The following is a 98,304-nucleotide window of genomic DNA, read 5'->3' as shown; positions in this document are numbered from 1 at the left end:
GGGGGCTCCTGTCGTTTCCGTGCCCCTGGATTGGGTCATAGTGTCTGACTTATGCTCAACCTGCGGCGCCATTTTGCTTGAAGGCACCTTGCTCACTCTGGCGGGCTTTCGCTGTCCGTCCTCTATCTGCGGTGTTGCCCTGGTTGGCACTTGGGGACGTTCCTTTTGTGCCGGCACTTGGGGACAGTCCTAGTCGTCTGGGGTCTACCGGCGCATTGGGGGTTTACGCCTTCCATGCATGACAGTCGTCTCTTTTATGTTTCCTTTAGCCGTCGCTGCCTAGGATGGGGGTTAGTCGGTAGGAAGGGAGCGTCTATATGAACGACGCGAGCGATCGTGCAATCGAAGAGGACATGCTCGATCAGTTCAATTACTTTGACGATGAGGACGAGGAGCTGATCGATCGTCGCGAGCCGGCATCGCTCGATGCTTTCGACCTTGTTGATGAGGGGCCCGACGAGGACGAGGTCGAATCGACGGAACCCCCACAGCCTTCGCGCCATGATTCGTTGCTCTCAAGAGTCCCTCTGCACCACGGTGTTCGTGCCGGCGCCCTCCATATGAAAACCGACTGGTGCCAGATCGTGACGGCAGGCGGTGAGCTTGCCGTCGATGCGCCGCTCACCGATAAATCATCCATCATTTGCCGCACCGGTATGCTTATGCTCGCGAGCGGAACGGGTGCCTGGCGTGTACGCGATACCATGAATCGCGTCGCCGCTGTACTCGGTGTCACCATCCACGTTGACTTAAGTCTCCTGTCGTTTGAGTGTACTTGTATCGAAGATGGTCACTGCTTTAACGAGGTCGTCAGCCTACCCACAACGGGGGTCAATACTCATCGCATATGGATGATGGAGAGCTTCTTAAAGGAAATCGAGGTTTACGGGCGCCGGTTTACCGTGCATGAGTACCACGAGATGCTCAAGACCGTTGAGAGTTCAAAACCCGATTACACTCCCTGGCAACAGGGCATTGCGGCGGCCTGTGCTTGCGGCGCCTTTGTCTTTTTGCTCGGCGGCGGCCCTATCGAGATGGCCTGTGCATTTGTGGGCGCTGGTGTCGGCAACTTTGCGCGCTCCCATATTCTCAAGCAGGGCCTTGGCCAGTTTAGCGCGCTGACGATCGGCGTTGCACTCGCTTGCGTCTCGTATCTGCTGGCATTGCTTGGCCTTGGCCAGGTCATACCGGGGGCAATGTCGCACCAAGAAGGCTATATCGGCGCCATGCTCTTTGTGATCCCCGGCTTTCCTCTCATTACGGCAGGCCTCGACATCGCTAAGCTCGACATGCGAAGCGGCATTGAGCGTCTTTCGTATGCTGTGTCGATTATTGTGATGGCGACCCTCGTAGGCTGGATGGTTGCCGAGTGTGTGGGGCTGGCGCCGGATGATTTTGCCCCGCTCGGCCTCTCACCGTTGGCTCTTACACTCTTGCGTATTGTGATGAGCTTTGTCGGAGTATTTGGCTTCTCGGTTATGTTCAACAGTCCGGTAAAGATGGCAGCGGCGGCAGGGCTCATCGGCGCCGTGTCTAATACCTTGCGCCTTACGCTCGTTGATGCGCCGACGCTGTTTCCCTTCCTGGGTCTGAGCGTGGGTATGCCTCCCGAGGCAGCAGCGTTTATCGGCGCGCTGGTATCGGGACTGCTCGCGAGCTTAGCCGAAATCAAACTCACCTACCCACGCATCGCCCTCACGGTGCCGTCGATTGTCATTATGGTGCCGGGCTTGTATCTGTATCGCTCGATGTATTACATGTGCACCTTCGACACGGTCAATATGCTCGGCTGGTTTGTGCGTGCAGTGCTCATCGTGGCGTTTCTGCCCGTTGGCCTGGGCGTGGCGCGTACGCTCACCGACCCTCGCTGGCGCCACACCAGCTAATTGGCGCAAGTGAAACTGATCCGCATAACATGAACGTGGATAATCTCCCGTTTTTGGCCTGTTTACGGGCTCAAAACGGGAGATTATCCACGTTCATGGAATGGGTGTCCGAAAATCCACGCTCGTTGGGCCGATACAGACGCACCTGGCGATTCCTTTTTTGTAGACGTTGTCGCGCGGCTACGGGCAGGAAAGGTCCCAACGGTTAACATATACTCCATATGGGTAAAGAGACCAAAGCGCTGCCGCGGGGCGGCGCTTTGCGTTTGAAAAAACTAGCTCGTCTAAGAGGAACTAGCATGTTAGACCGTTTTACCGATCGCGCGCGCAAGGTCATGTCCATGGCCAAGCAAGAGGCGCTCGATCTTCATTCAAATAAGGTGGGTACCGAGCACCTGCTGCTCGCGCTTGCCAAGGAGGACGAGGGCATTGCCGCCGAGGCACTGCGTTCGCTCGACATCTCCTACGATGACATCATGGATACTCTCAAAGAGGTCCAGACCACGGTTCCCGACCCCAGTGAGGAGACCGAGGCGGCCAAGCTCGCCTTTACGCCGCTCGTCATTAGCGTGATGGAGCGTTCATTCCGCGTGGCGCGTGAGAACAACCAGACCTACGTGTCGACCGAGCACTTGCTGATCGGCATCGTCGAAGAGGGCAACGGCATGGCCATGGACATCCTCATGCGCTTGGGTGTGTCGTCCGCCTCCACCAAAAAGGCTATCGAGAAACTCACCGCCAAGGACCAGGACAAGAAGCGTCCGCTCGCCGGCGCCGGTGCTGGTCGTCCCGGTGCGGGCCTGCCGTTCTTTAGCGGCTCGGATGCCTCTCAGCAAAAGGGGAGTGGCACCGATACGCTTAAGCAGTTCGCGACCAACCTCACGCAGAAGGCGCGCGACGGCGAGCTCGACCCTGTAATTGGTCGCGAAAAGGAAGTCCAGCGTATGATGGAGATCCTTTCGCGCCGCACCAAGAACAACCCGCTCATTCTGGGCGACCCCGGCGTGGGCAAGACGGCCATCGTCGAGGGTCTGGCACAGCAGATCGCTGCCGGCAATGTGCCCGAGAACCTTATGAACCAGAACATCTGGACGCTTGACCTGCCGGGTCTTGTCGCGGGCGCCAAGTATCGCGGTGAGTTTGAGGAGCGCCTCAAGAACGTGATCCAGGAGGCGACCGAGGCCGACGACGTCATTCTGTTTATCGACGAGATGCACACCATCATCGGTGCCGGTTCTGCCGAGGGATCCATCGATGCAAGCTCCATGCTCAAGCCCGTGCTCGCGCGTGGTGCCTTCCAGATTATCGGCGCCACCACGGCCGAGGAATTCCGCAAGTACCTCACCAAGGACCCGGCCTTTGAGCGTCGCTTCCAGACCATCGATGTCGAGGAGCCGAGCGTCGAGGACACGGTCAAGATCCTGACTGCGCTCAAGCCGCGCTACGAGGAGCACCACCACGTGCGTTACACGCAGGGTGCCATCGAGGCCGCTGCGAACCTTTCCAACCGCTACATCCAGGATCGCTTCCTGCCCGATAAGGCCATCGACCTCATTGACGAGGCCGGTGCCCGCGCTCGCATCGCCGCGAATCGCGCACCCGAGCCGGTGCGCGAGGCCGAGCATCGCATCGAGGAACTCAAGGCTGCCGCACAGGAGGCTACCGAGAGCGACGACATGAACAAGGCCGCCGAGATCACCGAGCAGCAGAAGGCTGCCGAGATTGAACTCGCCGAGGCCAAGGCTGCCTGGACCGCCGAGCTCGACGCCAGCCCGCTCACCATCGACGTGAGTCAGATTGCCGACATCGTGTCCGTGACCTCGGGCGTGCCGGTTTCCTCGCTCACCGAGAGCGAGAGCCGTCGCCTGCTGCAGACCGAAAGCGTGCTCAAGACCCGCATTATCGGCCAGGACGAGGCCGTCGAGGCCGTCGCCAAGGCCGTGCGCCGCAGCCGTTCGCCGCTCAAGGACCCGCGTCGCCCCGGCGGCAGCTTTATCTTCCTGGGTCCCACCGGCACAGGCAAGACCGAGCTCGCCAAGACGCTCGCCGAGTACCTCTTTGGCAGCAAGGATGCGCTCATCAGCTTCGACATGTCCGAGTTCGGTAGCGAGTTCGAGGTATCCAAGCTCATCGGTAGCCCTCCGGGTTACGTTGGTCACGACGAGGGCGGCCAGCTCACTAAGGCCGTTCGTCGCCACCCGTACTCGGTCGTGCTGTTCGACGAGATCGAGAAGGCGCACCCCGATATCTTCAACATCTTGCTGCAGGTGCTGGAGGAGGGTCGTCTGACCGATAGCCAGGGCAAGACGGTCGACTTCCGCAACACCGTGATCATCATGACATCCAACGTGGGCGCCCGCGAGATCGCGCAGGATGCGAGCGTGGGCTTTGGCACCACCGGCGAGCAGGGCCTCACCTCGAGTGAGATCCGCGGCCGCGCGATGGGCGAGCTCAAGCGTCTGTTCCGCCCCGAGCTGCTCAACCGCATCGACGACATCGTGGTGTTCCAGAAGCTCTCGGGCGAGAACCTGACCAAGATCGCTCACCTGCTGGTGGACGATCTGCGCCAGCGCCTGATTGCCAACGGCATGAACATCAAGCTCACCGATGCGGCCTATGACAAGATCGTGGCCGAGGGCACCGACCTCACCAACGGTGCGCGTCCGCTGCGCCGTGCTATTCAAAAGCTCATCGAGGACCCGCTGTCCGAGGAGCTTTTGGCCGGCGAGTGGGGCGAGGGCGATACCGTCCTGTGCGACGTGGCCGATGGCAAGTTTGTCTTTAGCCACGGCACGGGCGAGATCCCGGCACCGCGTCCGGCGGGCACGCTCGGTGGCGATACCGCCCCGGCGGCACCGCACACCGGCAACGCCGCGCCCGTGAGCGGCGGCGTGACCTCGGGCCCCGGCGGTATGATGCAAGCCGGCTCTGGTGCGCTGTAGGGATTAAACATACCTTGTATAACGGGGGCGTTTCCGATAAGGAAGCGCCCTCATTTCTATTGAAATGCGCTTCAATCTGCCGTGCTATACTAAAATCGAGATATAGTATAGCAAAGGAGCTGATATGCCTACGTCAATACTCGACACGCGGCCAGTTCAGATGAACGTGCGTATAGATCGTCAGCTCAAAGAGGCAGGAGACGCCGTCCTGACCCATATTGGCATGACGCCGTCACAAGCCGTTCGGACACTTTGGGAGTATCTGGTCGTTAACGGACGCATGCCCTCGAAGGGAGATGCGGCGGCTCCGGTTTCTGACGGAGTAGAGCCCCAGCGCATGGAGTCAAGGGCCGCGCAAGGCAGCCATATCGTTCGCGATTCGTGCCTCAAATACGGCATCCCCATCCCTGAGTTCTCGGGAGACTATGACGACCTCTATGAGGAGGCCATGGCGGAGCGCTATCCCGAATGGGTGGAACTATGAGCACAGAAGGCGTCCTCAAGCTGTTAATCGATACCAACGTATGGATGGATTATTTTTCTGGCAGGTCCGACCGTACGGCAAATGTCGTCCATCTGATCGAGATTGCCGACGCCTCGGAGCGGATTGCCCTGTTTGCCTCGTCGCTTTCGGTCAAAGACGTTTCATATCTTGTCTCGGCGGCAATCAAGCAGGAGTGCCGAAGAAAGACTGGCTCACTGAGCGATAACGCCATTGCGGCGGCAGACGAAACGGCTTGGGCATGCGTTCGACAGATGCGCGAGCTAGCCCTCATCGCCCCGGTCGGTGCAGACGAGGTCTTCGACTCCTTTGTGTTCAAGTACCACCACAATGACTTTGAGGACGACCTGATGCTGGGCGTCGCCAATCGCATTGATGCCGATTACGTCGTGACGGAGGACAAGAATCTTATTAAACATACCAATGGTGTATGCATTAATGTTCAACAGGCGTTGAGGTTGGTTGAAGGGTCCAACGCCCCTTCGGCACGGCCCGTCTAGCCTGCTTTATCTTAATAAAGTGGCGTTTCCCCGCCGTTAGCCGATGATGCAAGGGCGCTCGGCGTTTTCGACTGGTTTATGCACGCAAAGTCTGGGAATATACAAGTCGCATATCTTACTGTCTTACCAGTTGCGCCAAGGAGGCACCATGGACTACAAGATCACCGGCTATGAGCCCGCCCAGCTGTTCCATTTCTTTGAGGAGGTCAGCGCGATTCCCCGTGGGTCTGGCAACGAGAAGGGCATCAGCGATTTCCTGGTCGCGTTTGCCAAGGAGCGCGGCCTCGATGTGTATCAGGACGAGGTCTACAACGTCATCATTCGCAAGCCCGCATCTGCCGGTGCCGAGAATGCCCCGACCGTGATGCTGCAGGGCCACATCGATATGGTGTGCGACAAGTTGGGCTCCGTTGAGCACGACTTTATGACCGATGGTATCGACCTGGTCGTCAAGGACGGCGTCCTCACCGCCAACGGTACCACCCTGGGTGCCGACAACGGTATCGCCGTCGCTCTGATGCTCACTGTTCTCGATGACGATTCGATCGTTCACCCCGCCCTCGAGTGCGTATTCACCACCGACGAGGAGACTGGCCTGGTCGGCGCCGAGACGCTCGACAAGTCCCAGATTAGCGCCCGCACCATGATTAACCTTGACTCCGAGGAAGAGGGCGTTGCCACCGTCAGCTGCGCCGGCGGCGTCGTCGTTACCTACACCTGCCCGATCGTGCGCGAGCACAAGACCGGTAGCACCCTCACGCTCGACATCTCCGGCCTGCTGGGCGGTCACTCCGGCAGCGATATCCACCTGGAGCGCGGCAACGGCAACCTCATCATGGCCCGCATCATCGACCGCCTGATGGTCGCCGGCGAGCCCGCCATCGTTAGCTTTAACGGCGGCACCAAGGACAACGCCATCAACCGTGAATGCAAGGCTGTTCTGGTCTACGCCGACCACGCTGCCGCCGAGGCCGCGGCCCAGATCGCAAAGGGCATCATCGCCGACGTCGCTGCCGAGCTCGAGGTCTTCGACCCCGGCTTTACCTGCACCGTCGAGATTGCCGACGACGCCGAGGTCGAGGCCATGGACCAGAAGTCCGCGCTTGCCCTTATCCGCGCCCTGCGTCTTGCCCCTAACGGCGTGATTCGCCGCAATGTCGCCACCGACGGCTCCGTCGAGGTTTCCTCCAACATCGGTGTGGTTGCCACTTCTGACGACGAGGTCAAGATCATGCTGTCCCCGCGCTCTTCGATCACCTCGCTGCAGAACGAGTTCAAGGATCGTTTGCAGACGCTTGCCGATGTCCTGGGCTTCGACGCCAAGTTTGAGTTCGAGTATCCCGGCTGGAGCTATGCCGAGCATTCGCCGGTCCGCGACGTCTTTGTCGAGAGCTATCGCGAGCTCTTTGGCTCCGAGTTGCGCATCGAGTCCATTCACGCCGGCCTTGAGTGCGGCCTGTTCGCCGAAGCCCTGCACGGCCTGGACGCCATCGCCGTGGGCCCGACGCTCTCCGATGTCCATACCCCGGACGAGAGCATGGAGCTCGCTTCTGCCGAGCGCTTCTACGAGCTGCTCATCGACGTCCTCAAGCGCCTCGCTGCGTAAAGGTTGCGCTAGCAGCAGTCCGAGCCGCGTGCCAGCGGATTGCAAATGACATTACGAGAGGGGGTACCCGGTCTTTTGCGACAGGTGTCCCCTCTCTTCTTTTAAGAAATGGGAAATTGATTGGCGTCTAGCCCATATCCGCCCTGATGAGGTCGAGGGTTCGCTGGCAGTTTTCGCGGACGGGGCCGAGCATATGATCGCGCAGGTCCGCCATGCCGGGCAGGTCGGCGTATTCGTCCATGACCTCTTCCATGCAAATGGGTACCTCGTAGGCGAGGTCCATCATGGTCGCAAAGCAAAACTTCTCGGATAGCCCGGCATCGGTGAGCGCCGTCTCCAGCGCGGGGTCGCCCATACCGTGGTATCGGCGGATAGCACCTGGACCGATGCGCCCCACACGATTTTCGCCGCCAACGCTCATAGCAAGGCGTGCCCGACGTCGCATGCTCTCATACGCCAAGCCCGATGCGACATCGTACATTCGAGCCATCATGGCTGCGCCGTCGTTTCCAAGGAGCAGGGAATAGTTTTTCGCATGCGCATCCGGTGCGCCGATAATGGCGTTGAAGAACAGTATCTGCGTAAACAGATGCAGGTTAAGTTGATGGTGGCTCGTAGTTACGAGGAGCTCTTGAATGTCGCGTGTGGTCGGGCCGCCGTCTGCCGTGTACTTTTGGGCGGGCATCACCCCAAGTGCCTGACAGAGGTCTTCTTGATGTAGGCGCCTGATCGTTCCGTCTTCGACTTTCACGCGGTCATAGCGCTCAACAATGAGGGTAGGTTCGTCCTCAAACATACGATATTCGACGTTTGCCGTTGCGATACCGGCTCGCTGGGCGCTTTTCATGCAGACAAACTCATTGAGAGCCTCGAGTTTAAATCCGTTAACGCCATTTTTGAAAATATGCGTCGTGGGCGAGGAGCCCATGCATTCGCACCAGCGGCCGTTAATGAACGCGAGCGCGAACTTGCCCTGGTTGCCTCCAAGTGACCAACTTTCATCTAGACCCATCCACGATGCATCGCGGTCATCTCTGATCGACTTGAGGCGGAGAGCAATTTCGTGGTCGTCTATAGGGCGGTAATCGCCAGCGCGATGCAGGACGGCGTCGGCATCTTCTTCGGCATAAAACTGCACTCCGCCCGGACAGTCGAGTCCGATATGGCTGAGCAACGCAACGGGATTGTTGGGCCTAACGTCGAATTCGGCGGCAATCGCTTTTCGCTGGTCATCGCTGTCGGGTAGAAGGCCAAACAGGTACGGATTCATGACCTGTTGTCCGTATGTGCGATTCGATACGGGTATGTTGGTCGATAGGGCTGGCCCGTCATAGTCATGATCGTAGGTAAAGCTGATAAGACCGTTCTCATCTTGCGTGAGCGTTCCCGCAGGTACGCCGCAAATAATGGTCCGAAGTGATGTTCTGGCCATTGGCTATTTCCCTTCGGGCTTGGTTTGGTTAGATGCGTTTGCGGCAATCGAGACTCCGAGATTGGACATGACGAAATCGGCGAAGATCTCGTCGTAAAGTGCGGATGTAAAGGGGGCATCTGCAAGAGCCGGAATGGCGGTACTACGACTGTTGCGATGATGGGGACGTTGAGTGTGATGGCGCCTGGGAATGCTGCGAGGCAGCGGATTGGCATGCGGAGCGTCGACTGGTCGCTCATTTTTTGCTTCGCCGATATCCCCTTGAGCGGCGAGTGCCAGTCCAAGAGCATTGAAAATCGTCAGCAGCTTGTCGAGTCGAATGCCAGTGGCGTCTCCTAGCTCGAGCGATGCGAGCAGGCGCTCCGAAACACCGGCCTTTTTGGCGAGGGCGGCACGGGCGAGACCCTGAGCCTTGCGTGCCTGACGCACGTAGATGCCAGCTTGGCGCGGTGTGGTGATGGGAAGGGTATCCATGGCGATCTCCTAATGTGCAGACTTTTGCATATCAGTATGACATGCAAAAGTCTGCACGAAAAGGCATTATGCAAAACTCTGCATGAGACCTCTACATTGACGTTGAGCTTATGAGAGGCGTTTTTTATATCGCGAGAATCCCCAGATGCTCAAGCAAGATCTTAAGTCCGATGAGGATGAGCACGATGCCGCCCACGATGGTGGCAGGTTTTTCGTAGCGCGCGCCAAAGGTGTGGCCGATTGCTACGCCGGCGACGGAGAAGATAAACGTTGTGACGCCGATAAGCGATACAGCGGGAACGATGTCAACCGAGAGCGCGGCAAATGAGATGCCCACGGCTAGGGCGTCGATTGAGGTGGCGATGGCGAGGATCAGGTACTCGCCTAGGTCAATCTTTTCGGCATTCTTGCCGTCGCCTTCATCCTCGTCTTCGGTAAAGGCTTCCCACAGCATTTTGCCGCCGATGAAGGCCAAAAGGATAAAGGCGATCCAATGGTCGATGGGTCCGATGATGCCCATGAATTGACTGCCGAGCGCCCATCCGATTACGGGCATGCCGGCCTGAAAGCCGCCAAAGAACAGGCCGAGCACCACGGCGACTTTAAAGTTGATCTTCTTCATGCCGAGGCCCTTGCAGATGGAAACGGCAAAGGCGTCCATCGAAAGGCCAACGGCGAGCAACACGAGCTCTGCGAGTCCCATAGTCTGGCTCCCTCTCTGCGGGCGGGCCCGCGTGTACCTCTTGGGGGAGTAACAAAAAAGACCCGTGGCGTACGCGTTGCGCGCACAGCCACGAGTCTCGTTCATTAAGGCAAGCCAGGCCGCATCGGCCAGTGTGTTGACTTGCCGCGCCACCGGAGGCGAACCCGATCACGCGACTACTCCCTCATTTATGCGAATCCCGATGCTACCACATAAGCAGCTCATTTGGATTGGGGCTCTCAGCTGTGTTCGCTCATTCTGTAAGCATCGGATTTTGCGGGCGTCACAGAGGCAAACCGTGAGAAACTTATTGACGTTTATGGAGCGTATACGATGGGAGCGATGCCTTGGATAAGAACGAGCTGCAAAAGCGTATGGAACAGGCCATCCGCCTGACGGCACCTGGCCAGCCGATCCGCACCGCCCTCGACATGATCATTGCTGGTCACCTGGGCGCCCTTATCTGCGTCGGCGACACCGAAAACGTGCTCGCTGCCGGTAACGACGGCTTCCCGCTCAACATTTCGTTTACCTCGAACCGCCTGTTCGAGCTTTCCAAGATGGACGGCGCCATCGTCATCGATGGCGACCTCACCCAGATCCTGCGCGCCAACTTCCACCTCAATCCCGATCCCTCGCTCGCCACGAGTGAGACGGGCATGCGTCACCGCACCGCCGCCCGCATGTCGGTGCTCACGGATGCCATCGTGATCTCGGTCTCGGCCCGTCGTGCCGTCGTCAACGTGTACGTTCACGGCAAGAGCTACGAGATCCAGCCCGTCACCACCATCATGAGCTCGGTCAACCAGCTCGTCGCCACGCTCCAGACTACCCGTCAGTCGCTCGACCGCTCCCTGCTGCGCCTGACGGCCCTCGAGCTCGACGACTACGTTACGCTCGCCGACATCACCGGCATTTTCTCGAGTTTCGAGATCATGCAGCAGGCAAAGACTGAGCTTAAGGATTGCATCGTCAAGCTGGGCAACCAGGGCAAGCTCGTGCAGATGCAGCTCGAGCAGCTCGCGGGCTCCAGCATGGATACCGAATACGACCTGATGATCCGCGACTACGCAAGTGATTCTTCCGAGGCTAATGCCGAGAAGATTCGCGCCAACCTGAGCCGTATGACACCTAAGGACCTGTCCGACCCACAGCATGTGGCGGCGGTTCTGGGTTACGACGACCTGGACGAGGACTCCGTCATGACGCCGCTGGGCCTGCGCACGCTTTCGCGCGTGTCCGTCGTGCGCGACGGCGTGGCCGAGAAGATCGTCGACGAGTATGGCTCGTTGCAGGAGCTCATGGACGACATCAGCGAGGATCCGGAGCGCCTAGGCGACTTTGGCGTCAACAACCCTGCCATTCTTGCGGACTCGCTGTACCGCATGAAGGGCACCAAACAGGGGAACGCATAATGGCGCCCGTATGCGCCGTGGTCGTTGCCGGCGGCAGCGGCCAGCGCTTTGGAAATCCCGGCGGCAAGCAGCTCGTTAACGTGGCGGGCCGTCCGCTCATGAGCTGGTCTATCCGCGCGTTCGATCGGAGCGACAAGGTCGGCCACATCGTGGTGGTGTGTCCTGCCGAGCGCCGCGCCGAGATGCGCCGCCTGGCCATCGATCCGTTTGACTATGACACGCCCATCAGCTTCGCCGATGCCGGCGATACCCGTCAGGATTCCACCCGTGCCGGCATGCATGCGGTACCGACGGGTTTCGAATATGTCGCCATCCACGACGGCGCCCGTCCGCTTATCACGACCGAGGCCATCGATCATGCGATTGACGTGCTTGTGGGTGACCGCTCGCTCGACGGTGTCGTGTGCGGTCAGCCCGCGATCGATACGCTCAAGATCGTCGATGGCGACAACATCGTCGAGACGCCGCCGCGCGAGCTCTATTGGGCCGCGCAGACGCCGCAGATCTTTAGCGTCGACGCCATGAAGCGCGCCCATGCCGCGGCGATTGCCGAGGGCTTTATCGGCACGGACGATTCGTCACTGGTCGAGCGCATGGGTGGGCGCGTCCGCTGCGTCCAGAGCCCGCGCGATAACCTTAAGGTGACGGTACCCGAGGACCTGCGTCCCGTAACCGCGATTCTGCTTGGCCGCATGGCCGAGGGAGAGGACCTTCCCCATGTTCAGTAACCTGCGCATTGGCCATGGCTACGACGTTCACCGTCTGGTGGAGGGGCGTCGATGTATCATCGGCGGTGTCGACATTCCCTACGAGCGCGGCCTGCTGGGCCACTCGGATGCCGATGTGCTCGCGCACGCCTTGGCCGACGCCATTCTGGGCGCCTGCCGCGGGGGAGATATCGGCAAGCTATTCCCCGACACCGATCCCGCCTACGAGGGTGCCGATTCGATGGTGCTGCTCGCCCGCGTGATGGACTATGCGCGCGAGCTGGGCTTTGAGTTTGTTGATGCCGACTGCACCATTGCCTGTCAGCAGCCTAAGATCACCCCGCACCGCGATGCCATGCGCGCCAACCTTGCCCATGCCCTGGGCGTCGACGTGGAAAACGTGGGCGTCGCCGCCACCACGACCGAAAAGCTCGGTTGGGAAGGCCAAGGCGAGGGAATTGGCGCCTGGGCCGTCTGCCTGCTACAGAAAACCGTTAAGGAGTAACGAATGCGTATCTACAACAGCGCTACCCATAAAAAGGAAGAGTTTCAGCCCATCGAGTCCGGGAAGGTTCGCATGTACGTGTGCGGCCCCACGGTCTACGACAACATCCACATCGGCAATGCCCGCACGTTCATCAGCTTTGACGTGATTCGTCGCTGGCTCATCGCGAGCGGCTACGAGGTCACGTTCGCCCAGAACCTCACCGATGTCGATGACAAGATCATCAAACGCGCCAACGAGCAGGGCCGCACTGCCGCCGAGGTCGCGACGGAGTTCTCCGACAAGTTCATCGGCGTCATGCGCGCCGCCAACGTGCTCGATCCCGATGTGCGCCCCCGCGCCACCAAGGAGATCGGCCCCATGATCGCTATGATCAAGACGCTCATCGAGCAGGGCCACGCTTACGCAGCCGATAACGGCGACGTGTACTTTGCCGTGCGCAGCGATCCCAACTATGGTCAGGTCTCGGGCCGCAACATCGATGACCTTATGGTTGGCGCGCGCATCGAGGAGAACGAGGACAAGAACGATCCGCTCGACTTTGCCCTGTGGAAGGCCGCCAAGCCCGGCGAGCCCAGCTGGCCGAGCCCCTGGGGCGAGGGCCGTCCCGGTTGGCACACCGAGTGCGCCGCCATGGTGCACCGCTACCTGGGCACCCCGATCGACATTCATGGCGGCGGCTCCGACCTTGCCTTCCCGCATCACGAGAACGAGTGCGCCCAGGCCACCTGCGCCTGGCACCAGGGCTTCTCCAACACTTGGATGCACACGGGCATGCTGCTGGTAGACGGCGAGAAGATGTCCAAGTCGCTCGGCAACTTCTTTACGCTGGCCGAGGTCCTCGAGCAGCATTCCGCTGCCGCCCTGCGCCTGCTGATGCTGCAGACGAGCTATCGCTCGCCGCTCGACTTTTCTTGGGAGCGCTTGGAGGGTGCCGAGAACTCGCTCACGCGTATCGCCGGTACGGTCGAGAACCTGCGCTGGGCCGCGAACCATGCGACGGCCGATGCCGATGAGGCAGCATCCGAGGCGTTTGCCGCCAAGGCCGCCGAGACCCGTGCCACCTTTAAGGAGTGCATGGACGACGACTTTAACACCGCCGGTGCCATGGGTGCCGTCTTTGGCTTTGTGACCGAGTGCAACCAGTACCTGGAGCAGGCGGGCGACGCTGCCGACAAGGCCGCCGCGCTTGCCGCCGCCGATACGCTGGTCGAGCTGCTCGATACGTTTGGCGTTGAGCTCCCCGAGCCCAAGGTCGAGCTGCCGCTGGGTCTGCTGGGTGTTGCCGCCGGCCTGGTCGCCTACACGGGCGACGACGTGGACGAGGCCGCTGCCAAGATTCTCGAGGCCCGCGCCGAGGCCCGCGCTGCCAAGAACTGGGATCTGGCCGACGCCATCCGCGACCAGCTCAAGGACCTGGGCCTCACCATTGAGGATACCGCCGCCGGCACCCGTATTAAATCTCTCTAATCCCCGCGGGTTTTCCAAGCACCCGACCTTGCCGTTCAAACCGTCGCTCGCGTACTCAAGTACGCGTCGCTCCTCTTTCACGGCAATCTCGGGCACTTGGAAAACCCGTACCGACCGCTTGAGCTATTCGTCTTAAGCGGTCGCTTCTTTTGTCCTGTTTGAATATTTTTTAAAGGAGGCCGTTTTATGGCCGACAATCGCAAGCGTGCACCTCGTGGCGGCAAGCAGACTGCTTCTGGCTCGCGTCCGATTCGCCGCAGCGACCGCGCTGCCGCTCCCAAGGGCCAGCGCGAGCGCTCCCAAGCCCAGGCCGCACGTCCGCAGCGCGATCGCAACCGCGACGCTATCCAGGTTCCCAAGGGCGAGTTTATCGAAGGTCGCCGTGCTGCCGCCGAGGCGCTGCGTACCGGCTTTCCCGTCAAGTGCGCGCTCATCGCCGAGGGCGGGGAGCGCGATGCCGCCTTGTCGCGTCTGGTCGACGACCTCAACGCCGCGGGCGTCCGCATTAAGTATGTGCCCCGCGCGCAGCTCGATGCGCTGTCGAGCCATGGCGCTCACCAGGGCATTGCGCTCGAGGTGGGAAATTTCCCCTATGCCGATGTTGCCGATATTCTCGACCGCGCGGGTGACGGACCGGCGCTCGTCATCGTGCTCGACCATGTGACCGACGACGGCAACTTTGGCGCCATCGTGCGCTCTGCCGAGGTTGTGGGCGCAGCGGGCGTCATCATCGCCAACAAGCGTGCCGCCGGCGTGACCGTGGGCAGCTACAAGACCTCCGCCGGCGCCGTCATGCATCTGCCTATCGCGCAGGTGCCCAATATCGCCCGTGCGCTCGATGACCTCAAGGCCGCCGGCTTTTGGGTGGGTGGCGCTTCCGAGCATGCCGAGGGCAGCTGCTGGGATGCTCCCTTCGAGGGCCGCGTGGCGCTCGTCATGGGCTCCGAGGGCGACGGCATCTCGCGTCTGGTGCTCGAGAAATGTGACTTTTTGACCAAGCTTCCCCAGCGCGGCATGACCGAGAGTCTCAACGTGGCCCAGGCGACCACCGCGCTGTGCTTTGAGTGGCTGCGCCGCAACGCCGGCGAGCTCATGGGGGAGGAGTAGCGCATGTCCAAGAAGAACCGCGCCAAATCCAAGGCCAAGCGCTTTGGCGAAGGCTCGGCCAAGCCGATTGTTTCGGCCGCGACCTATGGCGTGGGCGGCAATGCGTTTGCGCAGGCCATCGCCGACCCGGTCTCGACGGTGCACTCCAATAAGCCCGAGCTGCTGGTGGTCGACGGCTACAACGTGATCCACTGCACGCCGCGCTACGAAAAGCTCGTCTACGGCCATTCCGATGATCCGTATTCCAGCGACGTTCACGATATGGCGCGCACGGCACTCATCAACGATGTTGCCGCGTTTGCCCAGGGCCGCTACGAGGCCGTAATCGTGTTTGACGGCGCGGGCAATATCTCCAGCGAGCGCCCCAACCTGCCGGCCCGCGGCGTGCGCATCGAGTTTTCGCCGACGGGCGTATCGGCCGACACCGTGGTGCAGAAGCTCTGCATCGAGGCGCGCGAGGAAGGCCGCGCGTGCTCCGTGGTGTCGAGCGACGGCACGATCCAGGCCGTCGTCATGGGTAAGGGCGTTACGCTCATCTCGAGCCGCATGCTGGTGGACGAGATCAAGCAGATAGATAACGATGTTCACGAGGCAGAGGAAGCTCCGCAGATCAAGATGACCCTGGGCAGCCGCCTGAGCCCCGATGCCCTGGCCAAGCTCAAGGCCCTTCGCGGGAGGTAGGGGAGTTGCGGCAGAGAGCCGTTTCCTAGATTGGTCTACCCGCTGATTTGTAATCAGTGGGTTGCGGGTTTGCAGCTGTCAAAACGAATAGGTTTATGTTTTGACGAACAGATAAAACTGTTCGTTCTGACGAACGGTTTTTGAGATGTGGTCGGTCGAAGGGCCTGTTGCGCCCCGTCCTCAATTCCTTTATCCTAAACAGGCTTCGCGCGAAAGCGCCAAGTGTGCCAGTGTGGCGCAACGGTAGCGCAACTGATTTGTAATCAGTGGGTTGCGGGTTCGATTCCTGTCACTGGCTCCATGAGAGTTTCGGGCTCTGTCTCTATATGGGACAGAGCCCGTTTCTATTTAGGTGGTGCGCCATCGGGTTAGCGCCCATCCCGTTTTTGGTTTGTCTCGTCCTCCAGTTTGTCTAAATCTGTAACACCAAGACCGATATTCGGCATCTAACTGTTACAGATTGAGATGAAACTTAGGGTGTTTTAGGAATATCTTGATCTGTAACATGTAGAAGCGGAATAGGCCTCTTGCTGTTACAGATCGAGACAAGGGCGGGCGCGGATCTGGATGTCCTGCTCGAGCGTGGATTTCTGGATACGCGAGCGAAGAAAATCTCCCGACCGGAGAACGAGCGTGGATAATTAACTTGGATAGGGAGCTAAGGTAAACACCGATTGTCTATCGACGGCTTTAGAAACAACGACCCCGATTTCATTGTGGAATCGGGGTCGTTTGTGCCTCAGGAATCCGAATGGATTAATCGAGCTCCTAAGGAACTTCTTGGGTTCTTGCTAATGGTCTGCCGAGGATGTCCCCAATACAAACAGCGGGCATCTACTCAATATAGCTGGGGTTCTTCTTGATGATCACGCGTGCAGCGATGAAGGAGACGACGATGGCGATGATGGCGACAACGCATGCCAGCACGAAGTTACCCATGGACCCATCGGGAGCGATAAAGATGAGTGCCGAAAGAAGGCCGGGGCATGCTCCCGCAACATACTCTTTCAGAACAAAGATGCCTGCAGGGAGTCCAGCGCAGAGCGCGCCGATTGCCGTGCCGACAAGCAGGCGGGGACGCTCGATGAGGCAACCGTAGAACGCGGGCTCGGTTACGCCACAGAGTGCGGTGACGGCAACCGTGGTGACCATACCCCTCTTCTCTTTGTTTCCCTTCATGGCAGTTGCCAGGGCGAGGCTCGTGCCGCCAATGCAGAGGTTCGAGATGAATCCAAAGATAATGGGTGCCCAACCGAGCTGCGCCAGGCTCGTAACTTCGATTGCGATGTAAGCCTTATCGAGACCGAGCATGACGAAATAGGGGTTAAGGGCTGCCAGGATCGGAGTAGCGATAAATGCCACGTTGTCCATAAGCCACGTGACGGCATCGCTCAGCGCGTAGCCCATCATGCTGCCGGCGGGGCCAAGGATAATAAGCTCGACGGGCACGACGATGATCATGGTGAGCAGCGGCTTCAAGAACAGTTTGGTAACGTCGGGAATGATCTTCTGAAGGCCGCGGTCGACAAAGTACATGAATACAACGCCCAGTACGATGGGCACTACCGTACTCGAATAGTCGTTCGTCGGGATGGGAATACCAAGAAAGTCGAGACCCTCGGCACCGCTAATGGACGAGCTGATCATGATCGCGCCCAGCAATGCGCCCATGATGGGCTGCATCTTCATGACGGCCGTGAGCTGATAACCAAGATAAACGGGTAAGAAGCTAAACGAAGCGCTAAAGATCGCCAACAGGACCTGGGCGGTTCCGCTATCGGTGCTCAATCCGCAATAATTGACCAGGAGATTCTTGATCGAAAGAATGAGTCCGCCAACGATGAGCGCCGGGACGATGGGCATGAATACCTGTGCAGAGACGTTCCCGAATTTCTCAATCAAGCCCATGGCGGTGTTACCGCTTTTAATGCCTTCTGCAAGGTCTTTGGCGGTTTGGGCATCGTCGGCAACCGTGCCACCGCCGACTTCGATTCCCGCGAAGTCGAGGAAGTCGTTGTAAGCCTCGGTGACGTTGGGGCCGATGATCACCTGAAGCTGGCCACCGCTGACTACTGCCCCGAGCGCCTGATCGGCCGATTTGGCGAGCTGGAGATCGATGATCGAGGTGTCTCGTGCGTCGATGCGAAGGCGCGTCGCACAATGAGTTACCGATGTAATGTTCTCTCTGCCGCCAACAGCCTTTAGGACTGTTTCGGACATTGCGTGATATTTCATCTCTTTCTCCTAACCTTCCTGCTCCTGATACTTCGAGATAAGGTCTCGGTACCAATACCAGCTCTTTTTGGGGGTGCGCTCCAGATTGTTCTCGAAGTCGATATGGACAAGTCCGTATCGTTTTTCGTAGCCGTTTATCCAGCTATACAGATCCATCGTCGACCAGAGGTAGTAGCCCTCAACGCGCGCGCCGTCGCGCTTAGCCCTCATCATGTGCTCGATGAACTGGCCCAGAAGCTCGATGCGGTCATCATCGTGGATCATTCCGTCTGCGTCTGGTTGCTCATAGGCGCCATGTCCGTTTTCCGTAATAAAGATGCGGGGCGCGTCATAGCGCTCGTGGACATCCATGATGGTTGAATACATGCAACCTGGGAGTATTTCGCGGCCCCATTTATTGCGGGGAACATTGCTGTCGCGGGCGCTTTCAAACAAGGGCGCAATGCATTTTCCTTCGACCTTTTTGCTCGAACCGCCCTTATTGTTCGCCGAAACGGCAAGCTCTCCACCGTGCCAGTCGGTTACATACTCTCGGCAATACACGTTGAGTCCAATAAAATCGACTTTACCGTCTCTGAATTCTTCTACGTCATTTGGGGATCGATAGAGCGAGACGCCAAGTTTTTCAAGGATTTCGTCCATTTCTGGCGGCAGTTGACCCTGAAGCGCTGGTGCCAGAATCATGCGATTGGCGAAAAAGTCTGCGTATCGAAATACGTCATCAGGGTGCTCGGTTGCCGGGTCGAGTTCGACAACGCCGCCATCGTGGACGGCGCCGATGATGCCGTCGTAGCCCATTTGATGATATGTTCGGACTGCGAGTGCGCTCGCGCGCATCAGGTTGTACTGAAACTGCATGTACGACTGAACGTCGAGCGATCGATTGGGGGGATAGTTGCCCAACATGTTTACGCAGTAGCTGTAGAAATGCGGCTCGTTAACGGTAGCCCAGATTTTGACGCGGTCTCCAAAGCGCTCAAAGCAAATCTTGGCGTATTTGCAGAACCACTCTGCCATGTCGTTGTTCAGCCATCCGCCTTTGCAAGCAAGCGTGAATGGTAGATCGTAATGGAACAGCGTAACGTTGGGCTCTATGCCATTTTCGAGGCAACAATCAATGACCCGATTATAAAAATCGATACCCTCTTCATTCACTTCGCCGATACCCGTGGGGATGATTCGACTCCATGAAAGAGAGAAGCGATAAGTGTTTTGTCCGCCTTCTTTCATCATGCGGATATCTTCTTCATAGCGATGGTAGAAGTCGCAAGATACATCACCGTCAACATGGTTGATGTTCTTATTGCTTGTGTGGCTAAAGAAATCCCACTCGCCAAGGCCTTTGCCGTCTTCGTTCCAGGCACCCTCGCACTGATAAGACGCCGTGGCGGAACCCCAGAGAAACGGCATGTTGTTCACGTTGTCCATGAATCCCCTTTCCATCATTCAACACGGTGGATACGTGTGGCGGAATTACGATTAAGATGACGTCAACTGATTTGAATCATAGGAGAACGACCAAAGCTGTTTGATTCAATAAATGAACCATGATTTCGAGGAGAGCGGAAAGAGGGATCACGTGAATATCAATGACTTCGATGTGCTCAATCGCATTAGCTCAATCATCAACAGCGAGTTTGGGTCAAACGATGCCGCCATCGCTCGATATCTCATCGCTCACATTAGGCGTTCGAGCGAAATCAATGTTGCCGCAATAACCCGCGATGCATTCGTGACCCGTTCCGCTGTTCGTCGTTTCTGCAATCGATTGGGCTACCAGTCTCTTAGCGATTTGAAAGAATCATTTACTCAATCAGTCTTTCCAAGCGACTTAAGCCATCGAGAGGAGGAATTTGGCTACGAGGAGTACAGGGCAGAGCTCGACGTTCGCATGATCGAGATGTTCGCTGAGGTTGAAAGCGGCGTGTCCGATATCGCTATTAAGCACCTTGCCGACGAAATTGATGGCCATAAAAACGTTGAAATCTGGTGCACCAATAATGTGAGCGCCAATCTCGTACGATTTCAGCAGGAAATGTTTTATGCGGGCAAGATAGTTCGCATAGTTGCTGGGGCTAACGTCGCGGAATTGAAAAACATGGGAGACGTTTCGCAGTCATTGATAATTCTCGTATCGGTCTCCGGGCTATTTGCGTCACAGGCACGTGAGTATCTTGATTGCCGTTCGGGCAGGAAGATTCTAATTACTGCGTTTAGCAACGATGACAAATCGAGGTCTTTTGACCGTGTATATCGTCTTGGTAATGCGGGAAACGGAATTGACCGACTCGGTGTTTATTCGAAATATGCCATGACTTATTTCTTCGACTTGCTATCGTCGTGTTACTTGAGTCGCTACCCCTGCACCAAGGGGGAGCCGCTCTATGGGTCTACTTTGGCCTGGCCCGAGTAGTTCGGCTCTATAGTTCTCCCGCCTAGAGAATGAGCGTGGATAATCTGCCACTTTGGCCTCAGAAACACGCCAAAAGCGGGAGATTATCCACGCTCGATGTCAAACGGGAGAAAATCCACGCTGAATTGTGCCGGTGAAGGCCGATCACGACCTATGTAATAAGCGCAAGGGATCCGTTATCGAGGGTCGAGACTGCAGACATACTCCATCACGCCAAAGTGTGCCCTTGGGAAATGACGCCAGCATTGCCAAATTCATCACTCCACATAATCAAACTCAGCAAAACCGCAGGTCACGGCTATATAGATACGCCCGGAACCGTGTATCTAGAGGTTTTCGTTGACAGCCCCCAAGGTTGCATCGTATTATCTTTTTCGTTCGCGGGGGCGGCGGTCCAAAAGACCAAAGAACCTGCGGATACTTGAACGATTGGGAGTTTGCCCGAGTGGTTAATGGGGACGGGCTGTAAACCCGTTGGCTCTGCCTACATAGGTTCGAATCCTATAGCTCCCACCCGTCAAGTGCCTGTATAGCTCAGTCGGTAGAGCACTTCGTTGGTAACGAAGAGGTCACCAGTTCAAGTCTGGTTGCAGGCTCCATCCGGCGGTGTAGCTCAGTTGGTTAGAGCACACGGTTCATACCCGTGGCGTCACTGGTTCGAATCCAGTCACCGCTACCATAGGTAACACGGTGGCTTCTCAATAGTATGTTGAGAGGCCACTATGGTATAAAGGCAAAGTCCCGTCCGGGGACGACCTGTTTAGAGGAGGGCTTTATGGCCAAAGAGAAGTTTGAGCGCACTAAGCCGCATGTTAACATCGGCACCATTGGTCACGTCGACCACGGCAAGACCACGCTGACCGCTGCCATCACCAAGGTTCTCTCCGAGACCGAGGGCTGCAAGGCTGACTTCACTGCGTTCGAGAACATCGACAAGGCTCCCGAGGAGCGCGAGCGCGGCATTACGATTTCCGTCTCCCACGTCGAGTACGAGACCGCTTCCCGTCACTACGCTCACGTTGACTGCCCGGGCCACGCTGACTACGTCAAGAACATGATCTCCGGTGCTGCTCAGATGGACGGCGCTATCCTGGTCATCGCCGCTACCGACGGCCCCATGGCTCAGACCCGCGAGCACATCCTGCTCGCCCGTCAGGTCGGCGTTCCCTACATCGTCGTCTTCCTGAACAAGTGCGACATGGTCGACGATGACGAGCTCATCGACCTCGTCGAGATGGAGACCCGTGAGCTCCTCTCCGAGTACGATTTCCCCGGCGACGACATCCCCGTCATCCGTGGTTCCGCTCTGGGCGCTCTCGAGGGCGACGCCAAGTGGATGGACGCTATCCGCGAGCTCATGAACGCTGTCGACGAGTACATCCCGACGCCTGCTCGTAACAACGACCTCCCGTTCCTGATGGCCGTTGAGGACGTTATGACCATCTCCGGCCGTGGTACCGTTGCTACCGGCCGTGTCGAGCGCGGTGAGCTCAAGCTCAACGAGCCCGTCGAGATCGTCGGCATCAAGGATACCCAGAACACCGTTGTTACCGGTATCGAGATGTTCCGTAAGTCCATGGACTTCTGCGAGGCTGGCGACAACGTCGGTCTGCTGCTCCGTGGCATCAAGCGTGAGGACATCGAGCGCGGCCAGGTTCTCTGCAAGCCCGGTTCGGTTACCCCGCACACCAAGTTCACCGGCGAGATCTACGTTCTGACCAAGGAGGAGGGCGGCCGTCACACCCCGTTCTTCGATGGTTATCGTCCTCAGTTCTACTTCCGTACCACCGACGTTACCGGTACGGTCAAGCTCCCCGAGGGCACCGAGATGGCTATGCCTGGTGACCACATCACCATCGAGGGCGACCTCATCCACCCGATCGCCATGGAGGAGGGCCTGCGCTTCGCTATCCGCGAGGGTGGCCACACCGTCGGTTCGGGCATCGTCTCCACGATCATTGAGTAAATTAGCTCTTTGATATAGCTGACTTAGAGAACCCGGCACTTATTTGGGTGCCGGGTTCTTTTCTGCAATGGATATTGAGCCGTTGCTGGTGTCGAGAGGATCGATAATGGTTCTGGGTACACCGTCGATTAGATCTCGTTGGCTCCATTGATGTGTTTCAAATATGAATGGATCCACCGAGAACCAATTGACTCGAGGTTTTCGTTGACAGCACTTACGTAGAGCTGATAAAGTATCAACTCGTGCCCGTACGGGGCGGAAATGAAAGGTTCAGGATAAATGCGTACTCTAGTTACTCTTGCGTGCACTGAGTGCAAGCGCCGCAACTATACGACCACCAAGAACAAGTCGAACATGCCTGATCGTATGGAGATCAAGAAGTATTGCCCCTGGTGCCGTCACCACACGCTGCACAAAGAGACTCGCTAGTCTTTAGTCATATACGCCAGTAGTTCAATTGGTAGAGCATCGGTCTCCAAAACCGAGTGTTGAGGGTTCGAGTCCTTCCTGGCGTGCCAGTCATTATTCCGTAAGCTCCCAATTGGGGGCTTACGGTTTACTCATGTATAAGCGCATTGCGCGGAGGTAACCCAAATGGCCAACAAGAAGAACAAGAAGAAGGCTCAGCAGCCGGCACCTGCCAATAACGCTGCCGCCAACTCCAAGGTTGAGGCCAAGAAGGCCGTTGCCAAGAAGAACGAGAAGGCTGCGAAGTCCAAGAAGAACGAGAAGCCTGGTTTCTTCGCCCGCACCAAGAAGTATTTCGCTTCGGTGAAGTCCGAGATGAAGCGTGTCACGTGGCCCGATAAGAAGGAGCTCGTGAACTACTCGGTCGTCGTTTGCGCTTCTCTGATCGTCGTCGGCGTCGTCATCGCTCTGCTCGATGCTGGCTTTGGCGAGGCTCTTGCTCTGTTCTCTGGATTGAGGGGCTAAACCATGTCTAAGCGTTGGTACGTCGTTCACACTTACTCTGGATACGAGAACCGCGTTAAGTCCGATCTCGAGCATCGTATCGAGACCATGGGCATGCAGGACCGTATCTTTGATATCGAGATTCCTATGGAGCGCGTCACCGAGATCAAAGAGGGTGGCAAGCGCGAGACCAAGGATTCTAAGATCTTTCCGGGTTATGTCCTGGTTCGCATGGAGATGGATGACGATGCGTGGACGTGTGTTCGCAACACGCCCGGCGTCACCGGTTTCCTAGGCGGCAACGGCAAGCCCGCTCCGCTTTCCCGCGACGAGTACAACAAGATGACTCGTCGTCCCGGTAAGGGCGATTCGCCCAAGCGCACCTCGGTTGATATTCAGGTCGGCACGTCCGTCCGCGTCACCGATGGCCCGCTTACCGACTTTGATGGCAAGGTCTCCGAGGTTAACACCGAGGCTGGCAAGCTCAAGGTCACGCTGATGATCTTTGGCCGCGAGACGCCGGTCGAGCTCGACTTTAACCAGGTCGCTGTCATCGCTTAAGTTTTCGTCCGTTCGCGCGAGCGTGCTTCTTCTGTGACTGCTCATCTCAGGAGTGCTTCTAACACGTGCGTGCTTACGATATAGCAAGTACTTCACACTCGTGATTCGAAAGGAATGACCATGGCTGAGAAGAAGGTTGCCAACGTCATTAAGCTCCAGATTCCTGCTGGTGCAGCTAACCCCGCTCCTCCCGTCGGCCCCGCTCTGGGCGCTGCTGGCGTGAACATCATGCAGTTCTGCCAGGCCTTTAACGCCGAGACGCAGGACAAGAAGGGCGACATCATCCCCGTTGAGATCTCTGTCTACGAGGATAAGTCCTTCTCCTTCATCACCAAGACCCCGCCGGCGGCTCACCTCATCAAGAAGGAGCTGAACCTCAAGTCTGGTTCCGCTAAGCCCCAGGCCGACAAGGTTGGTCAGCTCTCCCAGGAGCAGCTCACCAAGATCGCCGAGATCAAGATGCCGGACCTCAATGCCAACGACATTGACGCCGCCAAGAAGATCATCGCCGGTACCGCCCGTTCCATGGGCGTCACCATCGCTGAGTAGCGATTTCTTATGGTAACGACGGGTGCTCCGACCGGGGCGCCCGTTAAATGTGTGCAATAGGGCACACGATACGATGTGGGAGGGCTCACGCCCGTTTAACCACAGGAGGTAATGCACATGGCTAAGCATGGTAAGAGCTATAACGCCGCTGCCGAGAAGATCGATCGCGCCACGCTCTACACCCCCCTTCAGGCTGCCAAGCTCATTAAGGAGCTCGACACCGCCAAGTTCGACGAGACCGTCGAGGCCCACTTCCGTCTGGGCATCGATACTCGTAAGGCTGACCAGAACATCCGTGGTTCCATCTCCCTGCCCCACGGCACCGGCAAGACCGTTCGTGTTGCCGTCTTCGCCGAGGGCGAGAAGGCCCGCGAGGCTGAGGCTGCCGGCGCCGACATCATCGGTTCCGACGAGCTTGTCGCCCAGATTCAGAAGGGCGAGATCAACTTCGACGCCGCTATCGCTACGCCGAACATGATGGCCAAGGTTGGCCGCATCGGTAAGATCCTTGGTCCCCGTGGCCTCATGCCGAACCCCAAGCTCGGCACCGTGACCATGGACGTCGCCAAGATGGTCTCCGAGCTCAAGGCTGGCCGCGTTGAGTACCGCGCCGACCGCTACGGCATCTGCCACGTGCCCCTGGGCAAGAAGTCCTTCACCGAGCAGCAGCTCGTCGAGAACTACGCTGCCCTGTACACCGAGATCCTGCGCGTCAAGCCCTCTTCTGCTAAGGGCAAGTACGTCAAGTCCATCTCCGTGTCTTCCACCATGGGCCCTGGCGTCAAGGTCGATCCCGCTATCCAGCGCGACTTCCTGGCTGAGTAACTAATAGTTACTGCCTGAGCAAAGCAAGCATTGCTAAAGAAACCCGGTTCTGCCTTGTGCAGGACCGGGTTTCTTGCTATCGCGTCAAAAGCACCACAAAGGGGACGGTGTCCCCTTTGTGGTGGTTACCAGGGGGTTCTGGCGGTTGAGGACTCGATGGCCTCGTGGCGCTTGAGCTCGCGGCGCATGGTTTGCGAATTGAGCCAGGCTGCTTGCCAGCCACGGATGGGGTAGCGCGTCTCGTCGAGTTCAAACTGCGTATAGCCGCAGGCGTTGATGATCGTTGCCCCGCATGCGTGCTGACGCTCGCGCTGAAATTCGCAACCGTAGCTTTGGTGCACATGCCCGTGCACCATGTAGTCGGGATTCCAGGATTCGAGTGCCGTGTTAAAGCATTCGAATCCTCGATGCGGTAGATCATCCAGATCGCCCATACCGGCGGCGGGTGCATGGGTAAGCAGAATGTCGCACCCGCCGACCATCCTAACCTTACGCGACAGCTTACGCATGCGCTTGGACATCTCGCGTTCGGTGTACATGTTGGCGCCGTCGCGATAACGCATGGACCCGCCAAGGCCCGCAATTCGAATCCCTCGGTACGTGTACACGCTGTCTTCTACGCAGATACATCCGCCCGGTGCATGACGTGCGTAGCGGTCATCGTGATTGCCGCGCACGTAGATGAGCGGTTTGTTGATGACCGTGACCAAAAACTCAAGATAGTCCGGGTCCAGATCGCCGGCGGACAAAATCAGGTCGACGCCCTCAAAGCGTTCCTTGCGAAAGCACTCCCAAAGGCATCGTTCTTCGGTATCGGCTATGGCAAGGATTTTCATAGGACAGGGACTTTCGGCTCATCGTCGAGCTGCGGAATGGTGCCTACCACGTTGTCAGCTAGCCAATTCATCTCGACAATCTGCGTGCTCGGCAGCGGAGGGAAGCCTTCGATCTGTACCACGCCGTTCTGGCTGTGGAGCTCGCCGCCAAAGGGGTTGATGGAGCCCTCGACAATGCCGTTGCGGAGCAACTGCACGAGTTTGCGCGTCTGGTAGGGTAGGCCCGGAGCGTAACGGATGTCGATAACGCCGGAGCTCATGCCGTACCAGTAGTTGACGGCGCGCACTTGGTTGTCGTCGCTGGTCTCGTCCCACGTGCCGTGCAGAAGGCTGCGAACGATGAGCTCGTAGTAACGGCCCCAGTTCCATACGGGCATGGCGATGTCGGAAACCTTGCCATCGACCAGGCGGTGGAGTCCGTAGGCCGTAGGGTCTTCGAGCGACTTTGACATGTCAGCGCCGGTCATGACGCTCACGCCTTCGCGGCACATGGCCTCGGCGAGACCTCCAGCGGGCACATCACCCCAGGTCAGGATAATTTGCGCACGGGGGTCGAGCAGCGAGGCGCCAATCGCAAAGGCGTTGATCTCGCTGAGTGCGCCCGAGGCGAAGACCGACGCGTGGTAACCGATGCGGTGGTTGTCCGCCATGCTGGCGGCAAGGGCGCCCAGGAGAAACTTGGCTTCGTACATCTTGCCAAAGTACGAACGGACGCTTTGATGGGGAAGGCCGATAGAGCAGTTGAGGAACCGAACCCGGGGATACTCAACGGCAGCCCTGAGCGTGTATTCCATCAGGCGGTGCGAGGTCGAGAAGATGACGTTTGCTCCATGTTTGACAGCCGTTTCCACGGCGGCGTAGAACACGTCCGGATCGTGACAGTCCTCGAACGCCTCGGTGCGCACGATACCGCCAAAGTGCTCATCGAGATACTGACGCCCTTGGTCGTGCAGGCTGTCCCAGCTCGACGTCGCACAGGGGAACTCATGGATAAAGGCGATGCGCAGGGGGTTGGCCGCCGAGTAGACGGTCTTGCCCATAAAGAAGTTGAGCACACCGGAGGTGGACTTGGCGGGCGACTCCTCCTCATCGACGCTCGGCGCTTCGACAAGATCGACCTTGTCCTCGTCATTTTTGCCGGCAATGACCAGCTCGCGCCAAATCTTGCACAGGCGGTTTACGACGATATCCGTCGGCGTATCCAGCAGGCGGTCCTGGTTGTACACATTGAGGTAGACGAGCATGGCGTCGGCGGGCGTAATGTCCAGGTGGTCGCCGCCTGCGCGAAGGTAGGCGCGCTTAAAGAGCAGGAAGGTGTGGCGCAGGTAGTCGACCTTTTTCTGCGGCCATTTTTCGATAAGGTTCTGACCGAGCATCTTGGCGAGCGTCTCGTAGCTTCCCTCACGCGAGAACTCGATCTCGTATAGGGGGCAGACGCGCCAAAACGCGCAGAACTCGCCGTACAGGCGGCTTTCGACGGAATCCCATGTGCCGGGGTAGAGACGGGTGACCCTGACCGAAACCGTTGGAGCGTCCAGGAATTTGAGGACACTGACGCGTTTGTTGCCTTCCTGGACATAGAACCGATGCATAAACTCGGTGACGATGATGGGGTCGCGATAGCCCTCGGTTACCTGGATGTCGTAGAGGTTGGACCACTTGCGGGCGAACTCGGTGTTAAACGGAAGCAGGGGCATAAAGTTACACGAAAAGGCGGACTGACGGCCTTTGGTGACCGTGCCGATGACCATTTCGAGCGGAATATCCCGCAGGCCGACATTCTCTCGCTGACCTAAGGGGAGCTGAGCAACCAAACTGTCGAGGTCCGTAAGGTATGGATGCTCGCTTTGGCTAATGGCGCGTCGACGTCCTTGCTCGCCGCGCTTGCGTGCTTGACGATAGGCCTCTTCCATGATGTTGCTCCCTTAGTCGTTTAAACAACTATATAAACCATGGTACCACGAATGAAAACCACCACAAAGGCGCCTGTCCCTTTTTGGCGGGTTAGGCGATGATAGGGGCGATGGCGCGGATGCAGGCGTCGGCTGCCGTGAAAGTAGTGCTGTCGTCGCTGACGATAAAGATGATCTTTCCTTTGATGCCAAAGTCGCCGATTTCGCTAAAGAGTATGTAGGGCTCCTTGTCAAAGCCCGAGATGGGCGAGACGGCCGTTTTGGTTGCGCTCGTGAGCTCGTCTGCCAGCGCGTCAAGAGAAGCCCACTTAGACGTGTCCTTTACGGCAACGGGCACGGCCACGCGCCCAAAGGGCATCAAATGCACGAGCGTGTTCTTGGAGATGTTGGAGTTGGGCACAATGATGGTCTGCCCGCAGGCATCCTCGATGGTCGTGTGGCGCCAGGTGATGTCTTGGACCACGCCCGACACGCCGCCGACCTCGATATTGTCGCCGGGCTTGATGATGCCCATGAAGGTCACCTGCATACCGCCGATAAGGTTCGACAGCGTGTCCTGAAAGCCGAGCGAGATGGCGATGCCGCCGACGCCAAGAGCGGCGACGAGCGCGTTTGCATTAATGCCAAAACAGTTGTCGAGGATAAAGCTGCCGCCGATCATCCAGATGACGGCGCGTGTGATGTTGATGAAGATGCTCGATGCTGGGAGCGGGTTATCATCGCGGTTAAGCAGGTGGTGCAGGGTCTTGGACGCGATTTTGGCGGCAACGGCGGTGCCGATGGCCAAGATACCGGCCCAGATGATGTTGTGGACCCATCGTTGTGCAAAGAAATGAAGAATTGGCTCAAACAATTCCATGTAGGGAAACCTCCTCATGATCATCCAACCATGATACCCACCAAGAAGCCCGTCCGATCAAATTCGTACGGGCTTCTGTGCTCGATATAAGGTTTATGCGGCGGGGCTGCAAGGCCCGGCGGTGTAGCTTAGCGTCGACGCTTCCAGATAATGCCGAGAATGATGACGATGATGCCGCCGATAAGGCACGTGCCAACTACTGCCAGCGTGCGGTCTCCCGTTGCGGCGAGCTTGCCGGTCGTCTTCTTGGTGATGACCTTCGTGGTCGTCGCGTCCGTCTTAGGCGAGGGCTCAGGCGTCGGGGCCGGTGTGGGCGTGGCGTCCACGGCAGCGGAGCCAAAGCTGATGGTGCCGGCGAGTCCGGCCATCTTGCTCTCCCAGCCGTTTTGCCCAATCAGCGCCCTCAGCGCCGCCTCACACGTGCCCCACTCGGTGCGCTTGGTGGCGTGTGCGAAGGTGGGGAAGTCGGTCGTGTTGGTAATGATGTAGTTGTTGGTGGCGACGGTGTAGGTCTTGGCGGGGTCGAGCGTGCTGCCATCCTTGGTGAGCGTGGCGCTCACGATGCGTTTGCCTTCGGGCTGCGTCCAATCGATTGTCACGTTGATTCCGCCGAAGGAAAGGACGCTGCCGGAGTCGTCGCGCCACTTGTACATGTCTTGCGCCTCCTGCTCGGTGTGGCCGGCCGCTACGTAGGCTTGCTGAAGCTCGTAGCTGTGATTGCACTCGTCGCTGATCTGCAGCGAGTGCTCGAGCGCTGCGAGGAAGTCCGCACCGGTCATGGTCCAGGTCTCCACGGTGTTGCCGTAGGGCGAGATAGCGATGACGTTGCCTGCGGTCACATCGCCTGCAGCGATGCCGCCGCGGATGCCACCCGCGTTTTCGATAGCGAGGTCTGCGCCCGTCAGGTCAAGATAGGAGCCGCAGATCACATGGTCGATGGTCTGGGCCTTGGTGGTGTCGCCCTCCTTGCTGGGGCGGAAATCGGTGGTGCGCACCATTTCCCAACCATGCGTGCCTGCGGCGTCCTCGCCGTAGAAATAGTTGGTGGTGGATGTGCCGAGCACCTTGTTCGATTCGTTTTCAAAGGCCTCGTCGAGCGGCTTGATCTTGTTGCGGACGGCTTCAAGGCGGCTTTGGTAGTCGGAGCCCTTGTCGGGGTCTGCCAAAAGGTCGTTGACGTTCTTGGCGGTGTAGAGCTTCTCGTCACTGCCGTCTGCAGGGACCGTGACCGTGTCATCGTCGGTCGTCTCGGTGCCATTCGTGTCGTACTTGTACGGAATGGAAAGCAGCCCCACCTCGGCAAAGGCGCTGCCCGCTTCGACGACGCGGACCGACTTGCCGTCAGCCCCCGTCACGTTTTCGTCTAAGTTGATGTGCTCGTGGCCCGCGACCAGTGCATCGACCCCAACGAGCTTTGCAGCAAAGGTCTTGGCGTTGAGCGTGTGCGCGATACAGACGACAACGTTGCAGCCCTCTGTCTCGCGCAGTCGCTTGGCCTCGGCATTGATGGCGTTCGCGGCACTCGAGAACGACGTACCCGCGACCAGGTCCGCGCGCAGCGAGGATTCCAGCGACTCATCCATGGCACCCACGACGCCGACCTTGATTTTGTAGTCGAATGTGGAGTGATCTTCGCTATCCTCCCAGGTGCGATCGAGCGTCTTGGTGATACTCGAGCTCCATACGCCGCTCGTAGACTTCGCGTTCGCGCAGAGCATGGCGAAGGGCGTGCCGGTGGGGCTGTAGCCGGTCATGGTGCGGAGCTTGTCCGCGCCGTAGCTCCAGTCGTGGTTGCCCGGCGTGGTCGCGTCGTAGCCGTCTGCATAGAAGGTGTCCATGAGCTCGGCGATGCTCTTACCCTCGCTCATGGTGGCAAAGGACTGCCCGTGGAAGGTATCGCCCGCATCGAGCAAAAGATCGGGGGCGCTGCTTTGGGCGCTATAGAGAACCGCCAGTCCGTCAAAGCCCACAGTGCCGGTGCCCTTGCTTGCGTTGTAGCTGTACTTGTAGCTGCCGTGGATATCGTTGGTGTGCATGACGGCCACGGAGCCGTCAATAGCGGCGGGCAGGTTCCCCGCGAAAGCGAGGCTTGGGATGCCTGCGAGCGAGCCGGCAAACAACGCGGCGGCTAACGCAAGGCGGGGGAGTCTTTTCATGGCAGTTTCCTTAGTCCTTAGCCAGAAAGTCTGGTTGAATATCGGATTATCGACATAATATGCGAAAACCGTCGCAAAGGTATCTGTTCCTTTGCGGCGGTTTTGACGTTTGCGCAGATAAAACCTGCCAAAATAAACCTGTCCCTTATTGGCAGGTTTTAGCTCAGCAGCATGCGGTCGTTGGCGAGCTCGCCGCCCGAGACCTCCTCGAACTTCTGCAGCAGGTCGGCGACGGTGAGCGACTTCTTCTCGTCGCCCGCCACGTCGTAGATAACGTGGCCCTCGTGCATCATGATCAGGCGATTGCCCAGACGGATGGCGTCATTCATGTTGTGCGTGACCATGAGCGTGGTCAGGTGGTTCTCGTCGACAATCTCCTCGGTCAGATTGAGCACCTTAGAGGCGGTCTTGGGGTCGAGTGCCGCGGTGTGCTCGTCGAGCAGCAGCAAGCGCGGCTTGGTGAGCGTGGCCATGAGCAGCGTGAGTGCCTGGCGCTGGCCACCCGAAAGCAGGCCGACCTTGGCGTTGAGGCGCGTGTCCAGGCCAAGGTCCAGGCGCTTGAGCAACTCAACGTACTCGTCCTTCTCGGCCTTGGTGACGCCCCACGAAAGGCCGCGACGCTGGCCGCGACGCTTGGCGAGGGCCAAGTTCTCGGCAATCTGCATGTCGGCTGCGGTGCCGCGCATGGGATCCTGGAACACGCGGCCCAGGTACTTGGCGCGCTGCGACTCGCTCAGGCGCGAGATGTCGGTGCCGTCGAGCTCGATAACGCCCGAATCGAGCGGATATACGCCGGCAATCATGTTGAGCAGCGTGGATTTGCCGGCGCCGTTGCCGCCGATCACAGTTACAAAGTCGCCGTCGTTGAGGGTAAGGTCGACGCCGGTGAGCGCGCGCTTCTCGGTGACGGTGCCCTTGTTAAAGGTCTTCTTGACGTGCGAGAGCTTAAGCATCTGCCTCATCTCCCTTCGTGTAGGAGCTGCGGAGCTTATAGCGCTCCCAAACCACGGGAACGCACAGGGCCACGGCGACGATCACGGCGGAGAGCAGCTTCATGTCGTTGGCGTCCATGCCCAGTTGCAGCACGATGGCGCGGATGAGGAAGTACACCACGGAGCCAAAGACGGCGGAGGCCAGACGGACGGAGAACTGCGTGAGACCGCCGGGCAGCAGGCGGCCGAGCACCTCGCCGATGACGATGGCGGCAAGACCGATAACGATGGCGCCGGTACCCATGCCAATGTCGGCATACTTCTGGCTCTGGCAGATGAGCGCACCCGAAAGGCCAATGAGGGCGTTGGAGAGCACGAGGGCGATCATTTTGGTGGAGTTGGTGTTGACGCCTAGGGCGCGGATCATGTACTCGTTGTTGCCGGTGGCACGCAGCGCCGAGCCGATCTCGGTGCCAAAGAACCAGTACAGGATGGCGACGATGGCCACGGCCAGCACAATGCCTAGGATAATGGCAACAGTGGACTGCGGCAGGCCCGTCATGTTGCTGACGGATGAGAAGATAGTGCCCTTGGCAAGGATGGGCGTGTTGGACTTGCCCATGATGCGCAGGTTGATGGACCACAGACTGATCTGCGTAAGGATTCCGGCGAGGATTGCGGGAATCTCAAAGACGGTGGTCAAGATGCCCGTGACGGCGCCCGCGATGGCGCCGGCGCACATGCCGGCCAGCACGGCGAGCAAGGGGTCGACGTTATTGTTGACGATGAGTACGGCGCAGACACAGCCGCCGAGGGCAAAGCTGCCGTCGCAGGTCATATCGGGGATGTCGAGCAGGCGGAACGTGATAAACACGCCAAGCACCATAATGCCCCAGAGGACGCCCTGCGAAACGGCGCCCTGCAATGCAATGAGCATGCTTCATACCTCCTAGGATAGGGTGGACACGTGATTTTCCATAATAGCGGTACCAATGCATAAAAGAGCTGCGGACGGATGTTTTGTCTCATCCGAAACAAGCAGGGCGAACGCCGGTCTTTAGCGTTCGCCCCAAGGACTCAGATATTGAATAACGCGGCTGTGGCGCGCGTGCGGGCCCTAGACGCGTTACCGCGCATGGCGCTACTCGTCCAGAGCGGAAAGGTCGATACCCAGAGCCTCGGCCATCTCGTCGTTCTTGACGACGACCAGGTCCTTGCTCGAGAGGTGCTTGATCGGCATATCCTCGGGCTTGGCCTCGCCCTTCAGGATCTTAACGGCCATCTCGCCCGCGGCGTAGCCCAGGTCCTTATAGTTGATGGAGAGGGTGAACAGGCCGCCGGCCATGCACATACCCTCCTCGCCGGTCACGAAGGGGAGCTTATTCTCCTTGCAGATCTGGCCGACCTGCGAAGCGCCCGCGGCGATGGTGTTGTCAGTGGGGGAGTACAGCGCGTCGACCTTGCCCACGGAGGACTCGACGACGGACTGAATCTCGTTGGAGCTCGAGACGGTGAAATCGGTGTACTCGAGGCCCAGCTTGTTGAGCTCCTTCTTGGCGGCTTTGATCTGGACGTCGGAGTTGGACTCGGCGGTGCAGTAGAGCAGGCCGACCTTTTTAACGTCGGGCAGGACCTTCTGCATCATCTCGAGCTGCTCGGCGACTGGGGTGAGGTCGGAAGCGCCCGTGACGTTGGTGCCGGGCTTGTCGTTGTCCTGGACCAGGCCGGAGGCGGCGTAGTCGGTGATGGCACAGCCCACGATGGGGATATCGGCCGTGGCGCCGGCGGCAGCCTGCGCGGCGGGCGTGGCGATGGCATAAATCAGGTTGACGTTGTCGCCCACAAACTTGTCGGCAATGGACTTACACGTGGACTGGTCGTTCTGAGCGTTCTTCTGGTCGATCTTGACCTTAAGGCCGCTCTCCTTGATGGCCTTGACAAAGCCATCGTTGGCGGCGTCGAGTGCGGAGTGCTCGGTGAGCTGCAGAACGCCGATGGTGTAGTCGGAACCGGCGGCAGCAGAGCCGGAACCAGAGTTGCCGCCGCATCCGGCGAGCGGGGCGAGCGCGAGCAGGCCGGCGGAGACCAGAAGGCTCCTGCGGCTGATGGTGATGTCCTTCATATCATTACCCCCAGTATAAAAATGGCTGGAAACACTGCACTGGGACAAAGTGCAAGTGGGACTATAGTAGCGCTGATGTCCATTTTTACAACAGCCTGGCGGGTTTTTTAATACAGAATCGGATGGGCGGTACGGGTAGTCGAATGGGCGGCGGAGGGTCTTATGCGGCGGAGGCGGCGTCGTCCTCGTCCAGGGCGGCGAAGAGCTTCTTGCCGTCGAGGAGACGTGTGGTGACGTTTCTCATGCGGCCGATCTCAACGGTACGCAACGTGTCATCGGCGCCTCGCGCGTCATAGACCGTTCCCAGCAAATACGAGATGCCGTCTCGTTGCTTGATGGCAAAGGGCCGGAGTGTCATCCGTGCCACTTCGACCTCTCCGCGTGCCGTGACACTCGAAATATCAAAACTCACCGTGGTTCCGTGGTCGATGGCCTGCTCGATGAGCTCGCAGGCATCGATGCGCTTGACGGGCGTGCGTGTGGCCTTGGTGGATTTGCCGCCTGCGCTTGGAGCAGGCTCGGGTGCATCGAGGTAGCCGCGAACGTCGGCACTCGCCATGGCGACCAGGTGCTGCGCCATGCTTTTTCGAATGGCGATGGGCGTAGAGCGGTTGCGCATGACCATGCCGTGGAGTCGGATGATTTCTTCGTCGGTGAGCGGACGGGTCAAGAGCCGATACCCCACGCCGCGCTTGTACTCAATTTCGTATCCAGCATGGCGAAGTGCGGAGATGGCGGTGTAGATGCTGCGCCGCGCCGCCGAGATGGGCATGCGGGCGGGGTCGTCGGGATGGGCGAGGCGCCGGATCAACTCATCGGAAAGCATGGCCTTGTCCTCACCGGTGTTTTCGCTCAATAGTTGCAGGATGCGAACGGCGCGATAGGCTGCCATCGAGGCGGCGCCCCTCGTCGTGGTCTCGTAAGTTTCAACAGCGGTTTCGGTCATGGCGCCCACGTCCTTTCCGTTTTGGGTGGCGACGGTATGGAGCCTAGGACGAGGGGCTTTCCCAGGGGCGCAGGACGCCCTGGGCGGTCGGTAGCCGTCGGCAAGCGGCGGGTCGAGTTTTCAACAGCCCTGCCCAACTGACCAAAAACTTGCCAAAAGCTTGACGGATGCTGTTGAAAAAAGCGCCCCTCGGCTTGCCGAGAGGCGCTGGCGTGATGCGCTGGAACGCGTTTGGTGGCGCTGTGGCGATTAGAAGTCGGCGTTGCCCACGGTGCGCGGGTGCGGCAGGACGTCGCGGATGTTGCCCACACCGGTCAGATACATGACCAAGCGCTCGAAGCCCAGACCGTAGCCGGCGTGCTTGCAGGAACCGTAGCGGCGCAGGTCAAGGTAGTACTTGTACTGCTCGGGATTCATGCCCAGGTCCTTGATGCGGGCTTCGAGCAGATCCAGGCGCTCCTCGCGCTGGGAGCCGCCGATAATCTCGCCGATACCGGGAACCAGGCAGTCGGCGGCGGCGACGGTCTTGCCGTCCTCGTTCATGCGCATGTAGAACGCCTTGATCTCGGCCGGATAGTCGGTCACAAAAGTCGGTCGCTTAAAGTGCTCCTCGGTCAGGAAGCGCTCGTGCTCGGTCTGCAGGTCGATGCCCCAGCTCACGGGATAGTCAAACTTGTGACCGGCGGCGACGGCCTGCTCCAGGATTTCGATGGCCTCGGTATAGGTGACGCGGGCAAAGTCGGAGTTTGCCACGTGGTCCAGGCGCTCGAGCAGACCCTTGTCCACAAACTTGTTGAGCATATTGAGCTCGTCGGGGCAGGTTGCCATGACGTCCTTAAGGACGTACTTGAGCATGGCCTCGGCGTTATCCATGTAGTCGTTAAGGTCGGCAAAGGCCATCTCGGGCTCGATCATCCAAAACTCGGCGGCGTGGCGCGTGGTGTTGGAGTTTTCGGCGCGGAAGGTGGGGCCAAAGGTGTACACGTCGCCAAAGGCCATGGCAAAGTTCTCGGCATTGAGCTGGCCGGACACGGTGAGGCTCGCGTGCTTGCCAAAGAAGTCTTGGCTCCAGTCGACCTCGCCGGACTCGGTGAGGGGCGGATTTTTGGGGTCGAGCGTGGTCACGCGGAACATCTCGCCGGCGCCCTCGCAATCACTCGTGGTGATGATAGGGGTGTTGACGTAGACAAAGCCCTGCTCCTGGAAGAAGCGGTGGATGGCGGCAGCCGCGACAGAACGGATGCGGAACACGGCACGGAACAGGTTGGTGCGCGGGCGCAGGTGCTGCTGGGTGCGCAGGAACTCGACGGTTGCGCGCTTCTTCTGCAGCGGGTAATCCGGGGCGCTGACGCCCTCGACCTCGATGGAGGTGGCAGAAAGCTCGAAAGGCTGGGGTGCATCGGGGGTCAGCTTGACGGTGCCGGTGCAAATGAGTGCGGCCGAGACGTTTTGATGGGCGATCTCGTCGTAGTTGTCGAGCGCCTCGCGGTTCATGACGACCTGCAGGTCGCGGAAGCAGCTGCCGTCGTTGAGCGTAACAAAGCCAAAGTTCTTCATGTCGCGGACGGACTTGACCCAGCCGGCAACGGTGACGGTCTGGCCGCCGAGCGACTCGGCATCGACATAGAGCTGCGCGATTTTGGTGCGGTTCACGTATCCTCCCATAACGGTTGAATGATAGTTATCCATACAGTTCGATATTCTAGCAGCTCGGCTCATTTGGGCTATACAGATAAGGCATTGGCGGGATGGTTTTTCAAACGAAAAGCGCCCGCGGCCAAATGGTCGCGGGCGCTTGACGAGGTGCCTTTTGGTTGTGTGGCGCGGGGCCTAGCTACTTGGTCTTGGCAACCAGCAGCGGGTCGCCAAGCTTGACGAGCGGGTTGCCGCCGATAAGCGTTCCAGACTCGCCGACATGGTCGATGCTCTTAAGACGATCGAGCTCGGAGACGATGACGGTCACGATGTCCTCGTGGCCGGCGGCCTTGATGGCCTCGCGATCGAAGCTGATGAGCGGCTGGCCGGCCTTGACCACATCGCCCATCTCGACAAAGCGGGCAAAACCCTTGCCGTTCATTTCCACGGTGCCCAGGCCAACATGGATGAATACGCGCAGACCGTCCTCGGTAATCATGCCGATGGAGTGGTTGGTGACAGTGGTGGCGCCGATGCGGCCGTTGGCGGGCGCATAGATGGTGCCGGTAATGGGCTCGATGCCATAGCCCTGGCCAAGCATGCCCGAGGCGATCGTCTCGTCGGGAACCTCGTCCAGGCTGACGAGCACGCCGTTGACGGGGGCATAGATGACGCCTTCGCGGGTGGCGAAGCTTGCTGCGGGCGGAACGGACGCCTCGCCGGTCGAGGTGAAGGTGGACTTAAGCGAATCGAGCAGACCCATAGTTGCCTCCAACGTATTAAGCGCGCATATGGCACGCGTGTAATGAAGCCGGAAACGTTTCGTATGTGTTTCCCGGCACGGTCAGCGCTCCTATTTTACGCTGTGAAACGATAGCGCTGAGCTGGGATTATGTGATATATCAGTTGAAGGTGAACTTATTGCGGGAGTGTTTCTGCGCCCTGGGCCCAACTGGGGTACGCTTGAGAGCGGAAAAATAGTGCGCACGAATTGCGCGAAGGGAGCACATATGATTGTCGAGAACCATGCACTGTGGGGCGAGGAGCCGACCGAGGAATATCCGGCGACGTTTACGTATTTGGGTGCCGAGCCGCTGCCCGACAAGCCCAATGGCCGCCGCCCCGCGGTGATCATCTGCGGCGGAGGCGGGTTTACGCATATCGCTCCGCACGAGCAGGACCCGGTGGCGTTTGCGTTTTTGGACCGCGGCTACCAGGCCTTTGTGCTCAACTATGTGACGAGCGCCACGGGCGACGTGAGCTTTCCGCACCCGCAGGCGGACCTCGCCAAGATGGTCGCTACCGTGCGCGCCAACGCCGACGAGTGGCATGTCGATCCCAAGCGCGTGTGCATCGTGGGTTTCTCGGCGGGCGGCATGATCTGCGCCTCGTTGGCAACGCAGTGGAAGACCGGACCCTTCGCGGGCCTTGCCGGGGCTCGTCCGGAGGATATTCGTCCCGACGCCGTGGTGCTGGGCTATCCGTTGCTCGACCTTGCCTATGTGCGCGATATGCAGACGCGCGACCCGCGCATCGACCTGCGCGTGCCCAAGACGGGTGGCAAGACAGGGCGCGATTTGCTCAACGACTATCTGTCGATGGTGACGGGCGGCGAGGCGACCGATGAGCACCTGACCGACATTTGCCCTACCACGCACGTTTCGCGCCAGATGCCCCCGACCTTTGTGTGGGGCGTTTCGGACGATAAGACGGCGCCGGTCGCGCAGGTCTACCCGTTTGCGCAGCGCATGGCCGAGGAGGGTGTTGCATGCGAGACGCACGTCTTTGACCAGGGTGGCCACGGCCTTTCGCTCGGTAACGCCAATACCGCGGTCGACAACGAGGACAAGCAGGTGGCGGTCCGTCCTTGGATTCGCCTAGCCTTCCGTTTCCTGGAGCGCCACGGTTTCTAGACCGCGCAGCACGAGAGTGGATAATCTCCCATTTTTTGGTCTGCTTTTCGACAAAAAAGGGGGATTATCCACTCTCGTGAGATGGGCGTCTGATGGCTTTCCTTGTTGTATTTCTACCAGACGGTGAACTGGGCGTTTTCCGTGTTCCAATGGACATCGCGAACGTAGTCGCGCACGCCCGTCGCATCTCGTGCTTCGAACAACTCAAGAATATGAGCATGTTCGTTGTTGGCTTTATTGAGCAGCTTACACGCCGTCTCCTGGTCAACAGTCTCGTAATCGCGCTTGATAAAGCAACGCTCGAGCTGCGAGATCATATCGCGCAGACGGTCGTTGCCACAGCGGTTGAAGTACGTAAGGTGAAAGTCTCGCTGAATGTCGTCATACTTACGGATGAGACCGCCTTGGATCGCGAGGTCCATGGAGCCGACGAGAAATTTCAGCTGCGTAATATCGTCGTCAGTTAGATTCGGACAGGCGAGATATGCGGCCTGCCCGTCGAGCGGCCCCATAATCTCAAAGACTTCAACGGCGTTTTGCTGATCGAACCCACGGACGCGGAATCCGCGGCGGGGGAGATTGTCCAGGTAGCCATCGCTTGCCAGCTGGATGAGCGCCTCGCGGACCGGCGTGCGCGACACGCCCATGGCATCGCAGATCGCTTGCTCGCTCAGCCGGTCGCCGGCGGACAACTCGCCGGCGTCAATACGGCTCGAAATATAGTCGTATACGTGGTCCTTCAGGGGCCTTCTGAGCGTTTCCATGAGCTTGTGTTCCTTAACGGTATATTTCTAAAATTAAATACGTTTCGCTTGAATAGCTCAGTCGAATTATAGAACGACCAGCTAAATCGTGCTACTTTGCGCCGATAAGCAGGAATACGCTTACCGAGGATTATCTACCGTTCGGGATTGTATACAATATACAAAACAGCAAAGACACCCTAAGATAAAGCCATCGGAAGGAAGGCGGACGCAAGGAAGTCCGCTCAGTACTATGAGATCCAAGGAGGATCATCATGACCAAGTTCAGCCACGTCATCATCCGTCGTCCCGGCAAGTCCCTGAGCAATGGCATCACGAGCGCTCCCGAGCTTGGCCAGCCCATCTACGAGCGCGCTATCGAGGAGCATTACGATTACGAGCACGCACTCGAGCAGTGCGGCGTTGACGTGTCGGTGCTGCCGGCACTCGAGCAGTATCCCGACAGCTGCTTCGTCGAAGATCCGGCCGTTATCACTCGCTGCGGCGCCATCATTACCAACCCCGGCGCCGATAGCCGCAACGGCGAGAAGGACGAGATTGAGCCGGCCGTCCGTCGCTTCTTTGACGACGAGCATGTCAAGCACATCGTTTCTCCGGGCACGCTTGACGGCGGCGACGTCATGATGGTCGGTGACCATTTCTACGTCGGTCGCTCCGCTCGTACCAACGAAGAGGGCATTCGCCAGTTCTGCGAGATTCTCGAGGGCTGGGGCCTCGAGGGTTCTGAGGTTCCGCTGGAGGAGGTCCTGCACCTCAAGACGGGCGTCAACTACATCGAGGACAACAACATGCTCGTCTCTGGTGAGTTCATCGATAAGCCCGACTTTGCCCAGTACAACAAGATCGTCGTGCCCGAGGACGAGGCGTACGGCGCAAACTGCATCTGGGTCAACGGTACGGTCATCGTTGCCGAGGGCTATCCGACTGTGCTCAAGGCCGTGCAGGATCTGGGCTACAAGACACTCGTCGTTGACACCTCCGAGTATCGCAAGGTCGACGGCGGCCTTTCTTGCCTGTCGCTGCGCTTCTAACGCGATAGCTGTAACAGTCTGATGATCGCTTGACCGATGGCCCGGCACCCGATTCGGGACGTCCGGGCCATCTTTCGTTCGATCACATGATGAAGGGGGTGCACATACAATGGCCTCTAAAGCTCAAAATGAAGAGATTATCGACCCTAATGGCCTCGATCTCTTTCGTCTGACCATGATGGTTATTACCGCCAGTATTTGTGGCGGCATCTTTTCGCTTGCCGGCGATATGGCAGCAGGCGGGGCAAATACCGGTGCGGTTATCGTCTCGTGGGGAATTTGCTTTATTGGCGTCTTTGCGCTGATGATGGTGTTCAACGGTTTGTCTCAGGCCCGTCCCGACCTGACCGGCGGCATCTATGCATACGCTGCGGCCGGTTTTGGCGATTACATTGGATTCAACTCCGCTTGGGGCTACTGGATCAGCGCATGTCTTTCCAACGTGAGCTTTGCGCTCTTGCTGTTTAGCGCGCTGGGCTATTTCTTCCCCGCGTTTGGCGCGGGTAACAACCTGCTTTCTATCGTCTGCGCCAGCGTGTTTTTGTGGTTCCTTACCGCCCTTGTGCTTCGTGGCGTTAAGGAGGCTGCGGGCATTAACACAATCGTCACGTTGGCGAAGCTGGTGCCGTTGGGGCTCTTTGTGCTGAGTATCGTGCTCCTGGGTAAGTTCAACGTCGATATCTTTATGGACAACTTCTGGGGAGAGCCGGCTGGTCCTGGCTTTGGCGAGCAGGTTGTCTCGACCATGATTGCCCTTGTCTGGGTCTTCACGGGCATCGAGGGCGCTGTCGTTATCTCGGGCCGTGCTAAGTACGTGCGTGACGTCGGCCGCTCGACGGCGCTCGGATTTGCGGCTGTATTCACGCTGTATCTGATCATCTCGATGCTGTCGCTCGGCATTATGCCGCGCGAGGAGATGGCATGGCTTGCAACGCCCTCCATGGCGGGAATTCTCGAGTGCGCAATCGGTCCGGTTGGTGCTGCCATCGTAAACCTTGGCGTTATCCTTTCGCTGGTCGGCGCGCTGCTGGGCTATGTCATCATTGCGTCCGAGACGCCGTTCGAGGCGGCGCGCCAGGGATCCTTCCCTCTGGCGTTTGCCAAGACGAACAAGCACGACGCCCCGGTGGTAACGGTTCTCGTGAGCTCCGGCATTACGCAGCTCTTCTTGATCGTGTCGTATGTGGCGGCGAGCACCTACCAGTTCTTCTATAGCTGCGCAGTCAACACGATTCTGGTTCCGTATGTCTGCTCGGCTGCCTATTACATGGTGATTGGTTGGAAGAAGGAGCATCTGGACGGACCGCATGCGCCAAGCGTCGGCAAGGCGCGATTCTTCGGCACGCTCGGCTTCATTTACACATTGTTCCTTGTGTGGTCGACGGGCCTCCAGGGCGTCATGATCACGACGATCCTTTTTGCTCCGGCCATTCCCGTTTATATGCTGGGCGAGCGAGGTCGCGGTAAGCCGGTACTTCCGCACCTGCACGACAAGCTGATCGCAGCGGTGGTCATTGTCGTGGCGGTCATCTCGCTGTATCTGCACTTTGCCGGCATTGCGCCGATAGTCTAAGACTGCGGCAAGCTTCATCGCTTGGTAAGCCGACGGAGGCGTCGCGTGCCGGTGCCGTTCGGTAATCCTTAACTGACGTGGGCCTCTGTAACGTGCCTTTGTGAGCGCCCACCAAGCCTGCGCAGGTGACATTTGTTGCCAGCGCGGGCTTTTGCAGTTGCGGTGGAATAGTTCCTGTTTTACTGGTTAAAGCATCAAGCGGGAACTATTCCACCGCAACTTGTTTTGATTCGCTGGGGGACGGAGGAAGCGACGATCCGGAATCCACCTGCACGGTCGTCGCTCCGCATCCCGTCCGTTGGCGCAAATGGTGCCAAATGTAACCTGTCCCCCTTGCACGCTTGTCCCCCTTGCACCAATCTGTTGATTGAACGTCGTTGCGTGTTCACGGTTTCTGGGCAAGCCGTCTCGCAGCAAAGGAGACTAGATGGCCATTTCAAAAAGTCTGCTTAGAGGAGGAGCCATGCTTGAGGGTACGTATGTGGTTTCGGCCCAGACGCCGGTGGGGAGTAGACGCGGCGAGGTGACGTTTTCGCATGGGGTGAACGGCGCGTTCAGGGCAGTGCTAAACGTCAGGGGTCTCAATATCGCTCTCTCGGGTGCCCGCGCTGAGTGCGATTTCTTTGAGCTCTCGGGTACTATCTCCCACGTCTTGATGGGCAAGGTGCCCTTTACATGCACGGGGTCGGTCGAGGGTGATCGACTCACCGCTACCGCGCGGTCGGGTTCCGTTTCGATCTCGCTGAGCGGTATGCGCAAAGAGCTTTCGGGGCGCACGGCATAAAGTTTGCGCAGGTAAACATCGGTATTTGACTTTATAAAATAGTTCAGAGCGCTATCATTTGGCGTTACGAGTTGGTTAGCCCCGGTAAACGGTTAGCCGCGTCTAACGAAAGGATGAGCGCGTGAAGCTCGATACGCTCGAGATTGGAAAGGACGCCGTTGTCGCATCGGTGGCATCGGACGATCAGGCACTCCGACAGCATATTTTGGACATGGGCCTAACACCGGGCACCGAAGTCACCATGATGAAGTACGCCCCTATGGGCGATCCACTCGAGATTCGCCTGCGTGGCTACGAGTTGACGCTGCGCAAGGACGATGCCGCTCGCATCGAGCTCGTGGGTATCCACGACACCGATACGGGTCCGCGCGCTAACGCCGCAATCGGCACGACGGAGCACCCGGCACTGGGCGAGGGCACGTATTCGCCCCGCGCGGCCAAGACGGCCGTGCCCGAGGGTGCGCCGCTGCATTTCGCCCTCGCCGGCAACCAAAACTGCGGCAAGACCACGCTGTTCAACCAGCTGACGGGCTCCAACCAGCATGTCGGTAACTTTCCTGGCGTGACGGTCGACCGCAAAGATGGCGCCATCCGCAACCACCCCGAGGCAAGCGTTACCGACCTGCCCGGCATTTACTCTCTGTCGCCGTACACGGGCGAGGAGATCGTAAGCCGCCAGTTTATCCTGGATGAGCACCCCGACGCCATCATCGATATCATCGACGCCACCAACATCGAGCGTAACCTGTACCTGACGCTGCAGCTTATGGAGCTCGATCGCCCTATGGTTATCGCGCTCAACATGATGGACGAGGTGACGGCCAACGGCGGCGCCGTGGACGTCAACCTGCTCGAGAGCCTGTTGGGCGTGCCCGTTGTCCCCATTAGCGCTGCCCGCAACGAGGGTATCGGCGAGCTGGTGGAACATGCTCTGCACGTGGCGCGGTTCCGCGAGCGCCCCGGTCGCCTGGACTTCTGCGCGCCCGATGGTCCAGACGGCGGCGCGCTGCATCGCTGCATTCACGGCATCGCCAACCTTATCGAGGACCATGCCGCGACGGCCCACATCCCGGTGCGCTTTGCGGCGACCAAGTTGGTTGAGAGCGATGAGCTGGTGACCGAGGCACTTCATCTGGACCGTAACGAGCTCGACGCCATCGAGCACATCATTACCCAGATGGAGGGCGAAGCCGGCACCGACCGCCTGTCCGCACTGGCCGACATGCGCTTTACCTTTATCGGCGACATGTGCGGGCGTTGTGTTGTCAAGCCGCACGAGAGCCGCGAGCACGTGCGCTCCGTCAAGATCGACCGCATCCTGACGGGTCGCTACACGGCCATTCCGGCGTTCCTGGTGATCATGGGCCTCGTATTTTGGCTGACGTTTGGCGTGATCGGCGCGGCGTTGCAGGGCCTCATGGAGGACGGCATCGCTGCCGTCATCGCATCGGCTGATGCGGGTCTCAAGGCGTTCGGCACCAATGACGTAGTGCGCTCGCTAGCTGTCGACGGCGTGCTCACGGGCGTGGGCAGCGTGTTGACCTTTCTGCCGATCATCGTCGTACTTTTCTTGTTCCTCTCCATTCTGGAAGACTCGGGCTACATGGCGCGCGTGGCCTTTGTCATGGATAAGGTATTGCGCCGCTTTGGTCTGTCGGGCCGCAGCTTTGTGCCCATGCTCGTCGGTTTTGGCTGTACCGTGCCGGCCATCATGTCGACCCGCACACTCCCGTCCGAGCACGACCGCAAGATGACCGTTATGCTCACACCGTTCATGAGCTGTTCGGCCAAGCTGCCGGTCTACGGCCTTCTGTGCGGGGCGTTTTTCCCGCAGGCGACGGTTCCCGCCATGGTCTCGCTCTATCTGATCGGCATTGTGGTCGGCTGCATCGCGGCTCTGGTGCTCAACCGCACGGCATTTAAGGGCGACCCCGTGCCGTTTATCATGGAGCTCCCCAACTATCGCTTGCCGAGCGTTAAGACGACGGTGATGCTGGCATGGGATAAGGCCAAGGACTTCATCACCAAGGCCTTTACCATTATCTTTGCCGCTACGGTGGTCATCTGGTTCCTCCAGACGTTCGACATCCGCTTTAATGTGGTCGCCGATCAGTCGCAAAGTCTGCTTGCGGGCCTTGGTAGCATCATCGCGCCGGTGCTGGCGCCGCTCGGCTTTGGCGACTGGCGTGCATCGACGGCGCTCGTCACCGGACTTATCGCCAAGGAGAGTGTCATCTCGACCCTCACGGTGCTTTTGGGTGCAACGTCGCCCGCGGCACTGTCGACCATGTTTTCGCCGTTTACCGCTTACGTGTTCCTGGTCTTTACGCTGCTGTACCCGCCCTGCGTAGCGGCAATCGGCGCCGTTAAGAGCGAGCTGGGCGCGCGCTATGCCGTTGCCGTGTTCGCGTTTCAGGTGACGGTCGCCTGGATCGTGGCGTTTGTCGTGCATTCGGCGGGCATATTGCTGGGGTTGGCTTAGCTATTTATTGACGGCGCAACCCCTGTGTATTGAGTTGATTGCGGCCCCGCATCTGTTGCTGACGGATGCGGGGCCGTTGCTATATAATCGCCCACCGCTCAAGACAATCGGAGAGGTTTCCTACATGACTCAGACAAGGCAAGATGGCATCTCACTCAAGCAGTGGCTCCCGCTTATCGGGCTCGCCTGCTGCGCGTTCGTATTCAACACGTCGGAGTTCATGCCCATTGGCCTGTTGACCGACATTGCCGCGTCGTTCTCGCTTACCGAGTCCCAAGCCGGCATCATGATCTCGGTCTATGCTTGGGGCGTCATGCTGCTGTCGTTGCCGCTTATGGTGTTCGCTTCGCGCTTTGAGTTCAAGCGCATGCTGCTCGGCGTGCTCGCCGTGTTTTCTCTGGGTCAGTTCCTGTCCGCTGTGGCACCGACATATCCCATCCTGGTCTGTGCGCGCCTGGTGGTCGCTTGCGCACATGCCGTGTTCTGGTCGGTCGCCTCTATCATGGCCTCGCGCCTGGTCGACGCCCGCCACGGGGCGCTCGCCATCAGCATGATCGCCACGGGCTCGTCCATCGCGCAGATCTTTGGCCTGCCGATCGGCCGCGCCATCGGCCTGGCCGTGGGCTGGCGCATGACGTTTGCCGTGGTCGGGGCCCTCTCGGCTGTCGCGGTTGTCTACCAGGCTGCGGTGTTCCCGGCTATGCCGGTGGGTGAGCGCTTTACACTCAAACAACTTCCCGAGCTGCTCAAGAACCCGTTCCTCATCGCGCTTTATGCGGTCACGGTCTTTATGGCGACCGGCTATTATGCGGGTTACAGCTATATCGAGCCGTTCCTGGCACAGGTCGCGCACGTCGACGCGGGCGCCATCACTATGACGCTGACGGCGTTCGGCTGCTCTGGTCTGCTCGGAAGCTGGCTGTTTGGCCGCCTGTTCGATGGGCACCGGTTCCCGTTTCTCGCGATTACGCTCTCCGGCGTCCCGGTGGCTCTGCTGCTCATGGGTCCGGTTGCACCGTCGCTCGTCGCCGTTCTCGCTGTTTGCGCGCTATGGGGCTGCTGCTCCACGGCCTTTAACGTGGCGTTTCAGGCCGAGCTCATCAAGTACACGCCGGCAGACTCGTCGGCCGTCGCCATGTCGATCTTCTCGGGCCTGTTCAATCTGGGTATCGGCACGGGCACCGCAATCGGTGGCGCCGTGGTTTCGGGTCCCGGTATCGCTTGGATTGGCTTCGCGGGCGGGGCGATTACCGTCGTGGGCGTCATCCTCGCCATCACGGTAATGTTTCCGGCCATACGCCGCATGTGACAAAGGGACAGTCCCTTTGTCACATGCGGGCTTTTTTAGCTGCCCCATGTCCTGAATTGAGCTGCTTGCCACGAAATGGGCCTATCTACTAGTTTTTAGTGTTTACCCTCGACCACGTTGGGAAGTACGAAATTAAAACTGCAGGTAGAAAGCTTGTCGGTTTTACAAAAACGCGGGCGTGGTCGACCCGTGCGGGTCAAACGTAGTAGATGGGCCGCTTTCGTGGCGCGGCATAATCGAATGTGACAAAGGGACAGTCCCTTTGTCACATTCGGCATACAATGGGTGGCGTTGCGTGAAAGATTGTCGGGAGGTTGCTATGTGGGCATACGAGACGACGTTCTATCAAATCTATCCGCTGGGCTTTTGCGGAGCTCCGCGCGAAAACGCCGCGCCCGTTGCCGATGATGAACTCGCCCAGGCTGCCAACGCCGCGCCCAACCCTGATGCGCCCATCATGAAAATCGCCCAATGGGCCGACTACCTGCAAGAACTCGGTATTGGCGCTGCGCTCATTAACCCGCCGCTCGAATCCGACAGCCATGGCTACGACACGCGCAGTCTGCGCCATATCGATCGTCGCCTGGGCGGGGATGCCGACTTTGCCGCCGTGTGCGAGACGTTGCATGCCCACGGCATCCGCGTGGTGCTCGATGCGGTCTTCAACCATGTGGGCCGTGGCTTTTGGGCCTTCCGCGATGTGCAGGAGCGCAAGTGGGACTCGCCCTACAAGGACTGGTTCCACATTAGCTTTGACGGCGACTCCTGCTATGGCGACGGCTTTTGGTACGAGGGCTGGGAAGGCCATTTTGAGCTCGTGAAGCTCAACCTGCAAAATCCCGCCGTGGTCGACTACCTGCTCGAGTCCGTGCGCCGTTGGGCCGACGTATTTGGCGTCAACGGCCTGCGCCTGGACGTTGCCTATATGCTCGACCGCGACTTTATGCGCCGCCTACACTCCTTTACCCGTGAGCTCAAGCCCGACTTTGTGCTGATCGGCGAGACGCTCCACGGCGACTACAATCAGATCGTCAACGACGAGATGCTCGACTCCTGCACCAACTATGAGTGCTACAAGGGCCTGTACTCCAGCTTTAACTCGGTCAATATGTTCGAGATCGCACATTCGCTGCACCGTCAGTTTGGCGGCGACCCCTGGTGCATCTACCGCGGCAAGCACCTGCTGTCGTTTGCCGACAACCACGACGTGCCGCGCCTGGCGAGCATCCTCACCGACAAGTCCTGTCTGCGCCCCGCCTATGGCATGCTCTTTGGCATGCCGGGCATTCCGTGTGTCTACTATGGCAGCGAGTGGGGGATTGCCGGCGAAAAGGACGGCCCCGATGGCGACTGGGCGCTGCGCCCTGCGCTCGATGAGCCTGCGCCCAACGAGCTGACGGCGTTCATTACGCAGCTCACGCACCTGCGCTCGACAGACGATGCGGCGGCACGCGCTCTCAACTACGGTGCGTACCGCAACGTGGTGATTCAGAACAAGCAGCTGCTGTTCGAGCGCGCCTGTGACGATGCGACGGTGCTCGTGGCGGTCAATGCCGTGAACGAGCCCTATACCTTTGGAGCCGGCGAACTCAACGGCTCCTTCGTTGACCTGCTTGCCGACGATGCGCCCACGGTCGAGCTGCCGGGCTCCCTTGAGCTTGCGCCCTACGAGGTGCGCTATCTGTTGAGGGCCTAGGCCATGCCTGTGTCTGACGAGGGCTATCAACATATTGAGCATGGGTTTGAGCCCGTGTTCGACCAACACTCGCGCGTTTTGGTGCTCGGGTCGTTTCCCTCGGTGCTTTCGCGCGCCAATGCCTTTTATTACGGCAACCCTCAGAATCGCTTTTGGCGCGTGATGGCCGCGTGCCTCGGTGTGCCCGTGCCGCCCAACGAGGGCGATCCTTTGGCGGATGGCGAGCCCGCGAAGCTCGACGCCTCGATTGCCGCCAAGCGATCCATGCTGCTGAACGGTGGCGTAGCCCTGTGGGATGTGATCGAGAGTTGTGACATCAAGGGCTCGAGTGACGCCAGCATCAAAAACGTTGTGCCGGCTCGCGTTGAGCTTATCACGAGCAACGCGTCCATTGAGCAAGTGATATGCAACGGCGGTACGGCGGGGCACCTCTACAAGCGCTATCTGCAGGAGCGGACGTGCCTGCCCGCTGTCGTATTGCCGTCAACAAGTCCCGCTAACGCGGCATGGCGCCTGGAGCGCCTTGTTGAGCGCTGGCGCGAGGCCGTTGACTGGGCGGCACTGTAATTTAGATATTTGGCTGAGCACGGGTGCCGAGGCGTTTGATGGTGGCATGCCAAATTGGCGCGGGCAGCGCGGGCTTGGCGCGCACCATACCGTCGGTATCGACGCTACCGGCATTGCCGCCGCCAAGCAGCTGCGCATGCTCAATGGAGCAGCCCATGCGCATAGCGCCCACAAGCTTATCTATCGCTTCCGAAAACGGTCGCCGCAAGAGGCCCATACGCGGGGAGTGGCGAAGCGCCGCAATACCGCTGCCGGCACAGACGACAACGCCGCCACACCACAATTGGTCATGGCGCTCACATGCCTTGTGCAGACGAACGGCGGTCCCGCGCGCCTGTTTAGTGCCCTCTTGTGCGGCTCGAATCGCGGCATAGACGCGCGTTCCCGTACCACCAAAGCGCTCAAGCGCCTGCTCGATAGCTGTCAACGTCTCATCGTCAGCCACATCTTCAATGGCCAGCACGATGCCATCGGCAACGCTGCCGGTATTATCCGCTTCCAAATCGATCGGGCGGGGGAGCGTGGTGCCAGAAAGCTGAGCATAGGCCGCGATGGCATCCTGCAGGTCCCAAAGCAAAAACTCAAGATCGGTGCTCTCGGGAATACTGATATACGCAATGGTTTGCAACGTTTTTGGTACATCGCCGCGTGCGGTCGTCTCCATGCCGCCTCCTTTCCGGTTCGTTTCCGTTTAGGTTACACCGTCTGGCGGCGCCTCGCCGCGCTATCCTAGTGCAACCCTTACGAAAGGAACGCCATGCGTCTGCCTATGAACACCTCGCTTGCCACGCTCAAGCCCTCCGGCATCCGCCGGATCAACGCGCTCGCCGCCCAGCACCCAGGGTGCATCGCGCTTGCGCTTGGCGAGCCCGATTTTCCCACGCCCGATGTGATTAGCGCCGAGGTGACGGCCTCGCTCGACCGCGGCGACACGCACTATCCGCCCAACAACGGTCGCCCCGCCCTGCGCGAGGCACTGTCTGCCTACATGGGGGATGCGCGCCTGGCGTTTTCCGCCGACGAGGTCATCCTGACCGACGGCGCGACCGAGGCCCTGTCGGCAACATTCATGGCTATGCTCAACCCCGGCGACGAGGTTATTATCCCCACGCCGGCTTTTGGTCTGTACGAGAGCATCGTCGTGGCCAATCACGCCAAAGCGGTCTTTTTGGATACGGAACCTGCGCAATTTCAGGTTGACGAGGAAGCGCTTCGCGCCTGTGTGACCCCAGCGACCAAGGCCATCGTCATCTGCTCGCCCAACAATCCCACGGGCTGCATCCTCAACGCGGCATCGCTCGATGCCGTGGCGCGCGTGGCGGAACAGACGGGCATCTACGTGGTCTGCGACGACGTGTACAACCGCCTCGTCTATGTGGATGGCTACGAGCGCTTTGCCCAGCGCCACCCGGAGCTGCGCGAGCAGACGGTAGTCATCGAGAGCTTCTCCAAGCCCTGGGCCATGACCGGCTGGCGCTTGGGCTGGCTCGCCGCTACAACCCCCGTCATCGCCGAGATCGCAAAGGCCCACCAATACCTAGTATCGAGCGCCGTCTCCTTCGAGATGGACGCCGCAGCCCGAGCCCTCACCGTCGACCCAACCCCCATGCTCAAAGTCTACCGAGCCCGCCGCGAGCGCGTACTCGCAGCCTTAGACGCCATGGATCTCGACGTAGTGGAACCAGCCGGCGCCTTCTACGCCTTCCCCAGCATTAAACAGTACGGCCTGACAAGCGAAGACTTCTGCATCAAAGCCATCAAAGAGGCCAACGTAGCCCTAGTCCCCGGAAACTGCTTCGGCACCGAAGGCTACATCCGCCTCAGCTACTGCGTCTCCGACAAAGATCTGGACGAAGGCCTCCGCCGCCTGTCCACCTTCCTTTCAACCTTTTAGCCCTCAGGGATGCAACACATCAGCCCACCGACCCAAGCATTATGAGTGGGGCACGTCGCTCAACGGACACGAGGATTCGCAGCAAAGTTACCGCAGCTCCGGTCCGAGGGGCCGGGTTGAGATTTTCGTAGATTCCGCACGAGCCGAAGAGCACTTAATGTGCTCTTCGTGCGAGCCAGGACTTGACCGAGCGAAAATCTCAACCCGGCCCCTCGGACCGGAGCGTATGCAGGGTTTGTGTACGAATCCTCGCGCCCGTTGACCGACGCCGGGGTCCCCGCCATAATACTTTCAGTTCACGCACGAATCCGCTGCCAGAGACAGCCGGTGCAAACGGGCATCGCCCGCGAGCTTAATGGGATATCCCGCCAGCCGAGGTGGTCGAGTAGATATGTCTTCTCGCCCCCGTCGCTCATGCAGCGCGGGGGCTTTCTTTTTGGACATGCCCCCGTCACGTCCTTGTGGCGGACCGTGCCCGGAAAGAATTCGAGGAGGTGTAATTCATGCCCCAGCAGTACAAAATCGACAAGGTTGCAGAGATCGAGTCCCGTATCGCCGAGAACGCCGGTCTGTTTGTCGTCAACTACAACGGTCTGACGGTTAAGCAGGCTCAGGAGCTGCGTCATCAGCTTCGCGAGTGCGGCGCCGAGATGAAGGTCTACAAGAACAACCTGGTCAAGATCGCTCTCAAGAACCAGGAGCAGCCCGAGATCGACGAGATCCTCGCCGGCCCCGTCGCTTATGTGTTCTACGAGACCGAGCCGGTCGAGGCCGCTAAGGCCCTTAAGGACTTCTCTGCTAAGTCCAAGGGCGTCCTTGAGATCAAGGGCGGTATCTCCGACGGCAAGGCCGTTTCCGCTGATGATGTTAAGGCTATCGCCGAGCTGCCCGCCAAGGATCAGCTTCTCGGCCAGATCGCCGGTCTCATCTCCGGTTTCGCTCGCGACATCGCTGTCTGCGTCAACGGCGTTTCCTCTGGTCTCGCTCGTTCGATCCAGCAGGTCTCCGAGCAGAAGGCAGCCTAGTCGCTGTTTTCACCCGCGGCGGCAACGCCGCACCCCTGGCGCATTCGCGCCGTGTTTTAACTGATCTCCGTGCATCCGCACGGAAACCGAAAGGACTTAGAAATGGCTAAGCTTACCACCGATGAGATCATCGATGCTCTTAAGGAAATGACCCTTCTCGAGGCTTCCGAGCTCGTCAAGGCTATCGAGGACACCTTCGGCGTTTCCGCCGCTGCTCCTGCTGCTGTTGTCGCCGCTCCCGCTGCTGGCGCTGCTGAGGCCGAGGAGAAGACCGAGTTTGACGTCGTGCTCGAGGGCTTCGGCGACAACAAGATCCAGGTCATCAAGGCCGTCCGTGAGCTCACCAACCTTGGCCTGAAGGAGGCCAAGGAGGTCGTCGAGGGCGCTCCCAAGGCTGTTCTCGAGGGTGCCAAGAAGGAGGACGCCGAGGCTGCCAAGGAGAAGCTCGAGGCTGCTGGCGCTGCTGTCACCCTCAAGTAATCAGGCTTTCTCGCCAGATTCCTTTGCAGACGGGGTTCGCATTGCGAGCCCCGTCTTTTTGTTTATCGGTCCTTCGGCATCGGTTGCTCAAACTGCCATGTTCTGTGATTTGGGTCGTATCGGGTGCCCTGCCGTTGGGCAATAAAATTGCACCATTCGAGCAATAATTTGCGTTGACCTGCTGAAGAATTGTCTCTGCCTTGTAGCGACATATAGTTCCAGCGGTAAGATGCTTGGGTATCGCAATTTGGTCTGCGGCTGTGTGCCGCACGCATGGGGCGCTTTTGCGCCTGCGAAAGGATCTTTGAATAACATGAAGGCAATCATCCCCGCCGCCGGTCTTGGCACGCGTTTTCTGCCTGGCACCAAGTGCACGCCCAAAGAGATGCTGCCGGTGCTCGACAAGCCCGTCATTCAGTACGTCGTCGAGGAGGCGCTCGAGCCCGAGGAGGTCGACGATGCCATCATCGTTACTTCTCCCGGTAAGCCCGAGCTACTGAACTACTTCCAGCCTGATCGCTCGCTCGAGAACCTGCTGCGCGAGCGCGGCAAGAACGCCTATGCCGATGCCGTCGCCCACGCTGGCGGTATGCCGGTCGACTTCCGTTATCAGTACGAGCCCAAGGGCCTCGGCCATGCTATTCGCTCTGCTGCCGACGCCGTGGCAGGGGAGAACTTCCTGGTTCTTCTGGGCGACTACGTTGTGCCTAACCGCGATATCTGCGACAAGATGCTCGCCGTTTCCAAGGAGCACGGTGGCGCTTCGGTTATCGCCGTCGCTGCTTGCTCGCCCGAGGAAGTCAGCCGCTACGGCGTTATCGCCGGCGAGCGCGTCGGTTCGCTCGAGGGCGCCGAGGGCGTTGCCGATGCCGAGCCGGGCGCTGTCTGGCGCATCGGCGGTCTGGTCGAGAAGCCCGCTCCCGAGGCGGCTCCGTCCAACCTGTACATCGTCGGTCGCTACCTGCTGAGCCCGCTGGTCATGGACTTGCTGGCAGATCAGCAGGCCGGCAAGGGCGGCGAGATCCAGCTCACCGACGCCATGGCCCGTTCGCTCGACCGCGAGGCCATGTACGCCGTCGTCATCGACCCACTGTCGGGCTACGACACTGGCACTCCCTCTGGTTGGATGGCCACTAACGCCCTCATGGCTGCAAACGACCCCCGCTTTGCCGATGCCTTCTGGGACGCCATCGACGAGCGCGGCGGATTGATGCGCAAGTAAGCCTTCGGGCACCGACATTTACGGGCGTGGACCTCGGTTCGCGCCCGTTTTTTATAAGAGCTGCGATTGCTGGCTCTCTGTTCACAGAAAATATATGAACAGATGTTCGGTACATACCTATCTACCTGCACCTTTTCTGTCGAAAAACTTTGCTACTCCAAAAACTCAATCGCGTCAAGGCTTTTCTTGCCCAACGGTCGGTACCTGATAAACTATTAGGTTGCGATAACTGGCGAAGCTATGCCTCGCCAACCCACCGAGCATTTCCGTGAAGGAGGAAAAACCTGGTGACCTACGCATACACTGCCACTGAGCGCAAGCGCGTCAGCTTCGGGAAAATCCCGGAGGCCATGGAGCTCCCCAACCTTATCTCTGTTCAAAGGGAATCCTTTGAGCGTTTTAAGGACGAGGGTCTTCGTGAGGCGTTCAAGGAATCCAGCCCCATCCAGAGCCAGAACCATGTTCTCGAGGTTACCTTCGGCGAGCATCAGTTCGGCGACCCCGCGCACACCGTCGAGGAGTGCCGCGAGAAGGATATGACCTATCAGGCTCCGCTTCTGACCGACGTCCGTCTCACCAACAAGGAGACCGGCGAGATCAAGGAGCAGCTCGTCTTCATGGGCGACTTCCCCATGATGACCGATCAGGGCACCTTCATCATCAACGGTACCGAGCGTATCGTCGTCTCGCAGCTCGTCCGCTCCCCGGGCGTGTACTACAGCTCCGAGATGGATTCGGGCAAGCAGATCTACAAGGCCCAGATCATCCCGTCCCGCGGTGCCTGGCTTGAGTTTGAGGTCGACAAGCGCGACCAGCTCATGGTCTCCATCGACCGTAAGCGCAAGCAGAGCGCCACGATGTTCCTGCGCGCCCTTGGCATCGCCGTCACCAACGACGACATCATCGAGCTGCTCGGTAACTCCGATGTGATCAAGCGTACCCTGGAGCGCGACACCGCTCTCACTCGCGAGGACGCCCTCATCGAGATCTACCGTCGTCTGCGCCCGGGCGAGCCTCCCACCGTGGACGCTTCCCGCAGCCTGCTCGAGGGCCTGCTCTTTAACCCGCAGCGCTACGACCTGGCCCGCGTCGGTCGTTACAAGGTCAACAAGAAGCTCAACCTCACCACCGAGGAAGAGGTCACGGTGCTCACCGACGAGGATATCGTCGCGACGCTGCGCTACCTGCTGTCCCTCGCTGCCGGCGAGCAGGGCTTCAAGGTCGACGACATCGACCACTTCGGCAACCGCCGCATCCGCACCGTCGGCGAGCTCGTCGCCAACCAGTTCCGTATCGGCATGAGCCGTATGGAGCGCGTCGTCCGTGAGCGCATGAGCTCCCAGGACATCGACGAGATCACCCCGCAGTCGCTCATCAACATCCGCCCGATCGTGGCCTCCATCAAGGAGTTCTTCGGTTCCTCGCAGCTCTCGCAGTTCATGGACCAGGCGAACCCCCTGACCGGTCTGACCCACAAGCGCCGTCTGTCCGCACTCGGCCCTGGTGGTCTTGCCGGTCACAAGTCCGGCTCCAGCCGCCGCACCAACGTGCCGACGGCCGTCCGCGACGTTCACAACTCGCACTACAGCCGCATGTGCCCGATCGAGACCCCCGAAGGCCCCAACATCGGCCTGATCGGCTCGCTCGCCCTCTACGCCCGCGTCAACGAGTATGGCTTTATCGAGGCCCCGTTCCGTCGCGTCGAGAACGGCGTTGCCACCGACCAGATCGACTGGATGACCGCTGACGAGGAAGAGAAGCACGTCATCGCGCCGGCCAACACGCCGCTCGATCCCAAGACCAACGAGTTCATCACGACCGATGCCGAGGGCAAGATCGTCCGCCCGCACACCGTGATCGCCCGTACCCGCGACTTCGACGGCTCCTTCGGTGCTCCCGCCGACGTGCCCGTCGAGGACGTCGACTACATGGACGTCTCGCCCCGTCAGATGCTCTCCGTCGCAGCCACGCTGATCCCGTTCCTCGAGCACGACGACGCCAAGCGTACGCTGATGGGCGCTAACATGCAGCGTCAGGCCGTGCCGCTGGTTCACCCCGCCGCTCCCTATGTCGGTACCGGCATGGAGCGTCGCGCCGCTCTGGACTCCGGCGAGGTCACCCTGGCCAAGAATGCCGGCGAGGTCATCTTTGCCGACGCCGCCAAGATCATCGTCAAGCATGCCGGCGGCATGGACGAGTATCACCTGGCCAAGTACCAGCGCTCCAACCAGTCCACCTGCATCAACCACCGTCCGCTCGTGCGCGTCGGTGACACCGTTGAGCAGGGCGAGCCCCTGGCTGACGGTCCTTCGACCGATCATGGCGAGCTCGCACTGGGTCAGAACCTCACTGTGGCCTACATGCCGTGGGAAGGCTTTAACTACGAGGACGGTATCGTCGTGTCCGAGCGCCTGGTGGCCGAGGACCTGCTGACGACCATCAACATCACCCGTCACGAGATCGACGCCCGCGACACCAAGCTCGGCCCCGAGGAGATCACCCGCGAGATCCCGAACCTCTCCGAGGACATGCTTGCCAACCTCGACGAGGACGGCATCATCCGCATCGGCGCCGAGGTCGGCCCTGGCGACATCCTGGTCGGCAAGGTCACGCCTAAGGGCGAGAGCGCTCTGACCGCCGAGGAGCGCCTGCTGCGCGCCATCTTCGGTGCCAAGGCCCACGACGTCCGCGATACCTCCCTTAAGATGCCTCACGGCGCTTACGGCCGCGTCATCGATGTCGTCCGCTTTAGCCGCGAGAACGGCGACGACCTGGCCCCCGGCGTCAACGAGCAGGTGCGCGTCTACGTCGCCCAGCGTCGTAAGATCCAGCAGGGCGATAAGATCGCCGGCCGCCACGGCAACAAGGGTGTTATCTGTAACGTTCTGCCGGTCGAGGACATGCCCTACATGGCTGACGGTACCCCGATCGACGTTATCCTCAACCCGCTGGGCGTTCCTTCGCGTATGAACGTCGGCCAGCTGCTCGAGTGCCACCTTGGCTGGGCTGCTGCCTGCGGTTGGGATACCGAGCAGGCCGACTCCGACAAGTACGTCCCCGGTCCGTTCTTCACCGCTACGCCCGTCTTCGACGGCGCCAAGGAGGACGAGATCGCCGAGGTCATTCGTCGTGCCAACAAGAACATGCTCAACAAGGCCACCGCTGCCTTTGGCGATCACATGCGCCCCGAGTTCGTCACCCAGCTTGACGAGCGCGGCAAGACTCGTCTGTTCGACGGCCGCACCGGCGAGGAGTTCCGCGAGCCCATTACCGTGGGTACGTCCTACATCCTCAAGCTCGGCCACATGGTCGACGACAAGATCCACGCCCGTTCGACCGGCCCTTACAGCCTGGTTACCCAGCAGCCTCTGGGCGGCAAGGCCCAGTTCGGCGGCCAGCGCTTCGGCGAGATGGAAGTTTGGGCACTGTACGCTTACGGTGCTTCCAACGTCCTGCAGGAGATCCTGACCGTCAAGTCCGACGATACCGTGGGCCGCGTCAAGACCTACGAGTCCATCGTCAAGGGCGAGAACGTTCCTGTCCCGGGTATCCCCGAGTCCTTCAAGGTTCTCGTCAAGGAGATCCGCTCCCTCGCGCTGGACATCGAGCCCATGCACGATGCCGACGAGGACGCCTCCGCCCCTGTGACCGCCGAGGAGACCTCTGCTCTCGACGACCTGGCTGCGCTCGCCGGCGTTGACACCGACGTCGAGGCCGAGGATGCCGAGACCGCCGAGGCACCCGAGGCTGTCGCCGCCACGACCACTGATAAGGAGTAGTTGACTGTGGCAGATTTCGAAGCTACTGATTTTGACTCGGTAAAGATCTCCCTTGCCTCCGCCGACCAGATCCGTTCCTGGTCGCACGGTGAGGTCAAGAAGCCGGAGACCATCAATTACCGTACCCTCAAGCCCGAGAAGGACGGCCTGTTCTGCGAGAAGATCTTCGGTCCCGCCAAGGACTGGGAGTGCTCCTGCGGCAAGTACAAGGGCATCCGCTTTAAGGGCATCGTCTGCGAGCGCTGCGGCGTCGAGGTCACCTCGGCCAAGGTGCGTCGCGACCGCATGGGCCACATCGAGCTCGCCGCTCCCGTGTCCCACATCTGGTACTTCAAGAGCCCCACGAGCTTCCCGATGAGCCGTATGCTCGACATCAAGTCCAAGGACCTCGAGAAGGTTCTGTACTTTGCCAGCTACATCATCACCGAGGTTGACTATGAGGCCCGCGAGGCCGACGCCGACGACCTGCGCGAGGAGCTCGCCGCCGATCTGGAAGAGATCGATGCCGAGTGCGCCCGCCAGATCGAGTCCCTCAAGGAGCAGGGCGACCCCGAGAACTTTGACGAGTTCTCCGACGAGGAGCCGCTGACCCCCGAGGAGATCGCCTCCGGCATCGTCGACATCGAGGAAGAGTGCAAGGACGAGAAGCAGCTCCGCACGGACGCCTTCAACGCCTTCATGAAGCTCACCGAGCGCGACCTCATCTCCGATGAGCCGCTGTTCCGCGAGATGACCCGTTACTACTCCATGTACTTCAAGGGTGGTATGGGTGCCGAGGCCGTCCGCGACCTGCTCGCTGCCATCGACCTCCCCTCCGAGGCCGAGAAGCTCAAGGCCATCATCGCTGACGAGGATTCTCAGAAGCAGAAGCGCGAGAAGGCCGTCAAGCGCCTCGAGGTCGTTGACGCCTTCCTGAAGGGCGGCAACAGCCCCGCGAACATGATCCTGGACGTCATCCCGGTCATTCCGCCCGATCTGCGCCCGATGGTCCAGCTCGACGGCGGTCGCTTTGCCGCGTCCGACCTCAACGACCTGTACCGTCGCGTGATCAACCGTAACAACCGACTCAAGCGCCTGCTCGACCTGGACGCCCCTGCGATCATCGTGAACAACGAGAAGCGCATGCTCCAGGAGTCCGTGGACGCCCTGTTCGACAACGGCCGTCGTGGTCGCCCGGTCTCTGGCCGTGGCGGTCGCCCGCTCAAGTCGCTCGCCGAGGCCCTCAAGGGCAAGCAGGGTCGTTTCCGCCAGAACCTGCTGGGTAAGCGTGTCGACTACTCCGGCCGTTCGGTTATCGTTACCGACCCCAAGCTGCTGCTGCACCAGTGCGGTCTGCCCAAGACCATGGCGCTGGAGCTCTTCAAGCCCTTCGTCATGAAGCGCCTGGTCGAGCTTGGCAAGGTCGAGAACATCAAGGGCGCCAAGCGCGCTATCGACCGCGGTGCCACCTTTGTGTGGGATATCCTCGAAGAGGTCATCGACGGCCGCGTCGTGCTGCTCAACCGCGCACCGACCCTGCACCGTCTGTCCATCCAGGCCTTTGAGCCGGTTCTGGTCGAGGGCAAGGCTATCCACCTGCACCCGCTGGTCTGCTCGCCCTTCAACGCCGACTTCGACGGCGACCAGATGTCTGTCCACGTGCCGCTGTCCAGCCAGGCTCAGGCCGAGGCTCGCGTGCTCATGCTCTCTGCGAACAACCTGCGCTCGCCGGCATCCGGCAAGCCGGTCAACATCCCCTCGCAGGACATGATTATTGGTGTGTACTACCTGACCCAGGTCCGCGACGGTCTGCCGGGCGAGAACCACGTGTTCGCCAGCTTCGACGACGCGCTGCACGCCTATGACTGCCGCTCCGAGGTCGACATGCAGGCCAAGATTCAGGTCCGCGTGTCCGCTGCCGACGCCAATGTCATCAACGAGGACGGCACCCGTATCTTCCGCGTCAAGAACGGCAAGAACGAGTTCGTCGACTACGACGTCACCGGCAACAAGACCGCGCGCTTCGAGACCTCCATCGGCCGCATCATCTTCAACCGCCAGTGCCTGCCCGAAGACTATGAGTTCATGAACTACAAGATGGTCAAGGGCGATGTGGCCAAGCTGGTTGCGGACTGCTGCGATCGTTACCCCGAGGCCAAGGTCGGTCCGATCCTCGACGCCATCAAGTACTCCGGCTTCCACTACGCTACCCGCGCCGGCCTCACCATCTCGGTGTGGGACGCTCTCATCCCTGCCGAGAAGCAGGAGCTGCTCGATCGCGCCCAGGCCAACGTCGACCAGATCAACGAGTACTTCGAGGAGGGCTTCATCAACGAGACGGAGCGCCACATCGAAGTCGTTAACGAGTGGACCGCTTGTACCGATAAGGTTGCAGCGCTCATGCTCGACTTGTTCGACGAGGAGAACCCGCTCTACATGATGGCCGACTCCGGCGCCCGTGGTTCTAAGACCCAGCTGCGTCAGCTCGGCGGCATGCGTGGCCTGATGGCAGACATGTCCGGCGAGACGATCGACCTTCCCATTAAGGCGAACTTCCGCGAGGGCCTGCTGCCGCTCGAGTACTTCATTTCGACCTACGGCGCCCGTAAGGGCCTGGTCGATACCGCATCCCACACCTCGGACTCTGGTTACCTGACCCGTCGTCTGGTCGACGTGGCCCAGGACGTCATCGTCCGCGAGGAGGACTGCGGTACGCACGAGGGCGTCACCTACAACCTCATCATCCCCGGCACCACCGACCTCAACACCGACCTCGTCGGCCGTTGCTTCATTGAGGACGTCGTGGCTCCCGATGGCACCGTGCTCTTTGAGCAGGACGGCTACATCGAGAAGGTCGCTGACATCCAGAAGATGGTCGATGCCGGCCTTAAGAAGGTCAAGCTTCGCGCGCTGCTCACCTGCCGCTCCAAGTACGGCGTGTGCCAGAAGTGCTACGGCTGGGATCTTTCCACCCGTCGTCCGGTCGCCATCGGTACCGCGGTCGGCATTATTGCCGCCCAGTCCATCGGCGAGCCCGGTACGCAGCTTACGATGCGTACCATTCACTCCGGCGGCGTCGCTGGCGTCGACGATATTACGCAGGGTCTGCCTACGGTCAGCCGTATGTTCGATATCGTCGGCAACGTCAACGAGAAGATCCTGGGTCGCGAGGCCGAGCTGGCTCCGTACTCTGGTCACCTCTCGATTAAGCCCGAGAAGTCCGAGTACGTGCTGACGCTCACCGACTCCGAGGATCACACCCGTGTCCTCGACGAGCGTCGCGTCCCCGCTTCGGTGCGTTTCATGCCCGAGATCGAGGACGGCTGCGAGGTTCGCGCTGGCGACCAGATCACCAAGGGCTTCGTCAACTTCCGCAACCTGCGCAAGCTGACCGACATCGAGTCGACGATGCACACCTTCGTCGAGAGCGTCAAGGACGTCTACACCAGCCAAGGCGTCGACCTGAACGACAAGCACATCGAGGTGCTCGCACGTCAGATGCTGCGTCGCGTTCAGATCACCAACCCCGGCGACTCCAAGTACCTGCTTGGTCAGTACGTCGACCGCTACGAGTTCGCTGACGAGGTCGAGCGCGTTGCCCGTCTGGGCGGTCAGGCTCCCGTGGCCGAGCCCGTCATCCTGGGTACGCTCAAGGTCGCGTCCAACATCGACTCCTGGCTGTCGAGCGCTTCGTTCATCCGTACCGCCGGCGTCCTTACCGAGGCTGCCATCGAGGGCAAGGTCGACCACCTGCTCGACCTTAAGTCCAACGTCATCGTCGGTAAGAAGATCCCGGCTGGTACCGGCCTCAAACCGTATGCCAACGCCAAGCTGACGTATCGCACGGCCGACGGCTACGTGGACATCGACGGCCCGGCTTCGCCCAACGCCAAGTCGCTGCCTGAGTGGGCCCCTGTGGAGCTCAAGGACCTGGACGAGCAGCTCCCGCAGCAGCTCGACTGGGCCGGCTACGACGAGTTCGGTGGTGCTGACGGTTCGTTCACCCGCAACGGCCATACCATCTCCGCCGAGAAGGCTCGCCTGTACCTGTTCGACGACCTGGGCGTGTCGCAGCGTTGGACCAACAAGTTCAGCGAGGTCGGCATCGAGACGGTCGGCGACCTGGTCGGCAAGTCCGAGGAGGATCTGCTGCGCATCGATGGTATCGGTGCTAAGGCGATCGAGGAGCTCCGTGACGGCCTGGAGGCCCACGACCTGCTCTACATCCTCGAGAACAACGACGACGTTGCCGACGAGGAAGACCTCTCGCAGCTGCTGCAGATGGTCTTTAGCCCCGACGGTCCGGACGATATCCTGCTGGGTACCTCCGCTCCGACGCATCACGCCGACGCCGACGAGGAGCTCCTGGGCGCCCCGATCGACGACAAGAAGGCTCCCGCCAACGGCGCGATCAACGAGGACATGGCGTCCCTCGACGAGCTGCTCAACCAGCTCGTAGACACCGACGACGCCGAAGAGGCCAAGGACAACGACGAGGAATAATTTCCTAGTACGTTAACCGCCCTTCCAAAGACCCGCTTCCCAACAGGGGAGCGGGTCTTTTTTGGTGAGGAACGTTGCCCCGACGAGCACGTCGGATTCCCGGAACGGGCGGCCCGCTGTTAAAGTTTGTCGCGAGTTCCGCACGCAAAGGAAAGCACTTAATGTGCTTTCCGTCTTGTGCAGGACTGTAGAGCAGCAAACTTAAACAGCGGGCCGCCCGTTCCGGGAATCCGCCCCCGCGCACAGAAGGGGATTCCTTTTGCCAATAAGGGACAGGTTTATTTTGGTCGGTTTTTCATGCTTGAATTTGAAACATTTCGCCCGACAAGAGCGTATCTATGGTGAGGGCCTCATCGAGAACCATTAATGTCACCGGGAGGTGATTATGGAAGAACAAGCTTTTAGACAGGCGGTCGAAGACCACCGGGATGTCGTGTTTCGGATCGCATTGACGTATCTGCGTGATCGCGCTGACGCCGACGATGTCGCTCAAGACGTCTTTCTTAAGTTGCTCAAAAGCGACGCGCAATTTGAAAACTGGGAGCATCTTCGTCGATGGCTTATCCGGGTCACGATCAATGAATGTAAATCTCTCTTTCGAAAGCCGTGGAGGCGCGTGGAGGATATTGAGAATCTGGCCGATTCGCTTTCGACGGCGCAGGAGGAGACCAAGGCGGTCCTGTCAGACGTTATGCGACTTCCGGAGCGATTCCGTATTCCTATCGTGCTCTATTACTATCTGGGCTTCTCGACTTCAGAAATTGCCGAGTTACTGCATGTGCCAGCCGCGACCGTTCGAACGCGTTTAGCTCGCGGCAGATCGAAGCTCAAGTTCATCCTAGAGGAGGGCGACCGTGAAATCCAACCAGATCAAGCAGGCCTTCGAGTCCGTCCAAGCCGATAGCGATCTTGCTGACCGTGTTCTTTATGCCGCTGCTGGCGAGCCGCTTCGCCGAAAGGGTCACGCGAAGCCTCTGTATGTTGCCGTAATCGGATGTCTTGCCGGAGTGCTGGCGACCGGAGGGGTCGCCTACGCTGTTGTCAATTCCAGTTATTTTGCCTCTGCCTGGGGAAACCATGGCAACGGAGAGTCCGTTACCTGGACAAATGGCGGCTCGTCGGGGACGAAATATACCTACACCAGAGAGTTTGGTGATGGTATCGCGCCCCAAAGCCTGGAGGGTGCAGTCCAGAAGGTCAATCTGTCCGTCGAGGGCAACGGCTATACGCTCGACATTCATGAGATGGCAATCGACGAGAACGGTTGCGGTGCTGTGACGTTTACATTGTCCAATCCGAATGGCGTTAACTACTACAAGCCGGCGGCAGAGCTTGGCGAACTTGTTCTCTATGGTGAAGAAGAAGGGGGCGTCAGTACACCCAGCATGAACTTCGGCGAGGAATGGGCTGATACACGCTGCACCATTGATAAAGACACATCAAGCGACACGGTCATTAACGGCACGATGTACTTTGCATCTTGGAATCGCGATCGAGATTTACGACATGCGGTCACCTGGAATATCAGTTGGACGGAGGGCAAAGGTGAGGATGCGAAGGTGATCGAGGTATCGACGCCAGAGTTTAACGTCGGAGCGCACGTCGATACAAAAGAACTCCGCTCCGATGACTCGCCTCTCGAGATCAGTCCGTTTTCCATCCAGACGCACATCGATGATCTGGGCTATGAAGCAGTTGATCATAAACTGACCGTCACCTACAAGGATGGGTCAGAGCAGATTATCGAAGATGACGACGCAGGGGCGTACAATTTCTATGTTTCGATGGGACGCAATAGCGGAGAGAACATTTGGGTGCCAACGAAGTTGATTGATGTCGACCAAGTGGTTTCAGTAACGCTCGAAGGCACACGCTGCACTTCAACAGGGGGCGCCGAAACGTCGGAACCCTTTACCATCGTCTATTCGTAAGATTTGGGGCCGCTTTCTACTAGGGGAAGCGGCCTTCTTTGCGGTAAATGGGCGGTTAGACCGCACGATATTCGCCTGCATTCCTGAAGTATGCGGCAAAATCTTGATGGGTCGACCACACCGTATATGCTCAAGCGCTCTACCTGCGGGTTTATTATCGCAAAACCCCGGTGCGCTCGGCGGGTCCAGAATTTGCCGCATACTTCCGAAAGCGCCGCCGATTTCCATGCGACAGGTGAGAGCAGATCACCGTTGGAGCGCGACGTTTCCCCAGATAAAACCGACCAAAATAAACCTGTCCCTTTTTGGCAGGTAACGTTGCCCCGACGAGCACGTCGGATCCCCGGCCCGGGCGGCACAGGGGTTAAGTTTGTCGCGAGTTCCGCACGAGCCGGAGGCCACTTAATGTGGCCTCCGTGCGAGCCAGGACTGTAGAGCAGCAAACTTAACCCCTGTGCCGCCCGGCCCGGGAATCCGCCCCCGCGCACAGGAGGGGATTCCTTTTGTGTAGGCTTTGCGGAAATGTGCCAATTTTGGGATACGCCCGGCGGCGTGGTCTGTTGACGGCACAGCTAACGGCACGTATCCTATCGAACTGCGTGTTTCGTAGGGGGATGCTGACCCCTCGATTCAAGCCGTTGCACTTTACAGAGAGCTGGAATCATTCGAGAAGGAGTACGCTTTGCCTACTATTAACCAGCTGGTTCGCCAGGGCCGTCGTTCCGTGCCCAAGAAGTCCAAGAACGCTGCTCTGCAGCACAACTCCCAGAAGCGCGGCGTGTGCACCCGCGTCTTCACCACGAGCCCCAAGAAGCCGAACTCGGCTCTTCGTAAGGTTGCCCGTGTTCGCCTTGTCAACGGCATCGAAGTTACTGCTTACATCCCGGGTGAGGGCCACAACCTGCAGGAGCACTCCATCGTGCTCGTCCGCGGCGGTCGTGTCCGTGACCTCCCTGGTGTCCGTTATCACGTCATCCGTGGCGCCTACGACGCTGCTCCGGTCCAGAACCGTATGCAGGCCCGTTCCAAGTACGGTGCTAAGCGCCCCAAGGCTAAATAAGCCAGATAACGTTTTGATACTTTCGCCGTGTGCCGCCTAAGCGCCGCACGGTAGACACTTAAGGAGATTTCACATGCCGCGTCGTGCAGCAGCTAATCGTCGTGAGGTTCAGCCTGACGCCGTTTACAACAACCGCCTGGTGACTCAGCTCATCAACAAGGTCCTTCTTGACGGCAAGAAGGCCACCGCTGAGCGCATCGTTTACACCGCTTTCGAGATCGTTGCCGAGAAGTCCGAGGGTGGCGACGCTCTCGCTACCTTCAAGAAGGCTATGGACAACGTCAAGCCCACGCTCGAGGTTAAGCCCAAGCGTGTCGGTGGCGCTACCTATCAGGTCCCGATGGAGGTCAACTCCCGTCGTTCCACCGCTCTGGGTATCCGTTGGATCGTCAACTTCTCCCGCGCTCGCAAGGAGAAGACCATGGCCGAGCGTCTCGCCAACGAGATCCTCGACGCCTCCAACGGCCTGGGCGCTTCCGTCAAGAAGCGTGAGGACGTCTTCAAGATGGCCGAGGCCAACCGCGCGTTCTCTCACTATCGTTGGTAAGTTAAGGTAAGGAACTAACATGGCTAAGCCTAAGTACAAGCTTTCCGATACCCGTAACATCGGCATCATGGCCCACATCGATGCCGGTAAGACCACCACGACCGAGCGTATTCTTTACTACACCGGTAAGACCCACAAGATCGGTGAGGTCCATGAGGGCGCTGCCACCATGGACTGGATGGTTCAGGAGCAGGAGCGCGGCGTAACCATTACCTCCGCTGCTACCACCTGCTTCTGGAACAAGGACGGTAAGGACTACCGCATCCAGATCATCGACACCCCGGGCCACGTTGACTTCACCGCCGAGGTCGAGCGCTGCCTGCGCGTCCTCGATGGCGCTGTCGCCGTCTTCGACGCCGTTGCCGGCGTCCAGCCCCAGTCTGAGACCGTTTGGCGTCAGGCTTCTACCTTCAACGTCCCCCGCATCGCCTTCATCAACAAGTATGACCGCGTGGGCGCTGACTTCTTCAACGCTATCGAGACCATGAAGGATCGTCTCGACGCCAACGCCGTGGCCGCTCAGGTCCCGATGGGCGCCGAGGACAACTTCTGGGGCGTCATCGACCTCGTTACCATGACTGCATGGGACTTCAAGGCCGACGAGAAGGGCATGACCTACCCCGAGCCGATGGACGAGATCCCGGCTGAGTTTGCCGACATCGCTGCCACCAAGCGCGAGGAGCTCCTCGACGCTGCTGCCAGCTTTGACGACGAGCTCATGGAGAAGATCCTCATGGAGGAGGACTTCACCGTCGAGGAGCTCAAGGCTGCTCTGCGCAAGGGCGTTCTGGCCAACGAGCTCAACCTCGTCTTCGTGGGCTCCGCCTACAAGAACAAGGGCGTTCAGGAGCTGCTCGACGCTGTCGTCGACTACCTGCCCAGCCCGCTCGACGTTGAGGCCGTCACCGGTACCGATCCGGACACCGGCGAGGAGATCCAGCGTCATCCTTCCTTCGACGAGCCCTTCTCCGGCCTGGTCTTCAAGATCATGACCGACCCGTTCGTCGGTAAGCTCACCTACGTCCGCGTTTACTCCGGCCGCGCCGAGTCCGGCTCCTACGTTGTCAACGCTTCCAACGGTCAGCGCGAGCGCCTCGGCCGCATCCTCGAGATGAATGCCGCCGAGCGTATCGACCGTGACGACGCTGCCGCCGGCGACATCGTCGCTTGCGTCGGCTTCAAGAACTCCACCACCGGTGACACCCTGTGCGCCGAGGGCAAGGAGATCGTCCTCGAGAAGATCGAGTTCGCTAAGCCCGTTATTGACGTTGCCATCGAGCCCAAGACCAAGGCCGAGCAGGACAAGATGTCCCTGGCTCTGACCAAGCTCGCCGAGGAGGACCCGACCTTCCAGGTGTCCACCAACCACGAGACCGGCCAGACCATCATCGCCGGCATGGGCGAGCTGCACCTCGAGATCATCGTCGACCGTCTGCTCCGCGAGTTCAAGGTTGACGCTAACGTCGGTAAGCCCCAGGTTGCCTACCGCGAGACCGCTGGTCACGACGTCGAGAAGGCTGAGGGCAAGTTCGTCCGTCAGTCCGGCGGTCGCGGTCAGTACGGCCACGCCGTCATCAAGCTCGAGAAGATGGAGGAGGGCTTCGGCTACGAGTTCGTCAACGCTATCGTCGGCGGCGTCGTGCCCAAGGAGTACATCCCGTCCATCGACAAGGGCATCCAGGAGGCCCTGAACACCGGCGTTATCGCCGGCTTCCCGGTCCTCGACGTTAAGGTCACCCTGTTCGACGGTTCTTACCACGAGGTCGACTCCTCCGAGGCCGCCTTCAAGATCGCCGGTTCCATGGCTATCAAGGACGCCCTCAAGAAGTCCGATCCGCAGCTGCTCGAGCCGATCATGGCTGTCGAGGTCGAGACCCCCGAGCAGTACATGGGCGACGTTATGGGCAACCTCTCCGGTCGCCGCGGCAAGATCGAGGGCATGGAGGATCGCAAGAACAGCAAGCTCATCCGTGCCAAGGTGCCGCTGGGCGAGATGTTCGGTTACGCTACCGACCTTCGCTCCCAGACCCAGGGCCGTGCATCCTACACGATGCAGTTCGACTCTTATGAGCCCGCGCCCAAGTCCATCGTGGACGAGGTCATGAGTAAGAACGCCTAAGTTCGAGCTCCCTGTTACGTAATCCTGCGAGAACATCTCTCGCACTCTTTGGAGGTTTAAGTTGGCTACCCAGAAGATCCGCATTCGCCTCAAGGGCTATGATCACGAGGTCGTCGATCAGTCCGCGAAGCTCATCGTCGAGACTGCTCAGAAGACCGGCGCTCGCGTTTCCGGTCCTGTCCCCCTGCCCACCGAGCGCAACCTGTACACGGTTATCCGCTCGCCGCACGTGAACAAGGACTCCCGTGAGCAGTTCGAGATGCGCACCCACAAGCGCCTCATCGACATCCTCGACCCCACCTCGGGCACCGTTGATTCGCTCATGCGTCTCGACCTCCCCGCTGGCGTCGACATCGACATCAAGCTCTAAGCGATATCGCTCATAGCTTACAGAGCCCCGTTGCCATTACGGTAGCGGGGCTCTTTTGTTTTGCATGATGGGTTTTGACCGCCTGGTAATGCTGCTGAGTAGGTGGCTGCGGCGCCCTATTCGCCCAAGGGGCGCAGCGACGCCTCCTCAAAATGGAAGGATCGCAAGCCGTCTTCCGTTTCGATACACGCGCGTCCAAAGGTATCGACGGTTTTAAAGATGCCTCGCGCCAGTTCGTCTCCAGCGGGGGAGCGGGCGATAACGTGCTCCCCGATCCAATTGAGGTGAGCGATATATTCGCCTTGGACGGGCTCGAGCGGTCCGGTGTCTTCTTCCATGGCGTTGAGCAGATCTGCCCACGCGTCCACAGCGTTTACGACGGCGTGATAGACCTCCTTGAGTAATACATTGACGGCGGGAACGTTCTCGTTAAGGTCCGAGAGGCCGATTGCCGCCAGCCCACCATCGGGAACCTCCGAGGGCACATAGTTCACATTGACGCCAATGCCGCAGACGGCGAAGGGTTTGCCTTCGTTATCGCGTGCCGCCTCGACTAAGATGCCGCCGAGTTTGCGCCCTCGAGCGACCAAGTCGTTGGGCCATTTGAGGCCAATCTCGTTTGCAAGACCCTGTTTTTCGAGCGCCTCGAGCACCGCTAGGCCGCTGACGGCAGCAAGACCAGAGTACTTCGCAGGATTAACGCATGGACGCAGGACAATCGAAAGCAATAGGTTGCCGGCGGTTGAATCCCACTTGTGGCCGCGCCGGCCGCGTCCTGCTGTCTGAGCCCGGGCGGCAAGTCCTGTGCCGTGCGGCGCTCCCTGTTTTCCTGCTTCGAGCAGGTCATCGTTGGTCGATCCGGTTACGTCGACTATCGTTAATTTGGCATCCATAACGGCTGCTACCTCCTTAATGAATAAGTGAATAACGCAATGGTGTCGAGAGAGACACAATGTGAAGCCTTTGTCGCATTTGGACAATTTAATGTTAACACGTTAACAACGACTGAAATGCGCTATCCTCTCTTGGTCGATGTAAACACGTCAACAACTCAAAGGAGGTTAGTGATGGGTTTCACGATTCTTGGAACAGGCTCGGCGCTTCCTAAGCGCAGTGTTTCCAATGACGAGCTGTCCGAGTTCCTCGATACCTCGGATGAGTGGATTTTTACCCGCACAGGTATTAAGAGTCGCCACGTCTGCACCACCGAGTCACTTGACGACCTTGCCGTAGCGGCGAGCGAGCGGGCACTTCAGGTGTCCGGAATCGACGCGAGCCAGTTGGATCTGATCGTCTGCTCGACGACGACGGGTGACCACCTTGTTCCCGCCGAGGCGTGTGCCGTTGCTGAGCGACTGGGCGCGACGTGCCCTGCCTTCGATGTCTCGGCTGCCTGCGCCGGCTTCGTATTTGCGCTCGATGTTGCCGAGGGCTATATCGCCCGAGGACGAGCCAAGCATGTGCTTGTCGTTGCCGCCGAGCAGATGACGCGCGCGCTCGACTGGACCGACCGCGCCACCTGTGTGCTCTTTGGCGATGGGGCAGGCGCCGCGGTGATTGAGGCTGGGGGAGACAGCCCCCTTGCCGTTGAGCTTTCGACGGCGCCCGACGTCGAGACGTTGTGCGTTCCCGGTCTGGTCGGCACCTCGCCGTTTAAGGCCTCCGCAGATAGCGAGAGCGTGCTGTCCATGAATGGCCGCCGCGTGTTCAAGTTCGGCGTCAACGCGATTTGCGACACGGTCCATAAGCTTGCGAGCGATGCGGGCATTTCGGTCGAGGACATCGACCATTTTGTATTCCATCAGGCTAACGAACGAATCCTGAGTCAGGCGGTCAAGCGCCTCGGTGTGCCAGACAAGCGCGTGGTTCGAACGCTGCGCGAGACCGGCAACATTTCGAGCGCATGCATTCCGCTTGCCCTCGACCGGCTGGCAAACGCCGGTGCACTTCACACGGGCGACACCATCACCCTCGTTGGATTTGGCGCCGGTCTGGATATAGGTGGCTATCTACTTCGTTGGAAGTAGTCGCACATAGGAAATAAAAACGCCCCTAGGGCACAAACAAAGGAGAACTACCATGGCAGATCAGAAGACCTTCGAGCGCGTTTGCGATGTTATCCGCGAGACCGCCGGTCTTGACGACGTCGAGATGAAGCCCGAGTCCACGCTCGAGGAGATTGGTCTCGACAGTCTGGGCACCGTCGAGATCCTCGTCGCCGTTGAGGACGAGTTTGGCATCCAGCTCGATACCGAGGAGAACCCCAAGACGGTCGGCGAGTTCGCCGATACGGTCGAGGCGGCATTGGAGAAGTAGAGATGCTCAAGACTCCTCTCTGCGATCTGCTCGGCATCGAAAAGCCCGTGTTCCAGGGCGGTATGGCCTGGATCGCCGACGCCTCGCTGGCGTCCGCAGTGTCCGAGGCGGGCGGCTTAGGGATTATCGCGGCCATGAACGCCGACGCCAACTGGCTGCGCGACAAGATTCATGAGCTGCGCGCCAGGACGGATAAGCCCTTTGGCGTCAACGTCATGCTCATGAGCCCGTTTGCCGACGAGGTCGCGCGGGTCGTGATTGACGAGCGGGTGCCGGTCGTCGTGACGGGTGCCGGCAATCCCACCAAGTACATGAAGGCGTGGAACGAGGCGGGCATCAAGGTCATCCCGGTCGTTGCCTCGGTGGCGCTTGCGCGCCTCGTGGCGCGTCGTGGAGCCACTGCCGTGGTTGCCGAGGGTACCGAATCAGGCGGCCATATTGGCGAGACCTCGACGATGGCACTGGTGCCGCAGGTTGTCGATGCGGTCGATATTCCCGTGGTTGCGGCTGGCGGTATCGCTGATGGCCGCGGCGTGGCGGCCGCCTTTATGCTGGGCGCCGCCGGCGTGCAGGTGGGTACGCGCTTTCTGATCGCAGATGAGTGCACCGTATCGGAGCAGTACAAGGAGATGGTCCTGAAGGCCAACGACACCTCGACGCGTGCGACCGGCCGCTCGACGGGACACCCGGTGCGTGCCCTCAAGAGCCCCTTCACCAACGCCTACGCCAAGAGCGAGGCGGCGGGCGTAAGCGTCGAGGAGCTCGGGGCCATGGGCACGGGCGCCCTTCGCAAGGCCGCCAAGGACGGCAATTACGAAGAGGGCTCGTTTTTGTGTGGACAGATTGCCGGCATGGTCAACGAGCGCCAAAGTGCACGTGAAATCGTTGACGACCTGGTCGATGGCGCCGAGCACGTCCTGAAGGGTGCGTGCGCATGGGTGGCGTAGCGTTTCTGTTTGCCGGCCAGGGCGCCCAGCACCCCGCGATGGGCGTCGACCTGATCGAGGCATCGCCGGCCGCCGCCGAGGTGTTCGCCATTGCCGACGAGGTGCGCCCGGGGACCAGTGAGCAGTGCCGAAGCGCCTCCAAGGAGGAACTCTCGCAGACCGAGAACACGCAGCCGTGCGTGTTCGTTCACGATCTGGCAGCGGCTGCCGCCCTGCGTGAGCGCGGCGTGGTGCCTGCCGCCTGTGCGGGTTTTTCGCTTGGCGAGGTCGCCGCGCTCACCTTTGCGGGGGCGTTCGATACGCGAGCGGGCTTTGAGCTCGTGTGCGAGCGCGCGGCGCTGATGGCCGCGGCTGCCGAGCGCCATCCGGGCGGCATGCGCGCCGTCATCAAGCTCGATGCGGCGCAAGTCGAGAACCTGGCAAAACAGGCCGGCGAGGACTGCTGGCCGGTCAACTACAACAGTCCGCAGCAGACGGTTGTTGCCGGAGCGCCCGAGGCGCTGCAGGAGCTCGACGTCCTAGTAAAAGAGGCTGGCGGCCGCGCTATGAAAGTCGCGGTGTCGGGCGCATTTCATAGCCCCTATATGGCCGAGGCGACTGAGGGGCTGGCGACGTATATCCAAGCCGGCCACGCGCCGTCACCGCTGCTGATTCCGGTCATGGCAAACATGACGGCGGCGCCCTATCCGGCGGACCCGCGAGCGGCATCGGATGTCTTGGCCAATCAGGTGAGTCATGCCGTTCGTTGGGTCGACACGCTGCATGCTCTGCAGAATCAGGGCATCGACACGTTTATTGAGGTCGGCCCTGGCAAAACGCTGTCGGGCCTGGTCAAGCGTACGCTGAGCGACGTTCGCGTGTATTCGTGCGAAACGGCCGAGCAGGTCGCAGCTATTGCCGACGAGCTCGCATAGTCCACAGGGCTGTAACCCGAAAGGAATGACATGGGCAACTTGAACAACGGCGCGCTCGAGCGCAACGACTCACGTCGCGTGGCACTGGTCACGGGCGGCTCGCGGGGTATCGGCCGCGCCTGCGCTGTCGGTCTGGCGGAGGACGGCTTTGATATCGCCGTCGTCTATGCCGGCAGCGTCGATGCGGCGCGCAAGACGTGCGAAGCCTGTGAGGCGGTTGGCGCCACGGCACGCGCATATCAATGCGACGTGACCGATCCCGCTGCCGTCAACGCGTGCGTGGAAGCGGTCCTCAACGACTTTGGTTCCATTTGGGCGCTCGTCAACAACGCCGGCATCACCCGCGATGGCCTGCTCATACGCATGGGCGATGACGCATTCGATCGCGTGCTCGATGTCAATCTCAAGGGAACATTCAATATGACGCGCGCGCTCACCAAGACCTTTATGCGCCAGCGCGGCGGTTGCGTCGTCAACATGAGCTCGGTCGTGGGCCTGATGGGCAATGCCGGGCAAGCCAACTACGCTGCTTCCAAGGCAGGCGTGATAGGGCTTACCAAGGCGGTGGCGCGCGAGCTTGCGCCTCGTGGCGTACGAGCGAACGCGGTCGCCCCCGGGTTTGTCGAGACAGATATGACGGCAAAGCTCTCGGAGAAGGTGCGTACGGCAACCGAGGAACAGATTCCCCTTAAGCGCATGGCACGTCCCGAGGAAGTGGCCGGCGTGGTGCGCTTTTTAGCGAGCGATGCGGCTGCTTACATTACGGGCGAGGTCGTGCGCGTCGACGGCGGAATGGCGATGTAGAAACCAGGGCCGAAGAACGGCTTGGATGAGGAGACCATGATGGAACAGAGAGTTGCAATCACCGGCATCGGTGCCGTATCGCCGCTCGGCAACACCGCGCTTGCCACCTGGGCGGCCATGTGCGCCGGGACCTGTGGCATCGGCCCGATCACGCACTTCGATACCGATGCGTTTACCGTCAAGGTGGCGGCCGAAGTCAAGGGCTTTGACGGCAACGAGTACTTTGGCAAGCGTGACGCCAAGCATCTGGACCCCTGCGTTCAGTTTGCGATGGCGGCTTCGGACGAGGCAATGCACGATGCGGGCTTTGATGTCGAAGGCGCCATCGATCGTGAGCGCCTGGGCGTCTACGTGGGCTCGGGCGTGGGCGGCATGACGACGCTCGTCGACAACGTCCACACGATCGCCGATCGTGGACCTCGCCGCGCATCGCCCTATATGATTGCGATGATGATCCCCAACATGGCTTCGGGCAATATCGCGATCCGCCACAAGGCAAAGGGACCGACCCTGCCAGTCGTGACTGCTTGCGCGACCTCGGCCCATGCGGTGGGCGAGGCGTTCCGCGCCATCAAGCACGGCTATGCCGACGCGATCCTCGCGGGCGGCGCCGAGGCGGCCATTATCCCCGATGCCGTTGCAGGCTTTACGTCCTGCCGCGCATTGACCACCAACCCCGATCCTGCGACGGCTTGCCGCCCGTTCGATGCAGACCGCGACGGCTTTGTGATGGGCGAGGGCGCTTGCGTGCTGGTACTCGAGAGCATGGAACATGCGCAGGCGCGCGGTGCGCACATTTATGCCGAGGTCGTGGGCTACGGCAACACCGATGATGCTTATCACATCACGAGTCCCGATCCCGAGGCTGCCGGCATTGCCCGCGCGATATCGCTGGCGGTGGCCGAGGGCGACGTCAAGCCTTCCGAGGGCCTCTACATCAATGCCCACGGCACCTCGACCAAGCTTAATGATTCGTCCGAGACGGCGGGCATTAAGCGAGCGCTCGGCGAGGACGCGGCGCGCGCCGCACATGTCTCGTCGACCAAGTCGATGACGGGGCACATGATCGGTGCCACGGGGGCCATTGAGGTCATGGCCTGCGCCATGGCACTCGAGCAGGGCGTGGTGCCGCCGACCATTAACTACCACACGCCCGATTCCGCCTGCGATCTTGATTACACGCCCAATCGCGCGGTTCGCGCCGACCTTACCTGGGCGCTTTCGACCAACCTAGGCTTTGGCGGGCACAACGCCGCCATCGCGCTGCGTAGATATACGAGGAGCTAGAGCATGGATTCCAAAAGACTTGCCGAGATAGCCGATGTGATGGAGGACCGCGGCCTCACGCGCGTACGCGTTGAGGAGCCCGATGGCACCGCGGTCGAACTCGAGCGCGCGAGTGTGGCGCAGCCGGTTGCCGTGCCCATGCCTATGCCGGGTGCCGTGGCCGCTCAAGTTGCAGCTCCCACAGTCGCGCCTGCCGCACCGGAACCCGCCACGCAGACACCTGCCGCCGCGCCGGAGCCCAAGGGCACCGAGGTGACTGCTCCCATGGTGGGCGTCTTCTATGCTGCCCCTGCGCCGGGCGACGAGCCATTTGTGCGCGTGGGCTCCAAGGTCAAGGCCGGCGAGACCCTCTGCATCATCGAGGCCATGAAGGTTCTCAACGAGGTGACGGCCGAGGCAGACGGTGAGGTGCTCGAGATCTGCGTGGCCGACGGCGACCTCGTGGAGTTTGGCAGCTGCCTCATGAGGATCGGATAGGTGATATCCATGAACAAAGAAGAGCTCAAGAAGCTGTTACCGCATCGCGAGCCGATGCTTTTGCTCGACGAAGCCGAGCTGGTGGGCGACGAGGCCCACGGCAAGATCACGATTACAGGCGACGAGTACTTTTTGCAGGGACATTTTCCGGGAAACCCGGTCGTTCCCGGCGTGATTCAGTGCGAGATGCTCGCCCAGAACTGCTGCGTGCTGCTGATGGGCGATGAGGAGGCGCGCGGCGCGACGCCGTTCTACACGAGTCTGGACAAGGTGCGCTTTAAGCGTCCGGTGCGCCCGGGCGACACGGTGGATCTAGTGTGCTCCATCACGCGTGCGCGCGGGCCGTTCCGCTTTGCGACGGGTACTGCGAGCGTCAACGGTGAGGTTTGCTGCCGCGCCGATATGTCTTTTGCACTCATGCACGAAAGTTAAGGAAGGCTCCATGTTCGACAAAGTGCTCATCGCCAACCGCGGCGAAGTCGCGGTCCGTGTTATCCGCGCGTGCCGCGATATGGGCATCAAGACCGTCGCCGTTTATTCCACGGCCGATGCGGACGCGCTACACGTGCAGCTTGCCGACGAGGCGTATTGCATCGGCGGCCCGCGTCTTGCCGAGAGCTACCTCAACGACGATGCCGTGCTCACCTGTGCCGTAAAGTCGGGAGCTAAGGCAATTCATCCCGGCTATGGCTTCTTTTCCGAGAAGGCGAGCTTCGTGCGCGACTGCGACAAGTTCGGTCTGGCGTTTGTCGGTCCTTCGGCCGAGGTGATCGACAGCATGGGCGACAAGGACGCCGCACGCCGAACGGCCGCTGCTGCGGGCGTGCCCATCGTGCCGGGCTGCGATTTGCTCAAAAGCCCCGAGGAAGCAACGGCCGAGGCCGAGCGCATCGGCTGCCCCGTGCTTATTAAGGCGCGCGCGGGCGGCGGCGGTCGCGGTATTCGCAAGGTCGAGCGCGTGGAAGATGCGGCAAAGGCGTTCATCGAGGCGCGTGCCGAGGGTGAGGCCGTTTTTGGCGACGGCGAGTGCTACATGGAGAAGTTCGTTGCGCCGGCGCATCACGTTGAGGTACAGATTATGGCCGATAAGCAGGGCCATGTGTTTTCGCTCGGCGAGCGCGAGTGCTCGGTGCAGCGCCGCAACCAAAAGCTGATCGAGGAGAGCCCCGCGCCGTGCCTCGACGGACGCGATGATATTCGCGCGCGCATGCACAAGGCCGCGCGCGACCTGGCTCGTGCCGTTGGCTATGAGGGCGCTGGCACCATCGAGTTTTTGTACTCAGATGACGGCAATTTCTACTTTATGGAAATGAACACGCGCTTGCAGGTGGAGCATCCGGTTACGGAGTTTGTGACCGATACCGACCTGGTTAAGTGGCAGCTGCGCGTGGCTGCCGGCCAGCCTCTGCCCTTTGAGCAGGAGGACGTACCGGTCCGCAACCACGCCATGGAGTGCCGCATCAATGCCGAAACGCCGGACTTTCTACCGTCATGTGGAACGGTCACCGCGTTGCGTGTGCCGGGTGGTCCGCGCGTGCGCTGGGATTCCGCCATGTTTACCGGAGCGAAAGTTCCGCCGTACTACGACTCCATGCTCGGCAAGCTCATCGTGTGCGCGCCCACGCGTGACGGTGCCATTCGCAAGATGCGCTCGGCCCTGGGCGAGCTCGTGATTGAGGGCGTGAGCGAAAATAGCGAGCTTCAGCTCGACGTGCTGGCAAACGACGAGTTTTTGTCGGGCATGTATCACACCGATCTGATGGGGCATCTCTATGCTGATGAATAGGAAAGCGAAGACGGTCAACGTCCTCGAGGGGCCGATGACCGAGTCATGCGCCGAGTTTCCCGCGCGCCACGTGTTTATCAAGTGCCCGGAGTGCCGCCGTGTGATCGATGAGGCGCGCCTGCACGACAACCTCGAGGTCTGCCCTCGTTGCGGCAAACACTTTCGCGTGAGCGGTCGCGCGCGCATGCGCATGACGGTCGACGCGGGTACCTTTGAGGAATGGGATGCCAATCTGGCGTCGAAGGACTTCCTCTCGTTTCCCGGTTATGCCGACAAGCTTAAGAGCGTGAGCGAGCGTTCGGGCGAGCGCGATGCCGTTGTGTGCGGCAGGGGCAAAATCTGCGGCTGCGATACCGCGCTCTTCTTTATGGATGCCAACTTTATGATGGGCTCAATGGGCTCCGTGGTGGGCGAGAAGATCTGTCGTGTCTTTGAGCGCGCGGCCGAGTTGGGGCTGCCGGTCGTTGGCTTTACCGTATCGGGCGGCGCCCGCATGCAGGAGGGCGTGACCTCGCTCATGCAGATGGCCAAGATTTCTGCGGCGGTTAGGCGCCACAGCGAGGCGGGCGGCCTGTATATCACGGTGCTCACCGATCCCACGACCGGAGGTGTAACCGCGAGCTTTGCCATGGAGGGCGACATTATCCTGGCCGAGCCCGATGCCCTGACGGCATTTGCCGGCCCGCGCGTGATCGAGCAGAACATGCACAAGCGTCTGCCTAAGGGATTCCAGCGTTCCGAGTTTTTGCTGGAGCACGGCTTTTGCGATGCCGTTGTTCCGCGTGGTGAGATTGCGCTCACGGTAGGCGAGCTGCTGGCGCTGCACGAAGGGCACGCGCCCGGCCTGGGGGCACCGCATGAGATCGTGCATACGGGTCGTCGCGACAAAAAGCTGGGACACTTGTTTAAGCGCTCGGCCGCACCAAAAAGCGCGCTCGAAATCGTCAAACAGACTCGCTCGGCGAACCGCGCCACGGCAGGCGAGATGATCTCGTTGGGTCTCGACGGATTCGTAGAGCTGCACGGCGACCGTTACTTTGGTGACGACGCCGCCGTGGTGGGTGGCATTGGCTGGAAAGACGGACGTCCCGTGACGGTTATCGCTATCGAGCGCGGCACCACGACCAAAGAGCGCATGCGCCGCAACTTTGGTATGGCACATCCCGAGGGCTACCGCAAAGCGCGTCGCCTTATGCGCCAGGCCGAAAAGTTTGGTCGACCGGTTCTGTGCCTGGTCGATACTTCGGGCGCGTTTTGCGGCATCGGTGCCGAGGAGCGCGGCCAGGGCGAGGCGATTGCCCAGAATCTCATGGAGATGAGCGGCCTTAAGACGCCGATTGTCTCGGTTGTGACAGGCGAGGGTGGCTCTGGTGGCGCGCTGGCGCTGTCCGTGGCCGACCGCATCCTGATGCTCTCGAGCTCGGCCTATTCGGTCGTGAGCCCCGAGGCCTGTGCGTCGATCCTGTGGAAGGAAACCGAGCGCGCGAATGAGGCCGCCGAGGCGCTTAAGCTCACGGCCCCCGATCTGTTGGCGCTCGGCATTATCGATGGCATTGTTGACGATAGGGGCCTGTCGCATGAGGAGATCGCCGGTGCCGTCATGTCCTCGGCATTTGATGCCTTCGATACGCTTGGGCAGCTCGACGACGCGACCCTCACAAACCTCCGCTACGAAAAGTACCGCGCAATCGGTCAGTACCGCACGATGTGACAAAGGGACAGCCCGCATGTCACATTGGGAAAGGCGTTCCATGTCACAAGTTTCTAACACCTCGTTTACAACGACGGTTTCATCAAACGCCATGGCCGTGGTGGACTATCTGTCCAAAAGCATGATGTCGGCGTTGCCGTTTATTGTCTGCGCGGCGCTGTTCCGCACCGTGGCCGTCATTATGGGCGAAGGCATGCTTGGTCTATGGCCTGCTGATTCCGAAATCTATCGCCTGTTTTACAGCTGGCTGTATAACGCTGGCTATTACTTTTTGCCCATCTATCTTGGTTGGGCCGCTGCCCGCCAGCTCGGTTGCTCGGAGCAGCTGGGCATGATGCTGGGCGGCGTATTGATTGTGCCCGATCTGCTTAAGCTCGTTGATGCCGCATCGACGACGGGGGCATCGATGACTTTCGTGTATGGTCTACTTCCCGCGCCGGTCAACGATTACACGACGACTGTTATTCTGGTTCTCATCTCGGTGCCCGTGCTATGGCAGGTGGAGCGTTTCTTTAAGCGCACTATCCCTCAGGCTGTGGCGTTTTCTTTTGTACCGTTTGCAACCATGCTTGTCATGGTTCCGGTGTCGCTGTGTGTTACGGCGCCGGCAGGCAGCTATCTGGGCATGCTGTTGGGACAGCTTATGTTTATGCTTGGCAATTCCGGTGGCATCGTGTCGCTGCTCACGCTCATGGGGCTTGCCGCGGGCTGGGAGTTTCTTAAGATCGCGGGTGTCAGCAACGTTGTCCTATCGCTCGCCTATGCGCAGTTTATGAGTGTGGGAACGGATTCGTGCATCCTGATCGCCGCGACGATGGCAACGTTCGCCGTTTGGGGTATGCCCTTTGGCGCGTCGCTCCGCGTTGCGGATAAGGACGAGAAGGCGCTCATGCTGGGCTATTCAATCTCGGGTGTTCTTGGCGGCGTAAGCGAGCCGGCGCTGTACGGTTGCGGCTTTAAATATGGCAGGTGCCTGACGTGCATGGCCATTGGCGGTGCCGTCGGAGGCCTTGTTGCGGCCGTGGGCCACGTTACGGCCTATACCATTGGCATGACGAATGTCCTCATGGTCATTGGCTTTGCCACGGGCGGCATCTCGAACCTGCTGTGGTGCTGTGTTGCCGGCGGTGTGGCATTTGCGGTGTCTGCGGCGCTGAGCTACTGCTTTGGCGTGGTGCCGGCGAAGGGGCAGACGACGGGGGACGGAGCTGATTCACCCGAAACCTCGAAGAGCGTGGCCGAAGCAAGCGCATAAACCTGTGCGACAAAGGGCGATTTCTTTGTCATGTTCCAAGGTCGTGGCCCGTGTGGGTTGCGGCCTTTTTGTATCTGTGGGGCAAAGTGGCTACACTACAATCCGTTTGAGCAATAGATATATAGGTAGTACCGTGGGGGCGGATATAGATGGTTGAGTGGATTGTTCGTCGTGCGCAGGGCGACCGTGCGCGCGTGGGCACGTTGACGGGCGTGGTGTGTATTCTCGCCAATGTGGCACTATGTGCTGCGAAGGGCGTAATTGGCATGCTGTCGGGATCGGTTTCGATCGTGGCGGACGCTATGAACAACCTGTCCGATGCCAGCTCGAATATCGTGAGCGTGCTGGGCTTTAGGCTGGCGAGCAAGCCGGCCGACCCCGAGCATCCTTACGGACATGGCCGCTACGAGTATCTCTCGGGTCTGGTCGTGGCGGCACTCGTACTGCTTATTGGCATCGAACTGGTGAAGTCCTCGGTGGAGCGTATCGTCAACCCGGAGCCTGTCGAGTTCTCGCTTGCCCTGGTGGCAGTCTTGGCGCTTTCGATGGTTGTAAAGCTCTGGATGGCGGCCCTCAACCAAAAGCTCGGCGATCGCATTGAGTCCGAGACGCTGCATGCGACCGCGCAGGATTCCAAGAACGATGTTCTTGCTACGGGCGCCGTGTTAGCGTGCGCAATTGTTTCGCAGTTGACGCACATCAATCTTGACGCATGGGTCGGCCTTGCCGTTGGCGCCTATATTGGCTGGAGTGGTTTTGAGCTTATCCAAGATACGGTGAGCCCGCTTTTGGGCCAGGCGCCCGATCCCAGGCTGGTCAAGCACATTCGAGACAAGATCATGAGCTATCCCGGCGTTTTGGGCGTCCACGACCTTATGGTTCACGATTATGGTCCGGGCAGGAAGTTTGCAAGTGCGCACGCCGAGATGGCGGCCGAGACCAGCCCGCTGGAAAGTCACGACACACTCGATAACATCGAGCAGTCGTTTAGGGATGAGGACGGCATGATCGTCACGCTCCATTACGACCCCATCGTGACCGACGATCCAAAGGTGGCGAGCATGCGTCTGCGCATCAACGCTATGGCTCAAGAGATTGATAGCCGCCTCTCGATCCACGACCTACGCTGTGTTCCGGGCCCCACGCATACCAACGTGATCTTTGACTGCGTACGTCCCTCGGATTTGGCGATGAGCGCCGAGGACCTGAAGCGCGCGCTGGCGAAACGGGTCGAATCGGAATATCCCAAGTCGGTCGCCAAGATCACGATCGACGAAGACTACGTAGGCCATACCCACGAGTAGGGCTGTGCCAGCAAAGCAAGTTATACAGAAGGGGAGAGCATGAAGCGTCTATATCTACTCCGCCACGGTCAGACAGAATTCAACGTTAAAAAGCTCGTCCAGGGCCGCTGCGATTCTCCGTTGACCGATCTGGGCCGCAAGCAAGCGGGAATGGCAGCCGCATGGCTCAAAGCCCACGGCGTCGTCCCCGACAAAGTGGTCTCTTCGCCCTTAGGCCGAGCCATGGACACGGCTCAGCTCGTCGCTACCGGACTCCTTGGCCCGGACGCAGCAGTCGAGCCCTGCGAAGGCATCATCGAGCGCAGCTACGGCACCTTCGAAGAAGGCCCCCACGACGCGCTACCCACCGACGTCTGGGACCCCGGCGAGGACTTGGTCCCCTTCGGAGGAGAAGGAAGCCGCGCGCTGCAAGAGCGCATGGTAGGCACCCTCACCAATCTCATGGGCTCTGAGGGCATCGAAACCCTTCTAGCAGTAAGCCACGGCAGCGCCAGCCGCCAATTCATCAAGGCTGCAGCCCCAGAGGGCTTCGAGCTCCCAGCAAAACTCCCCAACTGCGCCATTATGATTTTCGATTTTGATGAGGCGGAGCCACAAGTAGAGGGCGAGCCAATGCAATGCAAGTTCACCCTCCAGCAAATAGTGGACCCCCAACAAAGTCATTAGCCTGAGCGAGCAGAGTTAAGCAGACATCAACGTGTCGTCTCCCGAGCACGGCGGAGGGCCGGAGAAATATATTAAGGTCATCGCGAGTTCCGCACGCAAAGGAGAGCACTTAATGTGCTCTCCGTCTTGCGCAGGACTGTAGAGCAGGGACCTTAATATATTTCTCCGGCCCTCCGCCGTGCTCGGGAGCCATCCACGCACTTTACCTGCGTAAACAATGTGAGTGAAATATGAATCTCGATGGATACGCCCGCAGCCGTGTATACTAAACAGCTGTGTGAAACCAGGGGAGTATTCTGGCTGGACAAAATGCCTGCTTAATAGGGTTGTCAGGTAGTCCGGGCGAAATACAAGGCTGGGGAGCACGTCGTGTAAGTAGTGGTCCTCTAGGGGCGTACGCTCGGTGGTGTACGCATTGTCCCAAGACCACGCGAGAGTTGGGATCATATCTTGATCAGCATGATTCTCGGCCGCAAGATTGGCATGACCCAGGTTTGGGACGAGGACGATAACGTCGTTCCCGTCACGGTCATCCAGGCTGGCCCCTGCGCTGTCTCGCAGGTTAAAACTCAGGCAACCGACGGCTATGACGCCGTCCAGATCGGTTTCGGCGACATCAAGGCCAAGAACGTGAACAAGCCCATGGCTGGTCACTTCGCCAAGGCCGGCGTCGAGCCTGTCCGCTTCCTTCGTGAGGTCCGCGTCGAGAACGGCGAGGAGCACAAGGTCGGCGAGGTCGTCACCGTCGCTGATTTCGCTGATGTCGAGAAGGTCGACGTCATCGGTACCTCCAAGGGTAAGGGCTTCCAGGGTCGCATCAAGCGCTGGGGTCAGCGCCGCGGTCCTATGACGCATGGTTCTCACTTCCAGCGTCACCCCGGTTCTATCGGTCAGTGCGCCTATCCTGCGCGCGTCCTCAAGGGCGTCAAGATGGCCGGTCACATGGGTAACGAGCGCGTTACCGTCAAGAACCTTTCCGTTGTCCGCATCGATGCCGAGCAGAACCTCATCTTGGTCAAGGGCGCTGTCCCGGGTGCCAAGAATGGTCTCGTCGCCATCCGTATGGCCTAAGGGCCCAGCCCATTTAGCCCAGCGTCATACCAAGGAGAACACTTAAATGGCAAAGTTTGAAGTAAAGAACAGCGAGGGCAAGAAGGTCGCCGAGGCCGAGCTCGCCGCTGAGGTGTACGGCATCGAGCCGAACATCCACGTTATGCACCACATCGTCAAGTGCCAGATGGCCTCTTGGCGTCAGGGCACCCAGTCTGCTAAGGGCCGCTCTGAGGTTTCCGGTGGCGGCAAGAAGCCTTGGCGTCAGAAGGGCACCGGCCGTGCCCGCCAGGGTTCCATCCGTGCTGCCCAGTGGCGTCACGGTGGCGTTGTCTTCGCCCCCAAGCCCCGTTCCTACGCTAAGCGTATGAACAACAAGGAGGTCAAGCTGGCTATGCGCTCCGCGCTGTCCGCCAAGCTGGCCGATGGCGAGCTCGTGCTCGTCGACGACTACGGCTTCGAGAAGCCTTCCACCAAGGCTGCCGTTGCCATGCTCAAGGCTCTTGGCCTTGAGGGCAAGCGTCTGACCATCATCGTTCGCGATGAGGACGTCAACGCCTACCTGTCGTTCCGCAATATTCCCAAGACGTTCATCATCACCGCTGACGAGGCCAACACCTACGATCTCGTCAACAACAACGCTGTGCTGATGCCCGCCGACATCGCCGCTCACTTCGGGGAGGTGCTTGCATAAATGACCGCCCACGAGATCATTATCCGTCCGATCGTGTCCGAGCGTTCCTTCTCCGGTATGGAGCTGAACAAGTACACGTTCGAGGTCGCCAAGGATGCTAACAAGTATCAGATCAAGGACGCTGTCGAGGAGATCTTCGGCGTCAAGGTCGTTCGCGTGAACACCCTGACGGTCAAGCCCAAGACCAAGCGCGTGCGCTATGTCGCCGGCAAGACCCGTTCTTGGAAGAAGGCCATCGTCACGCTGGCCGAGGGCGACACCATCGAGGTCTTTGGCAACCAGGCCTAAGACTCGCTGCTGTTGAGTGAGCTCATGCCTCCCAAATAGGGGAGGCGAGAGCTCAAGGTTTTGGGCGTATAAAATGGACACGCCCGGAACCGTGTATACGTCCGGTGTCATCGCACCCGAGGCAGAACCTCGAATCCCTGTCTGCGATGGCTAACGGATTCCTATTGAAAGGGATTGTAATGGCTGTAAAGCACCTTAAGCCGACCTCCGCTGGTAGGCGTTGGCAGACGATCTCCGACTTCTCCGAGATCACCTGCACCAAGCCCGAGAAGTCTCTTCTCGAGCCCCTGCCCAAGAAGGCCGGTCGTAACAACAACGGCCGCATCACCACCCGCCACCAGGGCGGCGGCGTGAAGCGTCGTTACCGCGTGATCGACTTCAAGCGCAACAAGGACGGCGTGCCCGCCAAGGTTGCCACGATCGAGTACGATCCGAACCGTTCCGCTCGCATCGCTCTGCTGCACTACGCTGACGGTGAGAAGCGCTACATCCTGGCCCCCAAGGGCCTCGAGGTCGGTCAGACCATCATGTCCGGTTCTGACGCCGACATCAAGCCGGGCAACGCTCTGCCCCTCGCCGACATCCCCGTCGGTACGCTCATCCACGCCGTCGAGTTCCAGCCGGGCAAGGGCGCTGCTATCGCCCGTTCCGCCGGTAACTCCTGCCAGCTGATGGGTAAGGAGGGCAAGTACGCCATCGTCCGTATGCCTTCCTCCGAGATGCGCCGCATCCTCGTTACCTGCCGCGCCACCGTCGGTGAGGTCGGCAACGCCGATCACGCCAACATCGTCATCGGCAAGGCCGGCCGTAAGCGTCACATGAACGTGCGCCCGACCGTCCGCGGTACCGTCATGAACCCTGTCGACCACCCGCACGGCGGTGGCGAGGGCAAGAACCACACCTCTGGTCGTCCCTCCGTTACCCCCTGGGGTAAGCCGACGAAGGGCCTTCGTACGCGCAAGAAGAAGAAGGTCTCGAACCAGCACATTATTCGTCGCCGTAAGAAGTAATTTCGGATACCGAGTTTTAGGAGAAAGCACTTATGAGCAGAAGTCTCAAAAAGGGCCCGTTCGTGGAGACTCGCCTTCTCTCGCGTATCACCGCGATGAACGAGGCTGGCAAGAAGGACGTCGTGAAGACCTGGTCCCGCGCGTCTACCATCTTCCCCGAGATGGTTGGTCACACCATCGCCGTCCACGACGGCCGCAAGCATGTGCCCGTGTATGTTACCGAGTCCATGGTTGGTCACAAGCTCGGCGAGTTCGCGCCGACTCGTACGTTCCGTGGCCACAAGGCCAAATAGGGGGTTAACCGTAAATGGCAACTAAGTCTATTGAAACTGAGGCCACCGAGGTTCGCGCCGTCGCTAAGTACGTGCGTGTTTCCCCCAGCAAGGCCCGCCTGGTGGTCGATCTGATCCGCCGCAAGCCTGTCGCTCAGGCCTTCGACATCCTCCACTTCTGCGACCGCGCCGTCGCCGTGGATGTCGAGAAGGTTCTCCGTTCCGCCGTTGCGAACGCCGAGAACAACAACGGTCTGCGTGCCGACAACCTGGTTGTCGCCGCTGCCTATGTTGACGAGGGTCCGACGCTTAAGCGCATCCGTCCCCGCGCCAAGGGTTCCGCTTCTCGCATTCTGAAGCGTACTTCCCACATCACCGTCGTCGTTGCTCCTCGAAAGGAGGCGTAAAGCTGTATGGGTCAGAAAGTCTACCCCACCGGCTTCCGTCTTGGCATCACCGAGAACTGGCGCTCCCGCTGGTTCGCAGAGAAGGATTACGCTAAGACCCTCGGTAACGATCTCGAGATCCGCAAGTACCTCGAGAAGCGTCTTTCCCGCGCAGCTGTCTCCCGCGTCGAGATCGAGCGCGCTGGCGACAAGGTGAAGGTCATCATCCTCACCGCTCGCCCCGGCGTTGTCATCGGTAAGAAGGGTGCCGAGATCGATACCCTCCGCACCGAGCTCGAGAAGGTCGCTGGCGTCTCCAAGGGCCAGCTCTCCGTCGACGTTGTCGAGATTAAGCGCCCCGAGCTCGACGCCAACCTCGTTGCTCAGTCTATCGCCGAGCAGCTCGAGGGCCGCGTTGCCTTCCGTCGCGCTATGCGCAAGGCTGTCCAGTCTGCCCGCAAGGCCGGCGCTAAGGGCATCCGTATCCAGTGCTCCGGTCGTCTCGGCGGTGCCGAGATGGGCCGTCGTGAGTGGTACCGCGAGGGTCGCGTGCCTCTGCATACCCTCCGTGCCAAGATCGACTACGGCACGGCTGTCGCCAGCACCACCATGGGCGCTTGCGGCGTGAAGGTCTGGATCTACCTGGGCGAGAAGCTCCCGGGCCAGCCTGTTCCCAACCCTGCACTCGAGGGCTCTTCCCGTCCTCGTCGTCGTAACTCCGAGAGGAGGGGTCAGTAGTGCTTGCCCCTAAGCGTATTCTTCACCGCAAGGTGCAGCGTGGCTCCATGAAGGGCCAGGCCAAGGGTAATACCGAGCTGCATTTCGGCGAGTTTGGTATCCAGGCTCTCGAGGCCCATTGGATCACCAACCGTCAGATCGAGGCCGCTCGTATTGCCATGACCCGCTACATGAAGCGTGGCGGTCGTGTCTACATCACGATCTTCCCCGATAAGCCCATCACCAAGAAGCCTGCCGAGACTCGCATGGGTTCTGGTAAGGGTAACCCCGAGGAGTGGGTGGCCGTCGTCAAGCCCGGCCGCATCATGTTCGAGGTCAAGGGCGTGCCCGAGGAGGTCGCTCGCGAGGCTCTGCGTCTTGCACAGCACAAGCTTCCCATCAAGACCAAGATTGTTGCTGCCAAGAACGCTGAGCAGCGCATCGAGAAGGAGATGGCTGAGGAGGCCGCTCTCGAGGCCAAGTGGGCTGCTGAGGACGCCGCCGCCGCCAAGGAGGAGAACTAATGAAGCCCGCAGAGATTCGTGAGCTCTCGGACGCTCAGCTCGTTGAGAAGCTGAAGGAAATGCGCGCCGAGCTCTTTAACCTTCGTTTCCAGATGGCCACCAGCCAGCTGGACAACACCGCTCGCGTCAACACCGTGAAGAAGGACATCGCTCGCGTCCTCACGGAGCAGCGCGCCCGCGAGATCGCAGCGGAGAAGTCCGCTGTCGCCGAGTAGGACCTAAGGAGAGAACATGACTGATTCGCGTAACTCGCGTAAGGTCCGTACGGGTGTCGTTACCTCCGTCTCCGGTGCCAAGACCATTGTTGTCACCATCACCGAGCGCAAGCGTCACCCCAAGTACGGCAAGATGATGACCAGCTCCAAGAAGCTGCACGCTCACGACGAGGAGTGCACGGCTGGCGTGGGCGACACCGTCCGCGTTATGGAGACCCGTCCTATGTCCAAGATGAAGCGTTGGCGCCTCATCGAGGTCGTCGAGCGCGCTAAATAAGCAGTCGCTCTTACGACTTGTACGTTTCCGAAGATGTGCGTATGCCTGGCTTGCATACCACGGGCCGTATAAAGGCTGCGCACCTCTCTTCGGTTCTTAGTTCGGAGGAACATCTACCATGATTCAGATGCAAACCATGCTGAACGTCGCCGACAACTCCGGCGCTCGCAAGATTCGCTGCATCAAGGTGCTTGGCGGTTCCAAGCGTCGTTATGCAGGCATCGGCGATGTGTTCATCGGTGCTGTCCAGGAGGCTACCCCTGGCGCCAACGTCAAGAAGAAGGACGTTGTCCGTTGCGTCGTCGTTCGCACCGTTAAGGAGATCCGCCGCAAGGATGGCTCCTACATTCGCTTTGATGAGAACGCCTGCGTTGTCATCAACAACGATGGTTCGCCCGTCGGCACCCGTATCTTCGGGCCCGTCGCTCGCGAGCTTCGTGACAAGAAGTACATGAAGATCGTCTCGCTCGCTCCCGAGACCCTGTAGTTAGGGGAGATATATGTATATCAAGAAGGGCGATAAGGTCCAGGTTCTCTCTGGTAAGGATCGCGGCAAGCAGGGCGTTGTCCTGCGTGCTCTCCCCGCCGAGAACAAGGTCGTTGTCGAGGGCGTTTCGGTCGTCAAGAAGGCCGTCAAGCCCAACGCTGCCAACCAGCAGGGCGGCATCGTTTCGCAGGAGGCTCCCATCGACGCCTCCAACGTCAATCTCGTCTGCCCCGAGTGCGGTAAGGTTACCCGCGTCGGTCACGAGAAGGACGGCAAGAACAAGCTGCGCGTCTGCAAGAAGTGCGGTCACAAGTTCTAAGCTGCCCGCAACATCAAGTTGCTAGCAAAGGCCCGGATGCCACGGCACCCGGGCCTTTTTCTATCCCCACTCGATGACTTCGGTTCTGCCGTCCCGTCATTCCGGTTGCATCCAGTTTTCGGTGCCGTCTCGAATCGAGTGCCGCCAGGTGACACCCTGTCGCGTTTCGTCGGCTTCGGGGACAAAAGTCGGGACAACTCCAAAAACTATTTTCGAACTCAGGGCTTTGAGTTTTTGTTTTTGTCCCAAAGGGCGCGGCGGGATGCCTTTGGAGGCTCGATAGCGCCGAAAACGCCCGTTTTGAAACTTAAATGCCTTTTCGCGTGCAAGCCGCCAGCTGCAATAGGAAGTGAATCAACGCAGGTGGCTTTCAAGCAGTTTGCAAAACTGCAGGTCGCAGGTCTTCATTGCCAGTAGGAGAAATGAGTAGTCTCAGGTGGCTTGCCCATGAGTTGACGAACGGGATTTGAGATTACGCTGACGTCCGGAAACGCTTCGAGCACGGCGTTACGTTTTTGGGGTTTGGGCGTAGCCCCTGCACCCGCGAGCGCGGGCCTTAAGCCCGCCGAGAGGGTGACGCGTCGAAAACGAAGGGGAAAGAGAGAAGGGGCCGTCCCTATCATTCAGGTTGCGACCGAAGAAGACAAGGAGACCCCCTGAGCCTGAATGATGCCCCACAGACCGCGTCCGACCGAGCTCAAGCCGAGCTTTTCCTGACGTCCTCCTTCGCGGAGATGATGGCTGGATTGGCTATGGATTGGCAACACTTATTTGGACGATTCCGGGAGGGACGGCCCCGCCTCCCTGAACTCGACCGGCGACATGAAGCCCAGCGTCGAGTGGATCCTGAAGTTGTTGTACCAGTGCACGTAATCCAAGAGCTTGGCTCGGAGCTCGCGCGTCCCTCCTCGATCCTTCGGAGTGGCCGACGATTTCCCCGTTGCAGAGGTCGACGAGCAGGCAGACGTAGTTCCACGACGCCCCGACGCGCACGCAGGCCAAGTCGCTGCATATATGGGTGTACGGCGCCCTGCCGCCGAAGCCGCGCGCGACGACGTTCGACACGTCGGCCTCGTTGATCGCCCCGGGGTGCACCTTGAACCTTTTCCTGCCGTATGCGCCGGCCAGGCCGTTCTCCCTCATGATGCGGCAGACGCGGCGCCGGCTGACGGTAACGCCCGACCTCCCGGGCGACGCCTTGATCTTGCGCGATCCGTTCCGGCCCTTGCTGGCGGCGTGCGCCGCCGCGGCCGCCGTCGCCCCCGACATTAAGGTCCTCAAGGGCCGCGTCGTCTCCGGCGACCAGTTTGTCTCGCCCGCGGAACAGAAGGAGAGAATCCTCGCGATCTTCGGCGACCTGTGCTGCGAGATGGAGGGCTGCACCATCGCGCAGGCCGCCTATCTCAACGGCGTGCCCCTCGTCGTCGTGCGCGCCATCAGCGACAAGCCCTGCGCCGAGGGCCGGGTCGTCGACTACAACACCTTCGAGAAGAAGGCCGCCTGCGACTGCGCCCGCATCGCCGCGCGCATGGTTAAGCTTTAGGCCCTGCGCGCCGGGGCCCTTCTTTATGTTGGGACCCCGGCGCGCCGGGGCCCTTTCCAAAGCGAAGTGTCGAGACGAAGTGTTGAGCGTCGGCCCTGAATGTTCAATGGCCGTTGTTTTCTGCCCCTCAAGTGGTGGACTTTTCCTCGGAGCTGTTGATTCCCCCACGCGCCCCCTTCCGTTCTCTGTTCTCCCCTTATACTCCTTGTACGAGGAGGTAAGAAGTCATGGACAAGACCACACAGGACAGCTTGGCAAAGAAACCCGTCGACATGAGGGACAGGATTCTCGAGCATCTCGAGGCCCTCACCTCTGTCGTCTCGCTCGACGACCTTGCCCGTCTGTCCACCTCCGACATCGCCGAGACGCTCATCATCTCCAGGAGCCTGGCGAGCCAGTACCTCAACGACCTTGTTCGCGCCGGTCTTGTGGTTAAGGTGGCGGGCAGGCCTGTCCGTTATTTTCATCGCCGCGCGTTCCAGAAGCGTTTTCAGGTAAAGCTCTCTGCAAGCGAGTACGCCTCGCTCGCCGACCTCATCCAAGCGACGGGAATCGCCGATCACCGCGACTTCGCGCGTGCCGTGGGCTTCGACATGAGCCTCAGCTCCGTTGTCGAGCAGTGCAAGGCTGCGGTTCAGTACCCTCCGTTTGGCCTGCCCATCCTCTTGAGCGGCGGCGTGGGTGTCGGTAAGTCTTTCCTTTCTCGCCTTGTGTACGAGTACGGCAAGAACCAGGGCTTGCTGTCCCGCGACTCCTCCTATGTGCGCATCGACTGCGCCGGGGTCCCGGACGCCGCCTCGTTCAACGGGCTTCTTGACGAGTCGATCGCGAAAGCGCGCGGGGGTGTGGTCTTTGTCAACGGCATCGAGGCACTCTCTCCCTCTGCGATGGAGCACTGCCTTGCGACGGCCCTCGGGCTCGATGCCTCCCAGGATGCGCCGCGCGCTCGCCTCGTTCTTTCGACGACGCTTTCCGCCGATGACCTGAAGGTTTCCTCGGCCTACAGCAAAATGCCCATCTGTGCCCGCGTCCCCTCACTCAAGGAGCGGACCCCCGAGGAGCGCGAGGATCTCATCTTGAGCTTCCTGCGCAGCGAGGGGTGCCGAATCGGTTCTGATGTGAAGATCAGCCGCGGCGCATACCGTTGCCTCGTGAACGCGGACTTTTCCGATAACATCGCCGGCTTGCGCGCCTGCGTGACGAACTGCTGCGCCAAAGCGTTCCTCAATCGCGAGGGCGACTACGTCGTCGTTCGCCCGTATCTTCTTCCCAGCGGGCTCCTCTCCTCCGCGCAGATCGATCAACAGCCCGACGATGGCGTTCTGATTGACGCGTCTCTGGATGCCGCCGAGAGCACAGGGCCGGTCGAGCAGGCGCTCGATGCCCTGTGCTCCCTCGATGAGCGATTCTGCGCCGGGGAGCTCTCTGTCTCCGAGCTTGTCTCGCAAGCTGTCTCCGCTGTGCGCGGCGTTGAGGATCACTTGATCTTCGACCACGGCGTCGCCTCCTCGAGGTCGCGCGCCTTCGAGCGCGTCGTGGGCGCGGTCCTTGCCGACGCAGGCTCTTCTTATGGCATCGAGCTTTCGAGGAAGGTCGCTTTTCTACTGGCCCAGGAGATTTGCCTGCAGTTGTGGCCGGGTATCGGCCTGGCTAAGCGAAAGTCTGCCTGTGCGGAGCAAATCTCCCATCTCCTCGGTGCCGTGACCTCCGGATTGCCGTTTGCCTCGAGTGTCTCCGATCAGGTCGCCGCAGACGTGGAAGGGGCGCTGGGAATCTCGCTCGATCACTTCACGAAGACGCTTCTGACGCTGTGCGTCGCATCGGAGTCTCGCGATGCGAAGGCCCTTCGGACGCTCTGCGTCATCTTGTCCCACGGCTACTCAACGGCGACGAGCATCGCCGACGCGGCGAACCGTATGCTCGGCATGCATGTGTACGAGGCTGTCGACATGCCCTACGACCAGCAGCTGAAGGACATCGTCGGTCCGCTCCAGCGCCTCGTCGACCGCCATTCCTACTGTACCGGGGTCGTGTTCCTCGTCGACATGGGCTCCTTGGAGGAGGCCTATAAGGCCCTCGAGAACGTTACCGACTCCACTATCGGCGTGGTGAACAACGTCTCTACCGGTCTTGCGCTCGAGATCGGGGTCGGGCTGCTCGGCGGCAAGTCCATCGCCGAGGTTCTTGGCGATGCGACCGCCGCGTGCGTGACGCACTGCAAGGTGATCGAGCGCGTCAACCGTGAGGACGCCATCGTCTTCTGCTCCGAGTCCGGGGTCGACGCCGCGGAGAGGATACGCCAGCTCGTCTCGCAGAGCCTCCCGCGCACCATAGGCGCGCGCCTGCTCACGAGGCCCTTCAAGCAGCTCGTCGCGAACGGGTCGAACGACGCCGTTTTCTCCGAGCACCGCGTCTGCGCCGTCATCGGCACGGGAGACCCCGGGGTCGCCTCCGTCCCCTTCGTCGCCCTCGAGGACATCATGTCGACGGCGTCCGCCTCTAAAGTTGATGCCGTGTTCGGCAGGTGGCTTGACGCTTCCGAGCTCTCTTCTTTCCACGAGAAGCTGCTCTCGAACATGACGCTGCAGAACGTCATCCGCTCCATCACCATCCTCGACCCGGAGCGGCTATTCCATGAGATCGAGAGCGCCGTGCACGAGCTTCAGCGCAGGACAGGCGAGAAGATCGGCAGCAACGCCATCATTGGGCTCTACGTTCACCTCTGCTGTCTCGTCGAGCGCCTTGTTACCAGAAACCCCATTGAGACCTACGTTGGCCAGGACCGCTTCGAGGAGGAACGCGCCGATTTCATCGAGTCCTTCAGGCAGAGCTTCTCGAGCATCTCGACGCGCTATCGCGTAGAGGTTCCCGTAAGCGAGATCGCATATGTCTTCGACTACATAAGCGTGAGCGCCGCCCCGGCGCGAGAAGAGCGCCTCGGCTCCTCGGACCTCCTGCTCGACGAGTGACCTTCCCCGCGCCGCCGCAAGCTGACCGCGCGTCCTCAATAATCCGATAACCCCTTGCCCGGCGCGAATCCGGATAGTGCCGAGGCAGTACCGAACGCAAAACTTCATTTGATAGGAGCAAACATGAGTGTTGTTATGGCACGAATCGACAATCGCCTGCTTCACGGCATCATCGTGACGCAGTGGGCCCCGGTGTCGGGCGCGACCCGAGTCATGGTCATCGACGACAAGGTCGCCGGCGACGAGGTCCTGAAGTCCACCATGAGGATGGCGCGCCCCGCGGGCATGGCCGTTTCGATCATCTCCGAGCAGACCGCGCTCAAGAACTTCGCCGCGGGCAAGTACGACCGCGAGAAGGTCTTCGTCATCGCCAAGGAGCCCGAGACGATGCTTCGCCTGGTCGAGTCGGGCGTCGAGCTCCCGTCGCTGGTCGTCGGCGGCTCGCTCGTCAAGGAGGACAGCATCCAGCTCACCCAGCGCGCCTACGCCTCCGCCGAGAACGTCCAGAGCTACAAGGCGCTCATCGCCCGTGGCGTCAAGGTGACGGCCCAGTTCGTGCCCGCCGACAAGCCCGTCTCCGTCGCAGACCTCATCTAAGGGGGAAATATGGTCAACTTCACTATCCTGCAGGTCGTCCTTTTGACCCTGCTGGCCTTCATCAAGCACGTGGACTACTACGGCATCCCGATGATCTTCGTCAATTACGCCGTTTTCTGGGGCCTCATCACCGGAGTCGTCATGGGCGACTGGAAGACCGGCCTTGTCATCGGCGGCACCATTCAGCTCATGCAGCTCGGCGTCGCGGGCTTCGGCGGCTCCTCCATTCCCGACTACGGCACGATGGCCATCATCGCCACCGCCTACGGCGTGACCCTGGGCTCCGACACGGGCCTCGCCATCGGCCTGCCGGTCGGCATGCTCGGCATCCAGCTCGACGTCGTCGCCAAGATTCTCAACGGCTTTGTCGTCGAGAAGTCTCAGAAGTTCTGCAACGAGGGTAAGTTCAATCAGATGAACGCCATCCTGTGGGTCTGCCCCGCGCTCTTCGGCCTGTGCGCCGCCCTGCCCGTCTTTGTCTCCGTGACGCTCGGCCAGCCCGCCGTCAACTGGCTCCTCGAGGTCATGCCCCAGTGGTTCCTCTCCGGCCTCACCCTCGCCGGCAAGATGCTCCCGGCCGTCGGTATCGCCATGCTGCTCCGCTACATGCCAACCGCCAAGTACTTCCAGTACCTGCTCGCCGGCTTCTTCCTCTCGGCCTTCCTGAACGTGCCCATCATCGGCGCCGCCATCGTCGGCGTTGCCCTCGCGATTGCGTTCTACCAGCGTGCCGAGAGGGACACCGAGCTCGCCGCCCACGCTTCCGCAGACGCCTTCATCGGAGAGGATGAGTAACCATGGAAAACGAGAACATCACCGCCGTCGCCGAGGGCAAGCCCTCCGGCTACAAGGTCACCAAGAAGGACCTGCGCAACGCGAACTGGCGCTGGCTCATGAGCGTGTGCACCTTCAACTACCAGACCCAGCAGGGCGCCTCAGTCGCCTACGCCCTCTCGCCGGTCCTGAGGAAGATCTACACGAACGACGAGGACTATAAGCAAGCGCTCAACAACCACTTCCGCTACTACAACACCCAGCCTTGGCTCGCCGCCATCATCCTTGGCGCCTGCGTGGCCATGGAGGAGCGCGACGGCCTAGCGGCGGCGGACGCCGTCCAAGACCTGAAGATCGGCACCATGGGACCGCTCGCCGGCGTCGGCGACTCCCTGCTCATGACCATGATCCCGACCATCATGGGCTCCATCGCCGCCTACATGGCCATCGAGGGCAACCCCGTGGGAGCCGGCATCTGGTTCGCGCTCATCCTGGCCATCTTCTGGGTCCGCATGCACGCCCTCGAGTTCGGCTACAAGCAGGGCGTGAAGCTCGTCACCGACTTCAGCGAGAAGCTTCCCAACCTCACTGCCGCCGCCTCCGTGCTCGGCCTCACCGTGGTCGGCTGCCTCATCGCCTCGGTCATCGGCGTCACCTGCCCGATTAGCTTCAGCTTCGGCGACGTCGCGATGGAGATTCAGCCGCTGCTCGACAAGATCCTGCCTGCCATGATCCCCGCCGCCATCACGGGAAGCGCGTATTACCTTCTTACCAAGAAGAACGCGAGCATGACGGCCCTCATCCTCGTGGTGATCGTCCTCGCGATGGTCGCCTCCGCCGCCGGCATCCTCGCCTAGCTTCGACCCAAGAGATTGGTGAATCAATGAGAAAGATAGTTGTGGCGAGCCATTCCCTTCTCGCCCAGGGCTTCAAGGACACCCTCGAGTTCCTTACGGGTAAGGGCGACGCCGTCAACGCCGTGTGCGCCTACGTGAACGACAACGGCGAGGGGCTCGACGCGGCGGTCGAGGCGGCTCTTTCGGGCACTGACGAGGTCGTCGTCCTCACCGACGCGTACGGCGGCAGCGTGAACCAGCGCTTTTCCCGCTTCGCCTCCGACCGGATCCACGTGATCGCGGGTGTCAACCTCCCGCTCGCCATGACGGTCGCGCTCGCGCGCCCCGACGAGAAACTCGACTTCGACGCCCTCGTCAACGAGGCGCGCCAGCAGATCATCTACGTGAACGGTGCCAGTTCCGCCGAGTGCGACGACGACGAATAGAGGAGGTCGACGATGAGAGAGTTCCTTAAGGACGTGTGGATGCACGGCGGTGAGGAAAGCCGCGCCATCACCCCCGAGAACATCACGGGCGAGAAGGGCCGCGCCGCCATGTCGGCCAGCCACCTCGGCGTCGGCCGCAAGGGCTCGTGCTGCGTGCCCCTTGAGTCCGGCGAGACCATCACGCTCGCGGACATCGAGGGCCCCGGCATCATCCGCCACATCTGGATGACCGTCCCCGACAAGACCGCCGCTGGCAGCTTCGTCATGCGTGACCTCGTGCTGCGCTTCTACTGGGACGACGAGGAGACCCCCTCGGTCGAGTGCCCTGTCGGCGACTTCTTCTGCAACGGCTTCGGTGAGCGCGCCATCGTCAACTCGATGCCCATCTGCGTGAACCCGACGGGCGGCATGAACTGCTACTTCGAGATGCCCTTCAGGAAGCACGCCAAGGTCACGCTTACGAGCGAGCACCCCGGGTTCATTAAGTACATCTTCTACACGTTCAACTACGCGCTCACCGACGTGCCGGACGACGCCATGTACTTCCACGCCCGCTTTAACCGCGAGCGCAGCACCCGCAGGGGCGTCGACTACACCGTGCTCGACGGCGTGCGCGGCAAGGGCTACTACGTCGGCACCTACATGGCCCTTTGCGCCCTGGAGCGCTATTGGTGGGGCGAGGGCGAGATGAAGTTCTTCCTCGACGGCGACGAGGAGTTCCCCACGGTCACCTCGACGGGAGCCGAGGACTACTTCGGCGGTGCCTGGGCCTTCCTCGACAGGCCGCCCCACGCGCTGCCCGAGGCGCAGTGCTTCAACACGCTGTTCGCCGGCTACCCGTACCGCTCGACGCGCGACGCCACGCGCGACCGCTTCAGCGCGGGCAAGCCGAACCCGAATCCGATGCTCGCGACTAACGACGACGCGCTGCCCAGGCACGGCCTCTACAGGTGGCACCTTCCCGACCCGATCTCGTTCAAGGAGGACCTGCGCGTGACGTTCCAGGACCTCGGCAACGACGACATCAAGCTCTACGAGCGCGAGGACGACATCTCCACCGTCGCCTACTGGTACCAAAGTGAGCCGCACGCCGTGCTCGCCCCGTTTGCCGCAAGGCAGGACCGCGTGCCCAGGTAGGGTCGCCTCGAAACAAGCCAACGTTATGGGCGCCCGCGGTTGACCATGACTGCGGGCGTCCCTTTGTAAGGAGGATCACATGAGCGAAAAGCAAATGAGGCTCGGCGCCCTCGAAGCCGGCGGGACCAAGATGGTCTGTGCCGTGGTGTCCGGCGACGGCGAGGTCCTCGACCGTATGGAGACCCCGACGCTTACGCCCGCCGAGACCGTCCCGCAGATGATCGAGTGGTTCACCGCCCGCGATGTGGACGCGTTGGGCATCGGCGCCTTCGGCCCGACCTGCGTCGACCCCAACGACGAGCGCTACGGCTCCATCCTCCAGACGCCCAAGCTCGCGTGGCGAGGCCATGGTCTTCGCGCCGCGTTCGCCGACGCCCTCGGGATTCCGGTGGCCTACGACACGGACGTGAACGTTGCCTGCCTCGGCGAAGTGGTCTTCGGCTGCTGCAAGGGGCTCGAGGACGCCGTCTACGTGACCATCGGCACCGGCGTGGGCGCGGGCGTCATGTGCGCGGGCAGACTCCTTCACGGCATGCTGCACCCCGAGGCCGGTCACATGCTGGTAAGGACCCGTCCCACCGAGGAGGGACGCTGCGTCTGCCCGAGCCACGCGAGCTGTCTCGAGGGGCTCGCCTCCGGCCCCGCCATCGCCGCGCGCTGGGGAAAGCCCGCGGCCGAGCTCGCGGACAACGATGAGGTGTGGGCGCTCGAGGGGGATTATCTGGGGCAGATGTGCGCGAACCTCGTGCTCATGTACTCGCCTCGCCGCATCGTCCTCGGCGGCGGCGTGATGCACCAGGAGCAGCTCTACGGCATCGTCCGCAAGAAGACCCTCGAATATCTGGGTGGCTACATCCAGACCGCCGAGCTTAAGGACATGGAGAGCTACATCTGCGCCCCGGGCTGCGGCGGCGACCAAGGAATCCTCGGCGCGGCCGAGCTGGCAAGAAGGGCGCTCGCGTAACTTGCGCTCTCTCCGCCATACAACGCGTTAAGAAAAGACGAGCGCTTCTTGCCAATTGAGCGGCAAGAAGTGCTCGTCTTTTGCATTTGTTTTTGGGGCAGGACGCCCCGCCTCCGCTAGAGTCCCTGGACCGCCACACCCACGAGGTTTGGACCGGTGTGGACAAGAAGCGCGGGGCTGATGTCGGAGCGGACGACCTCCACCGCGTTGGTCACGCGCTCGCACAGGGCCTGCTCCATGCGGTCGTAGAGGTCGGCGTGGACCGAGGTGCGGCTCGCGGCAAAGCGCACCTCGGGGTGCTTCTCGACGCTGGCGGCGATGAGCTTGACCTCGGTGCGATGCGGTACTTGCACAGCCATTTCGTGTGCGCGAGGCTGTTGGCTTTCTGGGCCACAGCAATCACCTTCCCCCTAGTATGATGACCTGAACAATCCTCATGCTAGGGGGAAGGTTTTTGTCGCGTAGCGGAAATTGGCCTCCACCCGCTGAGCGGGTGGCTTTCTATGCCGCGCGTGCCGCGCGGCACGGACTAAAGTCCATGAATAAAAACGAGGAAGGCCACGTCCGGCCTCCTTCGCAAAGGGTCTCTGATTACTCCCACTCATTGGGGACAGACTTAAATGAGTACTCTTGAAATGCCGGCGCCTGGGGACGTTCTTTTTCTGTCTGCAGTTTGGAACGTTCCTTTTCTGTCGGCAGTTTGGGACGGTCCTTAGAGCTGCAGCGCGCCATGAGCGACGAGGCGAAGCGGATCATCCTGTCTTTTGAGTTCTAAGCATAAGCCGCTGTCTCTGAGCAATGACCGGTTCGCATTTGTGCGTATTTGCGTGCGTGGGATTGCGTGAATATGCGTATAGATGCGCCGTTTTCGGGATAATAATGACCGTTTAGCGGTGAGATACGCAAAAACGCGCACAGAAGCGCGTGTTTGTGCGAATATAGAGACGGCAGAAATGTTAGACGCTCCATGACCCAGGAGGCACATATGGCAGATTCCAAGCAGGTTCCACTCGACGCCGCGGCAGCCGCCAAGGCAGCATTCGCTTCGGTCCAGGACAAGCCGTTCCCCGAGGACATCTTTACGGCTCCCGAGCTTCGTTGGGCTGTGATCGGTTGCGGTGTTATCGCCAACCAGATGGCCCAGTCCCTCGCTCTGGCCGGTCGCAAGCTCGCGGGTGTCGCCAACCGTACGCTGTCCAAGGCCCAGGCTTTTGCCGAGCGGTATGGTGTCGAGAAGGTGTATGAGACGGTTGAGGACCTCTACGCCGATCCGGACATCGATGCCGTCTATATCACCACGCCGCACAACACGCATATTACCTATCTGCGTGCCGCGCTGGCCGCCGGCAAGCATGTGCTCTGCGAGAAGGCCATTACCCTCAACTCCGCCGAGCTCGACGAGGCCCGTGCCATCGCCGACGAGCACAACGTGGTCCTTATGGATGCCACCACGGTGCTCCACATGCCGCTGTATCAGGAGCTGCGCCGCCGTATGGATGCGGGTGACTTTGGCC

At 60.1% G+C, this 98,304-nt stretch carries 91 protein-coding genes, 5 tRNA genes and 1 pseudogene (1 of these 97 cut by a window edge); 77 read left to right on the top strand and 20 right to left on the bottom strand.

What is annotated here, in order from left to right; translation table 11 throughout:
- Nucleotides 1-317 precede the first annotated feature (317 nt).
- The 5 genes from DW233_RS01585 to DW233_RS01565 all read left to right on the top strand — a co-directional run bounded on the left by DW233_RS01585 (nucleotide 318) and on the right by DW233_RS01565 (nucleotide 7,436).
- Complete coding sequence (locus DW233_RS01585) at nucleotides 318-1,886, top strand: threonine/serine exporter ThrE family protein (RefSeq protein ID WP_199411004.1); 1,569 nt, start codon at nucleotides 318-320, stop codon at nucleotides 1,884-1,886.
- Nucleotides 1,887-2,185: 299 nt separating this feature from the next.
- A complete protein-coding gene (locus DW233_RS01580) occupies nucleotides 2,186-4,828 on the top strand; it encodes an ATP-dependent Clp protease ATP-binding subunit (protein ID WP_117736530.1) in 2,643 nt (880 codons plus the stop codon).
- 124 nt (nucleotides 4,829-4,952) lie between these two features.
- Nucleotides 4,953-5,312, top strand: a complete 360-nt coding sequence (locus DW233_RS01575; RefSeq protein ID WP_117758657.1) for a type II toxin-antitoxin system RelB/DinJ family antitoxin — start codon at nucleotides 4,953-4,955, stop codon at nucleotides 5,310-5,312.
- A complete protein-coding gene (locus DW233_RS01570; protein ID WP_117655056.1) occupies nucleotides 5,309-5,830 on the top strand; it encodes a PIN domain-containing protein in 522 nt (173 codons plus the stop codon). Before DW233_RS01575 ends, DW233_RS01570 begins: the two co-directional genes overlap by 4 nt.
- 148 nt (nucleotides 5,831-5,978) lie before the next feature.
- Complete coding sequence (locus tag DW233_RS01565) at nucleotides 5,979-7,436, top strand: aminoacyl-histidine dipeptidase (protein ID WP_117786894.1); 1,458 nt, start codon at nucleotides 5,979-5,981, stop codon at nucleotides 7,434-7,436.
- A 127-nt stretch (nucleotides 7,437-7,563) separates the two neighbouring features.
- Here the strand turns inward: DW233_RS01565 and DW233_RS01560 are convergent, their stop codons facing one another.
- The 3 genes from DW233_RS01560 to DW233_RS01550 all read right to left on the bottom strand — a co-directional run bounded on the left by DW233_RS01560 (nucleotide 7,564) and on the right by DW233_RS01550 (nucleotide 10,045).
- Nucleotides 7,564-8,868 (bottom strand): type II toxin-antitoxin system HipA family toxin, encoded by a 1,305-nt coding sequence (locus DW233_RS01560; protein ID WP_117736534.1) that lies wholly within the window; start codon nucleotides 8,866-8,868, stop codon nucleotides 7,564-7,566.
- A gap of 3 nt (nucleotides 8,869-8,871) precedes the next feature.
- Nucleotides 8,872-9,342, bottom strand: a complete 471-nt coding sequence (locus DW233_RS01555; RefSeq protein ID WP_117736535.1) for a helix-turn-helix domain-containing protein — start codon at nucleotides 9,340-9,342, stop codon at nucleotides 8,872-8,874.
- A gap of 124 nt (nucleotides 9,343-9,466) precedes the next feature.
- Nucleotides 9,467-10,045, bottom strand: a complete 579-nt coding sequence (locus tag DW233_RS01550; RefSeq protein WP_117736536.1) for a manganese efflux pump MntP family protein — start codon at nucleotides 10,043-10,045, stop codon at nucleotides 9,467-9,469.
- Between the two features lie 374 nt (nucleotides 10,046-10,419).
- Here DW233_RS01550 and disA point away from each other — a divergent pair, with 374 nt between their 5' ends.
- From disA to DW233_RS01515, 7 genes are all read left to right on the top strand, one after another.
- Nucleotides 10,420-11,460 (top strand): DNA integrity scanning diadenylate cyclase DisA, encoded by a 1,041-nt coding sequence (disA, locus tag DW233_RS01545; RefSeq protein ID WP_369831362.1) that lies wholly within the window; start codon nucleotides 10,420-10,422, stop codon nucleotides 11,458-11,460.
- Nucleotides 11,460-12,188: a 2-C-methyl-D-erythritol 4-phosphate cytidylyltransferase gene (gene ispD / locus DW233_RS01540; RefSeq protein WP_117786126.1), complete on the top strand. Its 729-nt coding sequence runs from the start codon at nucleotides 11,460-11,462 to the stop codon at nucleotides 12,186-12,188. The genes disA and ispD overlap by 1 nt, the downstream gene beginning before the upstream one ends.
- Complete coding sequence (gene ispF / locus DW233_RS01535; protein WP_006234975.1) at nucleotides 12,178-12,672, top strand: 2-C-methyl-D-erythritol 2,4-cyclodiphosphate synthase; 495 nt, start codon at nucleotides 12,178-12,180, stop codon at nucleotides 12,670-12,672. The genes ispD and ispF overlap by 11 nt, the downstream gene beginning before the upstream one ends.
- 3 nt (nucleotides 12,673-12,675) lie before the next feature.
- Nucleotides 12,676-14,142 carry a cysteine--tRNA ligase gene (cysS, locus tag DW233_RS01530; RefSeq protein WP_117736538.1) on the top strand — a complete coding sequence of 489 codons (1,467 nt, stop codon included), beginning with the start codon at nucleotides 12,676-12,678 and terminating at the stop codon, nucleotides 14,140-14,142.
- Between the two features lie 186 nt (nucleotides 14,143-14,328).
- Nucleotides 14,329-15,249, top strand: coding sequence for a 23S rRNA (guanosine(2251)-2'-O)-methyltransferase RlmB (gene rlmB, locus DW233_RS01525; protein WP_199574556.1), 921 nt, complete (start codon nucleotides 14,329-14,331; stop codon nucleotides 15,247-15,249).
- Between the two features lie 3 nt (nucleotides 15,250-15,252).
- Entirely contained in the window at nucleotides 15,253-15,930 is a 678-nt protein-coding gene (locus DW233_RS01520; protein WP_118266332.1) for an NYN domain-containing protein, read from the top strand.
- A 226-nt stretch (nucleotides 15,931-16,156) separates the two neighbouring features.
- A tRNA-Thr gene (locus tag DW233_RS01515) sits at nucleotides 16,157-16,231 on the top strand.
- A 533-nt stretch (nucleotides 16,232-16,764) separates the two neighbouring features.
- Here the strand turns inward: DW233_RS01515 and DW233_RS01510 are convergent.
- Entirely contained in the window at nucleotides 16,765-18,165 is a 1,401-nt protein-coding gene (locus DW233_RS01510; protein ID WP_118266330.1) for a PTS transporter subunit EIIC, read from the bottom strand.
- 9 nt (nucleotides 18,166-18,174) lie between these two features.
- Complete coding sequence (locus tag DW233_RS01505) at nucleotides 18,175-19,593, bottom strand: glycoside hydrolase family 1 protein (protein ID WP_117736541.1); 1,419 nt, start codon at nucleotides 19,591-19,593, stop codon at nucleotides 18,175-18,177.
- 151 nt (nucleotides 19,594-19,744) lie between these two features.
- Here DW233_RS01505 and DW233_RS01500 point away from each other — a divergent pair, with 151 nt between their 5' ends.
- The 11 genes from DW233_RS01500 to rplA all read left to right on the top strand — a co-directional run bounded on the left by DW233_RS01500 (nucleotide 19,745) and on the right by rplA (nucleotide 25,391).
- A complete protein-coding gene (locus DW233_RS01500) occupies nucleotides 19,745-20,578 on the top strand; it encodes a MurR/RpiR family transcriptional regulator (protein WP_158550121.1) in 834 nt (277 codons plus the stop codon).
- 431 nt (nucleotides 20,579-21,009) lie between these two features.
- A tRNA-Tyr gene (locus tag DW233_RS01495) sits at nucleotides 21,010-21,091 on the top strand.
- Between the two features lie 10 nt (nucleotides 21,092-21,101).
- Nucleotides 21,102-21,177: transfer RNA gene (locus DW233_RS01490), tRNA-Thr, on the top strand.
- A gap of 3 nt (nucleotides 21,178-21,180) precedes the next feature.
- Nucleotides 21,181-21,257: transfer RNA gene (locus tag DW233_RS01485), tRNA-Met, on the top strand.
- Between the two features lie 96 nt (nucleotides 21,258-21,353).
- Nucleotides 21,354-22,544 (top strand): elongation factor Tu, encoded by a 1,191-nt coding sequence (tuf, locus tag DW233_RS01480; RefSeq protein WP_089572520.1) that lies wholly within the window; start codon nucleotides 21,354-21,356, stop codon nucleotides 22,542-22,544.
- A gap of 279 nt (nucleotides 22,545-22,823) precedes the next feature.
- Nucleotides 22,824-22,973 carry a 50S ribosomal protein L33 gene (rpmG, locus tag DW233_RS01475; protein WP_117655047.1) on the top strand — a complete coding sequence of 50 codons (150 nt, stop codon included), beginning with the start codon at nucleotides 22,824-22,826 and terminating at the stop codon, nucleotides 22,971-22,973.
- A gap of 13 nt (nucleotides 22,974-22,986) precedes the next feature.
- Nucleotides 22,987-23,062, top strand: a tRNA-Trp gene (locus tag DW233_RS01470).
- Nucleotides 23,063-23,138: 76 nt separating this feature from the next.
- Entirely contained in the window at nucleotides 23,139-23,477 is a 339-nt protein-coding gene (secE, locus tag DW233_RS01465; protein ID WP_117583102.1) for a preprotein translocase subunit SecE, read from the top strand.
- Between the two features lie 3 nt (nucleotides 23,478-23,480).
- On the top strand, nucleotides 23,481-24,017 hold the full coding sequence (gene nusG, locus DW233_RS01460; protein WP_006234984.1) for a transcription termination/antitermination protein NusG: 537 nt from the start codon (nucleotides 23,481-23,483) through the stop codon (nucleotides 24,015-24,017).
- Nucleotides 24,018-24,137: 120 nt separating this feature from the next.
- The gene (gene rplK / locus DW233_RS01455) at nucleotides 24,138-24,566 is read left to right on the top strand and encodes a 50S ribosomal protein L11 (protein WP_022093893.1); all 429 of its coding nucleotides are present in this window, start codon (nucleotides 24,138-24,140) and stop codon (nucleotides 24,564-24,566) included.
- Between the two features lie 117 nt (nucleotides 24,567-24,683).
- Nucleotides 24,684-25,391 carry a 50S ribosomal protein L1 gene (gene rplA, locus DW233_RS01450; protein ID WP_117736544.1) on the top strand — a complete coding sequence of 236 codons (708 nt, stop codon included), beginning with the start codon at nucleotides 24,684-24,686 and terminating at the stop codon, nucleotides 25,389-25,391.
- Between the two features lie 125 nt (nucleotides 25,392-25,516).
- On the opposite strand, the gene DW233_RS01445 is transcribed toward rplA, so the two are convergent.
- The 10 genes from DW233_RS01445 to DW233_RS01400 all read right to left on the bottom strand — a co-directional run bounded on the left by DW233_RS01445 (nucleotide 25,517) and on the right by DW233_RS01400 (nucleotide 37,553).
- Complete coding sequence (locus DW233_RS01445; RefSeq protein WP_118266328.1) at nucleotides 25,517-26,227, bottom strand: metallophosphoesterase; 711 nt, start codon at nucleotides 26,225-26,227, stop codon at nucleotides 25,517-25,519.
- Nucleotides 26,224-28,140, bottom strand: coding sequence for a BMP family ABC transporter substrate-binding protein (locus DW233_RS01440; protein WP_118266326.1), 1,917 nt, complete (start codon nucleotides 28,138-28,140; stop codon nucleotides 26,224-26,226). Before DW233_RS01440 ends, DW233_RS01445 begins: the two co-directional genes overlap by 4 nt.
- A gap of 91 nt (nucleotides 28,141-28,231) precedes the next feature.
- Nucleotides 28,232-28,999, bottom strand: a complete 768-nt coding sequence (locus DW233_RS01435) for a mechanosensitive ion channel family protein (RefSeq protein ID WP_118266324.1) — start codon at nucleotides 28,997-28,999, stop codon at nucleotides 28,232-28,234.
- 128 nt (nucleotides 29,000-29,127) lie between these two features.
- A complete protein-coding gene (locus DW233_RS01430) occupies nucleotides 29,128-31,155 on the bottom strand; it encodes a bifunctional UDP-sugar hydrolase/5'-nucleotidase (RefSeq protein ID WP_118266323.1) in 2,028 nt (675 codons plus the stop codon).
- 158 nt (nucleotides 31,156-31,313) lie between these two features.
- A complete protein-coding gene (locus tag DW233_RS01425) occupies nucleotides 31,314-32,108 on the bottom strand; it encodes an ABC transporter ATP-binding protein (RefSeq protein WP_022093887.1) in 795 nt (264 codons plus the stop codon).
- Nucleotides 32,101-33,024, bottom strand: a complete 924-nt coding sequence (locus tag DW233_RS01420; RefSeq protein WP_117655043.1) for an ABC transporter permease — start codon at nucleotides 33,022-33,024, stop codon at nucleotides 32,101-32,103. The genes DW233_RS01425 and DW233_RS01420 overlap by 8 nt, the downstream gene beginning before the upstream one ends.
- Before the next feature lie 204 nt (nucleotides 33,025-33,228).
- Nucleotides 33,229-34,209 carry an ABC transporter substrate-binding protein gene (locus DW233_RS01415; RefSeq protein ID WP_117799698.1) on the bottom strand — a complete coding sequence of 327 codons (981 nt, stop codon included), beginning with the start codon at nucleotides 34,207-34,209 and terminating at the stop codon, nucleotides 33,229-33,231.
- A gap of 160 nt (nucleotides 34,210-34,369) precedes the next feature.
- Nucleotides 34,370-35,155 carry a hypothetical protein gene (locus DW233_RS01410; protein WP_117736550.1) on the bottom strand — a complete coding sequence of 262 codons (786 nt, stop codon included), beginning with the start codon at nucleotides 35,153-35,155 and terminating at the stop codon, nucleotides 34,370-34,372.
- Between the two features lie 249 nt (nucleotides 35,156-35,404).
- A complete protein-coding gene (gene asnS, locus DW233_RS01405) occupies nucleotides 35,405-36,808 on the bottom strand; it encodes an asparagine--tRNA ligase (RefSeq protein ID WP_117736592.1) in 1,404 nt (467 codons plus the stop codon).
- Nucleotides 36,809-36,989: 181 nt separating this feature from the next.
- Nucleotides 36,990-37,553, bottom strand: coding sequence for a PTS glucose transporter subunit IIA (locus tag DW233_RS01400; protein WP_118266321.1), 564 nt, complete (start codon nucleotides 37,551-37,553; stop codon nucleotides 36,990-36,992).
- A gap of 247 nt (nucleotides 37,554-37,800) precedes the next feature.
- Here DW233_RS01400 and DW233_RS01395 point away from each other — a divergent pair, with 247 nt between their 5' ends.
- Nucleotides 37,801-38,703: an alpha/beta hydrolase gene (locus DW233_RS01395; RefSeq protein ID WP_117736551.1), complete on the top strand. Its 903-nt coding sequence runs from the start codon at nucleotides 37,801-37,803 to the stop codon at nucleotides 38,701-38,703.
- A gap of 113 nt (nucleotides 38,704-38,816) precedes the next feature.
- Here DW233_RS01395 and DW233_RS01390 read toward each other — a convergent pair whose 3' ends face one another.
- Nucleotides 38,817-39,467, bottom strand: a complete 651-nt coding sequence (locus DW233_RS01390) for a GntR family transcriptional regulator (RefSeq protein ID WP_117775869.1) — start codon at nucleotides 39,465-39,467, stop codon at nucleotides 38,817-38,819.
- A gap of 254 nt (nucleotides 39,468-39,721) precedes the next feature.
- Here DW233_RS01390 and DW233_RS01385 point away from each other — a divergent pair, with 254 nt between their 5' ends.
- The 7 genes from DW233_RS01385 (at nucleotide 39,722) to DW233_RS01355 (ending at nucleotide 48,909) form a co-directional block, all read left to right on the top strand.
- Complete coding sequence (locus tag DW233_RS01385) at nucleotides 39,722-40,498, top strand: dimethylarginine dimethylaminohydrolase family protein (protein WP_117583089.1); 777 nt, start codon at nucleotides 39,722-39,724, stop codon at nucleotides 40,496-40,498.
- A 109-nt stretch (nucleotides 40,499-40,607) separates the two neighbouring features.
- Entirely contained in the window at nucleotides 40,608-42,071 is a 1,464-nt protein-coding gene (locus tag DW233_RS01380; protein ID WP_118266319.1) for a basic amino acid/polyamine antiporter, read from the top strand.
- Between the two features lie 463 nt (nucleotides 42,072-42,534).
- Nucleotides 42,535-42,855 carry a hypothetical protein gene (locus DW233_RS01375; RefSeq protein ID WP_118237004.1) on the top strand — a complete coding sequence of 107 codons (321 nt, stop codon included), beginning with the start codon at nucleotides 42,535-42,537 and terminating at the stop codon, nucleotides 42,853-42,855.
- 121 nt (nucleotides 42,856-42,976) lie between these two features.
- Nucleotides 42,977-45,337: a ferrous iron transport protein B gene (feoB, locus tag DW233_RS01370; protein ID WP_118266315.1), complete on the top strand. Its 2,361-nt coding sequence runs from the start codon at nucleotides 42,977-42,979 to the stop codon at nucleotides 45,335-45,337.
- Between the two features lie 124 nt (nucleotides 45,338-45,461).
- Nucleotides 45,462-46,646 carry an MFS transporter gene (locus DW233_RS01365; protein WP_117757110.1) on the top strand — a complete coding sequence of 395 codons (1,185 nt, stop codon included), beginning with the start codon at nucleotides 45,462-45,464 and terminating at the stop codon, nucleotides 46,644-46,646.
- A 319-nt stretch (nucleotides 46,647-46,965) separates the two neighbouring features.
- Nucleotides 46,966-48,342, top strand: coding sequence for an alpha-amylase family glycosyl hydrolase (locus tag DW233_RS01360; RefSeq protein WP_118266313.1), 1,377 nt, complete (start codon nucleotides 46,966-46,968; stop codon nucleotides 48,340-48,342).
- Nucleotides 48,343-48,345: 3 nt separating this feature from the next.
- Nucleotides 48,346-48,909 carry a uracil-DNA glycosylase family protein gene (locus DW233_RS01355; protein ID WP_118266311.1) on the top strand — a complete coding sequence of 188 codons (564 nt, stop codon included), beginning with the start codon at nucleotides 48,346-48,348 and terminating at the stop codon, nucleotides 48,907-48,909.
- Nucleotide 48,910: 1 nt separating this feature from the next.
- Here DW233_RS01355 and DW233_RS01350 read toward each other — a convergent pair whose 3' ends face one another.
- Nucleotides 48,911-49,573, bottom strand: coding sequence for a hypothetical protein (locus tag DW233_RS01350; protein ID WP_118266309.1), 663 nt, complete (start codon nucleotides 49,571-49,573; stop codon nucleotides 48,911-48,913).
- Between the two features lie 93 nt (nucleotides 49,574-49,666).
- Here DW233_RS01350 and DW233_RS01345 point away from each other — a divergent pair, with 93 nt between their 5' ends.
- From DW233_RS01345 to rpsJ, 12 genes are all read left to right on the top strand, one after another.
- Nucleotides 49,667-50,803 carry a pyridoxal phosphate-dependent aminotransferase gene (locus DW233_RS01345; protein ID WP_118266307.1) on the top strand — a complete coding sequence of 379 codons (1,137 nt, stop codon included), beginning with the start codon at nucleotides 49,667-49,669 and terminating at the stop codon, nucleotides 50,801-50,803.
- 503 nt (nucleotides 50,804-51,306) lie between these two features.
- Nucleotides 51,307-51,828 carry a 50S ribosomal protein L10 gene (gene rplJ, locus DW233_RS01340; protein WP_118266306.1) on the top strand — a complete coding sequence of 174 codons (522 nt, stop codon included), beginning with the start codon at nucleotides 51,307-51,309 and terminating at the stop codon, nucleotides 51,826-51,828.
- A gap of 102 nt (nucleotides 51,829-51,930) precedes the next feature.
- A complete protein-coding gene (gene rplL / locus DW233_RS01335) occupies nucleotides 51,931-52,308 on the top strand; it encodes a 50S ribosomal protein L7/L12 (RefSeq protein ID WP_006235005.1) in 378 nt (125 codons plus the stop codon).
- Between the two features lie 313 nt (nucleotides 52,309-52,621).
- On the top strand, nucleotides 52,622-53,530 hold the full coding sequence (locus DW233_RS01330; RefSeq protein ID WP_117786148.1) for a UTP--glucose-1-phosphate uridylyltransferase: 909 nt from the start codon (nucleotides 52,622-52,624) through the stop codon (nucleotides 53,528-53,530).
- A 350-nt stretch (nucleotides 53,531-53,880) separates the two neighbouring features.
- Nucleotides 53,881-57,309, top strand: a complete 3,429-nt coding sequence (locus DW233_RS01325; RefSeq protein ID WP_233503781.1) for a DNA-directed RNA polymerase subunit beta — start codon at nucleotides 53,881-53,883, stop codon at nucleotides 57,307-57,309.
- Nucleotides 57,310-57,315: 6 nt separating this feature from the next.
- Nucleotides 57,316-61,791 (top strand): DNA-directed RNA polymerase subunit beta', encoded by a 4,476-nt coding sequence (locus DW233_RS01320; RefSeq protein ID WP_187361807.1) that lies wholly within the window; start codon nucleotides 57,316-57,318, stop codon nucleotides 61,789-61,791.
- 385 nt (nucleotides 61,792-62,176) lie between these two features.
- Nucleotides 62,177-62,695, top strand: coding sequence for an RNA polymerase sigma factor (locus DW233_RS01315; protein ID WP_187364957.1), 519 nt, complete (start codon nucleotides 62,177-62,179; stop codon nucleotides 62,693-62,695).
- Complete coding sequence (locus DW233_RS01310; RefSeq protein ID WP_117862229.1) at nucleotides 62,646-63,722, top strand: DUF4179 domain-containing protein; 1,077 nt, start codon at nucleotides 62,646-62,648, stop codon at nucleotides 63,720-63,722. The genes DW233_RS01315 and DW233_RS01310 overlap by 50 nt, the downstream gene beginning before the upstream one ends.
- A gap of 682 nt (nucleotides 63,723-64,404) precedes the next feature.
- Nucleotides 64,405-64,782: a 30S ribosomal protein S12 gene (gene rpsL, locus DW233_RS01305; protein ID WP_006235012.1), complete on the top strand. Its 378-nt coding sequence runs from the start codon at nucleotides 64,405-64,407 to the stop codon at nucleotides 64,780-64,782.
- 73 nt (nucleotides 64,783-64,855) lie between these two features.
- Entirely contained in the window at nucleotides 64,856-65,329 is a 474-nt protein-coding gene (gene rpsG / locus DW233_RS01300; protein WP_006235013.1) for a 30S ribosomal protein S7, read from the top strand.
- A gap of 19 nt (nucleotides 65,330-65,348) precedes the next feature.
- Complete coding sequence (gene fusA, locus DW233_RS01295; protein ID WP_022094183.1) at nucleotides 65,349-67,448, top strand: elongation factor G; 2,100 nt, start codon at nucleotides 65,349-65,351, stop codon at nucleotides 67,446-67,448.
- A 61-nt stretch (nucleotides 67,449-67,509) separates the two neighbouring features.
- The gene (gene rpsJ / locus DW233_RS01290) at nucleotides 67,510-67,818 is read left to right on the top strand and encodes a 30S ribosomal protein S10 (protein WP_022094184.1); all 309 of its coding nucleotides are present in this window, start codon (nucleotides 67,510-67,512) and stop codon (nucleotides 67,816-67,818) included.
- 116 nt (nucleotides 67,819-67,934) lie between these two features.
- Here rpsJ and DW233_RS01285 read toward each other — a convergent pair whose 3' ends face one another.
- Nucleotides 67,935-68,711 (bottom strand): biotin--[acetyl-CoA-carboxylase] ligase, encoded by a 777-nt coding sequence (locus DW233_RS01285; RefSeq protein WP_118266304.1) that lies wholly within the window; start codon nucleotides 68,709-68,711, stop codon nucleotides 67,935-67,937.
- A gap of 174 nt (nucleotides 68,712-68,885) precedes the next feature.
- On the opposite strand from DW233_RS01285, the gene DW233_RS01280 reads away from it, so the two are divergent.
- From DW233_RS01280 to rplX, 25 genes and pseudogenes are all read left to right on the top strand, one after another.
- On the top strand, nucleotides 68,886-69,845 hold the full coding sequence (locus DW233_RS01280) for a beta-ketoacyl-ACP synthase III (RefSeq protein ID WP_117563769.1): 960 nt from the start codon (nucleotides 68,886-68,888) through the stop codon (nucleotides 69,843-69,845).
- A 52-nt stretch (nucleotides 69,846-69,897) separates the two neighbouring features.
- Nucleotides 69,898-70,134 carry an acyl carrier protein gene (locus tag DW233_RS01275; protein WP_006235019.1) on the top strand — a complete coding sequence of 79 codons (237 nt, stop codon included), beginning with the start codon at nucleotides 69,898-69,900 and terminating at the stop codon, nucleotides 70,132-70,134.
- A gap of 2 nt (nucleotides 70,135-70,136) precedes the next feature.
- Nucleotides 70,137-71,081, top strand: coding sequence for an enoyl-[acyl-carrier-protein] reductase FabK (gene fabK, locus DW233_RS01270; protein ID WP_118266302.1), 945 nt, complete (start codon nucleotides 70,137-70,139; stop codon nucleotides 71,079-71,081).
- On the top strand, nucleotides 71,069-71,995 hold the full coding sequence (locus DW233_RS01265; RefSeq protein WP_118266301.1) for an ACP S-malonyltransferase: 927 nt from the start codon (nucleotides 71,069-71,071) through the stop codon (nucleotides 71,993-71,995). The genes fabK and DW233_RS01265 overlap by 13 nt, the downstream gene beginning before the upstream one ends.
- Before the next feature lie 30 nt (nucleotides 71,996-72,025).
- A complete protein-coding gene (fabG, locus tag DW233_RS01260) occupies nucleotides 72,026-72,799 on the top strand; it encodes a 3-oxoacyl-[acyl-carrier-protein] reductase (protein ID WP_118266299.1) in 774 nt (257 codons plus the stop codon).
- Nucleotides 72,800-72,838: 39 nt separating this feature from the next.
- Complete coding sequence (fabF, locus tag DW233_RS01255; RefSeq protein WP_117629228.1) at nucleotides 72,839-74,086, top strand: beta-ketoacyl-ACP synthase II; 1,248 nt, start codon at nucleotides 72,839-72,841, stop codon at nucleotides 74,084-74,086.
- Nucleotides 74,087-74,089: 3 nt separating this feature from the next.
- Nucleotides 74,090-74,563, top strand: a complete 474-nt coding sequence (gene accB / locus DW233_RS01250) for an acetyl-CoA carboxylase biotin carboxyl carrier protein (RefSeq protein ID WP_118266298.1) — start codon at nucleotides 74,090-74,092, stop codon at nucleotides 74,561-74,563.
- A 9-nt stretch (nucleotides 74,564-74,572) separates the two neighbouring features.
- A complete protein-coding gene (gene fabZ / locus DW233_RS01245; protein WP_099432064.1) occupies nucleotides 74,573-74,995 on the top strand; it encodes a 3-hydroxyacyl-ACP dehydratase FabZ in 423 nt (140 codons plus the stop codon).
- Between the two features lie 10 nt (nucleotides 74,996-75,005).
- Nucleotides 75,006-76,349, top strand: a complete 1,344-nt coding sequence (locus DW233_RS01240; protein ID WP_117647602.1) for an acetyl/propionyl/methylcrotonyl-CoA carboxylase subunit alpha — start codon at nucleotides 75,006-75,008, stop codon at nucleotides 76,347-76,349.
- The gene (gene accD, locus DW233_RS01235) at nucleotides 76,342-78,060 is read left to right on the top strand and encodes an acetyl-CoA carboxylase, carboxyltransferase subunit beta (protein WP_233547895.1); all 1,719 of its coding nucleotides are present in this window, start codon (nucleotides 76,342-76,344) and stop codon (nucleotides 78,058-78,060) included. The genes DW233_RS01240 and accD overlap by 8 nt, the downstream gene beginning before the upstream one ends.
- 40 nt (nucleotides 78,061-78,100) lie before the next feature.
- On the top strand, nucleotides 78,101-79,315 hold the full coding sequence (locus tag DW233_RS01230) for a PTS fructose transporter subunit IIB (RefSeq protein ID WP_147357109.1): 1,215 nt from the start codon (nucleotides 78,101-78,103) through the stop codon (nucleotides 79,313-79,315).
- A 149-nt stretch (nucleotides 79,316-79,464) separates the two neighbouring features.
- The gene (locus DW233_RS01225) at nucleotides 79,465-80,619 is read left to right on the top strand and encodes a cation diffusion facilitator family transporter (protein ID WP_118266292.1); all 1,155 of its coding nucleotides are present in this window, start codon (nucleotides 79,465-79,467) and stop codon (nucleotides 80,617-80,619) included.
- 39 nt (nucleotides 80,620-80,658) lie between these two features.
- Nucleotides 80,659-81,285, top strand: coding sequence for a histidine phosphatase family protein (locus DW233_RS01220; RefSeq protein ID WP_118266290.1), 627 nt, complete (start codon nucleotides 80,659-80,661; stop codon nucleotides 81,283-81,285).
- A 450-nt stretch (nucleotides 81,286-81,735) separates the two neighbouring features.
- Nucleotides 81,736-82,356, top strand: coding sequence for a 50S ribosomal protein L3 (rplC, locus tag DW233_RS01215; protein ID WP_035137484.1), 621 nt, complete (start codon nucleotides 81,736-81,738; stop codon nucleotides 82,354-82,356).
- A gap of 46 nt (nucleotides 82,357-82,402) precedes the next feature.
- Nucleotides 82,403-83,029, top strand: coding sequence for a 50S ribosomal protein L4 (gene rplD, locus DW233_RS01210; protein WP_006235032.1), 627 nt, complete (start codon nucleotides 82,403-82,405; stop codon nucleotides 83,027-83,029).
- Entirely contained in the window at nucleotides 83,030-83,317 is a 288-nt protein-coding gene (rplW, locus tag DW233_RS01205) for a 50S ribosomal protein L23 (protein WP_022094197.1), read from the top strand.
- A 179-nt stretch (nucleotides 83,318-83,496) separates the two neighbouring features.
- Nucleotides 83,497-84,327 (top strand): 50S ribosomal protein L2, encoded by an 831-nt coding sequence (gene rplB, locus DW233_RS01200; protein WP_055250219.1) that lies wholly within the window; start codon nucleotides 83,497-83,499, stop codon nucleotides 84,325-84,327.
- A gap of 32 nt (nucleotides 84,328-84,359) precedes the next feature.
- Nucleotides 84,360-84,620: a 30S ribosomal protein S19 gene (gene rpsS, locus DW233_RS01195; RefSeq protein ID WP_006235035.1), complete on the top strand. Its 261-nt coding sequence runs from the start codon at nucleotides 84,360-84,362 to the stop codon at nucleotides 84,618-84,620.
- Between the two features lie 14 nt (nucleotides 84,621-84,634).
- Nucleotides 84,635-85,006, top strand: a complete 372-nt coding sequence (rplV, locus tag DW233_RS01190) for a 50S ribosomal protein L22 (protein ID WP_006235036.1) — start codon at nucleotides 84,635-84,637, stop codon at nucleotides 85,004-85,006.
- Nucleotides 85,007-85,012: 6 nt separating this feature from the next.
- On the top strand, nucleotides 85,013-85,723 hold the full coding sequence (rpsC, locus tag DW233_RS01185; protein WP_006235037.1) for a 30S ribosomal protein S3: 711 nt from the start codon (nucleotides 85,013-85,015) through the stop codon (nucleotides 85,721-85,723).
- Nucleotides 85,723-86,118, top strand: a pseudogene (gene rplP, locus DW233_RS01180) (50S ribosomal protein L16); the annotation flags it as partial. The gene rpsC and the pseudogene rplP, both read left to right, overlap by 1 nt.
- Before the next feature lie 107 nt (nucleotides 86,119-86,225).
- Nucleotides 86,226-86,441: a 50S ribosomal protein L29 gene (rpmC, locus tag DW233_RS01175; RefSeq protein ID WP_006235039.1), complete on the top strand. Its 216-nt coding sequence runs from the start codon at nucleotides 86,226-86,228 to the stop codon at nucleotides 86,439-86,441.
- A 16-nt stretch (nucleotides 86,442-86,457) separates the two neighbouring features.
- A complete protein-coding gene (gene rpsQ, locus DW233_RS01170) occupies nucleotides 86,458-86,718 on the top strand; it encodes a 30S ribosomal protein S17 (protein ID WP_006235040.1) in 261 nt (86 codons plus the stop codon).
- Between the two features lie 118 nt (nucleotides 86,719-86,836).
- A complete protein-coding gene (gene rplN / locus DW233_RS01165) occupies nucleotides 86,837-87,205 on the top strand; it encodes a 50S ribosomal protein L14 (protein ID WP_006235041.1) in 369 nt (122 codons plus the stop codon).
- A 13-nt stretch (nucleotides 87,206-87,218) separates the two neighbouring features.
- Entirely contained in the window at nucleotides 87,219-87,524 is a 306-nt protein-coding gene (gene rplX / locus DW233_RS01160) for a 50S ribosomal protein L24 (protein ID WP_006235043.1), read from the top strand.
- A 767-nt stretch (nucleotides 87,525-88,291) separates the two neighbouring features.
- On the opposite strand, the gene DW233_RS10420 is transcribed toward rplX, so the two are convergent.
- Nucleotides 88,292-88,393, bottom strand: coding sequence for an IS3 family transposase (locus DW233_RS10420; RefSeq protein ID WP_233506709.1), 102 nt, complete (start codon nucleotides 88,391-88,393; stop codon nucleotides 88,292-88,294).
- A 329-nt stretch (nucleotides 88,394-88,722) separates the two neighbouring features.
- Between DW233_RS10420 and DW233_RS01150 the strand changes: the two genes are divergently transcribed.
- The 8 genes from DW233_RS01150 to DW233_RS01115 all read left to right on the top strand — a co-directional run bounded on the left by DW233_RS01150 (nucleotide 88,723) and on the right by DW233_RS01115 (nucleotide 96,790).
- Nucleotides 88,723-89,067 carry a 5'-methylthioadenosine/S-adenosylhomocysteine nucleosidase gene (locus DW233_RS01150; protein ID WP_231500733.1) on the top strand — a complete coding sequence of 115 codons (345 nt, stop codon included), beginning with the start codon at nucleotides 88,723-88,725 and terminating at the stop codon, nucleotides 89,065-89,067.
- 227 nt (nucleotides 89,068-89,294) lie between these two features.
- A complete protein-coding gene (locus DW233_RS01145) occupies nucleotides 89,295-92,036 on the top strand; it encodes a PRD domain-containing protein (RefSeq protein ID WP_118266288.1) in 2,742 nt (913 codons plus the stop codon).
- Between the two features lie 123 nt (nucleotides 92,037-92,159).
- Nucleotides 92,160-92,633 (top strand): PTS sugar transporter subunit IIB, encoded by a 474-nt coding sequence (locus DW233_RS01140; RefSeq protein WP_118266286.1) that lies wholly within the window; start codon nucleotides 92,160-92,162, stop codon nucleotides 92,631-92,633.
- A gap of 9 nt (nucleotides 92,634-92,642) precedes the next feature.
- On the top strand, nucleotides 92,643-93,428 hold the full coding sequence (locus tag DW233_RS01135) for a PTS sugar transporter subunit IIC (protein WP_089572477.1): 786 nt from the start codon (nucleotides 92,643-92,645) through the stop codon (nucleotides 93,426-93,428).
- A gap of 2 nt (nucleotides 93,429-93,430) precedes the next feature.
- A complete protein-coding gene (locus DW233_RS01130; protein ID WP_089572476.1) occupies nucleotides 93,431-94,264 on the top strand; it encodes a PTS system mannose/fructose/sorbose family transporter subunit IID in 834 nt (277 codons plus the stop codon).
- 26 nt (nucleotides 94,265-94,290) lie between these two features.
- Nucleotides 94,291-94,689: a PTS sugar transporter subunit IIA gene (locus tag DW233_RS01125; protein WP_089572475.1), complete on the top strand. Its 399-nt coding sequence runs from the start codon at nucleotides 94,291-94,293 to the stop codon at nucleotides 94,687-94,689.
- A 12-nt stretch (nucleotides 94,690-94,701) separates the two neighbouring features.
- On the top strand, nucleotides 94,702-95,826 hold the full coding sequence (locus DW233_RS01120) for a glycoside hydrolase family 172 protein (protein WP_172676343.1): 1,125 nt from the start codon (nucleotides 94,702-94,704) through the stop codon (nucleotides 95,824-95,826).
- A gap of 79 nt (nucleotides 95,827-95,905) precedes the next feature.
- Nucleotides 95,906-96,790, top strand: a complete 885-nt coding sequence (locus tag DW233_RS01115) for an ROK family protein (RefSeq protein WP_199407873.1) — start codon at nucleotides 95,906-95,908, stop codon at nucleotides 96,788-96,790.
- A gap of 116 nt (nucleotides 96,791-96,906) precedes the next feature.
- Here DW233_RS01115 and DW233_RS01110 read toward each other — a convergent pair whose 3' ends face one another.
- Nucleotides 96,907-97,143 carry a hypothetical protein gene (locus tag DW233_RS01110; protein WP_118266284.1) on the bottom strand — a complete coding sequence of 79 codons (237 nt, stop codon included), beginning with the start codon at nucleotides 97,141-97,143 and terminating at the stop codon, nucleotides 96,907-96,909.
- A gap of 632 nt (nucleotides 97,144-97,775) precedes the next feature.
- Here DW233_RS01110 and DW233_RS01105 point away from each other — a divergent pair.
- A protein-coding gene (locus tag DW233_RS01105) for a Gfo/Idh/MocA family protein (protein ID WP_118266282.1) crosses the window boundary here: on the top strand, nucleotides 97,776-98,304 show its start. Its footprint extends 551 nt past the window's final position; the window shows 529 of its 1,080 coding nt (coding positions 1-529); its start codon is at nucleotides 97,776-97,778; the stop codon falls past the right edge of the window.

The sequence above is a fragment of the Collinsella sp. AM20-15AC genome (assembly GCF_003471405.1).
Taxonomy (GTDB): Bacteria; Actinomycetota; Coriobacteriia; order Coriobacteriales; family Coriobacteriaceae; genus Collinsella.
The sequence above is the reverse complement of the archived record's forward strand: the minus strand, read 5'-3'. Positions and strand labels throughout refer to the sequence as shown.

Excerpts from the sequence above, each read along its gene's own strand:
- DW233_RS01585 (WP_199411004.1), top strand. The coding sequence starts at position 318 with ATGAACGACGCGAGCGATCGTGCAATCGAAGAGGACATGCTCGATCAG.
- DW233_RS01580 (WP_117736530.1), top strand. The coding sequence starts at position 2,186 with ATGTTAGACCGTTTTACCGATCGCGCGCGCAAGGTCATGTCCATGGCC.
- DW233_RS01575 (WP_117758657.1), top strand. The coding sequence starts at position 4,953 with ATGCCTACGTCAATACTCGACACGCGGCCAGTTCAGATGAACGTGCGT.
- DW233_RS01570 (WP_117655056.1), top strand. The coding sequence starts at position 5,309 with ATGAGCACAGAAGGCGTCCTCAAGCTGTTAATCGATACCAACGTATGG.
- DW233_RS01565 (WP_117786894.1), top strand. The coding sequence starts at position 5,979 with ATGGACTACAAGATCACCGGCTATGAGCCCGCCCAGCTGTTCCATTTC.
- DW233_RS01560 (WP_117736534.1), bottom strand. The coding sequence starts at position 8,868 with ATGGCCAGAACATCACTTCGGACCATTATTTGCGGCGTACCTGCGGGA.
- DW233_RS01555 (WP_117736535.1), bottom strand. The coding sequence starts at position 9,342 with ATGGATACCCTTCCCATCACCACACCGCGCCAAGCTGGCATCTACGTG.
- DW233_RS01550 (WP_117736536.1), bottom strand. The coding sequence starts at position 10,045 with ATGGGACTCGCAGAGCTCGTGTTGCTCGCCGTTGGCCTTTCGATGGAC.
- disA (WP_369831362.1), top strand. The coding sequence starts at position 10,420 with ATGGAACAGGCCATCCGCCTGACGGCACCTGGCCAGCCGATCCGCACC.
- ispD (WP_117786126.1), top strand. The coding sequence starts at position 11,460 with ATGGCGCCCGTATGCGCCGTGGTCGTTGCCGGCGGCAGCGGCCAGCGC.
- ispF (WP_006234975.1), top strand. The coding sequence starts at position 12,178 with ATGTTCAGTAACCTGCGCATTGGCCATGGCTACGACGTTCACCGTCTG.
- cysS (WP_117736538.1), top strand. The coding sequence starts at position 12,676 with ATGCGTATCTACAACAGCGCTACCCATAAAAAGGAAGAGTTTCAGCCC.
- rlmB (WP_199574556.1), top strand. The coding sequence starts at position 14,329 with ATGGCCGACAATCGCAAGCGTGCACCTCGTGGCGGCAAGCAGACTGCT.
- DW233_RS01520 (WP_118266332.1), top strand. The coding sequence starts at position 15,253 with ATGTCCAAGAAGAACCGCGCCAAATCCAAGGCCAAGCGCTTTGGCGAA.
- DW233_RS01510 (WP_118266330.1), bottom strand. The coding sequence starts at position 18,165 with ATGAAATATCACGCAATGTCCGAAACAGTCCTAAAGGCTGTTGGCGGC.
- DW233_RS01505 (WP_117736541.1), bottom strand. The coding sequence starts at position 19,593 with ATGGACAACGTGAACAACATGCCGTTTCTCTGGGGTTCCGCCACGGCG.
- tuf (WP_089572520.1), top strand. The coding sequence starts at position 21,354 with ATGGCCAAAGAGAAGTTTGAGCGCACTAAGCCGCATGTTAACATCGGC.
- rpmG (WP_117655047.1), top strand. The coding sequence starts at position 22,824 with ATGCGTACTCTAGTTACTCTTGCGTGCACTGAGTGCAAGCGCCGCAAC.
- secE (WP_117583102.1), top strand. The coding sequence starts at position 23,139 with ATGGCCAACAAGAAGAACAAGAAGAAGGCTCAGCAGCCGGCACCTGCC.
- nusG (WP_006234984.1), top strand. The coding sequence starts at position 23,481 with ATGTCTAAGCGTTGGTACGTCGTTCACACTTACTCTGGATACGAGAAC.
- rplK (WP_022093893.1), top strand. The coding sequence starts at position 24,138 with ATGGCTGAGAAGAAGGTTGCCAACGTCATTAAGCTCCAGATTCCTGCT.
- rplA (WP_117736544.1), top strand. The coding sequence starts at position 24,684 with ATGGCTAAGCATGGTAAGAGCTATAACGCCGCTGCCGAGAAGATCGAT.
- DW233_RS01445 (WP_118266328.1), bottom strand. The coding sequence starts at position 26,227 with ATGAAAATCCTTGCCATAGCCGATACCGAAGAACGATGCCTTTGGGAG.
- DW233_RS01440 (WP_118266326.1), bottom strand. The coding sequence starts at position 28,140 with ATGGAAGAGGCCTATCGTCAAGCACGCAAGCGCGGCGAGCAAGGACGT.
- DW233_RS01435 (WP_118266324.1), bottom strand. The coding sequence starts at position 28,999 with ATGGAATTGTTTGAGCCAATTCTTCATTTCTTTGCACAACGATGGGTC.
- DW233_RS01430 (WP_118266323.1), bottom strand. The coding sequence starts at position 31,155 with ATGAAAAGACTCCCCCGCCTTGCGTTAGCCGCCGCGTTGTTTGCCGGC.
- DW233_RS01425 (WP_022093887.1), bottom strand. The coding sequence starts at position 32,108 with ATGCTTAAGCTCTCGCACGTCAAGAAGACCTTTAACAAGGGCACCGTC.
- DW233_RS01420 (WP_117655043.1), bottom strand. The coding sequence starts at position 33,024 with ATGCTCATTGCATTGCAGGGCGCCGTTTCGCAGGGCGTCCTCTGGGGC.
- DW233_RS01415 (WP_117799698.1), bottom strand. The coding sequence starts at position 34,209 with ATGAAGGACATCACCATCAGCCGCAGGAGCCTTCTGGTCTCCGCCGGC.
- DW233_RS01410 (WP_117736550.1), bottom strand. The coding sequence starts at position 35,155 with ATGACCGAAACCGCTGTTGAAACTTACGAGACCACGACGAGGGGCGCC.
- DW233_RS01400 (WP_118266321.1), bottom strand. The coding sequence starts at position 37,553 with ATGGGTCTGCTCGATTCGCTTAAGTCCACCTTCACCTCGACCGGCGAG.
- DW233_RS01395 (WP_117736551.1), top strand. The coding sequence starts at position 37,801 with ATGATTGTCGAGAACCATGCACTGTGGGGCGAGGAGCCGACCGAGGAA.
- DW233_RS01390 (WP_117775869.1), bottom strand. The coding sequence starts at position 39,467 with ATGGAAACGCTCAGAAGGCCCCTGAAGGACCACGTATACGACTATATT.
- DW233_RS01385 (WP_117583089.1), top strand. The coding sequence starts at position 39,722 with ATGACCAAGTTCAGCCACGTCATCATCCGTCGTCCCGGCAAGTCCCTG.
- DW233_RS01380 (WP_118266319.1), top strand. The coding sequence starts at position 40,608 with ATGGCCTCTAAAGCTCAAAATGAAGAGATTATCGACCCTAATGGCCTC.
- DW233_RS01375 (WP_118237004.1), top strand. The coding sequence starts at position 42,535 with ATGCTTGAGGGTACGTATGTGGTTTCGGCCCAGACGCCGGTGGGGAGT.
- DW233_RS01365 (WP_117757110.1), top strand. The coding sequence starts at position 45,462 with ATGACTCAGACAAGGCAAGATGGCATCTCACTCAAGCAGTGGCTCCCG.
- DW233_RS01360 (WP_118266313.1), top strand. The coding sequence starts at position 46,966 with ATGTGGGCATACGAGACGACGTTCTATCAAATCTATCCGCTGGGCTTT.
- DW233_RS01355 (WP_118266311.1), top strand. The coding sequence starts at position 48,346 with ATGCCTGTGTCTGACGAGGGCTATCAACATATTGAGCATGGGTTTGAG.
- DW233_RS01350 (WP_118266309.1), bottom strand. The coding sequence starts at position 49,573 with ATGGAGACGACCGCACGCGGCGATGTACCAAAAACGTTGCAAACCATT.
- DW233_RS01345 (WP_118266307.1), top strand. The coding sequence starts at position 49,667 with ATGCGTCTGCCTATGAACACCTCGCTTGCCACGCTCAAGCCCTCCGGC.
- rplJ (WP_118266306.1), top strand. The coding sequence starts at position 51,307 with ATGCCCCAGCAGTACAAAATCGACAAGGTTGCAGAGATCGAGTCCCGT.
- rplL (WP_006235005.1), top strand. The coding sequence starts at position 51,931 with ATGGCTAAGCTTACCACCGATGAGATCATCGATGCTCTTAAGGAAATG.
- DW233_RS01330 (WP_117786148.1), top strand. The coding sequence starts at position 52,622 with ATGAAGGCAATCATCCCCGCCGCCGGTCTTGGCACGCGTTTTCTGCCT.
- DW233_RS01325 (WP_233503781.1), top strand. The coding sequence starts at position 53,881 with ATGGAGCTCCCCAACCTTATCTCTGTTCAAAGGGAATCCTTTGAGCGT.
- DW233_RS01315 (WP_187364957.1), top strand. The coding sequence starts at position 62,177 with ATGGAAGAACAAGCTTTTAGACAGGCGGTCGAAGACCACCGGGATGTC.
- rpsG (WP_006235013.1), top strand. The coding sequence starts at position 64,856 with ATGCCGCGTCGTGCAGCAGCTAATCGTCGTGAGGTTCAGCCTGACGCC.
- fusA (WP_022094183.1), top strand. The coding sequence starts at position 65,349 with ATGGCTAAGCCTAAGTACAAGCTTTCCGATACCCGTAACATCGGCATC.
- DW233_RS01285 (WP_118266304.1), bottom strand. The coding sequence starts at position 68,711 with ATGGATGCCAAATTAACGATAGTCGACGTAACCGGATCGACCAACGAT.
- DW233_RS01280 (WP_117563769.1), top strand. The coding sequence starts at position 68,886 with ATGGGTTTCACGATTCTTGGAACAGGCTCGGCGCTTCCTAAGCGCAGT.
- DW233_RS01275 (WP_006235019.1), top strand. The coding sequence starts at position 69,898 with ATGGCAGATCAGAAGACCTTCGAGCGCGTTTGCGATGTTATCCGCGAG.
- fabK (WP_118266302.1), top strand. The coding sequence starts at position 70,137 with ATGCTCAAGACTCCTCTCTGCGATCTGCTCGGCATCGAAAAGCCCGTG.
- DW233_RS01265 (WP_118266301.1), top strand. The coding sequence starts at position 71,069 with ATGGGTGGCGTAGCGTTTCTGTTTGCCGGCCAGGGCGCCCAGCACCCC.
- fabG (WP_118266299.1), top strand. The coding sequence starts at position 72,026 with ATGGGCAACTTGAACAACGGCGCGCTCGAGCGCAACGACTCACGTCGC.
- fabF (WP_117629228.1), top strand. The coding sequence starts at position 72,839 with ATGGAACAGAGAGTTGCAATCACCGGCATCGGTGCCGTATCGCCGCTC.
- accB (WP_118266298.1), top strand. The coding sequence starts at position 74,090 with ATGGATTCCAAAAGACTTGCCGAGATAGCCGATGTGATGGAGGACCGC.
- fabZ (WP_099432064.1), top strand. The coding sequence starts at position 74,573 with ATGAACAAAGAAGAGCTCAAGAAGCTGTTACCGCATCGCGAGCCGATG.
- DW233_RS01240 (WP_117647602.1), top strand. The coding sequence starts at position 75,006 with ATGTTCGACAAAGTGCTCATCGCCAACCGCGGCGAAGTCGCGGTCCGT.
- accD (WP_233547895.1), top strand. The coding sequence starts at position 76,342 with ATGAATAGGAAAGCGAAGACGGTCAACGTCCTCGAGGGGCCGATGACC.
- DW233_RS01230 (WP_147357109.1), top strand. The coding sequence starts at position 78,101 with ATGTCACAAGTTTCTAACACCTCGTTTACAACGACGGTTTCATCAAAC.
- DW233_RS01225 (WP_118266292.1), top strand. The coding sequence starts at position 79,465 with ATGGTTGAGTGGATTGTTCGTCGTGCGCAGGGCGACCGTGCGCGCGTG.
- DW233_RS01220 (WP_118266290.1), top strand. The coding sequence starts at position 80,659 with ATGAAGCGTCTATATCTACTCCGCCACGGTCAGACAGAATTCAACGTT.
- rplD (WP_006235032.1), top strand. The coding sequence starts at position 82,403 with ATGGCAAAGTTTGAAGTAAAGAACAGCGAGGGCAAGAAGGTCGCCGAG.
- rplW (WP_022094197.1), top strand. The coding sequence starts at position 83,030 with ATGACCGCCCACGAGATCATTATCCGTCCGATCGTGTCCGAGCGTTCC.
- rplB (WP_055250219.1), top strand. The coding sequence starts at position 83,497 with ATGGCTGTAAAGCACCTTAAGCCGACCTCCGCTGGTAGGCGTTGGCAG.
- rpsS (WP_006235035.1), top strand. The coding sequence starts at position 84,360 with ATGAGCAGAAGTCTCAAAAAGGGCCCGTTCGTGGAGACTCGCCTTCTC.
- rplV (WP_006235036.1), top strand. The coding sequence starts at position 84,635 with ATGGCAACTAAGTCTATTGAAACTGAGGCCACCGAGGTTCGCGCCGTC.
- rpsC (WP_006235037.1), top strand. The coding sequence starts at position 85,013 with ATGGGTCAGAAAGTCTACCCCACCGGCTTCCGTCTTGGCATCACCGAG.
- rpmC (WP_006235039.1), top strand. The coding sequence starts at position 86,226 with ATGAAGCCCGCAGAGATTCGTGAGCTCTCGGACGCTCAGCTCGTTGAG.
- rpsQ (WP_006235040.1), top strand. The coding sequence starts at position 86,458 with ATGACTGATTCGCGTAACTCGCGTAAGGTCCGTACGGGTGTCGTTACC.
- rplN (WP_006235041.1), top strand. The coding sequence starts at position 86,837 with ATGATTCAGATGCAAACCATGCTGAACGTCGCCGACAACTCCGGCGCT.
- rplX (WP_006235043.1), top strand. The coding sequence starts at position 87,219 with ATGTATATCAAGAAGGGCGATAAGGTCCAGGTTCTCTCTGGTAAGGAT.
- DW233_RS01145 (WP_118266288.1), top strand. The coding sequence starts at position 89,295 with ATGGACAAGACCACACAGGACAGCTTGGCAAAGAAACCCGTCGACATG.
- DW233_RS01140 (WP_118266286.1), top strand. The coding sequence starts at position 92,160 with ATGAGTGTTGTTATGGCACGAATCGACAATCGCCTGCTTCACGGCATC.
- DW233_RS01135 (WP_089572477.1), top strand. The coding sequence starts at position 92,643 with ATGGTCAACTTCACTATCCTGCAGGTCGTCCTTTTGACCCTGCTGGCC.
- DW233_RS01130 (WP_089572476.1), top strand. The coding sequence starts at position 93,431 with ATGGAAAACGAGAACATCACCGCCGTCGCCGAGGGCAAGCCCTCCGGC.
- DW233_RS01125 (WP_089572475.1), top strand. The coding sequence starts at position 94,291 with ATGAGAAAGATAGTTGTGGCGAGCCATTCCCTTCTCGCCCAGGGCTTC.
- DW233_RS01120 (WP_172676343.1), top strand. The coding sequence starts at position 94,702 with ATGAGAGAGTTCCTTAAGGACGTGTGGATGCACGGCGGTGAGGAAAGC.
- DW233_RS01115 (WP_199407873.1), top strand. The coding sequence starts at position 95,906 with ATGAGCGAAAAGCAAATGAGGCTCGGCGCCCTCGAAGCCGGCGGGACC.